The 115,343-nt window shown below is 70.8% G+C and carries 99 protein-coding genes, 3 tRNA genes, 1 other RNA gene and 1 pseudogene (2 of these 104 running past the window's edge); 37 read left to right on the top strand and 67 right to left on the bottom strand.

Annotation, left to right across the window (positions count from 1 at the left end):
* Nucleotides 1-1,036, top strand: partial view of an SGNH/GDSL hydrolase family protein gene (locus OG272_RS18880; RefSeq protein WP_327729498.1) — the 3' portion only. The gene continues 290 nt to the left of window position 1, outside the view; only the last 1,036 of its 1,326 coding nucleotides appear in the window; its start codon lies beyond the left edge, outside the window; its stop codon occupies nt 1,034-1,036.
* 186 nt (nt 1,037-1,222) lie between these two features.
* On the opposite strand, the gene OG272_RS18885 is transcribed toward OG272_RS18880, so the two are convergent.
* The 4 genes from OG272_RS18885 to OG272_RS18900 are packed head-to-tail and all read right to left on the bottom strand — an operon-like array spanning nt 1,223 to nt 4,793.
* Complete coding sequence (locus OG272_RS18885) at nt 1,223-2,017, bottom strand: DUF1707 domain-containing protein (RefSeq protein ID WP_327729497.1); 795 nt, start codon at nt 2,015-2,017, stop codon at nt 1,223-1,225.
* 33 nt (nt 2,018-2,050) lie between these two features.
* A complete protein-coding gene (locus OG272_RS18890) occupies nt 2,051-3,070 on the bottom strand; it encodes an ATP-binding cassette domain-containing protein (protein WP_326582482.1) in 1,020 nt (339 codons plus the stop codon).
* 15 nt (nt 3,071-3,085) lie between these two features.
* The gene (locus OG272_RS18895; RefSeq protein ID WP_405894152.1) at nt 3,086-4,000 is read right to left on the bottom strand and encodes an ABC transporter permease; all 915 of its coding nucleotides are present in this window, start codon (nt 3,998-4,000) and stop codon (nt 3,086-3,088) included.
* Nucleotides 3,993-4,793 (bottom strand): ABC-2 family transporter protein, encoded by an 801-nt coding sequence (locus OG272_RS18900; RefSeq protein ID WP_326582481.1) that lies wholly within the window; start codon nt 4,791-4,793, stop codon nt 3,993-3,995. The genes OG272_RS18895 and OG272_RS18900 overlap by 8 nt, the downstream gene beginning before the upstream one ends.
* Nucleotides 4,794-6,217: 1,424 nt before the next feature.
* Here OG272_RS18900 and OG272_RS18905 point away from each other — a divergent pair.
* On the top strand, nt 6,218-8,581 hold the full coding sequence (locus OG272_RS18905; protein WP_405896036.1) for a transglycosylase domain-containing protein: 2,364 nt from the start codon (nt 6,218-6,220) through the stop codon (nt 8,579-8,581).
* Between the two features lie 136 nt (nt 8,582-8,717).
* Here OG272_RS18905 and OG272_RS18910 read toward each other — a convergent pair whose 3' ends face one another.
* On the bottom strand, nt 8,718-9,059 hold the full coding sequence (locus OG272_RS18910) for a co-chaperone GroES (RefSeq protein WP_033525031.1): 342 nt from the start codon (nt 9,057-9,059) through the stop codon (nt 8,718-8,720).
* A 22-nt stretch (nt 9,060-9,081) separates the two neighbouring features.
* Complete coding sequence (locus tag OG272_RS18915) at nt 9,082-9,420, bottom strand: DUF3618 domain-containing protein (RefSeq protein ID WP_327729496.1); 339 nt, start codon at nt 9,418-9,420, stop codon at nt 9,082-9,084.
* Nucleotides 9,421-9,524: 104 nt separating this feature from the next.
* Between OG272_RS18915 and bcp the strand changes: the two genes are divergently transcribed.
* The 4 genes from bcp (at nt 9,525) to OG272_RS18935 (ending at nt 11,698) form a co-directional block, all read left to right on the top strand.
* On the top strand, nt 9,525-9,992 hold the full coding sequence (gene bcp / locus OG272_RS18920; RefSeq protein WP_326582479.1) for a thioredoxin-dependent thiol peroxidase: 468 nt from the start codon (nt 9,525-9,527) through the stop codon (nt 9,990-9,992).
* 137 nt (nt 9,993-10,129) lie between these two features.
* Nucleotides 10,130-10,756, top strand: coding sequence for an HNH endonuclease (locus OG272_RS18925; protein WP_328223194.1), 627 nt, complete (start codon nt 10,130-10,132; stop codon nt 10,754-10,756).
* The gene (locus OG272_RS18930) at nt 10,753-11,613 is read left to right on the top strand and encodes an HNH endonuclease (RefSeq protein ID WP_327729494.1); all 861 of its coding nucleotides are present in this window, start codon (nt 10,753-10,755) and stop codon (nt 11,611-11,613) included. Before OG272_RS18925 ends, OG272_RS18930 begins: the two co-directional genes overlap by 4 nt.
* 10 nt (nt 11,614-11,623) lie before the next feature.
* A tRNA-Leu gene (locus OG272_RS18935) sits at nt 11,624-11,698 on the top strand.
* A 55-nt stretch (nt 11,699-11,753) separates the two neighbouring features.
* Here the strand turns inward: OG272_RS18935 and rdgB are convergent.
* The 4 genes from rdgB to OG272_RS18955 form a co-directional block, all read right to left on the bottom strand.
* Nucleotides 11,754-12,356, bottom strand: coding sequence for an RdgB/HAM1 family non-canonical purine NTP pyrophosphatase (gene rdgB, locus OG272_RS18940; protein WP_327729493.1), 603 nt, complete (start codon nt 12,354-12,356; stop codon nt 11,754-11,756).
* Nucleotides 12,357-12,415: 59 nt separating this feature from the next.
* Nucleotides 12,416-12,814, bottom strand: coding sequence for a hypothetical protein (locus tag OG272_RS18945; RefSeq protein ID WP_326582475.1), 399 nt, complete (start codon nt 12,812-12,814; stop codon nt 12,416-12,418).
* Nucleotides 12,815-12,986: 172 nt separating this feature from the next.
* Nucleotides 12,987-13,724, bottom strand: a complete 738-nt coding sequence (gene rph / locus OG272_RS18950; RefSeq protein WP_326582474.1) for a ribonuclease PH — start codon at nt 13,722-13,724, stop codon at nt 12,987-12,989.
* A 68-nt stretch (nt 13,725-13,792) separates the two neighbouring features.
* Nucleotides 13,793-14,026 (bottom strand): glucose PTS transporter subunit EIIB, encoded by a 234-nt coding sequence (locus tag OG272_RS18955; RefSeq protein ID WP_045560653.1) that lies wholly within the window; start codon nt 14,024-14,026, stop codon nt 13,793-13,795.
* 279 nt (nt 14,027-14,305) lie between these two features.
* Between OG272_RS18955 and OG272_RS18960 the strand changes: the two genes are divergently transcribed.
* A complete protein-coding gene (locus OG272_RS18960; RefSeq protein WP_326582473.1) occupies nt 14,306-15,583 on the top strand; it encodes a PTS transporter subunit EIIC in 1,278 nt (425 codons plus the stop codon).
* Between the two features lie 128 nt (nt 15,584-15,711).
* Here the strand turns inward: OG272_RS18960 and OG272_RS18965 are convergent, their stop codons facing one another.
* Entirely contained in the window at nt 15,712-16,464 is a 753-nt protein-coding gene (locus OG272_RS18965; RefSeq protein ID WP_326582472.1) for an MBL fold metallo-hydrolase, read from the bottom strand.
* Nucleotides 16,465-16,790: 326 nt separating this feature from the next.
* Here OG272_RS18965 and OG272_RS18970 point away from each other — a divergent pair, with 326 nt between their 5' ends.
* Nucleotides 16,791-17,267: a type II toxin-antitoxin system PemK/MazF family toxin gene (locus OG272_RS18970; protein WP_326582471.1), complete on the top strand. Its 477-nt coding sequence runs from the start codon at nt 16,791-16,793 to the stop codon at nt 17,265-17,267.
* A gap of 191 nt (nt 17,268-17,458) precedes the next feature.
* On the opposite strand, the gene OG272_RS18975 is transcribed toward OG272_RS18970, so the two are convergent.
* The 8 genes and pseudogenes from OG272_RS18975 to clpS all read right to left on the bottom strand — a co-directional run bounded on the left by OG272_RS18975 (nt 17,459) and on the right by clpS (nt 22,598).
* Nucleotides 17,459-18,409, bottom strand: coding sequence for a cysteine synthase (locus OG272_RS18975; protein ID WP_326582470.1), 951 nt, complete (start codon nt 18,407-18,409; stop codon nt 17,459-17,461).
* Between the two features lie 6 nt (nt 18,410-18,415).
* A complete protein-coding gene (locus OG272_RS18980; RefSeq protein ID WP_028797012.1) occupies nt 18,416-18,694 on the bottom strand; it encodes a MoaD/ThiS family protein in 279 nt (92 codons plus the stop codon).
* A gap of 114 nt (nt 18,695-18,808) precedes the next feature.
* Nucleotides 18,809-18,904, bottom strand: a complete 96-nt coding sequence (locus tag OG272_RS18985; RefSeq protein WP_309474684.1) for a putative leader peptide — start codon at nt 18,902-18,904, stop codon at nt 18,809-18,811.
* 4 nt (nt 18,905-18,908) lie between these two features.
* Nucleotides 18,909-19,253: pseudogene (locus tag OG272_RS18990) on the bottom strand (hypothetical protein); the annotation flags it as partial.
* Nucleotides 19,254-19,317: 64 nt separating this feature from the next.
* On the bottom strand, nt 19,318-19,740 hold the full coding sequence (locus tag OG272_RS18995; protein WP_326582469.1) for a M67 family metallopeptidase: 423 nt from the start codon (nt 19,738-19,740) through the stop codon (nt 19,318-19,320).
* Nucleotides 19,741-19,816: 76 nt separating this feature from the next.
* Complete coding sequence (locus OG272_RS19000) at nt 19,817-21,262, bottom strand: amino acid permease (RefSeq protein ID WP_327729491.1); 1,446 nt, start codon at nt 21,260-21,262, stop codon at nt 19,817-19,819.
* 404 nt (nt 21,263-21,666) lie between these two features.
* Nucleotides 21,667-22,269, bottom strand: a complete 603-nt coding sequence (locus OG272_RS19005; RefSeq protein ID WP_326582467.1) for a DUF2017 domain-containing protein — start codon at nt 22,267-22,269, stop codon at nt 21,667-21,669.
* Between the two features lie 11 nt (nt 22,270-22,280).
* Complete coding sequence (clpS, locus tag OG272_RS19010) at nt 22,281-22,598, bottom strand: ATP-dependent Clp protease adapter ClpS (protein ID WP_326582466.1); 318 nt, start codon at nt 22,596-22,598, stop codon at nt 22,281-22,283.
* A 123-nt stretch (nt 22,599-22,721) separates the two neighbouring features.
* Between clpS and OG272_RS19015 the strand changes: the two genes are divergently transcribed.
* Both OG272_RS19015 and OG272_RS19020 read left to right on the top strand, forming a co-directional pair.
* Nucleotides 22,722-24,050, top strand: coding sequence for a nicotinate phosphoribosyltransferase (locus OG272_RS19015; RefSeq protein WP_327729490.1), 1,329 nt, complete (start codon nt 22,722-22,724; stop codon nt 24,048-24,050).
* A 318-nt stretch (nt 24,051-24,368) separates the two neighbouring features.
* On the top strand, nt 24,369-24,956 hold the full coding sequence (locus OG272_RS19020; protein ID WP_326582464.1) for an isochorismatase family protein: 588 nt from the start codon (nt 24,369-24,371) through the stop codon (nt 24,954-24,956).
* 101 nt (nt 24,957-25,057) lie between these two features.
* Here the strand turns inward: OG272_RS19020 and OG272_RS19025 are convergent, their stop codons facing one another.
* Nucleotides 25,058-25,342, bottom strand: coding sequence for a hypothetical protein (locus OG272_RS19025; RefSeq protein ID WP_326585804.1), 285 nt, complete (start codon nt 25,340-25,342; stop codon nt 25,058-25,060).
* A gap of 396 nt (nt 25,343-25,738) precedes the next feature.
* A complete protein-coding gene (locus tag OG272_RS19030) occupies nt 25,739-28,087 on the bottom strand; it encodes an immune inhibitor A domain-containing protein (protein ID WP_327729489.1) in 2,349 nt (782 codons plus the stop codon).
* Between the two features lie 466 nt (nt 28,088-28,553).
* On the opposite strand from OG272_RS19030, the gene OG272_RS19035 reads away from it, so the two are divergent.
* Nucleotides 28,554-28,856: a hypothetical protein gene (locus OG272_RS19035; RefSeq protein ID WP_326582462.1), complete on the top strand. Its 303-nt coding sequence runs from the start codon at nt 28,554-28,556 to the stop codon at nt 28,854-28,856.
* Between the two features lie 88 nt (nt 28,857-28,944).
* Here OG272_RS19035 and OG272_RS19040 read toward each other — a convergent pair whose 3' ends face one another.
* Nucleotides 28,945-29,634, bottom strand: a complete 690-nt coding sequence (locus OG272_RS19040; RefSeq protein WP_327729488.1) for an RDD family protein — start codon at nt 29,632-29,634, stop codon at nt 28,945-28,947.
* A gap of 130 nt (nt 29,635-29,764) precedes the next feature.
* Nucleotides 29,765-31,426: an RDD family protein gene (locus OG272_RS19045; RefSeq protein ID WP_405894157.1), complete on the bottom strand. Its 1,662-nt coding sequence runs from the start codon at nt 31,424-31,426 to the stop codon at nt 29,765-29,767.
* A 265-nt stretch (nt 31,427-31,691) separates the two neighbouring features.
* On the opposite strand from OG272_RS19045, the gene OG272_RS19050 reads away from it, so the two are divergent.
* Nucleotides 31,692-32,105, top strand: a complete 414-nt coding sequence (locus OG272_RS19050) for an SsgA family sporulation/cell division regulator (protein ID WP_326582459.1) — start codon at nt 31,692-31,694, stop codon at nt 32,103-32,105.
* Nucleotides 32,106-32,145: 40 nt separating this feature from the next.
* Here OG272_RS19050 and OG272_RS19055 read toward each other — a convergent pair whose 3' ends face one another.
* Nucleotides 32,146-33,552 carry an FAD-binding oxidoreductase gene (locus OG272_RS19055; protein WP_405894159.1) on the bottom strand — a complete coding sequence of 469 codons (1,407 nt, stop codon included), beginning with the start codon at nt 33,550-33,552 and terminating at the stop codon, nt 32,146-32,148.
* 90 nt (nt 33,553-33,642) lie between these two features.
* Here OG272_RS19055 and OG272_RS19060 point away from each other — a divergent pair, with 90 nt between their 5' ends.
* On the top strand, nt 33,643-35,037 hold the full coding sequence (locus OG272_RS19060; RefSeq protein WP_405894160.1) for a tetratricopeptide repeat protein: 1,395 nt from the start codon (nt 33,643-33,645) through the stop codon (nt 35,035-35,037).
* A gap of 100 nt (nt 35,038-35,137) precedes the next feature.
* On the opposite strand, the gene OG272_RS19065 is transcribed toward OG272_RS19060, so the two are convergent.
* A complete protein-coding gene (locus OG272_RS19065; RefSeq protein WP_405894161.1) occupies nt 35,138-35,338 on the bottom strand; it encodes a hypothetical protein in 201 nt (66 codons plus the stop codon).
* Nucleotides 35,339-35,461: 123 nt separating this feature from the next.
* The gene (hppD, locus tag OG272_RS19070; RefSeq protein ID WP_326582455.1) at nt 35,462-36,616 is read right to left on the bottom strand and encodes a 4-hydroxyphenylpyruvate dioxygenase; all 1,155 of its coding nucleotides are present in this window, start codon (nt 36,614-36,616) and stop codon (nt 35,462-35,464) included.
* Nucleotides 36,617-36,739: 123 nt separating this feature from the next.
* On the opposite strand from hppD, the gene OG272_RS19075 reads away from it, so the two are divergent.
* The 5 genes from OG272_RS19075 (at nt 36,740) to OG272_RS19095 (ending at nt 41,317) form a co-directional block, all read left to right on the top strand.
* Nucleotides 36,740-37,210: an Lrp/AsnC family transcriptional regulator gene (locus OG272_RS19075; RefSeq protein WP_326582454.1), complete on the top strand. Its 471-nt coding sequence runs from the start codon at nt 36,740-36,742 to the stop codon at nt 37,208-37,210.
* A gap of 52 nt (nt 37,211-37,262) precedes the next feature.
* Nucleotides 37,263-37,910 carry an ABC transporter permease gene (locus OG272_RS19080; protein ID WP_326582453.1) on the top strand — a complete coding sequence of 216 codons (648 nt, stop codon included), beginning with the start codon at nt 37,263-37,265 and terminating at the stop codon, nt 37,908-37,910.
* Nucleotides 37,903-39,141, top strand: a complete 1,239-nt coding sequence (locus tag OG272_RS19085) for an ABC transporter ATP-binding protein (RefSeq protein WP_405894164.1) — start codon at nt 37,903-37,905, stop codon at nt 39,139-39,141. The genes OG272_RS19080 and OG272_RS19085 overlap by 8 nt, the downstream gene beginning before the upstream one ends.
* 350 nt (nt 39,142-39,491) lie before the next feature.
* Nucleotides 39,492-40,361 carry an ABC transporter permease gene (locus tag OG272_RS19090; RefSeq protein ID WP_405896037.1) on the top strand — a complete coding sequence of 290 codons (870 nt, stop codon included), beginning with the start codon at nt 39,492-39,494 and terminating at the stop codon, nt 40,359-40,361.
* Nucleotides 40,358-41,317 (top strand): glycine betaine ABC transporter substrate-binding protein, encoded by a 960-nt coding sequence (locus OG272_RS19095; RefSeq protein ID WP_327729480.1) that lies wholly within the window; start codon nt 40,358-40,360, stop codon nt 41,315-41,317. The genes OG272_RS19090 and OG272_RS19095 overlap by 4 nt, the downstream gene beginning before the upstream one ends.
* A gap of 100 nt (nt 41,318-41,417) precedes the next feature.
* On the opposite strand, the gene OG272_RS19100 is transcribed toward OG272_RS19095, so the two are convergent.
* On the bottom strand, nt 41,418-42,185 hold the full coding sequence (locus tag OG272_RS19100; protein ID WP_405894166.1) for a S16 family serine protease: 768 nt from the start codon (nt 42,183-42,185) through the stop codon (nt 41,418-41,420).
* Nucleotides 42,186-42,302: 117 nt separating this feature from the next.
* Complete coding sequence (locus tag OG272_RS19105; RefSeq protein ID WP_327729479.1) at nt 42,303-42,779, bottom strand: MarR family winged helix-turn-helix transcriptional regulator; 477 nt, start codon at nt 42,777-42,779, stop codon at nt 42,303-42,305.
* Nucleotides 42,780-42,894: 115 nt separating this feature from the next.
* Between OG272_RS19105 and OG272_RS19110 the strand changes: the two genes are divergently transcribed.
* The gene (locus OG272_RS19110) at nt 42,895-43,731 is read left to right on the top strand and encodes an alpha/beta hydrolase (protein WP_327729478.1); all 837 of its coding nucleotides are present in this window, start codon (nt 42,895-42,897) and stop codon (nt 43,729-43,731) included.
* Nucleotides 43,732-43,758: 27 nt separating this feature from the next.
* On the opposite strand, the gene OG272_RS19115 is transcribed toward OG272_RS19110, so the two are convergent.
* The 5 genes from OG272_RS19115 to OG272_RS19135 all read right to left on the bottom strand — a co-directional run bounded on the left by OG272_RS19115 (nt 43,759) and on the right by OG272_RS19135 (nt 48,967).
* Nucleotides 43,759-44,400 carry a helix-turn-helix domain-containing protein gene (locus tag OG272_RS19115; protein ID WP_326582446.1) on the bottom strand — a complete coding sequence of 214 codons (642 nt, stop codon included), beginning with the start codon at nt 44,398-44,400 and terminating at the stop codon, nt 43,759-43,761.
* A 409-nt stretch (nt 44,401-44,809) separates the two neighbouring features.
* Nucleotides 44,810-46,603 (bottom strand): DEAD/DEAH box helicase, encoded by a 1,794-nt coding sequence (locus tag OG272_RS19120; RefSeq protein ID WP_326582445.1) that lies wholly within the window; start codon nt 46,601-46,603, stop codon nt 44,810-44,812.
* 160 nt (nt 46,604-46,763) lie between these two features.
* Complete coding sequence (locus tag OG272_RS19125) at nt 46,764-47,153, bottom strand: type II toxin-antitoxin system death-on-curing family toxin (protein WP_327729477.1); 390 nt, start codon at nt 47,151-47,153, stop codon at nt 46,764-46,766.
* The gene (locus OG272_RS19130) at nt 47,150-47,350 is read right to left on the bottom strand and encodes a CopG family transcriptional regulator (protein WP_327729476.1); all 201 of its coding nucleotides are present in this window, start codon (nt 47,348-47,350) and stop codon (nt 47,150-47,152) included. Before OG272_RS19130 ends, OG272_RS19125 begins: the two co-directional genes overlap by 4 nt.
* Nucleotides 47,351-47,392: 42 nt before the next feature.
* A complete protein-coding gene (locus OG272_RS19135; protein ID WP_328223204.1) occupies nt 47,393-48,967 on the bottom strand; it encodes an MFS transporter in 1,575 nt (524 codons plus the stop codon).
* Between the two features lie 212 nt (nt 48,968-49,179).
* Between OG272_RS19135 and OG272_RS19140 the strand changes: the two genes are divergently transcribed.
* Nucleotides 49,180-49,277, top strand: a tRNA-OTHER gene (locus OG272_RS19140).
* A 25-nt stretch (nt 49,278-49,302) separates the two neighbouring features.
* Nucleotides 49,303-49,377: transfer RNA gene (locus tag OG272_RS19145), tRNA-Cys, on the top strand.
* 59 nt (nt 49,378-49,436) lie between these two features.
* Here OG272_RS19145 and OG272_RS19150 read toward each other — a convergent pair.
* The 10 genes from OG272_RS19150 to OG272_RS19195 form a co-directional block, all read right to left on the bottom strand.
* Nucleotides 49,437-50,033 carry an SUKH-4 family immunity protein gene (locus OG272_RS19150; RefSeq protein WP_328223205.1) on the bottom strand — a complete coding sequence of 199 codons (597 nt, stop codon included), beginning with the start codon at nt 50,031-50,033 and terminating at the stop codon, nt 49,437-49,439.
* A 203-nt stretch (nt 50,034-50,236) separates the two neighbouring features.
* Nucleotides 50,237-52,552, bottom strand: coding sequence for a molybdopterin cofactor-binding domain-containing protein (locus tag OG272_RS19155; RefSeq protein ID WP_327729474.1), 2,316 nt, complete (start codon nt 52,550-52,552; stop codon nt 50,237-50,239).
* Entirely contained in the window at nt 52,549-54,462 is a 1,914-nt protein-coding gene (locus tag OG272_RS19160; protein ID WP_405894170.1) for a 2Fe-2S iron-sulfur cluster-binding protein, read from the bottom strand. The genes OG272_RS19155 and OG272_RS19160 overlap by 4 nt, the downstream gene beginning before the upstream one ends.
* Nucleotides 54,459-55,352, bottom strand: a complete 894-nt coding sequence (locus OG272_RS19165) for an FAD binding domain-containing protein (protein WP_326582437.1) — start codon at nt 55,350-55,352, stop codon at nt 54,459-54,461. Before OG272_RS19165 ends, OG272_RS19160 begins: the two co-directional genes overlap by 4 nt.
* 285 nt (nt 55,353-55,637) lie before the next feature.
* Nucleotides 55,638-57,263: a beta-N-acetylhexosaminidase gene (locus tag OG272_RS19170; protein ID WP_327729472.1), complete on the bottom strand. Its 1,626-nt coding sequence runs from the start codon at nt 57,261-57,263 to the stop codon at nt 55,638-55,640.
* 1 nt (nt 57,264) lies between these two features.
* The gene (locus OG272_RS19175; RefSeq protein WP_405894172.1) at nt 57,265-58,107 is read right to left on the bottom strand and encodes a carbohydrate ABC transporter permease; all 843 of its coding nucleotides are present in this window, start codon (nt 58,105-58,107) and stop codon (nt 57,265-57,267) included.
* Entirely contained in the window at nt 58,104-59,090 is a 987-nt protein-coding gene (locus OG272_RS19180; protein ID WP_327729470.1) for a sugar ABC transporter permease, read from the bottom strand. The genes OG272_RS19175 and OG272_RS19180 overlap by 4 nt, the downstream gene beginning before the upstream one ends.
* Nucleotides 59,068-60,369, bottom strand: coding sequence for an extracellular solute-binding protein (locus OG272_RS19185; protein ID WP_326582433.1), 1,302 nt, complete (start codon nt 60,367-60,369; stop codon nt 59,068-59,070). Before OG272_RS19185 ends, OG272_RS19180 begins: the two co-directional genes overlap by 23 nt.
* 336 nt (nt 60,370-60,705) lie before the next feature.
* Nucleotides 60,706-60,996, bottom strand: coding sequence for a DUF3039 domain-containing protein (locus tag OG272_RS19190; protein WP_326582432.1), 291 nt, complete (start codon nt 60,994-60,996; stop codon nt 60,706-60,708).
* A 153-nt stretch (nt 60,997-61,149) separates the two neighbouring features.
* Nucleotides 61,150-61,722 (bottom strand): YqgE/AlgH family protein, encoded by a 573-nt coding sequence (locus tag OG272_RS19195; protein WP_326582431.1) that lies wholly within the window; start codon nt 61,720-61,722, stop codon nt 61,150-61,152.
* 362 nt (nt 61,723-62,084) lie between these two features.
* Here OG272_RS19195 and murA point away from each other — a divergent pair, with 362 nt between their 5' ends.
* Nucleotides 62,085-63,431 (top strand): UDP-N-acetylglucosamine 1-carboxyvinyltransferase, encoded by a 1,347-nt coding sequence (murA, locus tag OG272_RS19200; protein WP_013003192.1) that lies wholly within the window; start codon nt 62,085-62,087, stop codon nt 63,429-63,431.
* Between the two features lie 203 nt (nt 63,432-63,634).
* Here murA and OG272_RS19205 read toward each other — a convergent pair whose 3' ends face one another.
* The 9 genes from OG272_RS19205 to OG272_RS19245 all read right to left on the bottom strand — a co-directional run bounded on the left by OG272_RS19205 (nt 63,635) and on the right by OG272_RS19245 (nt 75,354).
* A complete protein-coding gene (locus OG272_RS19205) occupies nt 63,635-63,916 on the bottom strand; it encodes an HU family DNA-binding protein (RefSeq protein ID WP_005486790.1) in 282 nt (93 codons plus the stop codon).
* A gap of 269 nt (nt 63,917-64,185) precedes the next feature.
* Nucleotides 64,186-65,598 carry an NAD-dependent malic enzyme gene (locus OG272_RS19210; protein WP_326582430.1) on the bottom strand — a complete coding sequence of 471 codons (1,413 nt, stop codon included), beginning with the start codon at nt 65,596-65,598 and terminating at the stop codon, nt 64,186-64,188.
* Between the two features lie 362 nt (nt 65,599-65,960).
* Nucleotides 65,961-68,258 carry a UvrD-helicase domain-containing protein gene (locus OG272_RS19215; RefSeq protein WP_327729469.1) on the bottom strand — a complete coding sequence of 766 codons (2,298 nt, stop codon included), beginning with the start codon at nt 68,256-68,258 and terminating at the stop codon, nt 65,961-65,963.
* A gap of 104 nt (nt 68,259-68,362) precedes the next feature.
* A complete protein-coding gene (locus tag OG272_RS19220; protein WP_327729468.1) occupies nt 68,363-69,154 on the bottom strand; it encodes a zf-HC2 domain-containing protein in 792 nt (263 codons plus the stop codon).
* A gap of 29 nt (nt 69,155-69,183) precedes the next feature.
* Complete coding sequence (locus OG272_RS19225) at nt 69,184-69,759, bottom strand: sigma-70 family RNA polymerase sigma factor (protein ID WP_013003188.1); 576 nt, start codon at nt 69,757-69,759, stop codon at nt 69,184-69,186.
* 290 nt (nt 69,760-70,049) lie between these two features.
* Complete coding sequence (locus tag OG272_RS19230) at nt 70,050-70,628, bottom strand: CGNR zinc finger domain-containing protein (RefSeq protein WP_405894177.1); 579 nt, start codon at nt 70,626-70,628, stop codon at nt 70,050-70,052.
* A 366-nt stretch (nt 70,629-70,994) separates the two neighbouring features.
* On the bottom strand, nt 70,995-72,140 hold the full coding sequence (locus tag OG272_RS19235; protein ID WP_326582426.1) for a uroporphyrinogen-III synthase: 1,146 nt from the start codon (nt 72,138-72,140) through the stop codon (nt 70,995-70,997).
* 201 nt (nt 72,141-72,341) lie between these two features.
* Nucleotides 72,342-73,724: a nitrate/nitrite transporter gene (locus OG272_RS19240; RefSeq protein ID WP_405894179.1), complete on the bottom strand. Its 1,383-nt coding sequence runs from the start codon at nt 73,722-73,724 to the stop codon at nt 72,342-72,344.
* Between the two features lie 235 nt (nt 73,725-73,959).
* A complete protein-coding gene (locus tag OG272_RS19245; protein WP_326582424.1) occupies nt 73,960-75,354 on the bottom strand; it encodes a serine hydrolase domain-containing protein in 1,395 nt (464 codons plus the stop codon).
* A 449-nt stretch (nt 75,355-75,803) separates the two neighbouring features.
* Between OG272_RS19245 and OG272_RS19250 the strand changes: the two genes are divergently transcribed.
* The gene (locus OG272_RS19250) at nt 75,804-76,361 is read left to right on the top strand and encodes a hypothetical protein (protein WP_327729464.1); all 558 of its coding nucleotides are present in this window, start codon (nt 75,804-75,806) and stop codon (nt 76,359-76,361) included.
* Nucleotides 76,362-76,721: 360 nt separating this feature from the next.
* Here OG272_RS19250 and OG272_RS19255 read toward each other — a convergent pair whose 3' ends face one another.
* Complete coding sequence (locus OG272_RS19255) at nt 76,722-77,213, bottom strand: ATP-binding protein (protein ID WP_327729463.1); 492 nt, start codon at nt 77,211-77,213, stop codon at nt 76,722-76,724.
* Between the two features lie 215 nt (nt 77,214-77,428).
* Between OG272_RS19255 and OG272_RS19260 the strand changes: the two genes are divergently transcribed.
* On the top strand, nt 77,429-78,280 hold the full coding sequence (locus OG272_RS19260; protein ID WP_326582420.1) for a helix-turn-helix transcriptional regulator: 852 nt from the start codon (nt 77,429-77,431) through the stop codon (nt 78,278-78,280).
* A gap of 11 nt (nt 78,281-78,291) precedes the next feature.
* The gene (locus tag OG272_RS19265) at nt 78,292-78,480 is read left to right on the top strand and encodes a DUF397 domain-containing protein (protein ID WP_405894182.1); all 189 of its coding nucleotides are present in this window, start codon (nt 78,292-78,294) and stop codon (nt 78,478-78,480) included.
* Nucleotides 78,481-78,487: 7 nt separating this feature from the next.
* Here OG272_RS19265 and OG272_RS19270 read toward each other — a convergent pair whose 3' ends face one another.
* From OG272_RS19270 to OG272_RS19290, 5 genes are all read right to left on the bottom strand, one after another.
* On the bottom strand, nt 78,488-79,336 hold the full coding sequence (locus OG272_RS19270) for a hypothetical protein (RefSeq protein ID WP_405894184.1): 849 nt from the start codon (nt 79,334-79,336) through the stop codon (nt 78,488-78,490).
* Nucleotides 79,337-79,498: 162 nt separating this feature from the next.
* Nucleotides 79,499-80,680, bottom strand: coding sequence for an acyltransferase (locus tag OG272_RS19275; protein WP_405894186.1), 1,182 nt, complete (start codon nt 80,678-80,680; stop codon nt 79,499-79,501).
* Nucleotides 80,677-83,040, bottom strand: a complete 2,364-nt coding sequence (locus tag OG272_RS19280) for a glycosyltransferase (protein WP_405894188.1) — start codon at nt 83,038-83,040, stop codon at nt 80,677-80,679. The genes OG272_RS19275 and OG272_RS19280 overlap by 4 nt, the downstream gene beginning before the upstream one ends.
* Nucleotides 83,040-83,807: a hypothetical protein gene (locus OG272_RS19285; RefSeq protein WP_405894190.1), complete on the bottom strand. Its 768-nt coding sequence runs from the start codon at nt 83,805-83,807 to the stop codon at nt 83,040-83,042. Before OG272_RS19285 ends, OG272_RS19280 begins: the two co-directional genes overlap by 1 nt.
* Nucleotides 83,808-84,357: 550 nt before the next feature.
* Nucleotides 84,358-85,332, bottom strand: a complete 975-nt coding sequence (locus tag OG272_RS19290; protein WP_327729457.1) for a LysR family transcriptional regulator — start codon at nt 85,330-85,332, stop codon at nt 84,358-84,360.
* Between the two features lie 84 nt (nt 85,333-85,416).
* Between OG272_RS19290 and OG272_RS19295 the strand changes: the two genes are divergently transcribed.
* The 6 genes from OG272_RS19295 to OG272_RS19320 all read left to right on the top strand — a co-directional run bounded on the left by OG272_RS19295 (nt 85,417) and on the right by OG272_RS19320 (nt 93,456).
* Nucleotides 85,417-86,868, top strand: coding sequence for an MFS transporter (locus OG272_RS19295; RefSeq protein ID WP_405894192.1), 1,452 nt, complete (start codon nt 85,417-85,419; stop codon nt 86,866-86,868).
* A gap of 140 nt (nt 86,869-87,008) precedes the next feature.
* Complete coding sequence (locus OG272_RS19300) at nt 87,009-88,313, top strand: extracellular solute-binding protein (RefSeq protein WP_327729456.1); 1,305 nt, start codon at nt 87,009-87,011, stop codon at nt 88,311-88,313.
* On the top strand, nt 88,310-89,281 hold the full coding sequence (locus tag OG272_RS19305) for a carbohydrate ABC transporter permease (RefSeq protein ID WP_405894194.1): 972 nt from the start codon (nt 88,310-88,312) through the stop codon (nt 89,279-89,281). The genes OG272_RS19300 and OG272_RS19305 overlap by 4 nt, the downstream gene beginning before the upstream one ends.
* Nucleotides 89,278-90,099 carry a carbohydrate ABC transporter permease gene (locus OG272_RS19310; protein ID WP_326582410.1) on the top strand — a complete coding sequence of 274 codons (822 nt, stop codon included), beginning with the start codon at nt 89,278-89,280 and terminating at the stop codon, nt 90,097-90,099. The genes OG272_RS19305 and OG272_RS19310 overlap by 4 nt, the downstream gene beginning before the upstream one ends.
* 61 nt (nt 90,100-90,160) lie before the next feature.
* Nucleotides 90,161-92,446, top strand: coding sequence for an alpha-xylosidase (gene yicI, locus OG272_RS19315; protein WP_405894197.1), 2,286 nt, complete (start codon nt 90,161-90,163; stop codon nt 92,444-92,446).
* On the top strand, nt 92,443-93,456 hold the full coding sequence (locus tag OG272_RS19320) for a LacI family DNA-binding transcriptional regulator (RefSeq protein WP_405894199.1): 1,014 nt from the start codon (nt 92,443-92,445) through the stop codon (nt 93,454-93,456). Before yicI ends, OG272_RS19320 begins: the two co-directional genes overlap by 4 nt.
* 100 nt (nt 93,457-93,556) lie before the next feature.
* Here OG272_RS19320 and ssrA read toward each other — a convergent pair.
* The 5 genes from ssrA to ftsE form a co-directional block, all read right to left on the bottom strand.
* Nucleotides 93,557-93,959, bottom strand: a transfer-messenger RNA (tmRNA) gene (gene ssrA / locus OG272_RS19325).
* A 126-nt stretch (nt 93,960-94,085) separates the two neighbouring features.
* Nucleotides 94,086-94,628, bottom strand: a complete 543-nt coding sequence (gene smpB / locus OG272_RS19330; RefSeq protein WP_326585803.1) for an SsrA-binding protein SmpB — start codon at nt 94,626-94,628, stop codon at nt 94,086-94,088.
* Nucleotides 94,629-94,745: 117 nt separating this feature from the next.
* Nucleotides 94,746-95,933 (bottom strand): S41 family peptidase, encoded by a 1,188-nt coding sequence (locus OG272_RS19335; RefSeq protein WP_326582404.1) that lies wholly within the window; start codon nt 95,931-95,933, stop codon nt 94,746-94,748.
* A gap of 67 nt (nt 95,934-96,000) precedes the next feature.
* Nucleotides 96,001-96,918 carry a permease-like cell division protein FtsX gene (gene ftsX / locus OG272_RS19340; RefSeq protein WP_326582403.1) on the bottom strand — a complete coding sequence of 306 codons (918 nt, stop codon included), beginning with the start codon at nt 96,916-96,918 and terminating at the stop codon, nt 96,001-96,003.
* Nucleotides 96,919-96,952: 34 nt separating this feature from the next.
* Nucleotides 96,953-97,642: a cell division ATP-binding protein FtsE gene (ftsE, locus tag OG272_RS19345; RefSeq protein ID WP_009320785.1), complete on the bottom strand. Its 690-nt coding sequence runs from the start codon at nt 97,640-97,642 to the stop codon at nt 96,953-96,955.
* Nucleotides 97,643-97,885: 243 nt separating this feature from the next.
* Here ftsE and OG272_RS19350 point away from each other — a divergent pair, with 243 nt between their 5' ends.
* The gene (locus OG272_RS19350) at nt 97,886-98,077 is read left to right on the top strand and encodes a hypothetical protein (RefSeq protein ID WP_326582402.1); all 192 of its coding nucleotides are present in this window, start codon (nt 97,886-97,888) and stop codon (nt 98,075-98,077) included.
* Nucleotides 98,078-98,193: 116 nt separating this feature from the next.
* On the opposite strand, the gene OG272_RS19355 is transcribed toward OG272_RS19350, so the two are convergent.
* The 4 genes from OG272_RS19355 to OG272_RS19370 form a co-directional block, all read right to left on the bottom strand.
* Entirely contained in the window at nt 98,194-99,093 is a 900-nt protein-coding gene (locus tag OG272_RS19355) for a hypothetical protein (RefSeq protein WP_405894202.1), read from the bottom strand.
* A gap of 311 nt (nt 99,094-99,404) precedes the next feature.
* Nucleotides 99,405-100,511: a peptide chain release factor 2 gene (gene prfB / locus OG272_RS19360; RefSeq protein WP_326582400.1), complete on the bottom strand. Its 1,107-nt coding sequence runs from the start codon at nt 100,509-100,511 to the stop codon at nt 99,405-99,407.
* A 435-nt stretch (nt 100,512-100,946) separates the two neighbouring features.
* The gene (locus tag OG272_RS19365; RefSeq protein WP_326582399.1) at nt 100,947-102,185 is read right to left on the bottom strand and encodes a serine/threonine-protein kinase; all 1,239 of its coding nucleotides are present in this window, start codon (nt 102,183-102,185) and stop codon (nt 100,947-100,949) included.
* 316 nt (nt 102,186-102,501) lie between these two features.
* Nucleotides 102,502-104,223 carry a protein kinase domain-containing protein gene (locus OG272_RS19370; protein WP_326582398.1) on the bottom strand — a complete coding sequence of 574 codons (1,722 nt, stop codon included), beginning with the start codon at nt 104,221-104,223 and terminating at the stop codon, nt 102,502-102,504.
* Between the two features lie 562 nt (nt 104,224-104,785).
* On the opposite strand from OG272_RS19370, the gene OG272_RS19375 reads away from it, so the two are divergent.
* From OG272_RS19375 to OG272_RS19395, 5 genes are all read left to right on the top strand, one after another.
* Entirely contained in the window at nt 104,786-109,078 is a 4,293-nt protein-coding gene (locus OG272_RS19375; RefSeq protein WP_405896038.1) for an FHA domain-containing protein, read from the top strand.
* A gap of 314 nt (nt 109,079-109,392) precedes the next feature.
* The gene (locus OG272_RS19380; RefSeq protein WP_405894205.1) at nt 109,393-110,814 is read left to right on the top strand and encodes an ABC transporter substrate-binding protein; all 1,422 of its coding nucleotides are present in this window, start codon (nt 109,393-109,395) and stop codon (nt 110,812-110,814) included.
* 9 nt (nt 110,815-110,823) lie between these two features.
* Entirely contained in the window at nt 110,824-112,179 is a 1,356-nt protein-coding gene (locus tag OG272_RS19385) for a carbohydrate ABC transporter permease (protein WP_405894207.1), read from the top strand.
* Nucleotides 112,176-113,099 carry a carbohydrate ABC transporter permease gene (locus OG272_RS19390; protein WP_405894209.1) on the top strand — a complete coding sequence of 308 codons (924 nt, stop codon included), beginning with the start codon at nt 112,176-112,178 and terminating at the stop codon, nt 113,097-113,099. Before OG272_RS19385 ends, OG272_RS19390 begins: the two co-directional genes overlap by 4 nt.
* A 426-nt stretch (nt 113,100-113,525) precedes the next feature.
* A protein-coding gene (locus OG272_RS19395) for a CDP-glycerol glycerophosphotransferase family protein (protein ID WP_405894210.1) crosses the window boundary here: on the top strand, nt 113,526-115,343 show its 5' portion. It continues 462 nt past the right edge of the window; the window shows 1,818 of its 2,280 coding nt (coding positions 1-1,818); it begins with the start codon at nt 113,526-113,528; its stop codon lies off the right edge, out of view.

The raw sequence follows: 115,343 nt of genomic DNA on the forward strand, positions 1-115,343 counted from the left end.
CCTGTCCAATCTCTACGGCCAGCAGCCGCTGACCATCACCCACGCCTCGCTCGCGGTCGCCGCCGCGCAGGACACCCCGGCCGCGGCGGCCGACACCATGCGCCGCCTCACGTTCGCCGGCAACCCGACGGTCGTCATCGCGGCGGGTCAGCAGGTGGTGAGCGACGCCGTGCGGGTGGCGATCCCGCACGACAGCGACGTGCTGATCACCACCTACTCCCCGATTCCCTCCGGCCCCGCGACCTACCACACGCACGCCCGGCAGATCTCGTACACCGCCGAGGGCGACCGGACGGCGGACGTCACCGGGGAGCCGTACACCACGCAGTCCCTGCACTGGCGGTACGTCACCGCCCTGGACGTGCTGAGCAACGAGTCCAACGGCACGGTCGTGGTCCTCGGCGACTCGCTCACCGACGGCATCACCTCCACCGTCGGCGAGAACCGGCGCTGGACGGACGTCCTCTCCGACCGCCTCCGCGCCGCCGCCGGCTCCTCCGACACGCCCCGCTACAGCGTCGTCAACGAGGGCATCAGCGGCAACCGCGTCCTGACCAACGGCAACGGCCGCCCCGCCGAGAACCCCAGCGGCCTCTCCCGCTTCCAGCGCGACGTCCTCGGCCGAACGGGTGTCAGGGCCGTCGTCGTCGACCTCGGCGTCAACGACATCATCAAGAACCCGGGCCGGACCGACCCCGCCGCCGTCACCGCCGGCCTGCGCCGGCTCGTCGAGCGGGCGCACGCCCGAGGACTGCGCGTCGTCGGCGCCACCCTCATGCCCTTCCACGGCCACCGTGGCTACTCCGACCAGCGCGAGTCCGTCCGCCAGGCCATCAACGCCGAGATCCGCTCCGGCAACGTCTTCGACACCTACGTCGACTTCGACAAGGCCCTACGCGACCCCTACGCCCCCCGCCGCCTCCGCCCCGACTACGACTCGGGCGACCACCTCCACCCCAGCGACAAGGGCTACGCCCGCATGGCCGAGGTCTTCGACCTGGAGAAACTGAAGGGCGCCGCTCCGGCGGAGCTGTAGATCTTCCAGGGGCGCGGGGAACTGCGCATCTTTAGGGGCGCGGGGAGCTGCGCATCTTCAGGGGCGCGGGGAACTGCGCATCTTTTAGGGGCGCGGGGAACTGCGCGTCTTTTAGGGGCGCGGGGAACTGCGCGAGCAACCACGACGCACCCGCGGTCGGCAACGCACCCGCAGTCGCCATACGGCCTACCGCTCCCCGCCCCTACGCCGCTCCCGCTCCCGCCGCATCTCGTGCACATGGTCAAGATGGGAGGCGTGCAGCTCGCGCCGCGCCTCCCGCCGCTCCAACCGCTCCTGCCGCCGAGCCTCCTTCAGCCGCTGCCGCTCGGCCTTCGGCACCTTCCGCTCGACCCCGACCCCGCCCCAGAACGCGAACCCGGTGATGACCACGCGCGGCGCGCCGGGGTCGCCCGGTACGCCCTCCTCGCTGTGGTCGAAGCCGCCCATGATCCCGATGCCCCGGACGACGACCTCGACGCCGGGCGGCACGATCACGTTGATCCCGCCCATGACCGCCACGCAGTTGATCGTGACCTCGCGCTCCGCGAAGTACGCCTCCCGCAGATCCAGTTCCCCGCCGCCCCAGAACGCGAAGCAGTCGAACCGCCGGGGCACGGTCCAGCGCCCCTTGCGCTCGAACCCGGACATGACCGCCACGCCCCACGTGGACGTGCCGTCGCCGCCGACGATCCGCTCCGGCCAACTCGCGTCCTCCGCAGGCCCCTTGACCAGCGACACGGACGGCGGCGGCACGACGGCCGGCGGCGCCACGGTCCCCGCACCCGGCAGATCCCGGGTGATCGGCGCCAGCTCGCCGTACGTCCGCGCCTTGTACGTCGCGTCCAGCCGCTCCTCGAACTCCTCCATGTCGAGCCGCCCCTCGGCCAGGGCGTCCCGCAGTTGCTCGGAGACGCGTTCACGATCGGCGTCGGAGGCACGAAGGTCCGCGGCGGCCGGAAGATCCGGCTGGTCGTCCGTCATACGAATCAGCCTACGAGGAACCCCCGCGCGGGGCTACGAGACGGCCGGCCCCGGCTCCCCCACCCGCTCCGCCTGCTGCGCGTACATCCGGGCGATCACGGCCTCGATGTCCGGCTCCCGCACCGACAGGTCCACCAGCGGATACTCCGAGGCGATCCGCGCCACCAGCGGGGCCGCCGACTCCGACGCGGGGAACGCGAGCCACTGCCGGGGCCCCTCCACCCGTACGACCCGGGCGGGCGCGGCCTCGATCGGCGGCAGCTCGCGCTCCAGGTCGACGACGAGCGTGCGCTCGCTCTCGCCCACCTCGTGCAGCCCGGTCAGCGGACCGTCGTACATCAGGCGCCCGTGATCGATGACCATCACCCGGCGGCACAGCTGCTCGATGTCCTGGAGGTCGTGCGTGGTGAGGAGCACGGTGGTGCCCTGCTCGGTGTTGAGCTCCCTGAGGAACTCGCGGACCTTGGCCTTGCTGATGACGTCGAGCCCGATCGTCGGCTCGTCCAGGTACAGCACCTCGGGGTCGTGCAGCAGAGCCGCCGCGATGTCCCCGCGCATGCGCTGACCGAGCGACAGCTGCCGTACGGGCACGTCCAGCAGGTCACCCAGTTCGAGGAGTTCGACGCAACGGTCGAGGTTCTCGCGGTAACGGGCGTCGGGGATGCGGTACATACGGTGCATCAGCCGGTAGGAGTCGATGAGGGGGAGGTCCCACCACAAGGTCGTACGCTGCCCGAACACCACCCCGATACGCCGGGCGAGCCGCGTCCGCTCACGCGACGGGTCGATGCCGGCCACCCGCAGACGGCCCCCGCTCGGGGTCAGAATGCCCGTCAGCATCTTGATGGTGGTCGACTTCCCGGCGCCGTTCGGGCCGATGTAGCCGACCATCTCGCCGCGCGCCACGGTGAAGGAGATCGAGTCGACCGCCCGGACCTCGCGCCGCTCCCGGCGCAGGAACCCCGTCTTCTTGCGGACGTCGAAGACCTTCTCCAGCCGGTCGAGTTCGATGAACCGGTCCCCGACCGCGTCCGCTCCCAGTGCCTCGCTCATATGTCCCTCGGCTCCCTAACTCCCCGTACTCCGATACGAACGCAGCCCCGCCCGCCACGCGACCCCCGCCAGCGCACAGCAGGCCACGCCGACCAGCGGTGGGGCGAAGGCCAGCCAGGTCGGCAGGTCGAGCGGGTAGGGGCGGCCCAGGACGTACATTCCGGGCACCCAGTTGACGAAGGCGAGCGGCAGGACGAAGGTCACCCCGCGCACCAGGTCCTTGGCGAAGAGCGCCGGCGGGTACTGCAGAAGGGTGGCGCCGCCATAGGTGAAGGCGTTCTGCACCTCGGAGGCGTCCTGCGCGACGAACTGGAAGGCCGCGCCCCCGACGAACACCGCCGCGAAGATCATTCCGCCGCTGCCCACCATCAGCGGGATCATCAGCACCTTGGCCGGTGTCCAGGCGATGTCGAGCGTGGTCAGGGCATACCCGAGGACGAACAGCCCCTGGGTGATCCGGCCGAGGCGGCGCAGCGCGAACTTGTCGGCGGCGACCTGGGCGAGCACCGGCACCGGGCGGACGAGAAGGGTGTCCAGGGTGCCGTCGCGGACCCGGCGGCCGAGCCGGTCCATGGAGCCGATCATCAGATCGGCGAGGCCGAACGCGATCCCGGAAGTGCCGTACAGGAGAGCGATCTCGGGCAGGGTGAAGCCGCCCAACTCGTCGACCTGGGAGAACATCAGCAGGATCGCGACGAAGTCGAAGGAGGTCGCCGCGAAGTTCCCGAAGGTCGTCATGGCGAAGGAGGCGCGGTAGGCCATCGTGGAGCGGATCCACATGGCGGCGATCATGCGATAAGCGCGCAGACCGTCCCGTACGCGGCCGGCCACGCCGTACTCGCCGAACGGATTTTCCCCGGCCGTCTCCCTGACCCGCGCGCCCCCGCGCCCGTCCGCGTGCTCCGCCGCGAGTTCATCGAGGTCAGCCACCCTGGACCACCACCTTCCGCGTCGCCGCCGACTGGATCAGCCGCCCGACCGCCAGCAGCACCGCCGCCCAGGCGAGCTGGAAGGCGTACGTCCCCCAGGGGTCGGCCTCGCCCAACAGGACGTCCGCCGGGGCCTGGAGCAGCGCGGACCAGGGCAGGAGGCGGGCGAGGTCGCCGAGCGCGCCGGGGAAGACGTTCAGCGGCAGGAGCATCCCGGAGAAGAAGACTCCGGTGAGCCAGGTGATCTGCATCGCTCCGGCGCCGTCGAGGAGCCAGAACGCCCACAGGGCGACGATGTACCGGATCGCGAAGCTGACGAGGGCCCCGAGAGCGACCGCGACGAGACAGGCGAGCCAGGGCAGTGGGCCGGAGGGCAGCGCCAGGTCGAAGAAGAACGCCCCGCACACCATGGGGACGACACCTCGTCCGAGCAGCTGGAACAGGGCGCGGCCCATGTCCGCGGCGAGCCACCACAGCTGGAGGTCGACGGGCCGGTACAGGTCGACCGCGATGTCCCCGGTCCGGATCCGCTCGATCAACTCCTCCTCGAACCCCGCGCTTCCCAGCACCATCACCGCGAACATCGCCTGCCCGACCCATACATAGGTGAGGGCCTGCGCCTGGTCGTAGCCGCCGAGGTGGGGCTTCTCGTGCCAGAGGGCCAGGTAGGTGTATGCAAGGATGAAGCCGAAGACGGTGTTGGTGAACACCCCCGCGGCGGTGGCCACCCGATATGTCGCGTACCGCCTGAAACCACCGGCGGCGACGGCGGCGTACAACCGCCCTGTGCCCACGAGGAAACCCCCATCCGCTGCGAAGAGTTAGGCGAAAGGCCGAGGCCTGGACCGATTCGGGCCGAAGCGAAGAAGCCTAGTCCGCGGCCGGAGTGGCCTGCCACGCGTTTTCGGGGGCGGACGGTGGTGCTCATGGGGTGTGCGGGGCACGTGCCGCGATCCGGGAACGGATCGAGCGGTACGAGAGTCTTTACTCGGGGGTGCAGAACCGGCCCGGAGCGGGCGCAAAGCGTACGAGTCCGTACGGAAATGAACGTACGACGCGAAAACAGGAGCACGGCAGCACGATGAGCGACGAGCCGCAGCCGAAGCGGAACGGCCCGGGCTGGGCACCGAGAGACCCGGGGCCACGCACTCCGGGCACGCCTCCGGGGTCCGGCGACCACGCCGCCATGGGGAACACCGACGGTACGCCCGGCACGACACCGGGCGGGAAGCCGGGCGGGACGCCCGAAGCGGCACGTGGCGGGACGCCCGACGCCGCACGTGGACGAAGGCCTGACGCGGCGTCCGCCGGGGGGCCCGACGCGGCCGCCGGGGGGCCTGACTCGGCGTCCCCCCGGAGGCCTGACGGGGCGTCCGCGGGGAAGCCCGGCACGACGCCCGACGGGAGGCCGCACGGCAAGCCCGGCACGGCTCCCGGCAGGCAGACCGGTGCCGTGCAGGGCAGGCAGACCGGCGGGCAGACCGACGCGGCTCCCGGCGGGAAGTCCGGTGGGCAGACCGGTGCCGTGCCCGGCAGGCAGACCGGCGGGCAGACCGACGCGGTGCCCGGCAGGCAGACCGGCTCGACTCCTCCCGGCTCGGCGCCCGGCGGAAAGCCCGGTGCGGGATCCACCCGGACGCCGGAGGCCAAGCCGACACCGGCCTCCGACCGCAAGCCCAGCGGGGCCCGTGACGGTCAGCCCGCCGAGGCCCGTGACGGTCAGCCCACCGGGGCTCGTGACGGCCGGCCCGCCCAGGCCCGCGACGGCCATCCCACCGGGCCCCGTGACGCCAAGCCCGCCGACGCGCGCGGCGGCAACCCCGCCGGAGCCCGTGACGCCAGGCCCGTCGACGGACGTGACGCCAAGCCCGCCGGAGCCCCCGACGCCAAGGCCGCCCGTGCCGCCCGGGCCGCGAGGGCCGCCGGCGCGCGTGGCGGCAACCCCGCCGGCCCCGGTAGCCCCGGCCCCCTCGGCGCGCGCGACCGCGCGCCCGGCGGCGCCCCTGACGCCAGGCCCTCCGGCGCCCCTGACGGCAAGGCCCCCCGGACGCCCGGCGCGGCAGCCGGCGCGGCCGGTGACGACACACCCACCACCACGCTGGGCGTCATCCCGGCCGGTAAGGCAGCCGCGGCGCCCGCCCGGTCGGCGCAGGACACGCCTACCCAGGCACTGGGCGTCATCCCCGCCGGGGCGGCCACCGCCCCCGCGCCCGCCGCCGTGCCCGACATCACGCCCGACCCCGGAGCCGGGGGCGGCAAGGGGAAGAAGCCCAAGCGGCCCAAGCGCAAGGGGTGGAGGCGGCTGTTCCCCACCTGGCGCATGGTGCTCGGCGCCTTCGTCATCGGGCTCATGCTGATCGTCGGCGCCTTCGTGCTGGGCTACAACATGGTCCACATCCCCAAGGCGAACGCGTTCGCGACCAAGCAGAGCAACGTCTACCTGTACGCGGACGGCAGCCAGATCGCCCGCGACGGCGAGGTCAACCGCGAGAACGTCCCGCTGTCGAAGGTCTCCAAGGAGGCCCAGCGCGCCGTACTGGCCGCCGAGGACCGCGACTTCTACTCCGAGCCGGCCATCGACCTCAAGGCGATGGCCCGCGCGGCCTGGAACACCGCGACCGGCAAGGGCAAGCAGTCCGGCTCGACGATCACCCAGCAGTACGTGAAGAACTACTACCTGGCCCAGGACCAGACCGTCACCCGCAAGGCCAAGGAGTTCTTCATCTCGATCAAGCTGGACCGCGAGGTGACCAAGGACGAGATCCTGGAGGGCTACCTCAACACCAGCTTCTTCGGCCGCAACGCCTACGGCATCCAGGCCGCGGCCCAGGCCTACTACGGCGTCGACGCCGACCGTCTCACCGCCGAGCAGGGCGCCTACCTCGCCGCCCTGGTCAACGCGCCGAGCATGTACGACGTCGTCGCCCACCCCGAGAACAAGGGCGCGGCCGTCGCCCGCTGGAACTACGTCCTCGACGGCATGGTCAAGGAGGGCTGGCTCAAGCAGTCCGAGCGGACCGGCGCGAAGTTCCCGATGCCGAAGCAGGCCACCACGTCCAGCGCCTTCTCCGGACAGCGCGGCTATCTCGTCGAGGCCATCAAGTCGTACCTCTACGACCACAAGATCATCGACGAGGAGGCGCTGGAGAACGGCGGTGGCTACCGCATCACCACCACCATCCAGCCCAAGATGCAGGACGCCTTCATCAAGGCCGTCGACGACCAGCTGATGGACAAGCTCGACAAGAAGAACCGCAAGGTCGACAACTACGTCCGCGCCGGCGGTGTCTCCATCGACCCGAAGACCGGCAAGGTCATCGCGATGTACGGCGGCATCGACTACACCAAGCAGTACGTGAACAACGCGACCCGCCGCGACTTCCAGGTCGGCTCGACCTTCAAGCCGTTCGTGTTCACCTCCGCCGTGGAGAACGCCTCCAACAACCAGAGCGGCCAGGCGATCACCCCGAACACCGTCTACGACGGCACCAACAAGCGCCCGGTGGTGGGCTGGCCCGGCGAGACGTACGCCCCCGAGAACGAGGACTACGTCAACTACGGCAACATCACCGTCCGCCAGGCCACCCAGAGCTCCGTGAACTCGGTGTACGCGCAGATGGCCGTGGACGTCGGCCCCGAGAAGGTCGAGAAGACCGCGATCGACCTCGGTCTGCCCAAGAGCACCCCGGACATGAACCCGTATCCGTCCATCGCCCTGGGCACCGCCACCGCGAGCGTCCTCGACATGACGGAGGCGTACGCCACGCTCGCCAACCACGGCAAGCACGGCACGTACACGATGATCGAGAAGATCAGCAAGGACGGCGCGGCGGTCGAACTCCCCTCCACGGAGTCCACGCAGGCCGTCAGCCGCAAGGCCGCCGACACCACCACGGCCGTCCTGCGGAGCGTCGTCGAGAGCGGCACCGCCACCGCCGCCCAGGCCTCCGGCCACCCGGTCGCCGGCAAGACCGGCACCGCCGAGGAGGACAAGGCGGCCTGGTTCGCCGGCTACACCCCCGACCTCGCCACCGTCGTCTCCGTCATGGGCCAGGACCCCAAGACGGGCGCCCACAAGCCGCTGTACGGCACCATGGGCCTGAACCGCGTCAACGGCGGCGGGGCGCCCACGGAGATCTGGGCGCAGTTCACCAAGGCCGCCCTGAAGGGCAAGAAGGTCAAGGACTTCGACCTCGACCTCCAGATCGGCGCCGACGTCGTCTACACCCCGCCCAGCACCCCCGCCGACGAGCCGGGTGCCACCGGCGACGAGGAGACCGGCGGCGCCACGGGTGACGAGGAGACCGACGGCCCGACGGACGGCGGCACCGACGACAGCACGACCACCGGCGGCACGCCCACGACCGACGGCGGGACGACCTCCACCGGCGGCACGTCGACGGACGGAGGTACTACGTCCACCGGCGGCACCACGACCGACGGCGGCACCACCTCCACCGGCGGTACGACGACCGACGGCGGCACCGGCTCCACCGGCGGCACCACGACCGACGGCGGCACGACGGACGGCGGAGGAGCGGCGACAGGGGCCGGCGGGACGGCGGAGGGTCCGTTCGGGTAGCCGCGGCCGCTCCGTGGCCGGAGGTGGCCTTCAACCCCACCACGGCCACGAGCGGCAACACGGCAGACACCCGTAGAACGCGGCAGGGGCTGGTGACCATGGTCACCAGCCCCTGCCGCGTTCTCACACCTACGCATCACAGATACAGGCCCGTGGAGTCCTCCGACCCCTCGAACCGGTCCGCGGCCACGGCGTGCAGGTCCCGCTCGCGCATCAGGACGTACGCGACACCGCGGACCTCGACCTCGGCACGGTCCTCCGGGTCGTAGAGGACGCGGTCGCCGGGCTCGACGGTCCGGACGTTCTGGCCGACCGCGACGACCTCGGCCCAGGCGAGGCGCCGGCCGACCGCCGCCGTCGCGGGGATCAGGATGCCGCCGCCGGAACGCCGCTCGCCCTCGGCGGTGTCCTGCCGCACGAGCACACGGTCGTGCAGCATCCGGATGGGCAACTTGTCGTGTTGGGTCTTCTCGCTCACGCCCCGAACCTACCTGTCTCCGTCAGGTCCTACGACGTCGAGTGCCGAGAGTGAGGAGCCCGACGACACCGACGACACCGACGACCACGAGGGCGACGGGCACGATGCGCTCGACCCGCGGCGCCCCGTCCTCGTCGACGAACTGGCCCCTGACGTCACTGACCACACGATTGACCGAGACGTACGCCTTGCCCAGGGTGTGGTCGATGTTGGAGACCACCTTGGCCTTGGCGTCGCCCACGATCGTCTTGGGGTGCACGCGGACGCCGATCTCGTCGAGCGTCTCGGCGAGGTTGTCGCGGCGGCGCTTGATGTCCGCCTCGATCTCGGCCGGGGTTCTGATGTCCGAGCTCTCCGCCACCGCGCGGCCTCCCGTTGTCGGTTGTCGGTGAAATCTCTTGGTTGCGACAGTCTGTCAGCTCCACCCGGCACCGCACCGCCAGGGCCCGCCATTACGCTGGCCCGATGAGCGAGCGACTCCAGCCCGGGGACGTGGCCCCCGCCTTCACCCTCCCGGACGCCGACGGCAACGAGGTGTCCCTGTCCGACCACAAGGGCCGCAAGGTCATCGTCTACTTCTACCCGGCCGCCCTGACCCCCGGCTGCACCAAGCAGGCCTGCGACTTCACCGACAACCTGGAGCTCCTCGCGGACGCCGGGTACGACGTCCTCGGCATCTCCCCCGACAAGCCCGAGAAACTCGCCAAGTTCCGCGAGAAGGAGTCGCTGAAGGTCACCCTTCTCGGCGACCCCGACAAAACCGCCCTCGACGCCTACGGCGCCTTCGGCGAGAAGAAGAACTACGGCAAGACCTACATGGGCGTCATCCGCTCCACGATCATCGTCGACGAGGAGGGCAAGGTCGAACACGCCCTGTACAACGTCCGCGCGACGGGCCACGTAGCCAAGATCATCAAGGACCTGGGCATCTGAGGCCCGCCTCCGCCCCACAGAACGGCCCGCACCGGATCACCCCGGTACGGGCCGTTCCGCATTCCGGGCGTAACCGTCTGATTTACGGCTCGTTACTCCGTACGAGCCACGAACAGGTGGCCGGGAACGGAGAGGTCATGACCGTCAGGTACACCCGCGAACTGCTGGAGGAAGCAGCGCGCGAGACGAGGCACATCGACGAGGCCGTTCGATGGTGCGGCGGCAGACCGACTCCAGGAAGCAGGCGCTACCTACGCCAGAAGATGGCTGAGGCCGACGTGGACATCTCGCATTTCGCTACAAGCCGGGTCCGGCACACGGAAGAGCGCCTACGTGCCGCCGTGGCGGTGTCGACCAGCATCAAGGACGTGGTGCGCCACCTCGGAATCAACCAGGTCGGGGGCAACCAAACTCACATCAGTCGCCGGATCGCCACGCTCGGAATCGACACTTCCCACTTCAACTCCGCGCGCAAAGGGCGCCCGAAGGGATCGCTCGGCAACCCGCTCACCTTGCGCACCCCCGAGGACGGAAGGGTCCCCGGTGACCGGCTGCTCCGAGAACTCCTGCGTACGGGAGTCCGTGAAGTCTGCGCGGCGTGCGGCACAGGGCCGGAGTGGAACAGCAAGCCGCTCCGCCTCGAAGTCGACCACATCAGCGGCGACTGGTGGGACAACCGCTCGGAGAATCTACGGCTGCTGTGCCCCAACTGTCACGCCACGACCGACACTTACCGGGGACGTCGGAAGTGGAAGAGCGCATGAACACTCCCAAGTACACCAGGGACGTGCTGATGAGGACCGCGGCCATCTCGACGAGCCTGGTGGACATGATGCGGCGGCTGGGCACGACCTTGGGCTGCGGTCCTCAGCGCTACCTGCGCCGCAGGCTGGAGCATTATGGGATCGACACCTCACACTTCACCGAAGAGCCGCTTCCGCCCCGAGAGAAGCGGTCCTATGCGCGCGAACTACTGGAAGAGGCGGCGGCCCAGTCGCACAGCATCCGCGAGATGTTCGAGTATCTGGGCTATCCGCCGGAGGACAGTCCTTACTGGCTCGTCAGAAAGCGACTGGATCAATACGGCATCGACACGTCGCACTTCACACGCAGGTACGGACGCAGCCTCGAAGGTCTTCCCCCGGACGTTCTCGCATCAGCGGCTGCCCGAGCCACCAGCGTTGCTGGCCTACTCAAGATCCTCGGCTATCACGACACCAATGGTGCCGCCCGCACACGAGTGAAGCGCACTCTGCTGGCACACGGCATCGCCACTGATCACTTCACCGGGCAGGGCCACTTTCGCGGCACCGTGTCGCGGCACCGAAAGTCCCCCGACCAGATCCTGCGCCGATTGGAACCGGGCTCGAACCGCACCAGGACCGCCCTGCTACGTCGTGCCCTCGACGACCTCGGTGTGCCGCACGTCTGCACCTCGTGCGGCATCGGCGACATCTGGCAAGGCAGGACACTGATCCTGGAGATCGATCACATCAATGGTGACCGGTTGGACAACCGCCGCGAAAACCTCCGGTATCTGTGCCCTTCCTGCCACAGCCAGACAGCCACCTACTCAAATCGATCTCGCCACGTACCGCGTCCCCGAGGCCCGGTAGAGTGAGCGAGGCTGCGGGCCCGTACCCCAGCTGGCCAGAGGGCGCCGGTTTAGGTCCGGTGTGTCGTGGGTTCGAGTCCCACCGGGCCCACAGGAAACTAAAGCCCCGCACCTTCGATTCAAAGGTGCGGGGCTCTTCCATGAAGTCAGCCCAACAGCTCCCGCAGCACCGGCACCAACCCCCGGAACGCCTTGCCTCGATGACTGATCGCGTTCTTCTCCTCCGCCGACAGCTCGGCGCACGTCCGGGTCTCGCCCTCCGGCTGGAGGATCGGGTCGTAGCCGAAGCCGTTCGTGCCGGTGGGGGCGTGACGCAGTACGCCCCTCAGCTGACCCTCGACCACCCTTTCCGTGCCGTCGGGTAGGGCCAGCGCCGCCGCGCAGTTGAAGTGGGCGCCCCGGTGTTCGTCGGCGATGTCGCCGAGTTGGGCCAGCAGCAGTTCCAGGTTGGCCCTGTCGTCGCCGTGGGTGCCTGCCCAGCGGGCGGAGAAGATGCCGGGGGCGCCGTTCAGGACGTCGACGCAGAGGCCGGAGTCGTCGGCGATGGCGGGGAAGCCGGTGGCGCGGGCGAGGGCGTGGGCCTTCAGCAGGGCGTTCTCCGCAAAGGTGACGCCGGTCTCCTTGACGTCGGGGACGTCCGGGTAGGCGTCCGCGCCGACGAGGTCGTGGCTCAGGCCGGCGTCGGCGAGGATGGCCTTCAGCTCGGTGAGCTTGCCGGCGTTGCGGGTGGCGAGGATCAGGCGGGTCATGCCCACCAGTATCGCGATCCCCGCCTCCCGGTTCGCATGGGTTACGGCAGTTACGGCAGTTACGACGTGCAGACCTTCGTCAGCTCGCCCGCCGCGTCCGTGATGCCGCTGATGTCGGGGGTGGTGTCCCCGTTCTCCACGGCCGTACGCGTGTCGGTGACGGCCTTCTGGAGCGAGTCGACGGCCTTGTTGACGTCGGTGTTGTCGGTCTTGTCGCCGATCTCGTCGAGGTTCTTGTCGATGGAGGCGAGGGACTCCTCCAGCTGCGCGGGGTCGTCCGCGGCGGTCTGGACGGCCTGCTGGAGGTCGTTCACGCTCTGGGCGATGGCGTCGGCGGTCTGGACGCAGTCCAGGGCCTTGTTCACGGCGTCGCAGCCGGTGGTGAGTCCGGCCGTCAGGGCGACGGCCGCTACGGCTCCGGCGATGGCGGTCATACGACGTCGGCGGCTCGCGGCCATGGAACGGTCCTCCTGAGGAACTGGGTGCAGGCCTGACGGCCCCCTGCGTGGTGCATGAACGGCTACTGCTGTGTGGCCGGGTGCACGGTGGTGTGCCGTGCACCCGTACGTGCAAGGACGCGGGCGGGGCCGCCGTGGTTGCCACCGGCAGGCCTCGCTCTTGGCGTGCCCTTTACCTTTCGAGGACCGTATCAAGCGCCTTGCGCTGCAGGAGCGCCAGCTCCGTGCAACCGGAAACGGCGAGGTCCAGTAGGGAGTTGAGCTCCTCGCGGGCGAACGGCTCGGCCTCGGCGGTGCCCTGGACCTCGACGAAGCGGCCGTCGCCGGTGCAGACGACGTTCATGTCGGTGTCGGCCTTCACGTCCTCCTCGTAGCGGAGGTCGAGGAGGGGGACGCCGCCGACGATGCCGACGGAGACCGCCGAGACGGTTCCGGTGAGGGGCTGCCGGTTGGCCTTGATCAGCTTCTTGCCCTGGGCCCAGGAGACGGCGTCGGCCAGCGCGACGTACGCGCCGGTGATGGCTGCCGTACGGGTGCCGCCGTCGGCCTGGAGGACGTCGCAGTCGAGGACGATGGTGTTCTCGCCGAGCGCCTTGTAGTCGATGACGGCGCGCAGGGAACGGCCGATGAGGCGGGAGATCTCGTGGGTGCGGCCGCCGATCTTGCCGCGTACGGACTCCCGGTCGCCGCGGGTGTTGGTGGCGCGGGGGAGCATGGAGTACTCGGCGGTCACCCAGCCCTCGCCGCTGCCCTTGCGCCAGCGCGGGACGCCTTCGGTGACGGAGGCGGTGCAGAAGACCTTCGTGTCGCCGAAGGAGATGAGGACGGAGCCCTCGGCGTGCTTGCTCCACCCGCGTTCGATGGTGACCGGGCGGAGCTGTTCGGGCGTGCGGCCGTCGATTCGAGACATGCCGCTGAGCTTAGGGGGTGTCGCGCGACACCCCCTCACCGCATTCGGGGCCTCGGGGACTCGGGGCCCTACATCATGTCCTCGATCTCCGCGGCGATGGGGTCGGCGTCGGTGCCGATGACGACCTGGATCGCGGTGCCCATCTTGACGACGCCGTGGGCGCCGGCGGCCTTGAGGGCGGCCTCGTCGACGAGGGAGGCGTCATGGACCTCGGTGCGCAGCCGGGTGATGCAGCCCTCGACCTCGTCGATGTTGTCGAGGCCGCCGAGCCCGGCGACGATCTTCTCAGCCTTGGTGGCCATGGCGCTTCTCCCTGATGACCGTGTGGAGCGTTCCGAATCGTTCGCGACTGGTCTACACCACGCGGGGGTCGCCCGCCAAGCGGGGGCTCTCGCCGGGTGGGGAACGGGAGGCGAAGGCCCGGTGACATCACGAAGGCATAAAACGGGAATCGCGGGTTCCTTGGCCGACCCCTCGCGTGCTACAACAGGTCTACACCACTGAATGGTGTAGACCTCTCCCGTGCTGCCCTCCCCCACACTCCCGTCCCCGGGCGGCGCCCTGCTCTCATGGAGGAAGTTGTGACCACGGCCAGCGCCGCTCCCGCGGCCGCAGACAACAAGGGCCCCGGCTGGGGCTCCCGCACGATGGCTGTGCTGCAGCGCATCGGCCGCAGCCTGATGCTGCCGGTCGCCGTGCTGCCGGCCGCCGCCCTGCTCGTGCGGCTCGGCACCACGGACATGCTGGGCAGCGAGTCGCTCCCCGGCTTCGTCACCAAGTTCGCGGGCTTCATGGCCGCCGGCGGCGGCGCCATCCTCGACAACATGCCGCTGCTGTTCGCCGTCGGCATCGCGATCGGCTTCGCGAAGAAGTCGGACGGCTCGACCGCCCTCGCCGCGGTCGTCGGCTACCTCGTCTTCCAGAAGGTCCTCGGCACCTTCACCGACCCGAACCTCCCGCAGGTGGCCACCGCCGTCGACGGCAAGGTCGTGATGGTGGACAAGGCGGTCAACGCCGGTGTCCTCGGCGGTGTGGTGATGGGCCTGGTCGTCGCCCTGCTCTACCAGCGCTTCCACCGCACCAAGCTGCCCGACTGGGCCGGCTTCTTCGGCGGCCGCCGCCTGGTGCCCATCCTGGCCGCCTTCGCGGGCCTGTTCATCGGCATCGTCTTCGGTTACATCTGGCCGGTCCTCGGCGCGGGTCTGCACAACTTCGGCGAGTGGCTGGTCGGTTCCGGTGCGGTCGGCGCGGGCATCTTCGGCATCGCCAACCGCGCGCTGATCCCGGTCGGCATGCACCACCTGCTGAACTCCTTCCCGTGGTTCCAGGCCGGTTCGTACGAGGGCAAGAGCGGTGACATCGCGCGCTTCCTCGCCGGTGACCCGACCGCCGGACAGTTCATGACCGGCTTCTTCCCGATCATGATGTTCGGCCTGCCGGCCGTCTGTCTCGCGATCTACCACGCGGCCCGCCCCGAGCGGCGCGCGGTGGTCGGCGGCATGATGTTCTCCATGGCGCTGACCTCGTTCGTCACCGGTGTCACCGAGCCGATCGAGTTCACGTTCATGTTCATCGCCCCGGTCCTGTACGCCATTCACGCCGTGCTCACCGGCATCTCCATGGCCCTGACCTGGGCACTCGGCATGAAGGACGGCTTCGGCTTCTCGGCCGGCGTGATCGACTTCGGCCTCAACCTGGGCATCGCCACCAAGCCCTGGGCACTGCTCCTGGTCGGCCTGTGCTTCGGCGTCCTCTACTACGTGATCTTCCGGTACGCCATCGTCCGATTCAACCTGCCGACCCCCGGCCGGGAGTCGGACGAGGAGCTGGCGGAGCTGCAGAAGGCGGAGGCCAAGTAGCCGCCACGGCTCCCCCGAGCACGCGGAAGGCCCCCGGAGTCCGCTCCGGGGGCCTTCCGCGTACGTCGTGCTCCGATCGCGTACGCCGCCTCGGGTCGCGTACGCCTTCTCGGATCGCGTACGGCGTCTCAGATCTCGTACGACACCCTGGGCACCGCCAGTTCCACCGGACCGTCGTACACCGCGCGGGCGTCGACGAGGTTGACCTGCGGGTCGGTCCACGGCGGGACGTGGGTGAGGACGAGCCGGCGGGCGCCCGCCCGGGCGGCCGTCTCACCGGCCTCCCGGCCGTTGAGGTGGAGGTCCGGGATGTTCTCCTTGCCGTGGGTGAAGGCGGCCTCGCACAGGAACAGGTCGGCGTCGCGGGCGAGTTCGTCCAGGGCGGCGGTGACGCCGGTGTCCCCGGAGTACGTCAGGACCCGGCCACCGTGTTCGATACGGATGCCGTACGCCTCGACGGGGTGGGCGACCCGTTCCGTGTGGATGGTGAAGGGGCCGATCTCGAACGTGCTCGGCTTGACCGTGTGGAAGTCGAAGACCTCGCTCATGGAGGAGGCGGACGGGGTGTCGGCGTAGGCCGTGGTCAGGCGCTGCTCGGTGCCCTCGGGACCGTAGACCGGGATGGGGGCGCAGCGGCCGCCGTCGTGGCGGTAGTAGCGTGCGACGAAGTACGCGCACATGTCGATGCAGTGGTCGGCGTGCAGATGGCTGAGGAAGATCGCGTCGAGGTCGTAGAGACCGCAGTGGCGCTGCAGCTCGCCTAGGGCACCGTTGCCCATGTCGAGGAGCAGCCGGAAGCCGTCGGCCTCTACGAGGTAGCTCGAGCAGGCCGATTCCGCGGACGGGAACGACCCCGAGCAGCCGACGACGGTGAGCTTCATGAGAGCTGGAACCTCCGCGCTGGCGTGAAGTCGTGACAGTCGTGTCAGTCGTGACGTGCAGACGGGTTGCGGATTGCAGTTGGCGGGGTTGCGAAGGACGGGCGTGGGTGCAACAAGAGTTGTGCGGTCCGTTGAGCGTAAGGCGCAAAAGGGTGGGTCGCTCCTCCGCCAGGGGCCGTTGTGGGCGAACTCACCTGTGGTGTCACCGGTTCGGCTGGTGGTGGGGCCGTTGAGGCGCGCGTGAGCCGGGGTGAGGTGGCGTCAAAGGGCGCGTGAGCGTGCGAGAGGGCGGGCGTGGCGTTGCGTGCGCCGGTACCGTCGTGGCTATGGACACGTCCTGGTGGTTGGCGCTCGCGGCGGTGGTGTTGCTGGCGCTCGTCGCGACGCTCGTCGACGGGTGGGGGCGGTCGCGGCGGCCGCCGCGACGGACGCGGCGGGCGAGTGGGCGGACCCGGCCGCCGGGGCGCCCCGAGCGGGTGCGGGGGTCTGTGCCGCGGCCCCGGCCCGCCGAGATCTGGTGGGCCGTCGTGCCCTTCGAGGACGGGCCCGGGGGCAAGGACCGGCCCTGTCTCGTGCTGGCCGTCCGGGGGGATCGGGCACGCGTGGCCAAGATCACCAGCAGGTACCGCGACGCGCGTGCCGGGGTGATCCCCCTGCCGCCGGGCACCGTCGGTGACACGCGAGGCCGACCCAGCTTCCTGGAGACGGGCGAGTTGCGGGAGGTGCCGGTCCGGGACTTCCGTCGTAAGGCGGGGGTGGCCGACCCGACCCTGTGGGACCAGGTCCGCCACCTGTCGAACTGACGGGGGCTTTTTCGCCCCCGCCGCCCCTACCCGTCCCTCGCCCAGGGGCTGCGCCCCTTCGACCCCCGGGTGCGGGTGGGTGGGGCTTCTCGCGCAGTTCCCCGCGCCCCTGAAAAGCAGGGGCCGTGTCCTTCAGGGGCGCGGGGAACTGCGCGAGCAACCACGACGCGCCCGCGCCCGGCGACGCACCCCTACGCCCAGAGCTGGCCCTGCAGTGTCTCGATGGCCTCTTCCGTCGTCGCTGCCGTGTAGACGCCCGTGGAGAGGTACTTCCAGCCGCCGTCGGCGACGACGAAGACGATGTCGGCCGGCTCGCCGGACTTCACGGCCTTGTTGCCGACGCCGATCGCGGCGTGCAGCGCGGCCCCGGTGGAGACGCCCGCGAAGATGCCCTCCTGCTGGAGCAGCTCGCGGGTGCGGGTGACCGCGTCGGCGGAGCCGACGGAGAAGCGGGTGGTGAGGACGGACGCGTCGTAGAGCTCGGGGACGAAGCCCTCGTCGAGGTTGCGGAGACCGTAGACGAGGTCGTCGTAGCGCGGCTCGGCGGCGACGATCTTGACGTCCGGCTTCTGTTCGCGCAGGTAGCGGCCCACACCCATCAGGGTGCCCGTGGTGCCGAGACCGGCGACGAAGTGGGTGATGGAGGGGAGGTCCGCGAGGATCTCGGGGCCCGTCGTCGCGTAGTGGGCGCCCGCGTTGTCGGGGTTGCCGTACTGGTAGAGCATCACCCAGTCGGGGTGCTCGGCGGAGAGCTCCTTGGCGACGCGTACGGCCGTGTTGGAGCCGCCGGCCGCCGGGGACGGGATGATCTCGGCGCCCCACATGCCGAGCAGGTCGCGGCGCTCCTGGGAGGTGTTCTCGGGCATGACGCACACGATGCGGTAGCCCTTGAGTTTGGCCGCCATGGCGAGGGAGATGCCCGTGTTGCCGGAGGTGGGTTCGAGGATCGTGCAGCCGGGGGTCAGACGGCCGTCCTTCTCCGCCTGTTCGATCATGTGCAGGGCGGGACGGTCCTTGACCGAACCCGTCGGGTTGCGGTCCTCCAGCTTGGCCCAGATGCGGACGTCGGCGGACGGCGACAGCCGCGGCAGGCGCACCAGAGGGGTGTTGCCCACCGCGGCCAGCGGGGAGTCGTAGCGCATGGGTGATCAGGCCATGCCGCCGGCGACCGCCGGCAGGATCGTCACGTTGTCGCCGTCGGACAGCTTGGTGTTGATGCCCTCCAGGAAGCGGACGTCCTCGTCGTTCAGGTACACGTTGACGAAGCGGCGCAGCTCGCCGCCGTCCACGATGCGGGCGTGGATGCCCGTGTGACGGCTTTCGAGGTCGGTGAACAGGTCGGCGAGGGTGGCACCGGCTCCCTCCACCGCCTTCTGACCGTCGGTGTACTGGCGGAGGATGGTGGGGATGCGGACCTCGATGGCCATGATGTGCGGCTCCTGTCGGGAGTGGTCGGGTCGGAGAGCGCGCGGCAGCGCGAAGTGCGTGGTCACACGGGGTTGGCGCCGCGGCTCACGGCCGTACGGCGGCAGGGGTCGGCGTCAACAGATGGCGCTGGCAAGCCTGCACAGGTCGACGTGCAGCCGCGCCACGAGCAGTGCGCCCGGCGTCTTCTCGCTCACGTCGTCAAGAACCATGCGCTCATCGTATCGATTCCCGACCGGGGTCCCGGAGTGTGATCCCACATGCCGGACGAATTCGGGCCGGGGAGTGAGACGGCGCACCTCGGTGAGCCGTTCTGGGCGCGAGGTCGTCGAGGCCGACGACGGTCCAGTCGTCCGACACCCGGCATCCGACACCCGGCGCCCGGCACCCGTGCTCGCGCCGCACCTGGAGCGCGCCGGAGGCCATGCGGTCGGAGGCGACGAACACGGCGTCCGGGTCGGGGCAGCGGCCGAGGAGCGCGGCCACGGAGTCGAGAGCGTCTCCGTCGCGGGCTGCTGCTGTGTGCGCGAGGCGGTGTACGGACACCGTATCCGCGCGTTCCGCTCGCCGGCGGGGCTTCTCTGCGCACGAGTGCCGGCGTCGGCACCCGTCAGTACGGCACCCGTCAGTACGCCTCGACGATCTTCACCTCCTCCTCGGTCACCTCGCCCTCGACGATCCTGAAGGAGCGGAACTGGAACTCGCCGAGTCCGTCGGTGTCGGCGGTCGAGACGAGGACGTAGTGGGCGCCGGGTTCGTTGGCGTAGGAGATGTCGGTGCGGGAGGGGCGGGCCTCGGTGGCCGTGTGGGAGTGGTAGACGACCACGGGCTCCTCGTCGCGGTCGTCCATCTCGCGGTAGAGCTTGAGCAGGTCGCCCGAGTCGAACTCGTAGAACGTGGGCGACATGGCCGCGTTCAGCATCGGGATGAAGCGCTCGGGCCGGTCCGACCCCGCCGGTCCCGCGACGACGCCGCACGCCTCGTCGGGGTGGTCCTTGCGCGCGTGGGCGACGATCTGGTCGACGAGGGCCTGGGTGATGGTCAGCATGCTGGCAGGATAAGCAAAGGGGCTGTTCCGTACCGGGGGGTGGTACGGAACAGCCCACATGCTGGGACTCGTGGGGTCAGCCGACCTTCTCGAACTCCGCATCACGGCGGTCGGTGACCTCCGGGTTGCGGGACTTCAGCACGGCCCAGCCGATGCCGAGGGCCACCGCCCAGCCGGCCATGACGTACAGGCAGACACGGGAGTCGGCGTCGTAGGCGATGAGGCCGGTGACGAAGAGCAGGAAGACGATGGCGACCCAGCTGCACTTCGCGCCGCCCGGGGCCGGGAAGGACGAGGCGGGCAGGCGGCCGGCGTCGACGCCGCGGCGGTAGAGGACGTGGCTGATCAGGATCATCAGCCAGGTCCAGATGCCGGCCGCGGTGGCGACGGAGACGACGTAGCCGAAGGCCTTCTCCGGGACGATGTAGTTCAGGATCACGCCGATGCCCATGAAGAGCACGGAGACGGTGATGCCGAACGCCGGGGTCTTCGTCGTCGACAGCCTGCTGAAGACCCGGGGGGCCTCGCCGTTGTCCGCGAGGGTGCGCAGCATGCGGCCGGTGGAGTACATGCCCGAGTTGCAGGAGGACAGGGCCGCCGTCAGCACCACGAAGTTGACGATGGCGGCGCCCGCCGGGATGCCGATCTTGGCGAAGGCGGCGACGAAGGGGCTCACGCCGGGCGCGAACTCGGTCCACTTCACCACGCAGAGGATGACGGTGAGGGCGCCGACGTAGAAGAGCGCGATCCGCCAGGGCAGGGTGTTGATGGCCTTGGGGAGGGTCTTCTCCGGGTTCTCGGACTCACCGGCGGTGACGCCGACCAGCTCGACGGCGAGGTAGGCGAACATCACGCCCTGGAGGGTCATCAGGGAGGAGCCGACGCCCTTGGGGAAGAAGCCGTCGAAGGCCCAGAGGTTGGAGACGGCGGCGGTGTCGCCGGCGGCGCTGAAGCCGAAGGTGAGGACGCCGAGGCCGATCACGATCATGCCGAGCAGGGCGGTGACCTTGACCATCGAGAACCAGAACTCGATCTCGCCGAAGAGCTTCACCGAGATCAGGTTGGCGCCGAAGAGGACCACCAGGAAGACCAGGGCGGTCACCCAACGCGGGATCTCCGGCCACCAGTAGTTGACGTAGATCGCGGCGGCCGTGAGTTCGGCCATGCCGGTGACGACCCACATCAGCCAGTACGTCCAGCCGGTGAAGTAGCCGAAGAACGGGCCGAGGAACTCGCGGGAGTACTCCGCGAAGGAGCCGGAGACCGGGCGGTACAGGAGCAGCTCGCCGAGCGCCCGCATGATGAAGAAGATGATGACGCCGGCGAGGGCGTACATGAAGATCAGGCTGGGGCCGGCCTTGGCGATGTTCGCCCCGGCTCCCAGGAAGAGGCCGACGCCGATGGCGCCGCCGATCGCGATCATCTGGACCTGGCGGCTGCCGAGCCCGCGCTCGTACCCCTCTTCGGGGGTGTCGCCACGGACGGCCTCGTCGCCGTTCTTGTTGACCTGAGCGGAGGTCATGTGTTGTGCGCCTTTCTCCACGCTGGGCCGATCCGAGCCGTTCGTCGACCCGGGATCGGGTTCCGATCCCCCCGGATGTGATGGAGCAGTGCCTGGCCGGCGATGGCCGGCTCGGTGGCGCACCCGACGGGACAAGGGTGGTGTCCGTCGGGCGGTCGTGAAGATTTATCACGGCCGCAATAGTGATCCACTGGGCGTTCTGTGGCGCACGGCACAGGGAGAAGCGGACAAAGAACACCCGTGAGGGCATCCCTCACGGGTGCGGTGACACGATCGTTATCCGGATTTGAGTGTCCTCTGAGCGAACGCGGAGCGTCCGTGGAGAAGCCATGGAGCGAACGTGCCGCGGACGTGCCGCGGACGTGCGGCGGCCGTGGAGGGGCGGGAACCGCGGGGATCCGGCGTCAGGACATCAGCGTCGTGACGAGCGAGTCCTGCAGACCGCCCAGCCACAGATAGGCCATCACCATCGGCTTGCGCGGGTCCTCGTCCGGGAGGCGGTAGAGGAGGTCGGTGTCCTCCTCGTCGACGACGTCGAGCCGGGAGCCGATGGCCAGGCGCAGGTCGTTGAGGCAGCCGAGCCACTGCCGGGAGTCGTCCGCCGACAGCTTCAGTACGGCTCCGCCCTCACCGGTCGCCGCCAGCGCGTCCAGGGAGTGGATCACCACGAGGGCCTTCTCGCGCTTGCCGGCCCGCAGGTCGTTCTCGGTGAAGCGGCGGAACTCCGAGGAGTACGCCCGCTGCTCCTCCGCCTGCCGGGCCGTCGGGGTGCCCTCGGGGTCGCTGTAGGCGTCCGGGAACAGCCGGAGCAGGACGGGGTCCTTGGGCGGCTCGCTGGGGCCCTCGGCGAAGAGTTCGGCGAGCGGGTCGTCGCCGGAGTCCTCGGCCGGGCCCGGGCCGATCAGCTCCAGGAGCTGCACCGCCAGCGAGCGGATGATGGAGATCTCGACCTCGTCGAGTGCGACGGCCGCGCCGCCGCCGGGGAGCGATTCGAATTGTCCTGGCATCAGGTGCGTCGCTACTTCCGGTCCTGCTGGAGGGTGGCCCACAGACCGTAGCCGTGCATGGCCTGCACGTCGCGTTCCATCTCCTCGCGTGTTCCGCTGGAGACGACCGCGCGGCCCTTGTGGTGGACGTCGAGCATGAGCTTGGTGGCTTTGTCCTTCGAGTACCCGAAGTACGTCTGGAAGACATACGTCACATAGCTCATGAGGTTCACCGGATCGTTGTGGACGATCGTCACCCACGGAACGTCGGGTTCGGGTACGGCGAAGACCTCCTCCGCCGACTCGGTCTTCTCGATCTCCATGGGTGCGGCTGCCGTCACACGGCCCATGCTGCCACCACAGGGGGGTGTACGCACAAATGCGGCCCCGCGACCGGGCCCCGCGAGGTACGGATCGTCGAATGACCGCCCGGAAATCGTCAGACTGACGAGATGGGAGTACGATCCCTTGCCATGAACACAGCGGACCTTGGTTTGCCGGTTGACGTCCCCTCGACCGCGCTCTTCACGGACCACTACGAACTCACGATGCTGCAGGCCGCGTTGAAAGCGGGTACGGCCGAGCGGCGTTCGGTGTTCGAGGTCTTCACACGGCGGTTGCCGGAGGGACGGCGGTACGGCGTGGTCGCCGGCACCGGGCGGGTACTGGACGCGGTCGAGAACTTCCGTTTCGACCCGGGCGTTCTCGGCTTCCTGCGCGAGCGCTCCGTCATCGACGCGGAGACCCTCGACTGGCTCGCCGGCTACCGCTTCGGCGGGGACGTGTGGGGCTACCAGGAGGGCGAGGTGTACTTCCCGGGCTCGCCGATCATGCGGGTCGAGGGCACCTTCGCGGAGTGCGTCCTCCTGGAGACCGTGATCCTGTCCATCCTCAACCACGACTCGGCCATCGCGGCCGCCGCCTCCCGGATGTCGAGCGCCGCCGGAGGGCGCCCGCTGATCGAGATGGGCGCCCGGCGCACGCACGAGCTGGCCGCCGTGGCCGCCTCGCGCGCCGCGTACCTCGGCGGCTTCACCTCCACCTCGGACCTGGCCGCCGGCTTCCGCTACGGCATACCGACGGTCGGCACCAGCGCCCACGCCTTCACGCTGCTCCACGACCGCGAGCGGGACGCCTTCCAGGCCCAGGTGGACTCGCTGGGCCGGAACACCACCCTGCTCGTCGACACGTACGACGTCACCGAGGCCGTACGGACCGCCGTGGAGGTCGCCGGGCCCGAGCTCGGCGCCGTGCGCATCGACTCCGGTGATCTGCTCCTCGTCGCCCACCGGGTGCGGCAGCAGCTGGACGAGCTGGGCGCGACCGAGACGCGGATCATCGTGACCTCGGACCTCGACGAGTACGCCATCGCCTCGCTGGCGGCGGCGCCGGTGGACGCGTACGGCGTCGGCACGCAGCTGGTGACCGGGTCCGGGCACCCCACCTGCTCGATGGTCTACAAGCTCGTCGCCCGCGCGGAGTCCGCGGACCCCACGGAGCCGCTGGTGCCCGTGGCGAAGAAGTCCACCGGCGGGAAGACGTCCGTCGGGGGCCGCAAGTGGGCGGCCCGGCGGCTGGACGAGCACGGCGTCGCGGAGGCCGAGGTCGTCGGCACCGGGCCCGTCCCCGAAGAGCTCAAGGACCGGCAGCTCCTGGTCCGCCTGATCGAGGACGGCCGGGTGCTCTCCCGGGAGTCGCTGGACGTCGTACGCGAGCGGCACGCGGCCGCGCGGGCGAACCTGCCGCTGTCGGCGACGCAGCTGTCGCGCGGGGAAGCGGTCATTCCGACGGAGTACGTCTGAGCCGCCCGGGTACGTGCGGATACGTGCGGGGCAGCGGGCGGGAGCACGCCGGGGGCGGGCCGGAGTGAACGTGCCCGGCGTGCTCTGCCGCGAGCCCCCGAGCGCCCGCGTGTTCGGCCTGTGCTCCGGTCCGCGCATCGGGCGAGCGCCGGATGCCCCCTCCCGAACAGCTCTCGAAGTCTCTAGGCTCGGAAGTTCGTAGTTTCGAAGTCCAGCGTTTCGTGGCTCAGCGTCCCGCAGTGCAGCAGCTCGGCCGATCCCACCACACCCACACACCCCACACACCCGAGAACCGAAGAGTCGAAGGACACCGACACCATGCGCCGCGCCTTGATCGTCGTCGACGTGCAGAACGACTTCTGCGAGGGGGGCAGCCTCGCCGTGGCCGGCGGTGCCGATGTGGCCGCCGCCGTCACCGAGCTGATCGGCCAGGCGGCCGGCCCCGGCTACCAGCACGTGGTGGCCACCCGTGACCACCACATCGCACCCGGCGGCCACTTCTCCGACAACCCCGACTACGTCCACTCCTGGCCCGCCCACTGTGTCGCCGGCACGGAGGGGGTCGGGTTCCACCCCAACTTCGCCCCGGTGATCGCCTCCGGCGCGGTCGACGCCGTCTTCGACAAGGGGGCGTACTCCGCCGCCTACAGCGGTTTCGAGGGCGCCGACGAGAACGGCGTCACCCTCGCCGACTGGCTCCGCGCCCGCGACATCACCGAGATCGACGTCGTCGGCATCGCCACGGACCACTGCGTACGGGCCACCGCCCTGGACTCCGCGAGAGAGGGCTTCCGCACCCAGGTGCTGCTGGACCTGACCGCCGGGGTGTCCGAGGAGACGACCGAGCGGGCCTTGGAGGAGCTACGGGAGGCGGGCGTGGAACTCTCGGGCAAGCCGGTGGTGTAGCCGCTGAAGCGGCAGGACGGGGCGCGGCACGGGCCGGCCCGGTGGCACCCGGTGAGCGCCGGTGAGCGAAGCCACGCCCTGGGCCGAGCCCCGGTGCCGGTTCACACCCGTACCGTCGGCCGTCGGAGCAGCGCCCTGATCGGGTGCCACAGCTCGGGGGTCGTGGAGGCCGGGCAGGCGGGTGAGGTGCGCCAGATGAGGCCGTCCGGGTGGTGGAGGACCGCGGTGATCTCGTCCGGGGTCGGGGGCGCCGCGTTGCCGCGGAGGTAGATCGCGCGCATGCCCAGGTTGCGGAGCCGGGTGAGAGCGCGGGCCCGGTTCGCGGCCAGGACGAGGACACGTACGGATCCGTCGCCCGGCACGGCCCCGGCCGGAACGCCGACCATGGGCCCGGCGGGCGCGCCGAACACGGCCTTGGGTGCCCCGGACACGGCGGGAGCGCCGATCGCGGTCCCGGCCCAGCTGACGGGCAGGGCCCCGACGGCCGCGGGCAGCGCCCCGGAGCCGCCCCCCGCCGCAGGCCCGGGCAGCGCCCCGGTGGCACCCCCGGACCCGGCGCCGGGCAGCGCGCTCCCCGTGCCCGTCGCCGTCGCCCCCGGCAGGTTCAGGGCGACGACGACATTGCCGTCCGGCAGTTTGCAGAAACCTCCTGCGGCCATGCAGGTCACACCCCCGTGAGCGTCAGTGTCAATAAGAAAACCACACCACGCACCTAAACACGTCCGGCCGCGACCCGCCAAGGGGGTCGCGGCCGAACATGCTCTGACCTGCGGAAATACCGCTTACTTCACTGCGGGACCCACCTGGACCGAGATCGTGGAGCCGTCCTTGGCCTCCTTGACGATCTTGATCTTGGTGTTGGTGTCAGTGATCTTGACACCGGCGAGCGGGCTCGCCTCGTCGTAGTAGGTGCTGGTCCGGTCGTTGAACGTCGACACGCCCTTCGACGACGGGATCTTGGTCAGGACATCCGCCTTGTGCAGCTTCAGACCGTCCGTGCGGTAGAGGCTGAACGGCGAGTCGTAGGACTGGATCCGGCTGCGCATCACCGTGCCGTCGGCCCACTTCAGCGCCGCCGGGTGCGAGTCGACCGGCAGGACCAGACCCGTGCCCGGGTGGACACTGGTGTTGTTGTCCGCCTGCGAGGTGTCCCACTTCCAGATCAACAGACCGTTCTGGTACGGGAAGTGCTCCACCCAGGACGGACGCGTCGTCGAGAAGCCGAAGTTGTACGGGCCGACCTTCAGGGTCTTGTCGTACGACACGTACTGACGGTTCTCGGCGATGTAGTACTGCGCGTAGTCGTCCGTGATCGACGCGCCGATGCGCGAGAAGCCCTTCGTGGTCCAGGCCGCGTCCGCGCTCTCCGCGTTGTCCGAGAAGAGGACGGAACCGTCGGCGGTCACCGCGATCGAGTCGGCCGCGAAGCCCTTGGGGGCCACACCGCCGTCCGTCTGGTAGCGGAAGCGGAGGTCGAACTTCTGGCCCGCGTAGGCGTCCAGGGAGTACGACAGCTTCTTGTACGCGGCGGAGGAACCGGTCAGCGCGGGCTTGTCGCTGGCGTCGCGCGGGATCGCCGCGCCGTCCACCGTGCCGTCGATCGGCGTCCAGTTGGCGCCGCCGTCGGTCGACACCTCGGTGTAGAGGTAGTCGTACTCGGCCTCGATGTCGTACCAGCCGTCGAGGGTGAGCGCGGCCGAGGCCTTGCCCGTGAGGTCCACCGAACGGGTCAGGGTGTTGGAGAGGTTGTCACCGCTGCCGCTCCACCACTGGCCGGCCCCCTGCGCCGGCTCGACGATCTCGGTGGTGACCTCCTTCTTCGGGAGTTCCACCACCAGGGCCTGCTTGTCCTTGGTGTTGTACTCCGCGACACCCAGCTTGTGCTTCGACTTCGTCGCGGCCTTCGCCGTGTCGTAGTCGAGCCAGCCGAGCTGCAGCTTGTCCCAGGCGGTCATGTCGCCGGGCAGGTCGCCGATGGCTTCCTTGCCGGTGCCGAGCCAGGAACCGGAGGACATCAGGGTCCAGAAACCGGTGGAGTTGTCACCGCCCTGTGTGTCGTAGTGGTCCGGCAGACCGAGGTCGTGGCCGTACTCGTGGGCGAAGACACCGAGTCCGCCGTTCTCGGGCTGGATGGTGTAGTCGCCGACCCAGATGCCGGTGTCACCGATCTTGGCGCCGCCGAGCTTGTTGCCGTCGGGGCCCGTGGCGCCCGCGTCGGAGCCGAACGCGTACCAGCGGTGGGCCCAGATGGCGTCCTCGCCCTGCGCGCCGCCACCCGCGGACTCGTCCTCACCGGCGTGCACGATCTGGAAGTGGTCGATGTAGCCGTCGGACTCGTTGAAGTCGCCGTCGCCGTCGAAGTCGTAGCGGTCCCACTGGTCGAACTCGGCCACGTCCGCCTTGATCTCGGCGTCGGTGCGCCCCGCTGCCTTCTGCTGGGCGACCCAGGACGTCAGACCGTCGCTGACCACGTTCCACACGCTGGAGCAGGTGGACTGGCCGCAGGCGTTGTTGCCGTAGCGGGCCTCGTTGTAGGGGACCTTGACCCAGTCCGAGACCTCGCCCTCGATCGAGTAGCGGCCCGAGGACTGCTTCTCGTAGTACTTCTTCATCGACTCGGTCTTCTTGCCGGTGCCGAAGTACAGGTCCTGGAAGTGCGCCTGGTTGTAGTCCGCCTGCCAGGCCGTGGAGTTGTCCTGGGCGCGGTCCGGCTCGGCTATCTGGTTGTGCGCCGGGCCCGCGGTGCCGCCGTAGCGGCTGTCGACCTGGTCGCCGAACTCGACGAGGATCGTGAAGATCTTGTCGGTCTTCTCGCGGCCGAGCTCGACGTACTTGCTCTTGCCCTTCTTGCTCTTCAGCTGCACGACCTGCGAGCCGTCACGGTCCTTGACCGTGGCGTCGCCGGATATGACCTGCTGCAGGGCCTCCTCGCGCTGGGCCTCCTGAGTCTTGCTCAGGGGGCCTTCGAGGTCGTGGTCGGCGTGCTCCCGGTCCGCCGGGTCGTGCCGGTCCACGGACGCCGCCGGTGCGGTGTCCGCGGCCTGCGCCACCGTGAGGGCCGACATGGTCGCCGCCGTGGCGACCGCGACGCCGATCGCCGCCGCTCTGAACATCCAGGGTCTACTGGTCACTTGAGGTCCTCCCCCGCGCCCGTTCGCGCGGAAGGGGATGGCCCTGTGTGGAGGAGTCCGCGCGCGGTATACGCGTGTAGTCAAGTGACGCCATTCGACCGGAGTTTCGAGAGAAAAAATAGATCTTGACTTGGACAGGTCAAGTGCATTATCGGCGTCTACGGGAAGCGCTTGTTCGTTATGCGGACGTTACGTGCATCGCCCACACACCTCTCGAACCGGCGCGCATACGCGTCCACTTGCCGGACCCCATGAATCCGTGCGCCCCCTGTGCACCCGGCACCGTGTGTCAGGTCACGCTTACCTGTCGTTCCACTCGGGCACCCTGGCGAATAGAGTCGATTGGCGGAGCGCCGGAGGTCGGCAGAAGCCAAGCCGACTGCACGGCTTCACCTTTGATTCGTATCCGCAACCTCCCCTTCATCGAGAGAGGCACGGGGAGACCCCACCCGAGGACACGATTGCCATGCCTCGTCCGACGACCGCACAGCTCGCCTACGGCTCCTGCACCGTGATCTTGTCCACCCTCGCCATGCTGCTGCTGTCACAGACGAGTTCCGGCGCGGGCATCGCGGTGATCGCCCTCTCCGCCCTGGCCCTCGGCCTGCTCGTCGCACTGACCGTGCCGCTGCCCAAGCCCGCGCCCGGCGCCGCCACGCGCCGCCCCGGGGTGTCCGTCGCCGCGCCGGCCCCGGCCCGTGCCCCGGCCCCGGCGGCCGTGCGGTCCGAGGCGGTACGAGAGCCGGTGCACGAGCCGACGGGGTCCTGAACCGGCACGCGGTGACAGCTCGCTGAAACGCGTCGGCGGGCCCGTGGATCATCGATCCCGGACCCGCCGTTGTCGTGCGACCGCGCGCTCAAGCCGTACTGACCACCACCGTCTTCGCGGCCTTGTCGTGCAGACCCTGCTTGTAGGGCTTGTCGAAGAAGCTCCAGCCGCCCGCGATCGCCGTCCAGACGCAGGCGCAGCAGAAGGCGAAGGGGATCCACAGCACGGCCGCGCGGATCAGCGCGGTCTGCATGGAGGGCGTGGACCCGTCGTTGAGGTTCGCCACCCGCAGCTTCATCAGCTTCTTGCCGAGGGTCTGGCCGTTCTTGACGCCGAAGTACGTGTCGTACGCGATGTAGAGGATCGCGGCCAGCGCCTCCTGGGCGAGGGACCTGCCGAACTCCCAGTCGTCCGAGTCCACCGTGTACTGGCCGATCCTGAACGCCCACGCCAGCAGCCCCACCACGATCCCCACCAGGATCATGTCCATGATCCGCGCCAGCACCCGCTTCCCGCTGTCGGCGAGCGGCGGCATGCCCGAGAGCGGATCGTTCGGGTACGGCCCACCGCCATAGGGGTCGCCGCCGTAGGGACCGCCGCCGTAGGGGGGCGGCTGGCCGCCGTACGGCGGTTCCTGCCCGCCCCCGTACGGCGGCGGTTGCCCGGGCGGCGGGTCGTACGGGGAGCCGCCGCCCCGGCCCGGCGGGGGCTGCTGCTTCTTGAACGGGTCGTCGTCCGGGGACTGACCGGAGCCGAAGGGCGGCGGTTCGGTACTCATGGCCCGAGTCGACCGCGAACCCCCAGGCTCCGCATCCGGCACGGGGCCGTCCGGGGTACGCGGTTCCCCCGCGCCCCCGTCCGGCCCACGCGGCCCCTGCCGCTACTCGCCCGCCGCCACTTGCCCGCCGCTACTTGCCCGCCACGAACGTGTGCGCCGTCTTGTCGTGCCAGCACTGGCGCCACGGCCTGTCCCACACGCACCACAGGACGCCGATCACACCGATGCCGAGCAGCCCGGAGACGGTGTGGACGAGCCAGCGGCGCAGCGAGCGCCCGAACGACGGGGGCTCGTGGCCCTCGATGTCCCGGACCTCGATGCCGAACAGCTTCTTGCCGAGGGTGCGGCCCCACCTGGCGGTGGGCAGCACCTCGTAGAGGGCGCTGACGAGGAACAGGACGCCCAGGATGATGCCCAGGTAGACGGAGGTCGTGCCGTCGACCAGCCAGACGGTGACCTTCTCGCCGGAGAGCTTGGCCGCGTCGATCTTCTCGTCGATGTGGTCCATCGCCTTGGTGCCGAACGGCACGGCCGCCCCGGCCGTGACGGCGCCGACGACCAGGCTGTCCACGAGCCGGGCGCCCAGCCGTCTGCCGAGCCCCGCGGGCCGGGACTCCGCCTGCCGTCGCGCGGCCGCCTGGAAGGGGTCCTCCACCACCGGCTTCCACGGCGCGACCGGCTGCTCCCCCTCGCCCCCGGCGAGGCGGTGCACCTGCTGCGCCCAGGAGGGCTGCCCGCCGCCGGTGCCGACGGCCATCGGGGCCTCGGCCGACTGCCGGGCGGCGGCCTGCTGGGGCACGTCCGGCGCGGGCTGGGCGGCCTGCGGGGTGGGCGCCGCCGGTGAGGTCGGCGGGGCCTGCTGGGGGAACGCGCCGCCGAACTGGGGCTGCTGCGGCTCCGGTTGCCGTGGGGCCGGGGCGGTCGGCGCGACGGCCGCCGGAGCCGGAGCCGGAGCCGCCGGGGCGGTCCCGCCCACAGGCAGGCCCGCCTGCGGGCCCTGCTGCGGAGCCATCGGACCCTGCGGAGGCTGCGGACCCTGCTGGGGGCCGGACGGTGCCGTCGCGGGCGAGGAGGACTGCGGGGCGAGGCCCAGGGCCTGCTGCGCGGCGATCTGGGCGGGAGTCAGGGGACCGCCGAAGACGCCGGGCGCCGCGGGCGCGGCCCCGTCCGGCTGCCCCGCGCGCGCGGAGGGGCGGAACGTCATCGTCCCGTCCGTCCGCAGGGGTTCCGCGCCCTCGCCGGCCGGGGGCCGCCCGGACGTGTCGGGACGGCGGAACACCACCGTGCCCGGTGAGGCCCCGGCGTCCCCGTCGGCCTCCGCCGGAGGGATCGTCGCCGTACCGTCCGTGCTCGCCGTGGGCCCGGAGTCACCGGGGTCGCCGTCCGCTTCGGCCGCGAGGGAGAGGCGGGGGTCGGCGCCGGGGGCGGAACCCCACGACACCCGGCGGTCCTTGTCGCCGCCGAAACCGGTCTGGCGGGAGCGGTCGGCGCCCCACGCGGAGGCCGGCTCGGGGCGGGAGCCGTGCAGGGCGCTGTCGGAGGACGAGCGGCCCGACTCGCCGTCGGGCGCGGGGTCCTCGTCGAAGAAGTGCGGGCCCGTCTCCTCCACCGTGCCGGCCGAGCCGGAGCCGGGCGGCGGGGCGAGCGGCGTGCCGTCGGAGGGCGCCGGACGGCTCGTACCCGGCACCCAGGCCGCGCCGTTCCAGTACCGGACATATCCAGGAATGGACGGGTCCGGGTAATACCCTTCACGGGGCCTGTCGTCACCGGGGGCCGGGGTTGGGGCACTCATGTCCGTCGTCCCGTATCTGCTCGTGGGTTTGGTGGAGGGCATACACATCTACCAGACGCCGGCAAGTCCCATGACCGCTGCCGCCGGACCCGCCCCATTCGCGCACGGATCTGCTACGGGCCCAGAGGGCCCGCGGCGGCGGAAGCCGGTCGGTGAACCCGCCGGAAAAAAGTTTCGCGAACCCGCGTAATGCTTCGGGGCCCACGCCCCTCTCACTCGTACGGGCCCGCCCACGGGGCCCCTCCACGAGAGAGGAACGATCACCATGCGGCACACCGTAGTGGAGCGCGAGCTGGAGCTCGGACTCGTCCTGTCGCCCGAGCGCAGCATCCCCGTGCCGGCCAAGCTCGGCTACCGCACCGACGACCCCTACGCCGTCCACATCACCTTCCACGTCAACTCCGACCGCCCGGTCCACTGGACGTTCGCGCGGGAGCTGCTCGTCGAGGGGGTGTTCCGGCCGTGCGGGCGCGGGGACGTGCGGGTGTGGCCGACGAAGGTGTCGGGCCGCAGCGTCGTGCTGATGGCGCTCAGCTCGCCGGACGGGGACGCGCTGCTCGAAGCGCCGGCCGCCGCCGTGTCGGCCTGGCTGGAGCGGACCCTGCGGGTGGTGCCGCCGGGCTCGGAGTTCGACATGCTGCGCATCGACGACGGCCTGGCCGAACTCCTCGCCCAGTGAGGCGGGTGCGTCAGAACCGAGGGAATCGGCACCGAGGGGGTCAGAACAGCTTGCCCGGGTTGAGGATGCCCAGCGGGTCGAAGGCGGACTTCACCGCCCGCTGCATCTCCATGCCCACCGGGCCGAGCTCCCGCGCCAGCCACTCCTTCTTGAGGATGCCCACGCCGTGCTCGCCGGTGATCGTGCCGCCGAGTTCCAGGCCGAGGGCCATGATCTCGTCGAAGGACTCGCGGGCGCGCCGGGCATCTTCGGGGTCCGCCGCGTCGAAGCAGACGGTGGGGTGCGTGTTGCCGTCGCCGGCGTGTGCGCAGACCCCGATGGTCAGGTCGTACTTCTGGGCGACGCGCTCCACGCCCTCGATCAGCTCGCCGAGCTTCGAGCGCGGCACGCACACGTCGTCGATCATCGTCGTGCCCTTCACCGCCTCCAGCGCGGTGAGCGACAACCGCCGTGCCTGGAGCAGCAGTTCGGACTCCGCCGCGTCGTCCGCGGGGACGACCTGGGTGGCGCCCGCGGCCTCGCACAGTTCGCCCACCGCGGCGAGGTCGGCGGCCGGGTCCGGGGTGTCGAAGGCGGCCAGCAGCAGTGCCTCCGTGGTCTCCGGGAGTCCCATGTGGGCCAGGTCGTTGACGGCCTTCACGGTCGTACGGTCCATGAGTTCGAGCAGTGACGGGACGTGCCCGCCGGCCATGATCCGGCACACCGCGTCGCAGGCGGCGGCCGCCGACGCGAACTCGGCCGCCAGCACGAGCTGCTGGGGCGGCTGCGGCTTGAGGGCGAGGGTCGCGCGGACGACGATGCCGAGCGAGCCCTCCGAGCCGACGAAGAGCCGCGTGAGGTCGTAGCCGGCGACGCCCTTCGCGGTGCGCCTGCCGGTGGACATCAGCCGGCCGTCGGCGAGCACGACGTCCAGGCCGAGGACGTACTCGGCGGTCACCCCGTACTTCACACAGCACAGGCCGCCGGAGGCCGTGCCGATGTTGCCGCCGATCGTGCACATCTCCCAGCTGGAGGGGTCCGGCGGGTAGCAGAGGCCGTGCTCGTTGACCGCGCGGGAGAGGGTCGCGTTGATGACGCCGGGCTCGACGACGGCGATGCGGTCGACGGGGTTGATCTCGAGGATCCGGTCCATTTTCGTCAGGGACAGCACGACGCAGCCCTCGGAGGCGTTGGCGCCGCCGGACAGGCCCGTGCGGGCGCCCTGCGGGACCACGGGGACGCGCAGTTCCGTGGCGACGCGCATGACGTGCTGCACCTGTTCGACGGTCCGGGGCAGCACGACGACCGCCGGGACACCCGCCTCGCAGAAGCTCGCCATGTCGTTCGCGTACGAGGCGGTGACGTCCGGATCGACGTGGACCGCCTCCGGTGGCAGGCCGCTCAGCAGACGGTCGACGAGGTTGCCGGTCGTCTCGTCACTCGGGGCTTGGATACGGCTCATGATCACAGGTTCGCACTCACGGCCATCGGTGTGAACCCGTCGGCGCGAGCGTTCGGGTGCGGGATGTGGTCGTCGTATTGACGCACAGTGAGCGGCATGTCTGTGGAGAACGAGGAGCGGGCGGCCCGGCGGTGGGGGCAGGGGCGGGGGGTGGCCTGGGCGGTCGTCGGGTGTCTTGTGCTCGGGGGTGTGCTGATGGTGGTGCCGCCGGACGGGGGCGACGGGGACGGTGGCGGCGGAGACGGCGGCGGGCGGGCGGCCCGGGTGGTGGGTGCGGCCGGGCCCGAGGGGCGGGCCCGGGCCGTGATGACGGCCGGGGCGCCCGCCGCGTTGCCCACGGTGGCCTCGGTCGTCCGGGAACGTGAGGCCCGGGTGCGGGACCGTCCGCGTGATCACACCTCGTGGGCCGTGCTCGGCGTGGCGTACACCGAGCGGGCCCGCCGTACCGGCGCCTTCGCCGACTACCCGAAGGCCGAAAACGCCCTGCGCACCTCGCTGCGCCTGCGGCCGACCGGCAACGTGGACGCCCTCGAAGGCCTCGCCGCGCTCGCGAACGCCCGCCGCGACTTCCGGGCGGCGAAACACTGGGGCGAGGAGGCCGTACGGGTGGCGCCGGAGCGCTGGACCTCGTACGCCCTGCTCATCGACGCGTACGACGGGCTCGGCCGGTACAAAGCGGCCCGCGCGGCCCTGGGCAGGCTGCTCACCCTGAACTCCGGGCCGGCGGCGCGGGCGCGGGCCGCGCAGGTCTACTGGGACCAGGGGGCACGCGAGGACGCGGCCACCACGATCGCCGATGCGGCGGCTTCGGAGACGACGCCCGTGGGGCCGTCGGCCGCGGCCGCCGCGTGGTGGGTGCGGGCCGGGGAGCTGGCCTGGGAGCGGGGGGAGGCGGCGCAGTCGTTGCGGTACTGCGAAGCCGCCGGGAGCGAGCCGGAGGCCGATGCGTGCCGGGGGCGGGCGCTGGCCGCGCTGGGGCGGACGGCGCAGGGGGTGCGGGCGTACCGGGTGGCCCTGTCACGGCGGCCGTCGGCCCAGGTAGCGCTGCGGCTGGGCGAGTTGTACGCGTCGCTGGGGCGGGCCGGGGAGGCGCGGAAGCAGTACGGCGTGGTGCGCACGCTGGTGGCGCGGGCCGCCGGGGCCGGGGTGAACGAGTCGCTCGTCCTCGGGGCGCTGGAGGCGGACCACGGGGATCCGGAGGTGGCCGTGCGGGTGCTCCGGGCCGAGTGGGAACGGCAGCCGGGTCTGCGGGTGGCGGACGCGCTGGCGTGGGCGCTGCACCGGGCCGGGAAGGACGAGGAGGCGCTGGGGTTCGCGCGGCGGGCGACGGACCGGGCGCGGGGTGGGGAGGTGCGGAGTGCGGCGTACGCCTGTCACCGGGGGGTGATCGAGCGGGCGTTGGGCCTGGCGGCCCCGGCCCGGCGGCATCTTGCCGAGGCGCGGCGTCTCAATCCGTACTTCTCGGTGGGTGGGGGGCGGCGGTTCGCGTGAGGGGGTGGGGGTGCCTGTGCGTTGGCGGGTGCGGGTCCGGTGGGGGCTGGTCGCGCAGTTCCCCGCGCCCCTGAAAAGCAGGGGCTGCGCCCCGTGCTTTTCACCCCGGCGCCCCGTCGCCTTCCAGGCCCACCGGCCGGTCGCCTTCCAGACCCACCGGCCCGTCGCCTTCCAGACCCACCGCCCGGTCGCCTTCCAGACCCACCGGCCCGTCGCCTTCCAGACCCACCGCCCGGTCGCCTTCCAGACCCACCGGCCCGTCGCCTTCCAGACCCACCGCCCTGTCGTCTTCCAGGCCCACCGGTCCGTCGTCTTCCAGGCCCGCAGGGGCCTGGTCTTTCAGGGGCGCGGGGAACTGCGCGAGCGACCACGAACCATCCGCGGTCGCCCGAGCGCAGTCACCCCCGGGCTGTGAGGCGCCCGGTCACAGATTGCCGCGCTTCTCCTGCTCCCTCTCGATCGCCTCGAACAGCGCCTTGAAGTTGCCCTTGCCGAAGCCCATGGACCCGTGCCGTTCGATGATCTCGAAGAAGACCGTCGGCCGGTCCTGGACCGGCTTGGTGAAGATCTGGAGCAGGTACCCGTCCTCGTCCCGGTCGGCGAGGATCTTGAGTTCGCGGAGGGTGTCGACGGGGACACGGGTGTCGCCGACCCACTCCCCCAGCGTGTCGTAGTACGAGTCGGGGGTGTTGAGGAACTGCACCCCGGCCGCGCGCATCGTCCGTACCGTGCGCACGATGTCGTTCGTGTTGAGCGCGATGTGCTGGACGCCCGCGCCGCCGTAGAACTCCAGGTACTCGTCGATCTGGGACTTCTTCTTGGCGATGGCGGGCTCGTTGATGGGGAACTTGACCTTCAGGGTGCCGTCCGCCACGACCTTCGACATCAGCGCGCTGTACTCGGTGGCGATGTCGTCGCCCACGAACTCCTTCATGTTCGTGAAGCCCATGACCCGGTTGTAGAACTCCACCCACTCGTTCATGCGCCCGAGCTCGACGTTGCCGACGCAGTGGTCGATGGCCTGGAAGGTGCGGTGGGCGGGCGGCTCGACGAGGGGGTCGGCGGCGACGTAGCCGGGGAGGTACGGGCCGTCGTAGCCGGTGCGCTCGACGAGGGTGTGCCGGGTCGTGCCGTAGGTGGCGATCGAGGCGAGGACGACCGTGCCGTGCTCGTCCTTCACCTCGTACGGCTCGGCGACGGAACGGGCGCCGTGCTCGATGGCGTAGGCGTACGCGCGGCGGGCGTCCGGGACCTCGATGGCGAGGTCGACGACGCCGTCGCCGTGCTCGGCCACGTGCTCGGCGAGGAAGTGCCCCCAGGTGGTGGCGGGTTTGACGACGGAGGTGAGGACGAAACGGGCCGAGCCGTTCTCCAGGACGTAGCTCGCCGTCTCGCGGCTGCCGGTCTCGGGGCCGGCGTAGGCGACGAGGCGCATGCCGAACGCGGTGGAGTAGTAGTGGGCGGCCTGCTTGGCGTTGCCCACGGCGAAGACGACGGCGTCCATTCCCTTCACCGGGAAGGGGTCCGCCTGCCGTGCGGTGTCGGGGATGTCGCGTGTGTGCGCGGAAGTGGCTGCCATGGCCGCAGACTCCACCCGCCTCCACAAGGTGCGCAACAGTTCGTGATTCTGCTGGACAATCTGCCCAGTGGAGAATCCATCCTCCAACTGGTTCTGTACAGGGTGACCATCCCGGGAGGTCTCATGGCGATCGATCATCTGGACGGGCGGCTGATCGTCCTGCTCGCGCGGGAGCCGCGGATCGGGGTGCTGGAGATGTCACGACGGCTGGGGGTCGCGCGGGGCACGGTGCAGGCCCGGCTCGACCGGCTTCAGTCGAATGGAGTCATCCGCGGGTTCGGTCCCCAGGTGGACCCGGCCGCGCTCGGGTACCCGGTCACGGCGTTCGCGACGCTGCAGATCAGGCAGGGGCAAGGGGCCGACGTGCGGGCGCACTTGGCGACCGTGCCGGAGGTGCTGGAGCTGCACACGACGACCGGCAGCGGGGACATGCTGTGCCGGCTGGTGGCCCGTTCGAACGCCGATCTCCAGCGGGTGATCGACCGGGTCGTCGGTTTTGATGGCATCGTCCGGGCCGCCACGGCGATCGTCATGGAGAACCCCGTTCCGTTGCGGATCATCCCGCTGGTGGAGCAGGCGTCGCTCCACGAGTGAACCGACGGGGCCCGGGAGACGACGACCTAGCCGAGCCTGGGGGTGCGTGCCGGTGAGCTTCTGGGAGTACGTCGGCAGCTATCGCGAGAAGCTGCTGTTCGACGCGTATCAAACGGCCGGCGCGGTGTTCCAGTGCATGGTCGTGGCCACGGCCGTCGGCGTGCTGATCGGGGTCGTCACCTACCGGCGGGAGTGGGCCGCCGGGCTCGCCACGACCACCACCGCCACCCTCCTGACCATCCCCTCCCTCGCCATGATCGGTCTGCTGGTCCCGGTGGTGGGGCTGGGCGTGGCCCCGACGGTGATCGCGCTGACGCTGTACGGGCTGCTGCCGGTCGTACGGAACACGATCGTGGGCCTGCGCGGGGTCGATCCGGCGCTGGTGGACGCGGCGAAGGGCATCGGGATGTCCCGGTCCCTGCGGCTGCTGCGGGTCGAACTGCCGCTCGCCTGGCCGCCGATTCTCACCGGGATCCGGGTCTCCACACAGATGCTGATGGGCATCGCCGCGATCGCCGCGTACGCCTCCGGGCCGGGCCTGGGCAACGAGATCTTCCGCGGTGTCGCCTCGCTGGGCAGCGCGAACGCGCTCAACCAGGTGCTCGCCGGCACGCTCGGCATCGTCGTCCTCGCACTATTGTTCGACGCCGCGTATGTGCTGATCGGGCGGCTGACGATTCCGAGGGGGATCCGTGGCTGACAGCGGCACGACGGGGGCCACCATCGAGTTGGTCGACCTCGGCAAGCGGTATCCGGGCAGTCGTCAGCCCTCCGTCGACGGCGTCACCCTGCGGATCGACGCGGGCGAGACCGTCGTGCTCGTCGGGCCGTCGGGGTGCGGCAAGTCGACGACGCTCAAGATGATCAACAGGTTGATCGAGCCGTCCAGCGGTTCCATCCGGATCAATGGTGAGGACGTCACCGGTATCGATCCGGTCAGGCTGCGGCGCAGGGTGGGCTACGCGATCCAGTCGTCCGGTCTCTTCCCGCACATGACCGTCGCCCAGAACATCGCGCTCGTGCCGAGGATGGTCGGCTGGTCGGCGTCCCGGGTCAGGGCGCGGGTGGCGGAGATGCTGGACCTGGTGGGGCTCGACCCGGGCGAGTTCCGCGACCGGTATCCGCGTCAGCTCTCCGGCGGTCAGCAGCAACGGGTGGGCGTGGCACGGGCGTTGGCCGCCGATCCGCCCGTCCTGCTGATGGACGAGCCGTTCGGGGCGGTGGACCCGATCACCCGCGACCACCTCCAGGACGAGCTGCTCCGGCTCCAGCGCGAGCTGCACAAGACGATCGTGTTCGTCACCCATGACGTCGACGAGGCGATCAAGCTCGGCGACCGGATCGCGATCCTGCGGGAGCGGTCGCACATCGCGCAGTTCGACACCCCGCAGGCGATCCTCGCCGGCCCGGCGGACGACTTCGTCTCCGGTTTCGTGGGCGAGGGCGCCGCCCTGAGGCGGCTCGGCCTGACGCGCGTACGGGACGTCGAGGTGACCGACTGTCCGACGGCCGACGTGGGCGATCCGCCGCAACGGATCGTCGAGCGGCTGCGGGCGAGCGGCACCGGCGAGGTGCTGCTCCTCGACGAGCGCGGACGGCCGTGCCGTTGGCTGCGGCGCGGGGACCTGACGCGCGCCGCGGGGTCGCCGGCGCGGGCCGGGACCCCGGTCCACAGGACCGTCACCGGCGACGCCACCCTGCGGGACGCCCTGGAGGCCGTGCTCACCGACAGCGCGGGGCGCGTCGCCGTCACCGGCCCGCACGGACAGTACACCGGCGTCCTGGACACGGAGACCCTGCTCCACTCCGTCCGCGGGCTGCTGGCGGCGGACCGGCTGGACGCACCGGAACACCGGCACGGGCTGGAGGACACCCTGGCCCGACAGGCGCCCGCCGAGCAGGAGGTCGACAGAGAAAAGGGGGCGCTATGACGGCTGCCGAGACGGGCTCCACGGCTGGCGCGGGTCCCACGGCTGGGGCGCGCTCCACGACTGGGGCGGGCCCCACGACCGGGACGCCCTCCACAACAGAGATGGGTTCCGCGACCGGAGCGGGCTCCCCGAGCGGGGCAGGCTCCACCACCGAGATGGGCACCGCAACCGGAACGGGCTCCCCGACCGGAGCAGGCTCCCCTACCGGGGCAGATCTCACGACCAGGGCGACCACCGGCGCCGATACGGGAGCCGCCGCCGATACCGGAGCCGCCGCCGAAGTGAGATCCGCGATCAAGGCCACCGCCACCGACACGACCACCGCCACCCCCGCCGAGGCAGGCTCGGCGATCACCGCGGATGGCGTCTCCGGGCCGGGCGACACGCCCGCGTCGGCCGACACGCCCGCGTCGGCCGGGCCGTCCGCGCCGGGTTCGGCGCCTCCCGTCGACGAGACCCCGCCGCCGGACAGGCCGCCCGCCCCCAGGGTGACCTGGCAGAAGCTGACGTTCCTGCCCTCCGTCCTCGTGGTCGTCCTCCTCGCCACCTGGATCTGGTTCCAGCAGGCCGAGCTGGACGCGATCTCCGTGAACGCGCTGTCGAACGGGCAGGTGGGGCAGGCCCTGTGGCAGCACATCCAGCTGACCGCGATCTCCACTTTCTTCGTGCTGATCATCGCGATCCCACTGGGCGTCCTGCTGACCAGGCAAGCGTGCCGGAGGGCCACCCCGGTGGCCCTGACCGTCGCCAACATGGGCCAGGCCACCCCGGCCATCGGCCTGCTCGCCCTGCTGGTGATCTGGCTCGGCATCGGCCGGAGGGCGGCCCTGATCGGCATGATCGTCTACGCCGTCCTGCCCGTCCTCGCCAACACGATCGCCGGTCTGAAGGCGAACGACCCGACCCTCCTCGAAGCCGCCCGGGGCATCGGCATGTCCCCGGCGGAGGTGCTCACCCGTGTCGAACTCCCCCTGGCCGTACCGCTGATCCTCGCGGGCGTTCGCACGGCTCTCGTCCTGAACGTGGGCACGGCGACCCTCGCCACCTTCGGCGGAGGCGGCGGCCTCGGCGTACTGATCACGACCGGCATCACCACCCAGCGCATGCCCGTCCTCGTGCTCGGCTCGATCCTCACGGTCACCCTGGCCCTGCTGGTCGACTGGCTCGCCTCGCTGGCCGAACTGGCGCTCCGGCCACGGGGGCTGGAGGCGGCTTCATGAGCCGGCGTGCGCCCCTGCTGCTGGGGAGTCTGCTGGTGGCCGGCTGCGGGCTGACCAGCGGTTCCCCGATGACCGACGACGTCCAGCCGGGCTCGGTCGGCCGGGGCCGACCGCTGGAGGGCGCCGACCTGACCGTCACCTCCAAGGACTTCACCGAGAACCTGATCCTCGGCGCCGTCATGGGCATCGCCTTCCAGGCGGCCGGCGCGGAGGTGCTCGACCGCACCGGCATCCAGGGGTCGTTCGGCGCCCGGGAGGCGGTGCGGAGCGGGGACGCGGACGCCATGTACGAGTACACGGGCACCGCCTGGATCACCTACCAGGGCAACAGCACCCCCCTCACCGACCCGCGCCGACAGTGGGAGGAGGTGCGTGACGCCGACCTGAAGAACGGCCTGACCTGGCTGCCGCCCTCCGCGCTCGACAACACGTACGCCCTCGCCCTGAACCGCGCCAACTCCAAGGCGTACGGCACGAAGACCCTCTCCGACGTGGCCGTGCTGGCGGCGAAGGAGCCCGAGGCCGTCACCCTGTGCGTGGAGAGCGAGTTCGCCCACCGCGCGGACGGGCTGCCCGGCATGCAGAAGGCGTACGGGATGAGCCTGCCCACCGGGAACATCACGCAGATGGACAGCGGGATCATCTACACCCAGGCGGCCAAGGGGAGCTGCCTGTTCGGGGAGGTCTACACGACCGACGGGCGCATCGCGTCGATGAAGCTCGCGGTGATGGCCGACGACCGGAGGTTCTTCCCCCACTACAACGCGGCCCCCGAGATCAACTCCGCGACGCTGAAGGAGTGGCCGGAGATCGCCGACGTCCTCGCGCCCATCACGAAGAAGCTGAACAACGACGTGGCGCGCGAGCTGAACGCCAGGGTGGACGTGGACGGGGAGGATCCGCACCGGGTGGCGTTGGAGTGGATGGTGGCGGAGGGGTTCGTACAGGAGGGGTGACCCCCGGGCTACTCCGTACGGCTCCATCGGTCAGCAGTCCGCGGTCTGCGGTCTGCGGTCTGCGATCAGCGATCAGCGATCAGCGGTCCTCAGTCCCCGGTCAGCAGCCGGGTACGGATCCCTTGCCCGTCTCCAGCGCCACGAGCGAGCCGACCGCGCCCTTCAGGGTCGTCACCGGGATGAGCCGCAGCCCCTTGGGCAGTTCGGCCTTCGCGTCCGCGCACTCGGCCTTGGGGACGAGGAAGACGGTCGCGCCGTCACGGTGGGCGGCCTGGGTCTTGAGGGTGACCCCGCCGACCGCGCCGACCCGGCCCTCCGGGTCGATGGTCCCCGTACCGGCGATGACGCGGCCGCCCGTGAGGTCACCGCCGCTGCCGTCGCCGTCGAGCTTGTCGACGATGCCGAGGGAGAAGAGCAGGCCCGCGCTGGGGCCGCCGACATCGGCGAGGCGCAGGGTGACCTCGATGTCGTCGGAGTGCTCGCCGAGGTAGGCGAGGGCCGCCTCGGTGGCCGTGTCCTGGGACTCCTTCATCTCCGCCTCGTTGTACTCCTGGATCTCCTCGGCGGTGTCACCGCTGGGATAGACCGCGTCGCGCGGCATCACGGCCTGGTCCGTGCGGAACCAGCTGTCGATCACCTCGCCGAGCCCGACGCGGGCGTCAGGACCGGTCGCCTCGATCGTCGTCATCCGCAGCTGACCGCTGGTCTTCCGGGCCTCCGCGCCGCTGATCGTGATCACCGGCTCCCCCTTGTTCTCGCCGAGCACGTTCGCCGTCATCCCCGGCTGCGCCACGGAGAACGGCAACGGCGCGAACACCGCCGTGGCGAGCAGCCCCACGACGGGCAGGGCGTATGCGGCTACGGCCACGGGACGCGAAAGGCTGGAGAGACGAGAGAGCACGGGATCAATCTAACGTGAGGGGTCCTTCCGGCCAGGGGGCGGTGGTGCCCGGGGGCGGGGCCGAGGCAGCGCGTCGGCCGGGCCTCAGTTGACGTCCACGTCCTCGAAGAGCGCGAGGAGATGCGTCAGCACCCGTAGGCAGGCGTCGACGTCGGCCCCCGTCAGATCACCGCCGGCCCGCTCCAGCAGGAGCCTCTCCCGGGCGACCAGAGCGTCGATGGTCGCCCGGCCGGTGTCGGTGATCCGGATCAGGGAGGACCGCTGGTGCGCGGGGTTCGGGATGGCCTCGACGAGGTCCTGCCCCGCCGCCTCGTTGACCATCCGCTGCACGAACTGCCTGCTCAGCGCCAGTGTCCGTCCCATCTGGGGCACGGTCATGGGTCTCCCGCCCATGCGCAACAGCTCCAGGACGGCGCGTACGCCGACGGGGAACCCCTCCTTCCGCTCCTTCAGCTCCAGCGCGCGGGTCGTCCGCCGGTAGAGGGGACCGAGGACGGCGAACACCTCGGACAGCCGCCCGGCGAGCGCGTCGGGCGGCAGCGGTTCATCGTTCTCTGTCACCGCATCGTTCTCTGTCACCGCATCATTCTCTTCCACGCTCCCCTGCGGGACTCCGCCGCGGGCAGAATGACAACCTGGTTGTCATCCACCCCTCCAACATGACACCCTAGTTGTCATGACAGATGCCTCGCAGGCCCTCACGCGCACATTCCTGTCCGACGACGGTCCGCTCGCCTATCAGGACGTCGGTTCGGGCACCCCGCTCGCGCTGCTGCACGGCAGCTTCACCGACCACCGCATGTGGCGCGATCTGGTGCCCGCCCTGGCGGCCGGCCACCGCGTCATCACGCCGGACGCCCGAGGGCACGGGGCCTCCGCCAACGCCAGCAGGCCGTTCCGCCTCACCGACGACCTCGCCGCGCTGCTGCGTCACCTGGACACCGGCCCGGCGGTCCTGATCGGCATGTCGATGGGCGGGGGCACGGCCGTCGACACGGCACTGGAGCACCCCGAACTCGTACGCGCCCTCGTCGTCAGCGGCGTCGGGACCAGCGAGCCCGAGCACACGGACCCCTGGACCAAGGACAGCGTCGCCCGGTACTACGGCACGCTGATGTCCGGCGACATCGAGGGCTGGCTCGACGTGGTCGGCGAGGCCGTCGCGGGCCCGCACCGCGCGGTCGACGACGTGGACCCCGACGTCGTGCGGCGCGTACGGGAGATGAGCCGCGCCACCGCCGCCAAGCACACCGTCGGCGAGACGGACTGGCACGTCCCGGTGACCGACACCTGGGCCCGCGCCGCCACCATCACCGCCCCCACCCTCGCCATCAACGGCGCCCTGGACGCCCCGGACCTCATCGCCATGGCCGAACGCCTGGTCGGCACGGTCGCCGGCGAGGGCCGGGCCATCTCCGTCGAGGGCACCGCCCACTACGTCAACATGGAGCAGCCGGACATCTTCAACAAACACCTGCTGGACTGGCTGGACACCCTGGACGCCCTGGCATGACCCGCGGGCCGCCGACGGCCGACCCGCTCACCGCAACGCGTCGGCCACCTCTCGGGCCGCGTCCATGACACGCGGCCCGACCCGCTCCGGCACCACGTCGGCGAGCATGACGACCCCCACGCTGCCCTCGACCCCCGTCACCCCGAGCAGCGGCGCGGCGGCCCCGCTGGCCCCCGCCTCCAGTTCCCCGTGCGTGAGCGCGTACCCCGGCCAGTCCCCCGGCTGCTGCCGGCCCGACAGAATCGCCCGCCCCGCTGCACCCCGGTCCAGCGAGTGCCGGAACCCGGCCCGGTACGCCACGTGGTAGTCCGTCCACGTCGGCTCGACGACCGCGACGGCCAACGCCTCGGTCCCGTCGACGAGCGTGAGATGGGCGGTCGCCCCTATGTCCTCGGCCAACGACCGCAACGCGGGCAGCGCGGCTTCCCGCACCAACGGATGCACCTGCCGCCCGAGCCGCAGCACCCCCAGCCCCACCCGGGCACGTCCGCCCAGGTCACGTCGTACGAGGGAGTGCTGCTCCAGGGTGGCGAGCAGGCGGTACACAACGGTCCGGTTGACCCCGAGCTTGTTGGACAGCTCGGTGACGGTCAGCCCGTGATCGGTGTCGGCGAGCAGCTTGAGGACACGCAGTCCCCGATCAAGCGTCTGAGAGGTCTCCGCGGTCACGACGCCCACTCCTTCTTGGGTGAGGGCGGCGACCCCTGTCACGGCTGATGCGTCACCGGTCCCGTCGGCGACGCGCTACAGAGGCCGCCGATCGGCTGAACCCGGATGATCCGGGCGGAGTCGCTTCACGGCTGCGCTCCGCGGCGGCGCTGCCACGGGGCGTGTGCGTAGCGGGACAGTAGACGAGCGGGTTCGCTGAGCGGAAGACTCCGTCCAGAATCCGGGCAGTGACCGGTACGGACTACTTCGATTTGTGACGCTATGTACGGGCGCACCGCGCAGAGCGCACTCCCCGGAGCGTGCTCTGCCCTGACCCGCCCGCTCGCATGCCCGCCCGCCCGCTCGCATGCCCCCCGCCCGCTCGCATGCCCGCCCGCCCGCTTGCTTGCTCGCTCCCCGGGACGTCACGTCACTTCATCCGGGTGGCCCACTCCTGCACCTTGGCGATCCGCTGCCGCAGCTGCCCCGCCGTGGCCTCGGCACTCGGCGGTCCGCCGCACACCCGCCGCACCTCGGTGTGGATGACACCGTGCGGCTTGCCGGTCTGATGGGAGTACGCGCCGACCATGCCGTTGAGCTGTTTCCGCAGCTCAAGCAGCTCCTTGTGGGTGACGACGGGCCGTCGTTCGGCCGGCAGCTCCACCAGGTCGGCTTCGGCGTCCGGCTTCTTGCGGCTGTGCGCGATCTGGCGGGCCTGCCGCTTCTGGAGCAGCAACTGCACCTGGTCGGGCTCCAGGAGCCCCGGAATCCCGAGGTAGTCCTGCTCCTCCTCGCTCCCGGGGTGGGCCTGCATGCCGAACTCGGCGCCGTTGTACATGACCCGGTCGAACACGGCGTCGGACTCCAGCGCCTCGAACGGCAGCATGTCCTGGTCGCCGGTGTCCTCGTCCTGCTCCCGCTCCGCCTCCGCCAGGAGCTTGTCCTCCTCGGCGTACGGGTCCTCCTCGCCCTCCTTCTTCGGCTTGTCGAGGGCGTGGTCCCGCTCCACCTCCATCTCGTTGGCGAAGGTGAGCAGGTCGGGGATGGTCGGCAGGAACACGGACGCGGTCTCGCCGCGCCGCCGGGACCGTACGAAACGTCCGACGGCCTGGGCGAAGAAGAGCGGGGTGGAGATGGTGGTGGCGTAGACCCCCACGGCCAGCCGGGGCACGTCGACGCCCTCGGACACCATCCGCACGGCGACCATCCACCGGTCGGTGCCGGCGCTGAACTCGTCGATACGGTTCGAGGCGCCCGAGTCGTCGGAGAGGACGACCGTCGCGCTCGTCCCCGTGATCTCGCGGATCAGCTTGGCGTAGGCGCGGGCGGAGTCCTGGTCGGTGGCGATGACCAGGGCGCCGGCGTCCGGGATGCCCTTCCTGACCTCGGTGAGCCGCTGGTCGGCGGCGCGCAGCACGCTCGGCATCCACTCGCCGCGCGGATCGAGGGCGGTACGCCAGGCCTGGCTGACCGCGTCCTTGGTCATGGGCTCGCCGAGGCGCGCGGCGATCTCGTCCCCCGCCTTGGTCCGCCAGCGCATGTTGCCGCTGTAGGAGAGGAAGATGACGGGCCGCACGACGTGGTCGGCGAGCGCGTTGCCGTATCCGTAGGTGTAGTCGGCGGACGACCGCCGGATCCCGTCCATCCCCTCCTCGTACGTCACGAAGGGGATGGGGTTGGTGTCGGAACGGAACGGCGTACCGGTGAGCGCGAGCCGCCGGGTGGCGGGCTCGAAGGCCTCCAGGCAGGCCTCGCCCCAGGATTTGCTGTCTCCCGCGTGGTGGATCTCATCGAGGATCACGAGGGTCTTGCGCTGCTCGCTGCGGTTGCGGTGCAGCATGGGGCGCACGCCCACACCCGCGTACGTGACCGCGACCCCGTCGTACTCCTTGCTGAGCGGCCCCGCGCTGTACTCCGGGTCCAGCTTGATCCCTATCCGCGCCGCGGCCTCGGCCCACTGCTTCTTCAGATGCTCGGTGGGCGCCACGACCGTCACCTGCTGCACGACATGGTGGTGCAGCAGCCAGGACGCGAGCGTCAGCGCGAAGGTGGTCTTCCCGGCGCCCGGCGTCGCGACCGCGAGGAAGTCACGTGGCTGCTCCTGGATGTACCTCTCCATCGCCCCCTGCTGCCAGGCACGCAGCTTGCTGGCGGTACCCCAGGGGGCACGGCCGGGAAAGGCGGGCGAGAGGTGGTGGTTCGAGGAGGCGGCGGTAGTAGTCACGGTCTCCGGTCTGGGGGTCGAGCGGCTCGGCGGGCAGCCCAGGGCGACTCGCGCAGCGACTCGGACACCTCGGCCACGTATGACAACCGGGCCACCCTACCGGCGACCCGGTTCCGTCAACGCGCGAAGGGGGCCGGGTCGCCCGCAGGTGGGACTCAGCTCACATCGGCTGCTCGGCAAGCTCCCGCAGAGCCTCGGAGATGACCTTGACCTCATCCACGTCACCGGTGGCCACGGCGATCACAAGGCGTTCGGCAGCGTCGATGTCCGGCCGGAGCTGCACGTCGTTCATGGCGAGAAAGACGACACAGGATGTCCAGGCCGTGCGCTTGTTGCCGTCGACCAGGGGATGGTTGATCACGAGCGACTGCAGGAGGGCCGCCGCCTTCCCGAACAGGTCGGTGTACGCCTCCTGCCCGAACATCGAGGCAGAGGGGCGATGCACGGCCGATTCCAACAGGCCCGCGTCCCGAACGACAACGTCCTGGTCATCGACGGCAAGCTCGGCGATGGCCAGGACGTCCTCGGCCGACAGATAGACGCATGTCACTTGAGCCGCTCCAACAGCTCGGCCCACTTGACGGTCTGCTCCTTGGCGGCCTTTCGCACAAGGGCCTCATGAGCCGTCCTGGCCAGGTAGTCATCCACCGCCTTGAGCAGTATGGCGTGCATGCTTGTGCCCTCCTCGTCGGCACGCAGCTTCAGAGCTTCGGTCTGATCGTCACGAAGACGCAGGTTCATAGCCATACCAAAACGGTACCATCGACAGGGGTCAAAGTGGTACCACTCTTAGATGGAGATGGCTCGCAACCGCGTGGTCACCCAAGCCCCCACCAGCGCCACCCCCGCCATCGGCAGGAACACCGCGACGAAGGCGACCGGGTGCGAACCGGCACCGGAGGCCGTGGTGCCGGTCGTGTGGGCGACCGTACCGCCGCCCAGCGCGGCGAAGGCGGCGCCCCCCGCGGCGAGGAGAAGGGCGTTGGAGAGGCCGTCCGAGATCTGGAGGGCGGCGGAGTTGGTACCGGCCTGTTCGGGGGCGGAGAGATGGAGCAGAAGCACGCTGGTGGAGGAGATGACGAGCCCCATCCCGAAGCACCCGAAGGCCCACGCGACGGCCACGATCCACACCGGGACGGAGTCGATCAGCACCCCCGGCAGCGTGGTGATCGCCGCCGCGACCAGCACCATCCCCAGCGTCATCAACCGCTCCCGGTACGGCTCCACCCGCGCCCGCGCCTGCACCCACGACCCCAGCGCCCAGGTCCCCCCACCCGCCGCGAGCGAGAACCCGGCGAGCGTCGGCGACAGCCCCCGCTGCGTCACCAGCATCAACGGCACGAACGACTCGGCCGCGATGAACGACCCCGCCGCCACCCCGCGCAACAACACCACCGACGGCAGCCCCCGCACCGCCCGATACGTCCCCCGTGGCAACAGCCCCAGCACGGCCGGCACCAGCAGCCCGGCGCCCGCGACCGCCGGCACCACCGACCACCACCGCAGATCCTGCGCCGCGTACTGCAACAGCGCGGCCCCGAGCGAGATACCGAAGGCGAGCCGGATGCGGCGACGGTCGAAGGAGGAGGAAGAAGAGGCGGAGGAAGAAGAGGCGGCGTCAGAGGAGGAGGAGTCGCCCCGCGCCGCCGTCCCCTCCGCCCCCGCCGTCCTCTCCGCTCCCTCCGCTCCCGCCGCTCCCTCCGCTCCCGCCGTCTTCACCGGCCCGGAGGCCCTTCGCCGTATCTGCGGCAGCGCCAGCCCCAACGGCAGCACCACCAGCACCGGAATGCCCACGAACACCCAGCGCCAGCCCAGCTGTTCCGTCACCGCGCCCGAGACGAGCGGGCCGACCACGGACGGGACGACCCAACTCGCCGCGAAGGCCGCCATGATCGACGGCCGCAGCCGCTCCGGATACGCGCGCCCGACCACCACGTACAGCGCGACGATCACCAGCCCGCCGCCGAGCCCCTGCACGGCCCGGCCGAGGACGAACAGCCACATCACCCCGGCGGTCCCCGACAGCACCAGACCGGCCGCGAAGCCACCGATCCCCGCCGTCAGCGCCCCCAACGGCCCCCGCCGGTCCGACCACTGCCCCGCCAGCACCATCCCGAACAGGCTCGTCGTGAAGTACGCCGAGAACGCGAACCCGTACGCCGAGATCCCGTCCAACTCCCGCGCCGCGACCGGCATGGCCGTGCCGACCGCCATGGCCTCGAACGCGATCAGCAGCACGACCGAGACGATCCCGATACTCAGCCCCCGGTAGGAGCGGCTCAGCACGCTCTCCTCACCGTCGGGAGCCACGGGCGGGTCAGGGGTCCGCGTGACGCCCGTGCCACGCGCTTCGGAGTCGGCCATGCCCGCCAGCGTAAGAGGCACCACCGACATTCGCCCCTGTCCGGAGTCCCCCACCACCTGGGACTTTCGTCGTACGCCCCGCCGTTCATGAACGGCGTATGGCAGTCCCGTTGCAGCACCCCCGCACCCCTTGAGCCCCCACCCGAGCCCCGCCTACGGTCTACACATCGAGTTCGGAGCGACGGGCACCACAACCCCGCCACTCCCGACCCGGCCGTGTGCCCGAGTGGTTCAGGGACTCGCCTGCACTGCATCCATCAGCGAGCTCCGCTCGCGGGGAGTTACGTGGGTTCGATTCCCGCCACGGCTGTGGAAGGACAAACGAACACGAGAACGGCCGTGTGCCCGAGTGGTTCAGGGGCTCGCCTGCAAAGCGAGTTACGTGGGTTCGATTCCCGCCACGGCCTCCAGCACGGTGTGATGGCCGACCGCTTCTCAGTGGTCGGCCATCCTTGTGTGCCCGGCGGTCTCAGAGGTCCGCGCAGGCCCTGTTGCGCAGTGTCTCCACCCAGCAGCCCGCGGCGGTTCCCTCGTGCTTCTCGCGGTGGAGGAGCCAGAGGGTGAAGGCGAGGGTGGAGATGTCGGCGTCGAGGGGACAGAGGGTCGACTCGCGCTCGCTCCAGTTGAGGATCGCGCCGGTGGTGCCGTCGACGACGAGGCTGTTGCCCTCGACGAAGTGGCCGAGGCGGATCAGGTGGGCCGCTCCGGCCGGGAGTCGCTCGAGGGCGAACTCGCCGGGACGTTCGTCCGCGTAGTACTCGGCGAGGGTCGGCAGCGGGATGTCCGTGTCCAGCTGGAAGAAGCCGTGGTCCTCGGGCAGCCCCATGTCCCGCAGGAAGCGCCGGGTCGGCTCGTGGGTGAGCGTGGCCGGGAAGTCGAAGTCCTCGAAGCGCCACACCGCGCTCTGGCCGAACTCCTCGTCCAGCAGCCTGGCGGGCAGGTCCAGCGCCAGTCCGGAGCGCGTGACCGGTCCCCCGGTCAGCACCGCCAGGTCGTTCAAGTGGGTCAGATCGTTCAGGTCGTTCAGGTCCGTCAGGCCCATTGTCCCCATCGTCATTGTGCTCATGGCTCCCCCCGGCACATGGTGCGCAGCGTGCTTCCCCCAGCGAGGAGCCCCGCACCGCCGAGCGGTCGTCGTCCCCACTGCCAAGAACCTTACGCCGCCCCACTGACAACGCCCGACGTACGCGCGAACACGCACCTCAGGGGCTGTCCCCGGGGCTACCGAGGGGCTGCCGAAGGGCTACGTCAGCAGCTGTGCCAGGGGCTCTACGCCCCCGTCACCACCGCCGCCTGCGGCCGGATCGGCAGGCGGTTGACGGGGCGTCCCGTGGCCGCCCGTACGGCCGCCGCGATGGCCGCCGGTGACGTGACCACCGGTACCGCGCTGGCCGCCTTCGCGCCGAAGGGGGCCACGACGTCCCGTTCCTCCACCAGTTTGACGATCTGGATGTCGGGGGCGTCGAGGGCGGTGGGCAGGGCGTAGCCGGTGAGGTCGGGGTGGCGGATCAGGCCTCGGGGGGTGCGCAGGTTCTCCGTGAGGGCCACGCCCACGCCCTGGGTGACGCCCGCCTCGATACGCGCCACGAGTTGCGTCGGGTTGAGGATCCGGCCGACGTCCTGGGCGACGGCCAGCTCCACGACCCGTACGGAGCCGAGTTCGATGTCGACGTCCACGACCGCGCGGATCGCGCAGAACGCCAGGCCCACGAACGCGTCGCCCTGGCCGGCGCCGTCCAGCGGCTCGGTGGGGTGCGGGCGGCACTGGGCGGTGGCCCAGAGTTCCTTGCCGTCCAACGCCTCCGCGACCGTGGTCGACAGGACACCGTCGTACGACGTGATCTTGCCGTCGGTGATCTGCAGCAGTTCCGTGGACATGCCGAACTTGTGGGCCAGGGGCTGGAGCAGCTGCGTGCGGACCATCTTCGCCGCTCGCTCGACCGCGCCGCCGGAGACCCACGTGTGGCGGCCTCGGCAGCTCGGGCCCGCCGGGGGCTGGTCGGTGTCGACCTGGGCGATGTGGACCTCGTCGATGCCCAGGGTCTCCTGGACGATCTGCCGGGCGAGGGTGGAGAAGCCCTGGCCGGTGTCGACGGCGGCGCACAGGACGGTGGCGATGCCGTCGTGGACCTTCACGGTGGCCGTGGAGACCTCGTCCGCGCCCTCGGCACCGAGCATGTGGACCATCCCGAGGCCATAGCCGACGCCTCGGCGGACGGCACCCGGCTCGCCCGCGCCCTCGGGGCCGCCGGGCAGCAGCCACTCCTCCTCGGGGGTGTCCTTGGGCAGGCCGGGGAGCGGGAACTCCTGGACGGCCTGGAGGAGTTCGGCGACGGGGGCCGGGCAGGTCACCGACTGGCCCGTCGGCAGCACGTCACCCGTGGACATCACGTTGCGCATGCGCAGTTCCGCCGGGTCGATGCCCAGCTTCTTCGCGAGCTTGTCCATCTGGGCCTCGTACGCGGCGCAGACCTGCATGGCGCCCTCGCCGCGCACATGGCCGGAGGGCGGGTTGTTGGTGCGTACCGCCCAGCCCTCGATGAAGGCGTTCGGGACGACGTACGGGCCGCAGGCGAACGAGACGGCGGCGGCCAGCGCCTCCGACGAGGTGTCGGCGTACGCGCCCGCGTCGAGCAGGATCTGCGCCTCGACCTTGATCAGTCTGCCCTCGGCGTCCGCGTGGTGGCGGTAGCGCAACAGGGTGGGGTGCCGGTGGGCGTGGCCCAGGAAGGATTCCTCGCGGGTGGCCGTCAGCTTGACCGGGCAGCCGGTCTTCAGCGCGAGGAGGCCGAGCGGGAGCTGGAAGCCCTGGTCCTCGCGGTCGGCGGTGGCGCCGGGGACACCGGTGACGACGATCTTGACGCGGTCGGGGGCCAGGCCGTAGCAGGCGGCGGCCGCGTCGCGGTCGGTGTGCGGGTCGGTGGAGGCCACGTACAGCTCGACGCCGCCGTCGGGGCGGGGCACGGCGAGGCCGGCCTCGGCGCCGACGGGGGCCGGGTCGGCGCGGCCGATGCGGTACTGGCCCTCGACGACGATCTCACCGGCCGCGTTCGGGTCGCCGTGGCGCAGCGGGATGTGGCGGATCAGGTTGCCGTCGGGGTGCAGCGGCTCGGCCTCGAAGGCCTGTTCGGGGTCGATCACCGGGTCGAGCACCTCGTACTCGACGATGACGGCGGCGGCGGCCATCCGCGCGGTGTCGGGGTGGTCGGCGGCGACGGCCGCGATGGGCTCGCCGTGGTGGCGTACGACCTCGGAGGCGAACAGGGGGCGGTCGGCCTTGCCGCGGCCGTGCAGGGAGACGCCCGGCACGTCCTCGTGGGTGACGACGGCCCGTACGCCGGGCATCTCGCGCGCGTGGGACGTGTCGATGGACACGATGCGCGCGTGCGGGTGCGGCGAGCGGAGCACGGCGGCCCACAGCAGGCCCTCGGCCCACAGGTCGGCCGCGTACGGGAAGGTGCCCTCCGACTTGGCCCGGGAGTCGGCGGACGGCAGGGACGCGCCCAGGCCGTGCGGCAACTGCTCGGGGGCGGGCGCGCTGTCGCCGGGGCCCGCAGGGGTCGCGATGACGGTTTCGTTGCTCACGCCTGGCCTCCGTCCTGGCCGAACGACCGGCCCTGACCGCCGTACGAGTCGTCCTGCCCGCCGTACGAGTCGTCCGGACCGGCGAACGACTGGCCCTGGCCGCCGTAGGTATCACCCTGACCGGTGAAGGACTGGCCTTGACCGCCGTAGGAGTCGTCCGGGCCGGCGAAGGACTGGCCTTGACCGCCGTAGGTGTCTCCCGGGCCGGCGAAGGACTGGCCCTGGCCGCCGTAGGAGTCGTCCGGGCCGGCGAACGACTGACCCTGGCCGCCGTAGGTGTCTCCCGGGCCGGCGAAGGACTGGCCCTGGCCGCCGTAGGTGTCTCCCGGGCCGGCGAAGGACTGGCCCTGGCCGCCGTAGGAGTCGTCCGGGCCGGCGAACGACAGCCCCTGGCCGCCGTAGGACCGGTCGGGGTCGTGCGGTGCCGGCGGGGGTGCTCCCTGGGAGTCGTACGCCGCCGGGTTGACGCCGCCGGCGCCGGGGCCCGCCTGGTGCGGGATGCGTGCCTCGTCGGTGTCCGCGGCGGCCTCGTTGCCCGCGGCCGAGTGCGCCTCGCGTTCGGCGACGACGTCGCGGACGGCCGCCAGGACACCCCGGTAGCCGGAGCAGCGGCACAGGTTGCCGCAGAGCGCCTGGCGGGTCTCCAGGTCGGTGGGGGCGGGGTTGCCCTCCAGGAGGTCGTGCACGGTCATCGCCATGCCGGGCACGCAGAAACCGCACTGCACGGCGCCGCACCTGGCGAGGGCCCGCTGCACGTCCGAGGGCCGGCCGTCGGCGGCGAGGCCTTCGACGGTGCGCACCTCGCTGCCCGCGGCGGTGACGCCGGGGACCAGGCAGGACGCCACGAGCCGGCCGTCGACCTGCACGTTGCAGGCGCCGCACTCGCCCTGCGAGCAGCCGTCCTTGGCGCCCGCGAGGCCGAGCCGCTCGCGCAGCACGTAGAGCAGCGACTCGCCGATCCAGGCGTCGCTGACGGGCCGGTCGGTGCCGTTGACGCGCAGGACGTACGAGGCGAGCGGGTGGTCGTCGTGCGGGGGCGGGGTGGGGGCGGGCTCGTCGGCCGGTGCCGGGTCGCCCCCGGCGGCCTCGGGTGCCTCAGGGGCCGCCTCCTGCTCCTCGGGCCTCTCGGGGCCCTCGGGCTCCGCGTCGCCCTCGCCGACCGGCTCAGCGGGCTCCTGGGCGGCTTCCGGGGCCTCCCCGGGGCTCTCGGGGGCGGCACCGGCGTACGCCTCCCCAGGGGCCGTGGAGGGCTCCCCAGGGGCGTCCGGGGCAGCGCCGGTCGCGCTCTCCCCCGCCGTACGGTCCTCGGGTCCGCGCTCCTCGGCCGGGGGCGGCGGCGCGGTCCACGCCGTGCCGATCTCCTCCGTCGCCCAGGGCGCTGCGGCTCCGCCGGGGAGCGTGGCGGGCGGGGTGCCGCCCCACTGCTCGACCAGGGCCGACGTGCTGAACTCACCGGATTCGTCCGGAAGATCACCCCCGGCGACCGGAATCGACCACTCGCCGGTCACGTCGTGACCGGGAGCGGTGCCTTCCTGCGCGGCCGGCTCCTCGAACGTCCACTGCCCGGTCGAGCCGGGGTTGTACGTGAACCCGTCCTGCGTCGGGGGCTGCGGCTGCCCGGCGTTCGGGTCGTGCCACTGGGCACCCCCGGCCGGCATCGCCCACGTGCCCGGGACGGACGGGTCGGTTCCGGCGGTGTGGGCCGTGGCGTTCGCCGCTATCTGCGGCGGCACATAGCCGTGGCCGGGCGCCGCGAGCGGGCTGTCGGCGGCGAGGAGCGCGTCGATGCCCCCCTCGGGGAGCTGTACGAAGGTGGTGGCGCCGTCGTCGTAGTCGCCCTGCGGCAGCCGCTCCCAGCCGCCCTGGCCCCCCTGCTGCGGGGTGCCCTCTCCGTGCTGGTCGTCGGTCACGACAGTGCCCTCCCCAGTGCTCGTCGGGCCAGCGCGGCGACGGTGCGCCGCAGGTGCAGTACGGCGGGCGGTAGCGGTGGTACGGAGCCGTCGACCTCGGGGGCCGGGTCCGGGATGCAGGCGGCCGCGACGTACTCGCCGAAGGCCTGCAGCGCCTCGGGCACGAGGGTGCGCTCGCCGTCCCAGTCGATCAGCCGGCCGACCCAGGCCTCGGCGTCCAGGGGCCGCAGCGGCATCGGCGCTATGGCTCCGACGGCGCACCGCACCCCGCGCCGGGCGGGATCGAGGACGAGGGCGACGGAGGCCACCGCGCGGCCGGGGCCGGTGCGCCCGGTGGCCTTCAGGAAGACCTGGGGCGCGTGCAGCAGCGGCACCCGCACGAAGCCGATGAGTTCGCCGGGGCGCAGCATCTCCATCCCGGCCAGCAGATGGGAGACGGGCATCTCACGGCGGGCCCCGCCCGGGCCCGCGATGATCAGCGTGGCCTCCAGGGCGGCGAGCACGGGCAGCGCGTCCCCGGTGGGGGCGGCCGTCGCGATGTTGCCGCCGAGGGTGCCGGCGTTGCGGATCTGTGGTGGTCCGGCGGCGCGCGCGGAGGCGGCGAGCGCCGGAATGAGCGCCGCGAAGTCCGGGCGCCCCATCCGCGCGTGCGTCAGTCCGGCGCCCAGCAGGGCGTGTCCGTCCTGGTACTGCCAGCCGCGGATCTCGCTGATCTTGCCGAGCCCGACCAGCGCGGCAGGCCTGAGCTGTCCGGAGTTGACCGCGGCCATGAGGTCCGTGCCGCCCGCCACCGGAACCGCCCAGGGCATGGCGGCGAGAGCCGCCACGGCCTCGTCCAGCGAGCCGGGCAGGGTCACGGCCTGCGCCGCCTGCGGTGCGTGCGTGGTCAAACCGGCTGCCCCTTCCCGCTGCCCCACCTGGTCCGCCTGTGTTGCCGTACCGTACGTGCTGACAGGGCGGACGTGGCAACTCTGGCACATTCTCGCGAGGCCCGAACGCGGGGGTCCGCTAGGAGGCATTCGCCCCCTCACTCGAGATATGGTCCGTTTTGGCACGGCATCACCCATAGAGGCACATTGACACTTTCGGTGCCTTTTACGCCTCTTGTGCTCTCGTTCCCCGTGCGGCCACCGTCGCAGGGCACGCGCTTTCGGACCTACGGCTTCGCGGTCGCCTCACACGTTCGGGGGCGTCCCCTCGATCGGACGTCCGAGCACACCGGGCCGCCGCTGCCACGGACGCGGCCCCGAACGCGGCCGATAACCGACCCCCAGGGCGTCGAGTCGCGCGTAGTGGGCCGCCATCCGGCGCTCGAAGTCGGCGAAGTCACGCTCGGCGGGGGCCGGAAGCCGGCTCCAGGCCACCTCGGCGAAGGCCGCCAGGCGCGGGAACGTCTGGTAGTCCACGCGTGCGGGATCCTCCATCACCTCGGTCCACACATTGGCCTGGGTGCCCAGCACATGCCGTGCCTCGTCGGGCGTCAACTCCGGTGGAACCGGCTCGAACCGGAAGACATCCTCCAGGGTGCGTACGAAGCCGATCGGCACCGGCTCGTCGGGGCCGCCGTCCTGACGGTGGTCCAGATACACCTGCTGCTCGGGGCACATGACCACGTCGTGGCCCGCCCGGGCCGCCGTGATGCCACCTCCGTAGCCCCGCCAGGACGACACGGCCGCCCCCGGAGCCAGGCCGCCCTCCAGGATCTCGTCCCATCCGATCAGGCGACGCCCGCGCGTGGTCAGCCAGTTGTCGAAGTGCCGGACGAACCACGCCTGCAGCTCGTCCTCGTCGGCGAGCCTCAGCTCCCGGATGCGGGCCTGCGCGGTGGCCGACTCCCTCCACTGGTCCTTGGCGCACTCGTCGCCGCCGATGTGTACGAAGGCCGACGGGAACAGCTCCAGGACTTCCTCGAACACCCCCTCGTAGAAGCGCAGGGTGGTGTCGGTGGGGGCGAGTACGTTCTTGTTGACGCCCCAGGTGTCCCAGACGGTGAGGGAGGTCGTGTCGACGACATCGGTGTTGCCGAGTTCCGGATACGCGGCGATGGCGGCCTGCGAGTGCCCCGGTACGTCGATCTCGGGGACGACGGTGATATGCCGCTCGGCGGCGTAGGCGACGATCTCCCGGATGTCGTCCCGGGTGTAGTGGCCGCCGTGCGGCTTCTCCTCCCAGAGGGGTGACGCCCTGTGGCCGATTTTCGTGCGCGCCCGCCAGGAGCCGACCTCCGTCAGCCGGGGGTACCGCTCGATCTCGATCCGCCAGCCCTGGTCGTCCGTCAGGTGGAAGTGGAGGACGTTGAGTTTGTGCGCGGCCATCAGGTCGAGGTAGCGCAGCACCTGGTCCTTGGGCATGAAGTGCCGGGCGACGTCCAGCATGAGGCCGCGCCAGCCGAACCGGGGGGCGTCCTCGATCGTGACGTGCGGCACGGCCCAGGCGCGGTCGCGCCGGAGCGGGGCCCTGCGGTACGCGTCGGGGCCGAGGAGCTGGCGCAGTGTCTGGGCGCCCCAGAAGACACCGGCCGGGCCGCCGCCCTCGACGAGGACGCCGGACGAGTCGCTGACGAGGCGGTACTCCTCGGGGCCGAGCCCGGGGTCGAGTCGGAGCCCGATGCCGTCCTCGTCGGTGTCGTCGAGCTCCCCCGCCTCGCGCAGCGGCAGCCCGGTGGCCTCCCGCAGGACGGTGCGCAGCCAGTGGCCGACGCCCTCGGTCCCGGTGCGGGCGTGGAGCCGGGAGTGCGCCGTCAGCCGTACCTCGCCGGGACCGGCGTCGACGCGGCCGGGCGCGGGAATCAGTTCACTCACGTCAGTCCTTGACCGCGCCGCCCAGTCCGGAGACCAGCCGCCGCTGTACGAGTACGAAGAAGATCAGCACCGGAATGGTCATCACCGTGGACGCCGCCATCACGCCGCCCCAGTCCGGCTCCTCGGGCTTGTAGAACACCAGGAGGGCCATCGGCAGGGTCGACTGGGAGGTGTCGCTGATGATGAACGACTTGGCGAACAGGAAGTCGTTCCAGGTGGAGATGAAGGAGAAGACGCTGGTGGCCACCAGCCCCGGGAAGACGAGCGGGAAGAGGATCTGCCAGAGGAATCGGGAACGGCTCGCCCCGTCGAGGTGCGCCGCCTCCTCCAGCGCCTCCGGTACGGCCTTCACGAAGCCACGCAGCATCCAGATCGCGAACGGCAGGGAGAAGGCGATGTGGGGCAGGATCAGCGCGCCCAGCGTGTTGAGTTGGCCGAGGTCCCGCATCTGGAAGAAGAGGGGGATGGTCAGCGCCTCCACGGGCACCGTCTGTGCCACCAGGAACATGATCAGCAGGGTGGTCCGGAATCGGAAGCGGAATCGGGTGACCGCCGTCGCCGCGAGAAACGCGATGAGCGCGGAGACGACCACCACCGTGCAGGCGACGACAAGGCTGTTGACGAAGTAGCGGCCGAATTCCTGCTGCCCGAAGACCCGTCGGAAGGAATCCAGGGTCGGTGCGAGGGTCCAGGGCCGTGGCTCGGTCGACTCGATCTCACCCGCCGGCTTGAAGGCGCTCAACATCATCCAGTAGAGCGGGAACGCCACCACGACCGCGATGACCAGGGCCGACGCCTCCGCCGCGAGCCGCCAGGGCCGCCGTACGAAACCCGACGAATTCACAGCTCCTCCCCTTGCCTGCGCAGCAGTCGCAAATACACCAGGGTGACCGCCAGCAGAATCACCAGCATCACCACGCCGATCGCCGAACCGAGGCTGTACTGGGAGGACGCGAAGGCCTTCTGGTAGGCGTACACGTTCAGTACGAGGTTCTGGCCCGCGATACCGCCGCCGCCCGTCATCACATAGATCTGGGTGAAGACCTTGAAGTCCCAGATGATCGACTGAATGGTGACGACGACGAGGATCGGGCGGAGCATCGGCGCGAGGACCGAACGCCAGATCCGCCACTGCGAGGCACCGTCCAGGGCCGCGGCCTCCAGGACCTCGGAGGGTACGGAGCGGATGCCCGCGTAGACGGTCACCATCACGAACGGGAAGGAGCACCACACCACTTCGAGCAGGACGAGGAAGAAGGCGCTGTAACGCCCGTACGTCCAGGAGTGGTCGCCGAGCCCGAGGATCCGGTTGACCGGGCCGAAGTCGGGGTCGAACAGCAGCAGCCACACCGTGGAGCCGGTGATCGCGGGGGTCGCCCACGCGCCGAGCGCGGCCAGCATCAGCGCGAGACGGGGCACGGCCCGTACTCGTGTCAGCAGCACGGCGAGCGCGCACCCGACGGCGAGCGTGGAGACCACACAGGCCGACGCGAAGACGACCGTGGTCAGCAGGACCTGCCAGAACTCGGGATCGCCGAACAGTTCGGCGTAGTTCCCGAGGCCCTGGAAGGAGGTCGGTTCGCCGCCGCTGACCTGGGCCTGGGTGTATTCGAGGAGCGAGATCAGGCCGAGCTGGTAGACGGGATAGACGAGCAGCCCACCGAGGACGACGAGCGCGGGGGCGAGATAGAGCCAAGGGGTCCAGCCACCGCCCCGCAAGGGGCGCGGGGAACTGCGCGACCAGCCCCCACTCACCCGCAGCCGCCCACGCTCCCCACCCCCCACCCCACTGGGCGCCCCCCGCTCAACCAGCGGAGCTGAACGCATCGTTCATCTGCTTCGCCGCGTCCTTCGACGCCTCAGCCACGTCCTTCTTGCCGCTGACGACCTCCTGGAACATCGTCGGCAGCACCAGCGACGCGTCGATCTGCGCCCACGCCGGCGAGGCGGGCACGAACTTCGTCCCGGACGACAGCGTCGTCACGAACGGCTCGATGAACGGCTCCTCCTTGGCCGCCTCGGCGCGGACGTCGGTGTACGTCGGCAGGAAGCCCATCGCGTCGAAGAGTTCGCCCTGCGTCTTCTTGGACGCCAGCCGCTTCATCAGGTCGACGGCGAGGGTGCGGTGCGTGGTGCTCTTCAGGACGCCGACGTTGTTGCCGCCCGCGAACGCCGGGGCCACGGAACCGGACTTCACACCTGGCAGCGGGACGACCGCGTACTTGCCCTTGACCTTGCCGGCCTCCACGGCCGCGTGGCTGAAGTCGCCGCCGATCGCCATGCCCGCCTTGCCCGCGGCGAACGCGGTGACGGTGTCGTTGCCGCCCATGCTCGCGCACTTGGCGGCGGGGCAGTTGTCGTCGCCGAACAGCGAGGTGTACGCCTCGATGCCCTTCCGGGCGGCCGGGCTGTCGATGGTGGAGGCGTACGAGCCGCCCTTGCCCTCGGCTATCTCACCGCCGTTGGCCCAGACGAAGGGCATCGCGCCGTAGGTGTAGGCGCCGCCGACGACGAGCCCGTACAGGTCGGGCTCGGCGGCGCGGATCTTCTTCGCGGTGGCGGTCAGCTCGTCCAGGGACTTCGGGGCCTGGAGACCGAGTTCCTCGAAGACGTCGGTGCGGTAGTACAGCGCGCGCACGCCCACGAAGAAGGGCGCCCCGTAGATCCTGCCGTCGACCGTCACGGACGTCCTGGCGGTCGGGTCGGAGTCCTTGGACTCGGACCACTCGTTGAACTCCGTGGTGACGTCGGCCAGTCCGCCGTCCTTCACATAGCCGGCCGTGTCCGTGTTGCCGAACTCCATGAGGTCCGGGGCGCTCTTCGGGTCGTTGAAAGCGGCCTTGATGCGCTGGGCGCGGGTCTCGACGGGGATGTACTCGACCTTCACCTTCGCGCCGTCGTGCGCCTTCTCGAAGGCGGAGACCACCTCGTCGACGACCTTCTGCTTCGGCTCGTTGCTCACCTCCTGGAAGAGCCAGACACGGAGCGTGCCGGTCGTCTTGTCCTCCCCGGAGGAGGAGTTGTCGGAGGTCTGGGGGGCACAGGCGGTCAGCCCGGCGAGGGCCAGGGCCGCTACGGGCGCGACGAGTCGGGCGGCGAGTTTCATGGAGCATCCTCCGAGGGGGGAGCGGAGCGTTGCAGCATGTGCAACGAGCGTTTTGCTCTCTACAACACCTCGGAGGCTAGGGAGTACATGACAACGCCCACAAGAGGTCTCAACCACCTTGTGACCAGCAGACGCACTCCGTGCAACGCAACGATGGCCGCGCGGGGCGGGGAATGGGGGAGTTCGGTGATCAACGGCCGAAAACGAACGGCGGCCGGCACTCCCCGCGCCGACCGCCCCCAGGCATGACAGAACCGCGGCACCCGCACCGCAGGCACCGCGGCCGCCCCCGAACGACCCGGCGCACCGCACCCGGCGGTACGCCCGGACCTCCGGCTACTGCTTGCCGTCGCCCTTGCCGCCCTGGTCGCCGCCACCGGCACCGAGGGACTCGAAGATCTCCTTGCACATGGGGCACACGGGGTACTTCTTCGGGTCACGGCCCGGGACCCACACCTTGCCGCACAACGCCACGACGGGCGTGCCGTCGAGGGCGCTCGCCATGATCTTGTCCTTCTGGACGTAGTGGGCGAAGCGCTCGTGGTCACCGTCGCCGTGCGACGTCTGCGGCGTCGGCTCGACGAGGGTCCCCGTACCAGTACCGCGCTCGGGCTCAAGAGTGCTCATGACGCCAAGGGTAATCAAACGCCGGGGACTGTGGGTCCCTGGCTTGCACAACGGACACCACCGGCGGTGACGCCGTGTTCGCGCCGGCCCCGGCCAGTCGGCGCGGGCGGTCGCGGCGCGAGCGCGGGGCATGGCCGTCGCGCCTGTTCCGCCTCAGTTGAGCGAAGGGTCGTCCGGGTACGTGGCCACCATCGCGAGTTCGTTGCGCTGACGGCGCAGGACCTCGCGCCAGAGTCTCTCCGGGCAGGGCGAGGAGACGTCGCCGGGTTCGGACTCGACGACGTACCAGGCCCCCTCCGCCAGTTCGTCCTCCAACTGGCCGGGCCCCCACCCCGCGTACCCGGCGAAGATGCGCAGCGAGCCGAGCGCGGAGGCCAGCAGTTCCGGCGGGGCCTCCAGGTCGACGAGGCCGATCGCGCCGTGCACGCGCCGCCAGCCGAGCGGGGCCCGGTCCACGGAGCCGCCGCCGGGTATCACCGCGATGCCGAGCGCGGAGTCCAGCGACACCGGGCCGCCCTGGAAGACGACCCCGGGTTCGCCGGCGAGTTCCGCCCAGCCCTCCAGGATGTCGCCGACGCCCACCGGGGTGGGCCGGTTGAGGACCACGCCGAGGGAGCCCTTCTCGTCGTGGTCGAGGAGCAGCACGACAGCGCGGTCGAAGTTCGGGTCCGCCAGGGCGGGCGTGGCCACGAGCAGCCGCCCTGTGAGCGAGGACACCTCGGTCATGCCAGACATGATCCCGCATCCCGCCCTCATCCGGGGAGGCAATGCCGGTAGCGGTGTGAATGCGGACATGAATCCAGGCCAGTGGCCCGTAGGGCCCTCGTCGGGGCGGTGGTGGGAGACGGGCGGGCGCACCGGCGCGAACCCCGCGCACAGCCGGGGTGGTGACCCCGTGTGGCCGGTGGTGAACGGTTCGTGTTGTGGCAAACCCATGACGTGGCTGAGAACTCCTGGGGCTTACGGAAGGGGGGTGGGCGGCGATTACGCTAGCTCTCCGGCTCGCGCCTCGCCGGCCCCCGCACCACGGGTCCGTCGGCCGGCCCACGCCGGAAAGCCTCTGCCCAACTCCACGGAACGCGAGATCCATGACCGTCAACGGCTCTGACGACGTACTGCTTGTACACGGCGGCACCCCGCTCAGTGGCGAGATCCGTGTCCGCGGTGCGAAGAACCTCGTACCCAAGGCCATGGTCGCCGCGCTGCTCGGCAGCGGTCCGAGCCGGCTGCGCAACGTGCCCGACATCCGCGATGTGCGGGTCGTGCGCGGGCTGCTGCAGCTGCACGGCGTAACGGTCCGCCCGGGTGACGAGCCGGGCGAGCTGGTGATGGACCCGACGAACGTGGAGAGCGCGAACGTCGCCGACATCGACGCCCACGCGGGCTCGTCGCGCATCCCGATCCTGTTCTGCGGCCCGCTGCTGCACCGGCTCGGCCATGCCTTCATCCCCGGTCTCGGCGGCTGCGACATCGGCGGCCGGCCGATCGACTTCCACTTCGAGGTGCTGCGGCAGTTCGGCGCGAAGATCGAGAAGCGGGAGGACGGACAGTATCTGGAGGCGCCGCGGCGGCTGCGCGGTACGAAGATCCAGCTGCCGTACCCGTCCGTCGGCGCGACGGAGCAGGTGCTGCTGACCGCGGTCCTCGCGGAGGGCGTGACCGAGCTCGCGAACGCGGCGATCGAGCCGGAGATCGAGGACCTCATCTGCGTTCTGCAGAAGATGGGCGCGATCATCGCGATGGACACCGACCGCACGATCCGCATCACCGGTGTGGACTCGCTCGGCGGCTACAACCACAAGGCGCTCCCGGACCGCCTGGAGGCCGCCTCCTGGGCGTCCGCCGCGCTGGCGACCGAAGGCGACATCTACATCCGGGGCGCCCAGCAGCGCTCGATGATGACGTTCCTGAACACCTACCGGAAGGTGGGCGGTGCCTTCGAGATCGACGACGAGGGCATCCGCTTCTGGCACCCCGGCGGCCAGCTGAAGTCGATCGCGCTGGAGACGGACGTCCACCCCGGCTTCCAGACCGACTGGCAGCAGCCCCTGGTCGTCGCCCTGACGCAGGCCACCGGCCTCTCGATCGTCCATGAGACGGTCTACGAGTCCCGGCTGGGCTTCACCTCGGCGCTGAACCAGATGGGCGCGCACATCCAGCTCTACCGCGAGTGCCTCGGCGGCTCGAACTGCCGCTTCGGCCAGCGCAACTTCCTGCACTCCGCCGTCGTCTCCGGCCCCACCCGCCTCCAGGGCGCCGACCTGGTCATCCCCGACCTCCGCGGCGGCTTCTCCTACCTGATCGCCGCGCTCGCCGCCCAGGGCACCTCCCGGGTCCACGGCATCGAGCTCATCAACCGCGGCTACGAGAACTTCATGGAGAAGCTCATGGAGCTGGGAGCCAAGGTCGAGCTGCCGGGGAAGGCCCTCGGCTAGGGCCAGGGCCGACTCCTGAGAAGCACGGGGCGCAGCCCCTGCTTCTCAGGAGCGCGGGGAACTGCGCGACCAGCCACGGACGGCCCGCAGCTTCGTCACCGCGCTCGTCCCCACGTCGATGGGGGCGGCACCTGAAACCAGGTGCCGCCCCCATCAGGCGTTCTACGCGCGCCACACCGTCCCATGAAGGACAGATGGCAAGGCTACTTGCCCTTCGCGGCTTCCTTGAGCTTGCTGCCCGCGGAGACCTTCACGCTGTAGCCGGCCGGGATCTGGATCGGGTCGCCGGTCTGCGGGTTACGAGCGGTGCGAGCGGCACGGTGGGTGCGCTCGAAGGTCAGGAAGCCGGGGATGGTGACCTTCTCGTCGCCCTTGGCGACGATGTCGCCGACGACCTCGGCGAACGCGGCCAGCACGGCGTCGGCGTCCTTGCGGGTCACCTCGGCACGGTCGGCCAGCGCGGCCACCAGCTCACTGCGGTTCATGTTGTTACTCCCGTGTTCTTCTTGCCGTTGAGGCGGACCCGGGTCCGTCGTCAGACCCTCGCGCCCAGAAACGCATCCTGCACTCACCTGCGGCGGGAAAGCCAATCCAGCACCCCTGGGAGTCACACGAACACCCCTGGGAGTCACATGAACACCCTTGGGAGTCGTGGCAGGCCTGAGCTTGGCCGCCACACTAAAGGGCGGCACAAGCCCTCCGGCCCCGCGACGCGCCGATGGCACGGGGCCGTGGCCACCGTCACAGCGAGGGCTCAGGCCGACGCCGCCGCTTTGGCGGCCTCGCGCACCGCGCCGGCGACCGCGCCCGCGACCTTGTCGTTGAAGACGCTCGGGATGATGTAGTTCGCGTTCAGCTCGTCCTCGGTGACGACGTCGGCGAGGGCGGTCGCCGCGGCGAGCATCATCTCCGTGTTGACGGTCCGGGACTGGGCGTCGAGGAGACCGCGGAAGACACCCGGGAAGACCAGCACGTTGTTGATCTGGTTCGGGAAGTCGGAGCGGCCGGTGGCCACGACGGCCGCCGTCTGCCGGGCGACCGCGGGGTCGACCTCGGGGTCGGGGTTCGCGAGCGCGAACACAATCGCGTCGTCGGCCATGGCGGCCACGTCGTCGCCGTCGAGGACGTTGGGGGCGGAGACGCCGATGAAGACGTCGGCGCCGCGCACGGCCTCCTTGAGCGTGCCCGTGAGGCCCTCGGGGTTGGTGTTGTCGGCGATCCAGCGCAGCGGCGAGTCCGCGGCGGCGTCGACCAGGTCGGCGCGGTCGCAGTGCACGACACCGTGGATGTCGGCCACGACGGCGTTCTTCACCCCGGCGGCGATGAGTAGCTTAAGGATGGCCGTACCGGCCGCGCCGGCGCCCGACATGACGACACGGATGTCCCCGATCGCCTTGCCCGCGACGCGAAGTGCGTTCGTCAGGGCGGCGAGGACGACGATCGCCGTGCCGTGCTGGTCGTCGTGGAAGACGGGGATGTCGAGGGCCTCGCGCAGGCGGGCCTCGATCTCGAAGCAGCGGGGCGCGGAGATGTCCTCCAGGTTGATGCCCGCGAAGCCGGGGGCGATGGCCTTGACGATCTCGACGATCGCGTCGGTGTCCTGGGTGTCCAGGCAGATCGGCCAGGCGTCGATGCCGGCGAATCGCTTGAAGAGGGCCGCCTTGCCCTCCATGACGGGCAGCGCGGCCATGGGGCCGATGTTGCCCAGGCCCAGCACGGCGGAGCCGTCCGTCACGACCGCAACGGAGTTGCGCTTGATGGTGAGGCGGCGGGCGTCCTCGGGGTTCTCGGCGATCGCCATGCAGACGCGGGCCACACCCGGCGTGTAGATCATCGAGAGGTCGTCACGGTTGCGGATGGGGTGCTTCGACGCCATCTCGATCTTGCCGCCGAGGTGCATCAGGAACGTACGGTCGGAGACCTTGCCGAGCGTCACACCCTCGATGTGGCGCAGCTGCTCGACGATCTCGTCGGCGTGCGCGGTGGAGGTGGCGGCGATGGTGACGTCGATGCGGAGCTTCTCGTGGCCGGATGCGGTCACGTCGAGGCCGGTCACCGAGCCTCCGTGGGACTCGACGGCTCCGGTGAGCTGGGAGACCGCGGTTCCGCTCGCGGGCACCTCCAGCCGGACCGTCATCGAGTAGGAGACGCTGGGCGCCGTTGCCATGGCCGACTTCCTCTGCTTTCGCTGCTACTGCGTTTGCCTCGTTTTGCGGTCCGATCGTCGCACCTACCGCCGGGTAGGCGTTAGCCGTCCGGGGTTGCGAACGTTTTGTTCTCAACAAGAAGAGGTCCACGTCACATTCGACGTGGACCTCTTCTTACGTTCAGTGGCACCGACCCGCCATGCTCGCCTCGCGGCAAGTGGTCGCTCTAAGCGACGAAGGTTGGGCCCGGGGGCTTGGATCGAGCCGGTGCCGTACCCAGGCTAACAAACAGATCCCGTAAGGCCATTCCCGTACGGGAGTTGTTTTTGGGGCGCCAGTTCCCCGCGCCCCCGAAAGGCGGGGGCGCGGGGAACTGGCGCCTTCAGTCGCGCAGCAGGTCGGGGACGCCCCGGGCGTCCGGCTCGTCCCGCTCCCCCGACACCAGGGTCAGCTGTTGGGTCGCCCGGGTGAGTGCGACGTACAGCACACGCAGCCCCGCGGGGCTCTCGTCGGCGATCTCCGCCGGTGAGACCACCACCGTCGCGTCGTACTCCAGGCCCTTCGCCTCCAGGCTGCCGAGGGCGACGACGCGGTCGCCGAGGCCGGCCAGCCAGCGGGCGGCCTCGTCGCGGCGGTTCATGGCGACGACGACACCGACCGTGCCGTCGACGAGGTCCAGCAGGCGGGCGGCCTCCGCGCGGACCGTGCGGGACAGGGATTCCCGTGCGGCCGTGACGAAGCGGGGCTCGACGCCCGTGGAGCGGACCGCCGAGGGGGATTGCGAGCCGGGCATCGCCAGCGCCAGCACCTTCGCCGCCAGTTCGGCGATCTCGGCCGGGTTGCGGTAGTTGACCGTCAGGGTGAAGCGGCGGCGGGGGCGGGTGCCCAGGGCCTCGTCGCGGGCCTCGGCCGCCTCGTCCGGGTCGGACCACGACGACTGGGCGGGGTCTCCCACGACCGTCCAGGTGGCATGGCGGCCGCGGCGGCCCACCATCCGCCACTGCATCGGCGTCAGGTCCTGCGCCTCGTCGACGATGACGTGCGCGTACTCGGTCCGCTCCTGCGCCAGCCGCTCGGCCCGCTCCCGCTGGGTCTCCTCGCGTACGGGCATCAGCTCGTCCAGGCCCGTGAGCTGGTCCAGGGGGTCGAGCTCGCGTTTCTTCCTCGGGCGGGCCGGGAGACCGAGGATCGCCTGGAGTTCGTCGAGCACGGCGATGTCGTGGACCGAGAGGCCGTCCCGCTTCAGGGAGCGGGCGACCCGGCGGACCTCGCTCGGATTGAGGATGCGCCGGGCCCAGCGGCCGAGGCGGCGCTCGTCGGCCATGGCGGCCAGCACCCCGCGCGGGGTCAGCTCGGGCCACCAGGCGTCGAGGAAGGCGATGAAGTCGTCCTCGCTCGCGATGTCCTCGTCGAAGGAGGAGCGCAGCTCGGCGGCCAGTTCGGGGTCGGTGTGGCGGCCGGCCGCACCCGACCGGGCCCACAGGGCGTCCAGGAGCAGCTTGCGGGCGCGGGGGCGCAGGAGATTGACGGGAGCCGTGCCGCCGAGCGCGTTGTGGCGGACGCGGTCCAGTTCGGGGGCCTCCAGTTCCAGACGGCGGCCGAAGGCGACGACGCGGAGGCGGGTGGGCGCGTCGCTCGACTCCAGCGCGCCCCGGGCGGCCTTCCGCAGCACCTTGAGCATGCGGTACGAGCCCTTGGCGCGGGCCACGGCCGGGGAGTCGTACAGCGTGGCCTCGGCGCCGTCGACCAGCGAACCGATCGCGCGGATGGCGACCTGGCCCTCCTCGCCGAGGGAGGGCAGGACGCCCTCGGTGTACGCGACCAGCAGCGGGGTCGGGGAGACGATCAGGATGCCGCCCGCGTACCGGCGCCGGTCCTGGTAGAGGAGGTACGCGGCGCGGTGCAGGGCGACGGCCGTCTTGCCCGTGCCCGGGCCCCCCTCGACGTACGTCACGGAGGCGGCGGGGGCCCGGATCACCAGGTCCTGTTCGGCCTGGATGGAGGCCACGATGTCGCGCATGGTGTGGCTGCGGGCCTGGCCGAGGGCGGCCATGAGGGCGCCGTCGCCGATGACGGCCAGCTCACCGCCGTCGAGGGAGGCCTTCAACTCGGGGCGCATGAGGTCGTCCTCGACTCCGAGCACCTTGCGGCCCTTGGAGCGGATGACCCGGCGGCGTACGACGCGGCCGGGGTCGACCGGGGTCGAGCGGTAGAAGGGGGCGGCCGCCGGGGCCCGCCAGTCGATGACCAGCGGCGCGTACTCCGAGTCCAGGACACCGATGCGGCCGATGTGGAGGGTCTCGGCGATGTCGGCGGTGTTGTCGGGGCGGACCGCGCCCTCGGCCGGTTCGACGGCGGTGTACGCGCCGTCCGGGCCCTTCTTGCCGTCCCTGCCGAGCAGCAGGTCGATACGGCCGAAGAGGAAGTCCTCGAACTCGTTGTTCAGGCGGTTCAGATGGACGCCGGCGCGGAAGACCTGGGCGTCCCTCTCGGCGAGCGCACCCGGGGTGCCGACCTGACCGCGCTTGGCCGCGTCGTTCATCAGGAACTCGGCCTCGTGAATCTTCTCCTCGAGACGCCGGTACACCCGGTCCAGATGTTCCTGTTCGACGCCGATCTCCTTCTCACGCACCGAGTCGTGAGCGGAGTCGAGCGTTTCCTGCTGAACCTGAGCGGCCACCCGGGCCCCCTTCTGACGTGCTGGGCAGCCGTCTACCGTACGCGAAAAGGACCCCGACAGGCTATGTGCCCGACCGGGGTCCGTTCGCCGCTTGTCTCAATCCGTCACGCCTTGACCGAGACGAGCTTCTTCCCGCTGAAGGTCAGGACCTCGAAGTGGTCGATCTCGTCAGGGGTGAAGGCGGCTCCGCCGTGGACGTAGAGCGGGTTCTTGGCCTGCTCGGTCTTGGCGTTCTTGATGCCGTAGCCCCATTCCGGGACGGACCAGGAGGTGACCGTCTCGCGCTCGCCGTTCTTGCCGACGGCGATCAGCGAGCACTTCTCCGGACCCTTGACGTTCTTCAGCTCCAGGACCGCGTGCGTGCCCCAGGCCTTGGACTCCATGCCGACCGTGGCGCTGACCTGGGTGGACGCGTCGGTCCCCGAGACCTTGTCCTTGGCCTTCATGTGCATGAAGGAATCCTTGGCCGGGCTGGAGAGCACATTGGCGTTCTGTGACGCCTCGTCCCCGCCGCCCGTCGTCGCGAACACCGCCGTCGGGCCGCCGACGATCAGGGCGACGCCGGCCGCCAGCATGAAGAAGTTCCGTCGGCTCTTCTTCGCGCGGTGCTGGACGACCTCGCCGACCAGTCGGTCCGCGAGTCCCGTGGTCGGTTTCGCGGACAGGGACTCGCCGATCGCCGGTGTGCCCTGGGCGGCGGGCAGGTCCGCGAGCGCGGCCAGCATCGGTTCCATACCGGCCAGCTCGTCCAGCTGCTGACCGCACCACTCGCACGTGGCGAGATGCATCTCGAACTGGGTGGCTTCGGCGTCGTCCAGTATCCCGAGGGCGTAAGCGCCGACGGTTTCATGGATGTTGTCGCCGGAACCTTGGGCTCCTTGCACAGACCCGGGCATTCCCGGTCCATACCCCCCGTAGATGTTGCTCATGCCGTCACCCCGCGCTCCTCTAGAGCCAGCTTCATCGACCGCAGGGCGTAGAACACCCGGGAGCGGACGGTGCCACTGGGGATGCCAAGCGTCTCGGCCGCCTCATTGACCGTACGCCCTTTGAAATAGGTCTCGACCAGGACCTCCCTGTGGGCAGGGGTCAGGTCGTCCAGCGCGTCCGACAGTGTCATCAGCCACAACGCCTTGTCGATCTCGTCCTCCGCGGGGATGACCTCCAGCGGCGACGGGTCGACCTCCTGCGGCCGGGCCTGCCGGCTGCGGTGGCCGTCGATGACGATGCGGCGTGCGACCGTCACCAGCCAGGGGCGTACCGATCCGGTCGCTCGATTGAGCTGACCGGCGTTCTTCCAGGCCCTGATGAGAGTTTCCTGCACAACGTCCTCGGCACGCTGGCGGTCGCCCGCGACCAGACGCAGCACGTACGCGAGCAAGGGTCCAGCGTGCTCGCGGTACAGCGCGCGCATCAGCTCCTCGTCTGGCTCTGAGGGCTGTGATGCGCGATGTCGGGCCCTGTGCGGGCGTTCATCGGCCACAGCGGAATCCTTGCGCACGGCTACCTCCGGTGTCCGGGGGTTCCCCCAGTCGGTCGCTCACATCGGGATACGTAGGTAATCAGTTGTGTGTTCAGAGTTGAGCCACAACTTTCTCGATTCAACGCGGGGAAGGTGGGGCCAGTGGGGGACAAGTGTGTCCATATCCGCGCTTAAACCGGCACGCATGGGCGGGAATTGTGAAGACACCCGCGTCGCGATGTGAAAAACAGCACTGCTGCTTCTTTACGGAGACCAGACGTTTGCCCAACTGCCGGGCCGGGTAGGGCGGATGGGCATTTCCGCCCCAACTACGCGCGGGCCAGGCCTGCTCGGCGGCGATGGCGGGCCACGCGTTCGCGGTTGCCGCAGATCTCGCTGGAGCACCAACGGCGGCGCCGGCCGCGGGAGGTGTCGACGTACACGATGGGGCAGTTGTCGCCCGCGCACTGGCGCAGGCTCGCGCAGGCGTCCGGGTCGGTGAGCAGCTCCACGGTGTCGCGGGCGATCAGGGCGAGCAGGGTCGCGCACTCCGGGGTGTGGTCCAGGGCGCGGGTGAGGGTGCCGTCGGCGGTGCGGACGGCGCGGGGGGCCGGAGTCGCCGCGCGGGCCAGTTCGTTGACCCTCGCCAGGGAGATGTCGAAGGGGCGGGAGTCGGGCTTGCGGTCCGGTTCGGCGCGGACCAACCGGCCGATGTGTCCGCGGAGTTCTCGGAAGCCGACGAGCCAGTGCGGGGCGATGTGGTCGAGGGGGGTGCCCTCGGGGACCAGGCCGGCGGCGGTGATCCAGGTGCGCAGGCTGTCCGGGGAGTCGAGTTGTTCCTCGGGGTGGGTGGTCGCGAGGAAGTCCAGGCAGAGGTGGCCGCAGTCGAAGCGGGGGGCGTGTGCCATGTGCCTGTCACCGCCTTGGGTTCGCCGGCCGGTGGGGGTGCGCCTCAGGGGTACGTACCCCCTACAGTGCCTGGGCGCACCCTGGGCTGGAACCCTTCGGTGTCCGGGCGGATTTGCTCGCCCCCGCCGCCCCTACCCGTCCCTCCCCAGGGGCTGCGCCCCTTCGACCCCCGGCTGCGGGCCCGGTGGGGCTTCTCCCGCAGTTCCCCGCGCCCCTCAGAAGAGGGGCTGCGCCCCTTCGACCCCCGGCCGCCGGCCCGGTGGGGGCTGGTCGCGCGGTTCCCCGCGCCCCTGAGAAAGCAGGGGCTGCGCCCCGTGCTTTTCCACCACGAATCGCCCGCGGCCGAACGACCCGCCGTACTCCCCCTACGCGTCGTACTTCGTGTCCGCCGCCGGGTCCAGGGCCAGGCGGTAGCCGCGTTTGACGACGGTCTGGATCAGTTTCGGGGTGCCGAGGGCCGTGCGGAGGCGGGCCATGGCGGTTTCCACGGCGTGTTCGTCGCGGCCGGCGCCGGGGAGGGCCTTGAGGAGGTCGGAGCGGGCGACGACCCAGCCCGGCCGGCGACAGAGCGCGCGCAGCAGGGACATGCCGGCCGGGGGGACGGGGCGGAGGGCGCCGTCGACGAGGACCGCGTGGCCGCGGATCTCCACGCGGTGGCCGGCGATGGGCAGCGTGCGGGCGCGGCCGGGCAGTTCCTGGCAGAGGAGCTGGACGAGGGGGCCGAGGCGGAAGCGCTCGGGCTGGACCGTGTCCACGCCGTGGGCCTGGAGCGGAAGGGCCGTCACCGGGCCGACGCAGGCGGGGAGGACGTCGTGGTTGAGGGCGTTGAGCAACTCCGGGAGCAGGCCCCGGTCCTCGGCACGGGAGAGCAGGGACGCCGCCGCCGGGGCGCTGGTGAAGGTGAGGGCGTCGAGACCGCGGCAGACCGCGGAGTCGAGGAGACGGTCCACGGGGGTGATGTCCTCGGGGGGCATCCAGCGGTAGACGGGCACGCCCACGACCTCCGCTCCCGCGGCGCGCAGTGATTCCACGAAGCCGGGGAGCGGTTCGCCGTGGAGCTGGATGGCGACCCGGCGGCCTTCCACACCGTGCTCCAGCAGACGGTCCAGTACTTCGGCCATCGATTCGGAGGAAGGGGACCACTCCTCCGTGAGACCCGCGGCCCGGATCGCGCCCTTCACCTTCGGTCCGCGTGCCAGGACTTCGACGCCCCGCAGCCGGTCCAGAAGGGCCTCGCCCAGGCCCCAGCCGTCCGCCGCCTCGACCCAGCCGCGGAAACCGATGGCGGTCGTCGCCACCACGATGTCGGGCGCCTGGTCGAGCAGGTCCTTGGTCGCGGCGAGCAGCTCGCTGTCGTCGGCGAGCGGCACGATGCGCAGCGCGGGGGCGTGGACGACCACGGCTCCGCGGCGCTGGAGGAGCGCCCCGAGCTCGTCGGCCCGGCGGGCGGCCGTGACCCCCACGGTGAACCCCGCGAGCGGCCCGTGTTCCGGCTGCGCTGTCCGATCCATCAGATGCGTCCTGTCTGGTCGATCGGCTCGATCTGATCGCTCGGGTCGCTGTTCGTCGTACATGGCTCTCGTCCCGCACTCGAGTCGTTGTACCTGGCTGGGGCACCTACATGCCGAACGAGCCTGTCAACGGTGCGTGACAGGCTCGGTTCGGGATGATGTCGCTGGTGTTACGTCACGCGTGTCACCGCATGGGCGATGTCACACCTCGGCGTAGCTGAGCTGCGGCTTCGACTCCGTCGTGGCCGTCGTCGCGGAGGTGTTCGAAGCCGTGCGGCGAAGGTATACGGCCCAGGTCACCGCGAAGCAGAGGCCGTAGAAGGCGAGGAAGGCGACGAAGGCGCCGGTGCCGGAGCCGACCGAGAGGAAGGACTGGCGGAAGGCCAGGTTGATACCGAGGCCGCCGAGCGCGCCCACCGCGCCGATGATGCCCATGGAGGCACCGGAGAGACGGCGTCCGTAGGCCGCGGCCTCCTCGCCCTCCAGGCCCTTGGCGAGGGCCTTGGCCTGGAAGATGCCCGGGATCATCTTGAAGGTGGAGCCGTTGCCGAGTCCGGTGAGGACGAAGAGCGCGATGAACGCGGTGGTGAAGAGCGGCAGCGACTTCTGCATGGAGGCGATGACGATGATCCCGGTGGCGGCGGCCATGCCGACGTAGTTCCACAGGGTGATCTTGGCGCCGCCGTACTTGTCGGCGAGCGCGCCGCCGAGGGGGCGGATCAGCGAGCCGAGCAGGGGGCCGATGAAGGTGACGTAGGCGGACTCCAGGGGCGTACGGCCGAACTGGGTCTGCAGGACGAGGCCGAAGGCGAAGCTGTAGCCGATGAAGGAGCCGAAGGTGCCGATGTAGAGGAAGGACATGATCCAGGTGTGGGCCTCCTTCACGGCGTCCTTCGCGGCACCGGTGTCGTTCTTCACAGACGAGATGTTGTCCATGTAGACCGCGGCGAGGACGGCGGCGATGACGATGAAGGGGATGTAGATCCCGAGCAGCACGCGCGGGCCGCCACTGGCTCCGATGACGGCGAGACCGATGAGCTGCACGACCGGGACACCGATGTTGCCGCCGCCCGCGTTGAGACCGAGCGCCCAGCCCTTCTTCCGCAGCGGGAAGAAGGCGTTGATGTTCGTCATGGAGGAGGCGAAGTTGCCGCCGCCGATGCCGGCGAGCATCGCGCAGATCAGGAACGTGTTGAACGAGGTCCCCGGCTCCATCACGACGAAGGCCGCGACGGTCGGGACGAGCAGCAGGCTCGCCGAGACGATCGTCCAGTTGCGTCCGCCGAAGATCGCCACCGCGAAGGTGTACGGGATGCGGACGATGGCGCCGACCAGCGTGGCCATCGACACGAGGAAGAACTTGTCGGCCGGGGTGAGCCCGTACTCGGGGCCCATGAACAGGACCATCACCGACCATACGGTCCAGATGGAGAAGCCGATGTGCTCGGAGAGGACCGAGAAGATGAGGTTGCGGCGGGCGACCTTCTCACCGGTCTCGTTCCAGAAGGCCTCGTTCTCCGGATCCCAGTGTTCGATCCAGCGGCCTCCCCTGCTTGCGGCGGGGGCTGTGCTAGGGGCTGTCATGACGCCTCCACGGTTCTCCGGCTCGGTCCTGCAAAGGGGGTGATGAGGGGTGATGAGTCCCGAAGGTAGGGACAGCGCGTTTCCTGCCTGTGGCACCGGGTGACCGGAAAGGAACTTTGCTCTCACGGATGCGTGGACCGGCCGGTGAGGAATCGGTGAGCCAATCGCCACAGAGCACCACATCGGGCCTGCGCCGAGGGACTCGCCGCAGGCCCGCAAGGGGGTCAGGGCCTTCTCACGCCACCTTCGGCGCGGCCCGCATGCCAATGTAGGCACACCGGGTGCCGTCGCTCAGCGTGGCGAAGACCACAGGCATCCAGTCCTCCGCGAACGAGGCGCCGCCGCCCGCGCCGGCGAAGACCGTGTCCGACAGGGGGACGAGCTCCATCTCCAGGTCCGGCGAGTAGCCGACCATGCCGTCGACGAAGGCGTAGGTGAGGTGCGGGGTGCCGTTCCTCTCGCCGATCGTGATGACGACTCCCTCCCTCTTGTACGTACCGGTCCAGGGCGTGATGTCGACGGCGGGCGGCTCGGCGGCCGGGGCGAACGGCGCGGGCATAGTGATTCCGGCCAGCTCCGCCATCAGCTCGCGCAGCAGATCGGCGTAGAGCAGGCGGGAGGAGCCGCCGTTGGTGAGCAGCGCGACGGCGACGCCCTCGGTCGGCACCACCCGGAGGAAGGCGTACTGGCCGGTCGCGGCCCCGTCGTGCCCGTAGCCCGGAACACCGTCCCAGTCGTACAGGGTCCAGCCGAGGCCCCAGCCGTCGGCGCTGACCGTCCACTTGTCGGGTACGTCGGTCTCGCGGGCCCGCATGGCGGTCACGGTCTCGGGGCGGAGGATCCCGCCACCGCCGTCGAGGTGGGCCTTCGCGTACCGGACGACGTCACCTGCGGTGGCGAGCACCCGGGCGCCCGGTCCGGCCGCGCGCGGCATCAGGTCCCAGGCCGGCGCCGGGACCTGCGTCCCGTCCTCCCCCGCCAGGTGACCCATGGCCACGCGGAACGGCAGCGCCTCCTCCGGCAGCGTCATGGTGTGCGCCAGCCCGAGCGGCGCGAACACCCGCTCCTTCAGCGCCTGGTCCCAGGTCAGCCCGGTCAGCACCTCGACGATCCGGCCGAGCACGACGTACCCGATCCCGCTGTACGACACCGCCGTACCCGGCGGGCAGTCCATCGCCACGCCCTTGGCGGCCTCGACGTACCTGGCGATCGCGTCGTCACCGCGCCCCGTGTCGATATGGAAGTCGCAGGTCAGGCCGCTGGTGTGGGACAAGAGCATGCGGGGCGTGATGACCTCGGTGGCCGCCGGGTCGACCGTCGCGAACTCCGGCAGCACCTTCACCACCGGGACGTCCAGGTCGAGTTCGCCGGACTCCACCAGCTGCATGACGAGGGCGGCCGTGTAGACCTTCGCGATCGAGCCGAGCTGGAAGACGGAGTCCGTGGTCGCCTCGACGCCGGTCGCCCGGCTCAGCACCCCGCTCGCCAGCTCGTGGACCTCGCCGTCGACGAGGAAGGCGAGGGTCGCGCCGGGGACGTCGTGGGTGGCGCGGAGGGTGTCGAGGCGGCGCTGCCAGTGGGCGAGGTCGGGGGTGCGGGTGGGGCTGGCGGTGCGGGCGGTGTGCGACATGGCTTGTCCCTTCGGGGGCGGGTCGTGGTTCGGCTTCGGTTCGGCCGTCGCCGCACACTGTGCGGCGATGAGGAACACTGTACGCACTGCGAACAGTGTTCGCAAGGAGGGACGCTGTTCGGGTGCCCGCAGGCCGCGGGTCGCCCTGCGCCATGGGGCGCGTCACGGACGCTGGATGTGTTCTTGACGTCCTGCCACCGGGCGAGCAGCGCCCGCCGTGTGAAGAGAGAAGGACAACTGCTCCGGATCGTGAGCGGCGTGCAGTTTCTCCGATTGCAGGACCTTTTGACCGGACCTAGGCTTGAATGAGCCCTCGACCAGAAACGAAGCGGCGTTCACGCGACTACAGGCAGAGTTTGACTCACATACCAAAGCAGCCTGCCGAGACGTGGGCCCCTGCATCTTCGGTAGAAAATCCGGAGCAGCCCTCCTAGGCTAGGTCGACAATCATGAGTGGCACGAAGCACACATACTCACCACAAGACTTTCTTTATGCGCTGCGGCGAGATGAATTCGCAGCGGATAAACCCCCGATCATCGGCATCGCTAAAGCGGCAGACCAAGACGAACGGATTCTATTCAGCGAGGACCGCGTCGAGTGGGTGCCCCTCGAACTCGACATGATCGAAAGCATCGAAGTACTCAAGGGCACAGAGGCTGACGGCGATGGAGTGCCTGTACGCCTATACATGAAAAAGCCTCAGTCTGCAGAGGCGGAAGCGTACTCACGACTTGTTGAAGCAAATCGACGTCGGCGCGCCATACCAGTCGCCATACCAGTTGGGTCGGTGATATCTCGCGAAGCAGGACGAGTGCCGACGAGGCATCACCCACCCCGGTACTACGTTCCTGGCTATTTCGCAGTGTGGTGCGCATATGAAAGCCAATTCGTTTCCGAGGCGTCCAAGGACCGAAATCTATTGCGGGAACAAGCCAAAGAACATGCCCGGGAGACGGGTCACTACGCCCCCGTAGAACGCTACTGGGAATGGTGGGAGGACATCTAGGATAGATCGCTTAACTCCATCCACTGCGTAACCCTCGGAAAATCAGCCCTACCCGGTACGTTCCTTCCTGCCTCCCGGGGAATACCGGTGCACGCTTATCACTCGGTGGCCGATCCTCGCTTCGACGGCGGGCAGCCGGGCGGCCGGTTCCGGGTTGAGCTGGGCGGAGCGGACGAGCGCCGACCGCGACGTGCCGCAGGGTGTTCGAGGCCCTCAGCCGGGCTTGACGTGCTGGGGCTCCTTCTGGCCGCGGGCCTTGTGGGTCTCAGCGAGGGCGCGGCGGCGACGGCACTCGGGGCACGGACACGTGACCGTACTGGCCGACAGCCCCTCCTACGGCGATTTCGGCGCGGCCCGTGGTCAGACAGCTACGCATCGGGGCTCCGCCCCCGCCCCGCCCAGCTCGAACCACATCAGCTTCCCTCCGCCTCTCCCGAGGCTCCCGCCCTCCACCGGCCAGCACCCCCACCGGTCGGCGCACTGCCGGATGAGGAAGAGGCCTCGGCCGTGGTCGATGTCCGTCGAGGGGGAGGGTGGGACCGGCGCGGCATCGGGGTCGTCGAACGGAGGGGGGACGTACGCGCTGTCGTCCCAGACGAAGACCCGCAGACGCCCGCCACCGAGGGCGACCAGGCGCACGGAGGAGGGTCCCTTGGTGTGCTGGTACGCGTTGGTGACCAGCTCCGAGGTCAGCAGTTCGGTGACGTCGACGATCTCGTGGAGGCCGTGGCTCGACAGGATCGCCCGTACGGTCACCCGGGCGATGCGGGCGGCCCGGGGGTCACAGGGCAGGCGCAGGGCGTACTTCCAGCATTCGGGCGAACGGGAGTCGAGCGGGGATACGGTGACCATGAACACCTCCGGGGAGGAAGGGGACTTGGGCTCGCTCAACGGCCATGGCTCAGCGGTGGCAGTGCCTGGGGTGGTGCGCTTCCGGCTTACAGGCGGGGCCAGTTGGGCGGTACGTGTCCACCGTAGGACAGATGGTTAGATGGATCTAACCAAACTAACTGAATGCATCACCGTTTCACTCTTGTGAGGGATGCACACCGCTGAGGGGAGATGTCGTGCCGCCCACGAACAGTCCTACGCTGCGCCAGCGGAGACTGGGCGCCGAGCTGCGTAAACTCCGCGAGCGCGCAGGGCTGACCGCGACCGGTGCCGCCACACTGCTTGGGGTCAACCAGGCGCGCGTCAGCATGATGGAGACCGGCCGCACCCCCATCAGCGCCGACCGAGTGCGCTCCATGGCCCGGGCTTACGACTGCTTCGACGAGGCGTACGTCGACGCGCTGGCAGCGATGACGGGACGGCGGACGCGCGGCTGGTGGGAGGAGTATCGCGAACACCTCCCGGCCAGCTTGATCGACCTCGTGGAGCTTGAACATCACGCGGCCTCACTACGGGTGGCCCTGTTCGTCCATATTCCCGCGCTGCTCCAGACCACCGAACACGCCCGGGCACTCTTCCGGACGGTGGTCCCCCCACTGCGGCAGCACGAGATCGAGCACCGTCTGACTCACAGGATCAAGCGACAGGGAATCCTCTACCGGAGCAGCCCCACCCCGTATCTGGTCACCATCCACGAGGCGGCTCTGAGGATGGGATTCGGCGGCCGAGCCGTGGCCGTCGAACAGCTCAGGCACCTTGTCGACATGAGCGAACTCCCCCATGTCACCATCCGGGTCATCCCCTTCGGCGATGCGAGCTTCCCAGGCGCGGGGCAAAGCATCACCTACGCAGCCGGACCCGTTCTCCAGGTTGACACCGTGCAATTGGACAGCCACCACGGTTGCGAGTTTCTGGACAGTGAGGCCCAGCTCGCCAAGTACCGATCAGTGATCGACGGCCTGGAGGCTTGCGCCCTCGCGCCGGAGAAGTCCCGAGATCTGATCCACAGCATCGCGAACGACCTGTGAAAGGCACCGGCATGTCCAGGCTTCACTGGCAGAAGTCCACCTATTGCGGCGACGCCTCCAACTGCGTCAACCTCGCCACCGCACCCACCGGACACCTTCTCCTCCGCGAAAGCGACACCCCCACCACCATCCTCACCACCACCCCAGCCCCCCTCCGCTCCCTCATACGGACCCTCAAGGGAGCGGAGGTGAAGAGGTGAAGAAGGGTCAGCTCGACGCCTCGCCCACATAGCTGAGCGTGTCCGTGCCGCCGGCCTCCCAGGTGATGACCACGTCGTCGCCGGAGCGGCGGACCGTGGCGAAGGTGACGTCGTCGTCGCTGACGTTCTTCGAGGCCATGGGGGTGAGGGCCATGCGGAAGTTGTTCTCGTCGCGGTACTTGCCGACGCCGGTCATGATGCCCTTGCCGCCGACCATGTCGATGTAGGACAGCGGGTGCTGACCTTCGGCCTCCCCGGTGGTCTGCTCGGCGCCGATCGTCAGGGTTCGGGCCTCGTCGTCCTGCCACTGGCCCTCGACACCCTTGGCGGGCGCGGTGCTCGAACCGCCGTCGTCCAGACCGCCGTCGGGCGTGGTGGCCTCGTCCGTCGCCTCCTCGGTGGCCTCCGACTCGGACGGGCTCTCGGACTCGCTCGCCTGCGCCGAGACACTCTGGCCGGGCTTGGCCGTGCTCTCGTCGTCCCCGTCGCTCGTGAGGAGGAAGACGCCCCCGCCGATCACCGCGAGCGCCGCCACGGCGGCCACGACGATCAGCGCGACTTTGCCTCCGCCACCACCGGAGGGCGGGGGCGGCGGCGGGTAACCCCCGTACTGGGGGCCGTAGTTGGGCGCCCCCGGCATACCCGGCGCCCCGTACGGCTGCTGCGGAGCCGTCCCGTACGGCTGCTGCGGAGCCGTCGCGTACGGGTTCGGCGGCTGACCGGGGACCTGCCCCGGGGCCGGCGCCTGGCCGGGCACCTGGCCGCCGGGCGGGGGCGTGTACGGCCCCGGGTACGGCTGCTGCGGCGGCTGGGCGCCGTAACCGTCGTACGGCGGCTGGCCGGGAGGCTGAGTCATCGGCGGGGGTCACTCCTTGAGTCGTCGACGAGGCAAGAAGTGCGCGGAACACCTGCCTCCAGCGAGCCCAACATCCACCACCCGCTCAGTCGTACGCAAGTGCGTATCCCGGTTGGTTACGCGGTCAATACATGACCGACCGTCCCCAAGCTCCCCGCCGCTTCACGACCTTCGCGGACTCCGCCCGCGCCCCGCACCGTTCGGCCACAACCTCGGCCTCCGCCGGGCCGCCAGATCCTCCGCCCAGCCGAAGGCGACGACGCAGCAGGCGATCAGCAGCCAGGTCACGACCAGCACGGGCCAGACGCTCTCCAGCAGCCACGGGACGTTTTGTTCGAGGAACACCACGCTCCACAGCCGGTCCCACTGGGTCGCGGCGATCAGGATGCAGGTGTTGTGCCAGAGATAGATCGTCACCGCACGGGAGTTGAGGAGGGTGATCAGCCCGTCCCAGCGGCGCAGCCGCCCCGGCCACTCCTGCCACGACGGGCTGATGTGCAGCAGGAGTGCCACCGTGGCCAGGGACCACAGGGACTGGGCGAACGGCATGCTGTCCAGGTCGTTGCCGTTGCCGAAGTCGTGGTTCAGGGCGTACCAGAGGCCGAGCAGGGCGATCGCCGGGGCGACGGACGGGACGATGTACCGGGGAAGGCGCTTGAGCAGGCCCTCCTGGTGGGCCATGCCGAGGATCCAGCAGGCGCCGAAGGTGCTGAAGTCCGTCAGTCCCGAGTCGAACCGCTCGCCCGGCAGATCCAGCCAGCCCAGCTCGAACACCCCGGCCAGCGCGATCGGCGCGAAGACCGTCACCAGCGGCACCGCCCGCAGCGCGCGGAGCAGGACCGGGGAGAGGACGACGTACCAGAGGTAGGCGCGGACGTACCAGAGGGGTCCGGCCAGCTCCACGGCCCAGTCCGCGCCGATGAGGCCGTGCACCCCGGGCAGGCCCTCGGCGTACGGCGGGTCGCTGATCGGGAGGATCCAGAACATGAGGTGGAACCACCACCAGAGCGGATGCCCGTCCGCGTCCGGCCCCCAGCCCTGGGCCACCATCCCCGTCACGCCCACGACGCCCAGCAGCCACACCGGCGGCAGCAGCCGGCGGAGCCGGCCGCGGATGACGGCCGGTGCCGGGCGCTTCAGCGAGCGCGCCATGAGGTTGCCGGCGAGCGCGAGCATCACGCCCATGGAGGGGAAGAGCAGGGGCAGCCAGGCCCAGCCGGTGAGGTGGTAGAGGACCACCCGGAAGAGGGCGAGGGCCCGCAGGAGGTCGAAGTAGCGGTCCCGGCCGGGGGCGGCCGGGGCGGGCGGGCTCTGGGGCGTCGAGTCCTGTGTGAGCGTGCTCATCCGACCGGCCTCCGCTCTCCCGACTGCGGCTGCGGTACGGCGGCCGCCTGTTCCTGCGGCTCGCCCGGCAGCCCCACGGCCCCCGTCCGGCGCAGCTTCTGCCAGCGCAGCCGGCCGCCGGTCAGCGCCGTGATCCACGACTGCAGCAGGACGACGTACATGAGCTGGCGGTAGAGGATCTGCTGGAGCGGGAGCGAGATCAGGTGCGTCATGCGCTCCTTGTCGAGGTGGAACGCCAGCGCCGCGCACACCACCTGGACGGCCAGGACGCCCAGCCAGGCGCCGATCGTCTTCTCCGTGGGCCCGAAGATCAGCCCGTAGAGCAGGAACACGTCGATGAGCGGGGCCAGCAGGGGGGCCACGACCATGAACAGCGACACCAGCGGCAGGCCCACCCGCCCGAAGCGGCCGGAGTCGCCGCGGTCGAAGAACGAGCCCCGGTGCTTCCAGATCGCCTGCATGGTGCCGTACGACCAGCGGTAGCGCTGCGACCACAGCTGCTGGACGGATTCGGGGGCCTCGGTCCAGGCCCGCGCGTTCTCGGCGTAGACGACGTGCCAGCCGTCGCGGTGCATGGCCATGGTGATGTCGGTGTCCTCGGCGAGCGTGTCCTCGCTCATGCCGCCGACGCGTTCGAGGGCCTCGCGGCGGAACGCGCCGACCGCGCCGGGGATCGTCGGCATGCAGCGCAGGACGTCGTACATCCGGCGGTCGAGGTTGAAGCCCATCACGTACTCGATGTGCTGCCAGGCGCCGATGAGGGTGTCCCGGTTGCCGACCTTGGCGTTGCCCGCCACCGCGCCGACCCGGGGGTCGGCGAAGGGCTGGACCAGCTCGCGGACGGTGGAGCGTTCGAAGACCGTGTCGCCGTCCATCATGACGATCAGGTCGTGCCGGGCGTTGGCGATGCCCCGGTTGAGGGCGGCCGGCTTGCCCGCGTTGAGCTGCCGTACGACGCGGACGCCCGGCAGGTCCTGGCTCAGCTCCTCGACGATCCGGGCCGTGCCGTCGCTGGAGCCGTCGTCGATGACCAGCACCTCGATGGGATGGTCGCTCGCCACCAGCGAACGGACCGTCTTCTCGATGCACTTGGCCTCGTTGTACGCGGGGACGAGCACCGACACCGCTTCCGTGACGGGCCCGTCCGGACCCCAGCGGAAGTTCCGGCGGCGGACCCGGCGGGCGTGCGCGATCGACAGGATCAGCATCAGGCCGAAGCGGGCGAGGACGAGGACGCCGACGACCGCGAGGGCGACGACGAGGACGCTCGTCGTCCTCTCCGAGACCTGCACCAGCGTCACCCAGACCTTGCCCTTCACCAGGCCGAGGCCGGTGACCGGGGTGTGCGCGGTGGGCGCCTTGAGGGCTTCGGTCAGGGTGTCGAACTTGTAGCCCTTGACCTGGAGTCGGGGAATGTACCGGTCCAGCGCGGCGACGGTCTGCGAGCGGTCGCCGCCGGAGTCGTGCATCAGCACGATCGCGCCCTCGCCGCGCTCCGGCATGGACCGGCGGATGATCACGTCGGTGCCCGGCCGCTGCCAGTCCTGGCTGTCGGTGTCGCTGACGACGGTGATGTAGCCGCGGCTGCCGATGTACCGCGTCACCGGCCAGGTCCGGTTGTCCATGCGCTCCGAGAACGACGAGTACGGCGGCCGGAACAGCGAGGTGCGGATGCCGGCGGCGCCCGCGAGCGCGAGCTGGTTCTGGGACAGCTCCCAGTCGATGCGGTCCTTGGTCTGGAGCGAGAGGTCCGGGTGGTTGAAGGTGTGCAGGCCGATCTCGTGGCCCTCATCGACCATGCGCCGGACCAGGTCCGGGTAGCGCGAGGCCATCGTGCCGGTGATGAAGAAGACGGCCTTGGCGTCGTGCTTCTCCAGCATGTCCAGGACCTTGGGGGTCCAGGTGGGGTCCGGCCCGTCGTCGAACGTCAGGACCAGCTCGTAGTCGGGCACGTCGAGGCTGCGCTGCTGTCCGGAGCGGGTGTCGATCACGGGCCCGCCCTTCAGTATTTTCTTCGGCACCTCGTCGTTCGACACGGGCGGCTGGACCCGGTGGTCCGCGAGGATCTCGCTGTGCACGTAGCCGCGCAGCATGAGCATGGCCATCAGGGCGAGGAGCAGCACACAGGGCAGCAGATAGCGCAGCGGCACACGCCGCCCGGAACGCTTCCGCGGGCTCTTCCGCGGGCTCTTCCGCGGGCTCTTCCGCGGGCTCTTCCGCGGGCTCTTCCGCGCACGCTTCGAGGAGTCGTTCACCGTGCTGTCGGAGGTGCCGCCCTCCCCGCTCTGCGACGAACGCGGTACGCGGGTACGGCTCTTGGCGGCACGCGAGGGCGTGCCGCCACGTGGGGAGCGGGTCATCAGGCGGGGCTCTCCGGGTTCTGCGGGCTCTGCGGGCTCGACGGCTCCTGCGGGCTCTGCGGGCTCTCCGACGTCGACGGCGCGGGCTCGACGGGCGCCGGCGACGCCGGGCCGTCGGCGACGGTGTCCGTGCCGGAGCCCGGAGCGGGGGCGGCGGAGTCCGAGGGCTGAGGCGACGGCGAGGCCGAGGGGCTGGGATCGACCTTCGGCGGCTCGGACGCGGAGGCGGACGGCTCGGGATCCTTCACGCTGGTGCTCGGCTTCGGCTGCGGCTGCGGCGCCACACTGGCGCTGGGGCCGGCCGAGGGCCTGGCGCTCACGGACGTCTCCGGCCGCTTGGCCCTGCCCGACGAACCGGTCGGCGACTTGCCGCCGGGCGAGGAGGTCGCTCCCGTACGGCCCGCGCCCGGACCCGAGTCCGGTACGAGGCCCTCCGCGGTGTCGGCCAGGTCGTCCGACTCGGCCGGCAGCGGAGGTGTGTCCACCTTGCCCGCCGGCTTGTCGGCCTTCTGCATCGGCACCGGCAGCCAGGGCGCGTCCGAGTTGCCCGACACCAGCGTGCCGACGATGACCACGGCGTACGCCGCGCAGGCGGTGCCGACGGCGATACCGAGCCGCCGGTAGAGGTTCCTGCGCCGTCCCGACTCGTCGACGAAGACCGGACCGTCGGAGTCCTGACCGGCACCCGCCGCGTCCCCGTCCTTGCCGGCGTGCCTGCCCGGCTTGTCGTCCACTTCACGCCCGACACCGTCGAGTTGGACGGTCACCTCGTGCGGATCGTGATTCCGGCCGGGCTGGTCGGGCTGTTCCCAGGGCGCCGGAACGACACCGGACCGCCCCGCCGCCCGCTCCGCCGACCCGGAGGCCCCGGCAACTCCGGAAGCCCCGGCCACTCCGGAAGCCCCGGCAAGTCCGGCAGCCCCCGAAGGCTTGGCAAGTCCGGCAGCCCCCGAACGCTTGGCGGCCCCGGATGCGCTCGGCTGTCCGTGGGCCCCCGCCCCGTGGTCCCTCTCCACCCGGGACACCGCTCCCGTTCTGCCGGCGGCCTCGGGCCAGACCACCTCGTCCGCCGAGCCGCTACCACCACGGCCTCGGTCAAGGCCCTCGCCATCGGTCCGCTGCGGCTGAATGCCCTTGGGCCAGTTCTCGACGTGCACGCACTTCCCCCCACGGGATCGTTCCGGGTGCGTGTCCGATGGCTGGCTGTCGCACTTTCCTGTACCGGACCGGGCCCCCACCCGATCCGGGGCGCCCCGCACATCACACGCACCTGGATCAACGAATGTAGGGGTGGGAGAGATGTGCACGTGTGTGATGTCAGGTGAAGGTCATCATGATGAGTGCATCTGTGACCGGAATCCACCCGTCCTCCGGATCTGACAGCCATACTTCCGCCCCCGCCAATTCGGCGGCGGCCCGCCGCAGCGCGTCGAGCCCCGGATGGGCGAGCCCCTTCCGCCACACCAGCGAGACGGGCGACAGCGGTACGGGGGCGACGAGCGGCCGCGACACCGTGCCCGGCATGGGCGGGAAGTCCACCACCGCCAGCACCGGCGTCCTCGTCTTGGCCATGATCCGCTGGAACTCCTCCTCCCCCACGGCCAGCGGGGCGGGCGCCGCGACCTCGATCCCCCGCCCCTCGAACAGTCGCTCGGCCAGATCCGTCCACTCCGGCGTACGGGGATTCCCGGCCCCCGCGTACACCCGCTCACCCGCGAGTTCCGCCAGCGGTACGGCGTCCAGCCCGGCCAGCCGGTGGTCCTCGGGCAGGATCACCGTCATCGGCTCGTAGCGCACCGGCTGCTGTTCGAGCCGTGCCCGCACCGCCGGTTCGAGCCCCGCGAACCTCCCGAACGACACGTCCAGCCGCCCCGCGAGGATCTCGGCCGCCGCATGGGTCAGCCCGCTCTCGTACCGCGCCATCAACTCCAGCTCCGGCACGAGCTCCCGGGCCCGGCGCAGCACCCGCACCCCCGTGGCCAGCCCCGGCGAGTTCAGATCCACCAACAGCGGCCGCACCTGCCGAAACGCGGCCACCAGCTCCTCCTGCGCCGCCAACACCCGCCGCGCATGGGGCACCAGCCGCTCCCCGTCCCCCGTCAGCGCCACCTGCCGAGTACTCCGCACGAACAGCTCCACCCCCAACTCCCGCTCCAGCCGCCGGACATCGCGACTGAGCGCCTGCTGGGCGACATAGAGCCGAGCGGCGGCCCGGGTGAAGTGCAACTCCTCGGCGACGGTGAGGAACGCGCGGAGAAGGCGGGGCTCGACGGCATAGGGGGCAGCGGACATCCGGCGAATTTACAACCGGGGTGCGTGAATGGCCACGGAGTAGGTGTTGGACGGTGGATCACGGGCCGGGCGACGGTGTACCCCATGCCGCAACCGCCTTCCAGGAAGCCCTCGGCTCCCCTGCTGACCGTCACCGCCGACACGCTGGTGGCAGCCGACTTCACGCCAAGACGCCGCCCAGGAGGAGCGCGCCCCAAGGGGCGCGGGGAACTGCGCGACCAGCCACGACAGACCCGCGGCCGCCGACGAACACCCACCCCCGGCCCCTCACACGCCACCACCCCCGGCCCCTCAGGCGCCACAACCCCCTACCGCGCCCTCTTCCGCATCCCCGGCGCCCGAGCCTTCACCGCCGGAGGCCTTCTCGCCCGCCTCCCCATGGGCATGTTCGGCGTGAGCGCGATCCTCATGATCGCCGGCTCCCGCGGCTCATACGCCCTCGCCGGCGCGGTCGTGGCAACGGGCCTCGCCGCGACCGCCCTCGTCGCCCCCTGGACCGCCCGCCTGGTGGACCGCCACGGCCAGGCGAGGGTGGCCGTCCCCTCCACCGCGCTCGCCCTGCTCGGCGGCCTCGCCCTGATCGCCTGCGTCCACTGGAACGCCCCCGACTGGACCCTCTTCGCCTCCTACGCGGCCACGGCCACGACCCCCAACACCGGCGGCATGTCCCGAGCCCGCTGGGCCCACCTCCTGAAGGACGACCCGGCAGCACTGCACACCGCCAACTCCTTCGAACAGGCGGCGGACGAACTCTGCTTCATGCTCGGCCCGGTGATCGCGGCCTTCCTCTGCACCGCCCTGTTCCCCGAGGCCGGCACCCTCGTCGGCGGCATCCTCTGCATGACCGGCGTACTGATCTTCGCCACCCAGCGCGCCACGGAACCGCCCCCCACCGGCCGTACGGCCACCAGGTCCCCCCTGCGCGCCCCGGGCATCCCGCCCCTCCTCGCCGTCTTCCTCGCCACCGGCGCGGTCTTCGGCTCCCTGGAGGTCGTCACCATCGCCTACGCGGACGCCCGGGGCCACGCCTCCGCGGCGGGCGTGATCCTCGGCCTCCAGGCGGCCGGTTCCTGCGCGGCGGGCCTGGCCTACGGCGCGCTCCGGGTGACGGTCCCCGCGGAACGCCGCTTCCCCCGCTGTCTGGCCGCGATGACCGCCCTGATGGCCCTCCCCTGGCTCGCCGCCACCGTCACCGGCTCCCTCCTGTTCCTCGCCCCGGCCCTCCTCCTCGCCGGCATGGCCACCGCCCCCACGATGGTCACCGCCATGTCCCTCGTCCAACACCGCACTCCCGAGGGCCAGTTGAATGAGGGCATGACGCTCGCCGTCACCGGCCTGCTCGGGGGCATAGCGGGCGGATCGGCGCTGGGCGGCTGGGTCGCGGACCACACGGCGGGCACCGGCACGGCAGGCTTCGCGGTGCCGGTGGCCGCGGCGGCCCTGGCACTCCTGATCGCCTCGGCACAGCGCACGGCCGAAGGAACCGCCACCGTTCGCCCAGTCGAACGCCCCACGAATTCCCGTCCGCACCATTGACGCGCCCTTAGCCCGCCCTTACCTTCCGTCGAAGCGCTTCGACGTCACGCATCGAAACGATTCGACCACGCCGTTCGACGATCGTCGTACGGCCGCCGCGTGACGTCCCGAGACCCATCCGACTCCCTTGGAGGCACAGGATGTCAACGGCACGAAGGCGTGTGACGGCGGTGGCCGCGGCGGCTCTCAGTGGGGCCCTGCTCCTGACCTCCTGCGGCGGTTCGGACAGCGGCGGTGGCGGTGACGGTGACGGCGGGACTCTCCGTCTCTGGCACTACGAGGGCCCCGACAGCGCGATGGGCATTGCCTGGAACGCGGCGATCGAGGAGTTCGAGAGGACCCATCCGGGCGTCGAGGTCGAGTTCGAGGAGAAGGGCTTCGAACAGATCCGCAAGACCGCCCCGATGGTCCTCAACTCCTCCGACGCGCCCGACCTCATGGAGTACAACAAGGGCAACGCGACCGCCGGGCTCCTCTCCAAGCAGGGCCTCCTCACCGACCTCACCGCTGAAGTGAGCGCACGCGGCTGGGACAAGAAGCTCAGCGCGGGCGTCCGCACCACCAGCCAGTACGACGCGGGCGGCGTCATGGGCTCCGGCAAGTGGTACGGGGTGCCGAACTACGCCGAGTACACGATGGTCTTCTACAACAAGGACCTCTTCGAGAAGCACGGCATCTCCGAACCCACCACCCTCGCCGAACTCACCGCCGCCATGGACGAGTTCGTCGACGCGGGCATCACCCCGCTGGCGAACGCCGGCGCCGAGTACATGGCGCAGCAGTACCTGTACCAGCTGGCGCTGAGCAAGGCGGACCGCGCCTGGGTGGACGCGTACGAGCTGTACCAGGGCAAGGCCGACTTCCACGACGCCGCGTGGACGTACGGGGCGGAGACCTTCGCCGACTGGGTGGACAAGGGGTACATCAGCGAGAAGTCGACGGGGACGAAGTCCGAGGACGCGGGCGTCTCCTTCATCCAGGGCAAGGCGCCCATCCTGTTCTCGGGGAGCTGGTGGTACGGCCGGTTCAAGGCGGAGAACACGTTCGACTGGGGCACGTTCCCGTGGCCCGACACGAACCTCACGCTCGGCTCCGGCGGCAACCTCTGGGTCGTCCCGAAGGGCGCGAAGAACAAGGAACTCGCCTACGACTTCATCGACATCACCATGTCGGAGAAGATCCAGAACCTGCTCGGCGACAAGGGCGGCGTCCCGGTCGCCGCGGACCCCGCCGCCATCACCGACCCGCGGGCCAAGGAACTCATCGCCGACTTCAACGCCCTCTCCGAGAAGGACGGCCTGGCCTTCTACCCGGACTGGCCCGTCCCCGGCTTCTACGACGTCCTCGTCTCCGAGACCCAGAAGCTGATGACCGGCAGCGCGGACCCGGACGCCTACCTGGACGCGATCGGGGAGGCCTACGAGAAGGACGTACCGGAGCGGTGACGGTGACCGTGGAGCGAGGGACGACGGTCGGCAAGGAGGGGCGCGCCGGCCGCACGCACCACCCCCGCCGCCCCCGTGACTCCTACGCCCTGTTCCTGCTGCCCGGCGTGCTCGCCTTCTTCGCCGTCGTCATCGTCCCGTTGCTGATGAACACGGGGGTGAGCTTCACCGACTGGCAGGGTGTCGGCAGTCCCCAGTGGTCCGGTCTCGCCAACTACCGGGAGCTGATGGGCGACGCGGACTTCTGGGCGTCGTTCCGGCACAGCCTGTTCATGGTGGTCGCCATGGCCGTCGTACCGACCGGGCTCGGGCTGGTCCTCGCCGCCGCCCTGTTCGACTACGTCGGCAAGCACTTCGGCAGCCGTGTCACCGCGGTCCTCCGTGCCTGCTTCTATCTCCCCCAGGTGCTGCCGATCGCGGTCGCGGGCATCGTCTGGAGCTGGATCCTCGCCCCCGAGAACGGCTCCCTGAACGAGTTGCTGAAGGCGATCGGACTGGGCGGTTGGCAGCAGGACTGGCTCGGCGACCCCGACCTCGCCCTCTACACCGTCATGGCCGTGATGGTGTGGGTGCAGCTCGGCTTCCCGCTGGTCGTCTTCATGGCGGGCCTGCAACGCGTCGACCCGGCGCTGTACGAGGCCGCCGAGCTGGACGGCGCGGGCTGGTGGCGCCGCTTCCGGCACATCACGCTGCCGCAGATCCGCCCCGAGATCCACGTCGTCCTGCTGTGGTGCACGATCGCCGCGCTCAAGGTGTTCGGCGCGGTGTACGTCCTGACGAAGGGCGGCCCCGGCGGCGCCACCGACGTCCCGTCCTACTTCTCCTTCACCACGTTCTTCGAGAAGACCCAGGTCGGCTACGGCGCCGCGATCTCCACCGTCCTGACCGTGATCGTCCTCGCCCTGGCCCTGATCGGCCTGAGGCTCCAGACGCGCGCCGAGGACGCCGAGGAAGGGACACGCGTATGACCGCCGTCCGCCGCTACCCGGTCCTCGTGGCCCTCTGCGTCGCCGCCCTCTTCATGATCGTCCCGTTTCTGATCGTGGCCGTGAACGCGGTGAAGTCCCCGGCGGAGTACTCCCAGGGCGGCCCGCTCAGCCTCCCCGACGGCCTCTACCTCGACGGGCTGAAGGACTTCTGGGAGCGGGTCGACTACAGCCAGAAGCTGTTCAACTCCGTGCTGATCAGCGGATCGGTGGCGGTGCTGGCCGTCGTCCTGTCCGTGCTCAACGCGTACGCGATCGGCATCGGCCGGCTGCGGGGCCGTACCTGGATCCTGGCCTTCTTCGTGCTGGCGAACATGCTGCCGCAGGAGGCGCTGGTCTACCCGGTCTACTTCCTCGCCAAGGAAGCGGGCCTCTACGACACCCGCCTCAGCGTGGTCATCGTCTTCACGGTCGTCCAGGCGGCCTTCGGCACCTACCTCCTCTCCTCCGTCCTCGGGCAGTTCCCCCGCGAGATCGTCGAGGCGGCCCGGATCGACGGCGCGACCAAGTGGCAGGTGCTGTGGCGGATAGTCGTCCCCGTCAGCCGCCCCACCCTCGGCGTGCTGCTGGTCTTCTTCTTCATCTGGACCTGGAACGAGTTCCTGCTCCCCCTGGTCATGCTGATCTCCAACGACAACCAGACCGTGTCGGTGGCCCTGGGCGTCCTCCAGGGCCAGCGCCTGATGGACGCCACGATGACCAACGCGGCGGCCCTGCTCGGCCTGCTCCCCGCTCTCGTGTTCTTCCTCCTCTTCCAGCGCACCCTCACCCGCGGCATCGCCGTGGGAGCCGTGAAGTAAGCCGTGACGTAAGCCGTGACGTAAGCCGTGAAGCAGGCCGTGACGTAAGGAGAACCCCCACATGAAGTTCACCGACGGCTACTGGCTGCTCCGCGAGGGCGTCACCGCCGCCCACCCGGTCGAGGTCCTCGACGTCACCGCCACGGACGGCGGCGCCCTGGAGGTGCACGCCCCGACCCAGCCCATCCGCCACCGCGGCGACCTGCTGAAGGGACCGGTCGTGACGATCAGCGCCCACGCGCCGATGCCCGACGTCATCGGCGTCACGTTCACCCACTTCGAGGGCGAACGGCCCCGCGGCCCGCAGTTCGAGCTGACGACCGAGGAGTTCACCCCGCACACCTCGTACGACGACGAGCACGCCACCCTCACCGCCGGAGAGCTGTCGGTCCGCGTGTCCCGGACCGGCCCCTGGCACGTCGACTTCCTCGCCCACGGCCGCACGCTCACCACCAGCGGCCCCAAGTCGATGGGCATCATGCGCGAGGCGTCCGGCGCCCACTACCTCCGCGAGCAACTGGGCCTCGGCGTCGGGACCTCGGTGTACGGCCTCGGCGAACGCTTCGGCCCGCTCGTCAAGAACGGCCAGGTCGTCGACGTCTGGAACGCGGACGGCGGCACCGCCACCGAACAGGCCTACAAGAACGTGCCGTTCTACCTCACCGACGCGGGCTACGGCGTCTTCGTCGACCACCCCGGCAAGGTGTCCTTCGAGGTCGCCTCGGAGGTCGTGTCGAGGGTCCAGTTCAGCGCGGAGACCCAGCAGTTGACGTACTACGTCATCTACGGCCCGTCCCCGAAGGAGATCCTCCGCAAGTACACGGCCCTCACCGGCCGCCCGGCCCTGCCGCCCGCCTGGTCGTTCGGCCTGTGGCTGTCGACCTCCTTCACCACCTCCTACGACGAGGAGACGGTGACCTCCTTCATCGAGGGCATGCGGGAGCGCCGCCTCCCCCTGTCCGTCTTCCACTTCGACTGTTTCTGGATGCGCGAGTTCCAGTGGTGCGACTTCGAGTGGGATCCCCGCGTCTTCCCCGACCCGGAGGGCATGCTGGACCGGCTCAAACGCCGTGGCCTGCGGATCTCCGTCTGGATCAACCCGTACATCGCGCAGCGTTCCCCGCTGTTCGCGGAGGGCAGGGACCTCGGCCATCTCCTGCGCCGACCGGACGGCGGCGTCTGGCAGTGGGACCTCTGGCAGCCCGGCATGGCCCTGGTCGACTTCACCAGCCCGGCGGCCCGCGCGTGGTACGCCTCGAAGCTGGAGGCGCTGCTCGCCCAGGGCGTCGACTGCTTCAAGACCGACTTCGGCGAGCGGGTCCCCCTGGACGTGGCCTGGTCCGACGGCACGGACCCCGAGCGGATGCACAACTACTACACCTACCTCTACAACCGCACGGTCTTCGACGTCCTGCGCAAACACCGGGGCGAGGGCGAGGCGGTGCTCTTCGCCCGCTCGGCGACGGTCGGCAGCCAGCGCTTCCCCGTCCACTGGGGCGGCGACTGCGAGTCCACGTACGAGTCGATGGCCGAGTCCCTGCGGGGCGGGCTGTCGCTGGGGCTGTCGGGCTTCGGGTACTGGAGCCACGACATCGGCGGTTTCGAGGGCACCCCCTCCCCCGCGCTCTTCAAACGCTGGATCGCCTTCGGCCTGCTCTCCTCCCACAGCCGCCTGCACGGCTCGTCCTCGTACCGGGTCCCCTGGCTCTTCGACGACGAATCGGTGGACGTCCTACGGACGTTCACACGCCTCAAGCTCAGCCTGATGCCCTACCTCTACGAGGCCGCGCGCACGGCCCACACCGAGGGCGTGCCGATGATGCGCGCGATGGTGCTGGAGTTCCCGGACGACCCGGGCTGCGCGCATCTGGAGCGCCAGTACATGCTCGGCCCCGACCTCCTCGTGGCGCCCGTCCTCAACGACGAGGGCGACGTCACGTACTACGTCCCCGAGGGCACCTGGACCCGCTTCCCGGCCGGCGACACGGTCACCGGCCCCCGCTGGGTCCGCGAACACCACGACTTCACCAGCGTGCCGCTCCTGGTCCGTCCGGGCGCCGTCGTCCCGGTCGGCGCGGTGACGGACCGCCCGGACTACGACCACGCCGACGGGGTCACCCTGCACGCGTACGGCCTCGCGCACGGCGCCCAGGTGACGGTGCCGGTGGGCGACGTGACCTTCACCGTCGTACGGGAGGGGAACGTGCTGCGGGCGTCGTGCGGCGACCCGAGGGCACCCTGGGGGCTCGCGGCCGGCGACCGTGAGGTCCGGGCGGAGGCGGGTACGGGTTTTCTGACGATGGACCTGGACGGGGAGTCGGACCCCGTGGGAACGAGGTCGGTGTGACGGTGAAGATCACGGATGTGGCCCGGCACGCGGGCGTCTCCCCCAGCACCGTCTCGTACGCCCTGAGCGGCAAGCGGCCGATCTCGGCGGAGACGCGGGAGCGGGTCGAGGCGTCCATCCGAGAGCTGGGTTACCGTCCGCACGCGGGCGCCCGGGCCCTGGCCAGCAGCAAGTCGAACGTGCTGGCGATGGTGGTGCCCTTACGGGCCGGGATCCATGTGCCGGTGGTCATGCAGTTCGCGGTCTCGGCCGTCACGACGGCCCGCGCACACGACCACGACGTCCTGCTGTTGACGCAGGAGGAGGGCGAGGAGGGCCTGCGGCGGGTCGCGGACTCGGCCCTGGTGGACGCGCTGATCGTGATGGACGTCCAACTCCACGACCCCAGGCTGCCGTTGCTGCGCACGCTGGACCGCCCGTCGGTACTGATCGGCTTCCCCGCCGACCCCTCCGGCCTGACCTGCATAGACCTGGACTTCAAGACGGCGGGCGAGCTCTGCGTGGAGCATCTGGCCGGCCTGGGCCACCGTGTGGTGGGCCTGATCGGCTCCCCGCCCGAGGTCTACGTCCGCCAGACGTCCTTCGCCCAGCGCGTCGTCCAGGGCTTCACCTCCGCCGCCACCCGCAACGGCATGGCCTCCACGGTCCACCCCTGCGAGGCCACCCCCGCCGCTGCCCGCGCGGTCGCGGAACGCCTCCTGCGCGAACAACCGGCCCTCACGGGCGTGGTCATCCACAACGAGGCGATCCTGGACCCCCTCGTGGATGCCTTCGAGCACCTGGGACTGCGCGTCCCGGCCGATCTCTCGATCACGGCCCTCTGCCCGGACGACCTCGCCACGAACCTCCGCGTCCCCCTCACCTCCATCGCCATCCCGGCGGCGGAGGTGGGCGAGCAGGCGGTCGCCCTCCTGATGAAGAAGCTGGACGGCGTGCCGGTACCGCAGGCGACCCTGCTCCCGCCCCGGCTGACCGTCCGGGCGAGCACGGCCCGCCGGGTGACCGAATGACCGGGTGACGGGTGACCGGGTGACGGGTGAGCGGGTGACGGGTGCGGACATGACGAAAGCCCCGCTGCGGTGTCGCAGCGGGGCCTCGCCCACATGGGAATTGTGGAGATGGCGGGAATCGAACCCGCGTCCAACGGTGAGGAATCAGGGCTTCTCCGTGTGCAGTTCGCTGTGATTTTCTCAGCCCCGGCGATCACGCGAACAAGTCGCCGACGGGCTCAGTCACTGTTAGATTTCCCTCTTCACCCCGTGACCGGGATCAAGGTTTAGTCCCCTAGCTGATGCCAGGATCCGGGTCGGGAACACTCCCGGGCTGACACTCCCTTGAGTAAGGAGCAGTCGCTTCGCTACCTGAGATCAGGCGGCGAGAGAGAACTGCTGCTTGGGAGAATCGCTGTTGGAATTGGCGATTATTTTTTTCGGCCTGTGGTTTACGAGATCGTGGCCGCTTCCTCGACACGCTTCCCCTGGTTCGACATCCGCTGTCGAAACCGATCATCCCCATGTTGTTTTTTCAATCCCTCCGAGGAGGGGGTGTGCACCCGCTGTGAGGTGCGGATGCCATCGTACGTGACCAACGCGAGCGCATGCCACCGTATTCCCCGTGCCGCGCCCGCACGCCCCGCACGCTAGGCGCGCTGCTTCCGCTTCGCCGCCGCGATCGCGCGGTCCGACTCCCGCCGGTCCTGCTGTTCCCGCAGGGTCTGCCGCTTGTCGTACTCCTTCTTGCCGCGTGCGAGAGCGATCTCGGCCTTCGCCCGGCCGTCCTTGAAGTACAGCGCGAGGGGCACGATCGTGTGACCCGTCTCCTGCGCCTTGGCCTCCAGCTTGTCGATCTCCTCGCGGTGCAGGAGCAGCTTGCGCTTGCGGCGCGCGGAGTGGTTGGTCCAGCTGCCCTGGTGGTACTCGGGGATGTGGGCGTTGTGCAGCCACGCCTCGCCCCGGTCGATCTGGACGAAGCCGTCGGACAGCGAGGTCCGTCCTTCGCGCAGCGACTTGACCTCCGTGCCCGTCAGCACGAGGCCCGCCTCGTAGGTGTCGATGATCGCGTAGTCGTGCCGGGCCTTCTTGTTCTGGGCGACGATCTTGCGCTTGCCGCCCTTCTCGCCGTCCCGGCCGCTCTTGGCGGCCGTCCCGCCCTGCTTGGGCTGGGATTCCTTCGGTACGTACATTCCCTTGCTCATAGTGCCGTCCATTTTCGCACTACGCAGGGGGTCCGCGGGAAGCCGATTAACGGGAGCGGCGCCCAGGGGGCACGTACCCGGGTCGACGGAGGCGGTTAGCGCCCTTCACTGCCCGAGGCCGCTCAGTACCGTCTCGGCCCGCTGGAGGGCGTCCTCGTCCGCCTCCAGGTCGGGGGTGATGCCACGGCCGTCGACACCGCGGCCGGAGGGGGTGCGGTAGTGGCCGACGGTCAGTTCGGCGACGGAGCCGTCGGGGAGGCGGCTCGGCATCTGCACCGAGCCCTTGCCGAAGGTGCGGGAGCCCACGACCACCGCGCGTCCCCGGTCCTGGAGGGCTCCGGTGAGCAGCTCGGCCGCGCTCATCGTGCCGCCGTCGACGAGCGCGACCAGGGGTCTGGTGGTGTCGCCGCCGGCTTCGGCGTGCAGGGCCTGCTGCTCGCCGTTGACGTCGTACGTGGCGACGAGGCCGCCGTCGAGGAAGGCGGAGGCGGCGGTGACGGCCTCGGAGACCAGGCCGCCGGAGTTGCCGCGAAGGTCGAGGACGAAGCCGGCGGCGTCGGCGGACTGCTCGACGGCGGCTCGTACGAGATCGCCGGAGCCCTTGGTGAACGCGTCGACCGTGATGACGTCGACCCCGCCCGCGGTGTGGCTCACGGTCACGTCCTCGGTGGAGAGGCGGGCCCGGCGCAGGGTCTCGTGCCAGGTCCGGGTGCCGCGCTGCAGCCCCAGCGACACCTCCGTACCGGCGGCCGCGCTCTCGGAGGGCTCGGTGCCCCCGTCGATCGCGTCGCCGCGGAGTAACGAGACGACCTCGGTGACCGGGCGGCCGTCGACCTTCTCGCCGTCGACGCTGACGAGCCGGTCGCCCGCACGGATCCCGGCGCCCGCCGCGGGCGAGCCGCCCTGCACGCGCGTCACCTCTATACGGCCGTCGCGCTCCCGCCGCGTCCAGAGGCCGACGCCGGTGTACTCGCCGTCGAGGGCCTCCTCGAACTGCTCGTACTCGCCCTCGGAGTAGACCGCGCCCCACCGGTCGCCGCTGCGGCTGACGGCACGCTCGGCGGCCTCCACGGGGGACTTGCCCTCGGCCATGGCCTCGGCGGCGGCGTCGGCGACGTCCTGCTCCTTGTCGGCCGGGGCGGAGCGGGAGGGGGTGGCGGCCGTCATCATGCCGTGCGGATCGCCGAAGGAGCCGGTCGCGGCGCCCGTGGCGAGCACGCTCGCGAAGACCAATGTCAGGGCGGCCCCGCGGCCGATGCGGCGGGGCTGGGAGAACAGGTCGCGGCCTGACATGTCGGCGAGTCTAGGACAACGCGAAGGGCCGCACCGGCCCTTGCCGGTACGGCCCCAGGGGCGTGCGTCACACCTTCAGGTACTTGCGCAGCGCGACGAAAGCGGCCAACGCCGGCATCAGGAAGCTCACCGTGAGGATGAGCGGCAGCTTGACGAGGACCGCGTCCCAGCCGACGAAATTGATCAGCGGCAGGTTCGTGGAGAGTGAGACCCCGTTGTCGATCACGAAGTACTGCCCGAGGAGCAGGAAGGCACAGGCGACCGTGCCGCCGATGATCCCGGCGACCGCGGCCTCCATGATGAACGGCGCCTGGATGTAGAAGCCCGAGGCGCCCACCAGCCGCATGATCCCGATCTCACGACGACGGCTGAACGCCGAGACACGCACCGTGTTGACGATCAGCAGCAGCGCCACGATCAGCATGACCGCCATCACACCGCGCGCCGCCAGGTTCAGGTACCCGAGCAGCCGGAACAGGTTGTCCAGGATGCCCTTCTGGTCCTGCACCGACTGCACGCCGTCACGGCCGTTGAAGGCGCTCGCGATGACCTGGTACTTCTCCGGGTCCTTCAGCTTGATGCGGTACGACTCCTGCATCTGGTCCGGGGTGAGGCTGCTGGCCAGCGGGGAGTCGCCGAACTGCTCCTTGTAGTGCTTGTACGCCTGGTCCTGCGACTCGTAGGCGACGCTGTCGACGACCGACATCTTCCCCAGATCGGACTTGATCTGGTTCTTCTGCTCGGTCGTGACCGCGCCCTTGGCGCAGTTGGGGTCGGACTCCGCGTCGCTCTTGTTGCAGAGGAACACCGACACGTTGACCTTGTCGTACCAGTAGCCCTTCATCTGGCTGACCTGGTCGCTCATGAGCAGCGATCCGCCGAACAGGGCGAGGGAGAGGGCGACGGAGACGATGACCGCGAAGGTCATCGTGAGGTTGCGGCGGAGACCGACACCGATCTCCGAGAGGACGAACTGGGCGCGCATGGCGTCTCGCTGAGCCTTTCCGTGGACTGTGCGGTCAGTGCTGGTAGCCGTAGACGCCGCGCGCCTGGTCGCGGACGAGGCGGCCCTTCTCCAGCTCGATGACGCGCTTGCGCATCTGGTCCACGATGTTCTGGTCGTGGGTCGCCATCACCACGGTGGTGCCCGTCCGGTTGATCCGGTCGAGCAGCTTCATGATGCCGACGGAGGTCTGCGGGTCGAGGTTGCCGGTGGGCTCGTCCGCGATCAGCAGCTTGGGCCGGTTCACGAAGGCCCGCGCGATGGCCACGCGCTGTTGCTCACCGCCGGACAGCTCGCCCGGCATCCGCTCCTCCTTGCCGCCCAGGCCGACCAGCTCCAGCACCTGCGGCACGGACTTGCGGATCTCGCCGCGCGACTTGCCGATGACCTCCTGGGCGAAGGCGACGTTCTCGCCGACCGTCTTGTTCGGCAGCAGCCGGAAGTCCTGGAACACCGTCCCGAGCTGGCGGCGCATCTGCGGCACCTTCCAGTTGGACAGGCGCGCGAGATCCTTGCCCAGGACGTGCACCTGGCCCTGGCTGCACCGCTCCTCCCGGAGGATCAGCCGCAGGAAAGTGGACTTTCCTGAGCCGGAGGACCCCACGAGGAACACGAACTCGCCCTTCTCGACCTCCAGGGACACATCCCTGAGTGCGGGGCGGGTCTGCTTGGGGTAGACCTTGGACACGTTGTCGAATCGGATCACGGATGCACCACAAGCCGTCGGGAATGGATGGACGAGACTGTACCGCCCCCGGCCCGGTACGGGGCGCGGGGAACCGTGCGACAGGCCCCCACCGGCCCGCGGCCGCACGACGAGGGGCGACCACCGCAATTTCGAGGCGCCCGCGCAACCTCCGCGGGAACCTGGCACAGTGGGGTAGAGGAACGGTTCGGTTCCGCTAGGCGTTGGGGTTTGTGTGAGGCCATTGCAAGGAGGGCGAGGCGCATGACGTACGACCGGTTGGTGTGCGCGAACTGCGCGTCCCCCGTCGCCGAGGGCCGCTGCCATGTGTGCCGGGCGAGCCGCGAGCGACTCCAGCAGGAGAACCCCTTCGCGAACCTGAGCCCCATGACCCTGATCGCCCTCCTGGCGATCCTCATAACCGCGGTGGCACTGCTGGCGCACCAGACGGCATAGGACGCCCGCCGGCACAGGACACACGGCAGGACATACGGCAGGACATACGACGAGGCCCGGGGCTGGCTGCCCCGGGCCTCGCGTACTCATGTGTGGCTGTGCCTGACCGCGAGCGGTCAGGCGGCGGCGCCGCGGCCGACCATGAGGCGCGGCAGCAGACGGAAGCCGATCCCGCCGGCGATCATCGTGGCGGCGCCGACCAGCAGGAACGTGGTCTCGGCGGCACCCGTCTCGGCCAGCTCGCCGCTGCCGGCGCCCTGAGCCTCGGTCTCCGAGCCGGTGTCCGTGAGGGCCGAGGAGCCCTCCTGCTGGACGACCTCGTCGTTGCCGCCGTCGGGGTCGGTGCCACCGGAGGTGGAGCCGCCGTCGGTGGAGCCGCCGGTGGAGTCGTCACCGCCGGTGGAGTCGTCGCCACCGGTCGAGCTGTTGCCGCCGGTGGAGCTGTTGCCACCGGTGGAGCTGTTGCCACCGGTCGAGCTGTTGCCGCCGGTGGTGCCCGTGGTACCAGTCGTACCGGTCGTGCCCGTGGTGCCGGTGGTACCAGTCGTGCCGGTCGTGCCCGTGGTACCAGTCGTGCCGGTGGTACCCGTGGTGCCAGTCGTACCCGTGGTGCCAGTCGTGCCCGTGGTGCCAGTCGTGCCCGTCGTACCGGTGGTACCAGTCGTGCCGGTGGTACCCGTGGTGCCAGTCGTACCCGTGTCGCCGGACGTACCCGTGGTACCAGTCGTACCCGTGGTACCAGTCGTGCCGGTGGTACCCGTGTCGCCGGACGTACCCGTGGTACCAGTCGTACCCGTGGTGCCGGTCGTCGCACCGATGATGGTGTTGCCCTCGGTGTCGTTGCCGGTCTGGACCGAGACACCGGCTTCGACCGAACCACCGTCGTCGGTGCTGACACCCACGCCGACACCGAGGTCCAGCGCCGAAGCGGCACCCGCGGCGGTCAGTGAGGCGCCTGCGGCGATCACGGCCCCCGCGGCTATTCGCGCCACGCGGATCCGCGTCTTCTTCGTCATATGGCTGCTACCCCCAGTAGCTCATCAGTAAATGGAGCAGAGCGCCCGGGACCGCGATCGACGGGAGCAGTCGGTTGATTCGAAGTCCCCCGGTTCACATGCACCCCGGTAATGCGCATGCCACACGCCAGCCTTCCCAGTTTTCGCAGCAACGTCAAGGTCGTTGCGTACGCGATGTCCCGTTCACCGCATTTGACCTCGGCAACGACATGTGAGTGTGACGTAAGACCCAGACATCCCCACACAGACAAGGCAACTGTCTTCCACTGGAAGGCAGTTGCCTTGTCGACAAAGCGCTGAATTCGGCCGCCCTACTTCTCCTGCTGCTTGCGCCAGCGAATTCCGGCCTCCAGGAAGCCATCGATCTCGCCATTGAACACGGCCTCGGGGTTGCCGACTTCGTGGTCGGTGCGGAGGTCCTTGACCATCTGGTACGGGTGCAGGACGTACGAACGCATCTGGTTGCCCCAGGAGTTGCCGCCGTCGCCCTTGAGCGCATCCATCTTGGCCTGCTCCTCCTGCCGGCGCCGGTCGAGGAGCTTCGCCTGGAGGACGTTCATCGCGGACGCCTTGTTCTGGATCTGCGACCGCTCGTTCTGACAGGAGACGACGATGCCCGTGGGGAGGTGGGTGAGCCGGACCGCGGAGTCGGTGGTGTTGACGCCCTGGCCGCCGGGCCCGGACGACCGGTAGACGTCCACCCGCAGCTCGGACTCGTCGATCTCGATGTGGTCCGTCGTCTCGACCACGGGCAGGATCTCGACACCGGCGAAGGAGGTCTGGCGCCGCCCCTGGTTGTCGAAGGGCGAGATACGGACGAGCCGGTGCGTGCCCTGCTCGACGGAGAGCGTGCCGTAGGCGTACGGCACCTGGACGGCGAAGGTGGTGGACTTGATGCCCGCCTCCTCCGCGTACGAGGTCTCGTAGACCTCGGTCTTGTAGCCCTTCTGCTCCGCCCAGCGCAGGTACATCCGCTGCAGCTTCTCGGCGAAGTCGGCGGCGTCGACGCCGCCGGCCTCGGCGCGGATGTTGACGAGGGCCTCGCGGGAGTCGTACTCGCCGGACAGGAGCGTGCGAACCTCCATCTCGTCCAGCGCCTTCCGGACGGAGGCCAGCTCCGACTCGGCCTCCGCGCGGGTGTCCGGGTCGTCCTCCTCCTCGGCCATCTCGAAGAGCACACCGAGGTCGTCGATGCGACCGCGCAGCGCCTCCGCCTTCCGGATCTCGGCCTGGAGGTGGGAGAGCTTGCTGGTGATCTTCTGCGCCTCGTCCGGGTTGTCCCACAGGGACGGCGCGGCTGCCTGCTCCTCGAGCACGGCGACGTCTGCCCTCAGCTTGTCGAGGTCCAAAACGGCCTCGATCGACTCCATGGTCGAGGAGAGGGACTTCAGCTCTTCGGATACATCGACGACTGCCACGCCCCCAGCCTAACGGCTCCGCCGGGCGAGCCATGCGGGGTGCGCCCCCGCCGGGCCCTTGCCCCGGGGCTCCCGCCGGGTGGGTTCGTCGACTGCGGGTGAGTGGGGGCTGATCGCGCAGTTCCCCGCGCCCCTGAAAAGCAGGGGCTGCGCCCCATTGCTTCCGGCTTGCTTTCGGCTTGCTTCCGGCTTACTTCCGGCCCGAAGGCCCGTCGCCTTCCAGGGCCGCAGGGCCTGGTCTTTCAGGCCCGCAGGGTCGTGGACTTTCCAGGGCGGCCGCAGGGCCGTGGACTTTCCAGGGCCGCAGGGCCGCGGACTTTCCAGGCCCGCAGGGGCCTGGGCTTTTAGGGGCGCGGGGAACTGCGCGACCAGCCCCCACCGAACCCGCACCCGCCAACGAACCGCACCGCCCGAGCTATGAGGCGCCCGAAGCACTCAAGGGTTCCCAGGGGCCGAATTCTTCGTGTCGGACGGCGCCCCGCCGTCCTCGTCCCCGGACGTCGCCGCCCACGCCCCCATCCCCACCGCAGCGATCAACGCCACCGCCGCCGCGCCCAACGTGATCCGCCGCCGCCGAACCGCACTCCCCCGGTTCCGCGCGGACCCCGGCCGAGGCGCTCCCGCCGCCCGGGGCACCCGCGCCGTCCCCCGCGCGCCCCCCGCCAGCTCGTCCGGCCCCGGCACCCGCATCGACGTGTGCGTGTCCCGGTTGGAGTCCGGCTTGGCCCCCGGCACCAGCGGCACCGCCCCCCGCCGCACCCGCTCCCGCGGCGCCTCCGCCTCGGCGGGCGCCTCCTCGTACTCGTCCCCGGACTCCGTCCCGGGCTCGTCGACGTCCAGCGGCGGCATCCCCGCCAGCAACGGCAGCTGTTCCCGCAACCGCGCCGCCAGCTCGGACGCCCGCAACCGCGAGGCCGGCGCCTTGGCGAGGCACTGCACGAGCAGCTGCCACAGCTCCTCGGGGATGCCGGGCAGCGGGACGACGGTCTCGGTGACGTGGCGGCGCAGCACGGCGCCGGGGTGCCCGCCGCCGAACGGCGTGAACCCGGCCAGCAGCTCGTACAGCACGGTCGCGAGGGCGTAGATGTCCACGGCCGCACGGGGCGGCAGGCCCTCGACGATCTCGGGGGCGAGATAGTCCGGCGTACCGATGATCTTCGTGGCGCGGGTGCGGCGAGGGGAATCGATCAGCTTGGCGACACCGAAGTCGGTCAGGAGTGCCGGGTGCGCGCCGCCCGGGCCCAGCGGGCCCTGCATGTCCAGCAGCACGTTCTCCGGCTTCACGTCCCGGTGGACGACCCCGGCCGCGTGCGCCGCCGCCAGGCCGTCGGCGATGTCGGCCACTATGGCGACCGCGGCCTCGGGGGCCATGCGCCGCTCCCGGTCCAGACGGGTGCGCAGGTCCGTGCCCCGGACGAGGTCCATGACGAGGGCGAGGTCGTTGCCGTCGACGACGAGGTCGCGTACGGAGACCACGTTCGGGTGGTCGAGGCCCAGCAGCGCGGTGCGCTCCTGGACGAAACGGCTGACGAGTTCCTGGTCGGACGAGAGGTCCTCGCGCAGCAGCTTGATGGCGACGGGGCCCTCCGGGCCCTCACCCAGCCACACCGTGCCGGCGCTGCCCCGCCCCAGAATCTGGTTCGCGGTGTACCGGCTTCCGATCTTCCGTCCCAAGACTGCTCCTACAGGCCGCGTGTTGGCGACAAAGCTACGCGCCCCGGGCCCCAACCTTCACCGCCGAGGCGGAAATCACCCCTCAGATATCGACAAATCCCCAACCCCGGCGACGAGACACCACCAACCGCACCACGCGGGCATGCCAAGGCCGTGGGTGACTGTGCCCCTTCACGGGCGCGGGGAAGAGCGCCCACAGCCGCTCACAACCGTCGCCGAAGCCGAAGCCGAGGTCCAGGCGGGGTCGGGGTCGGGGTCGGGGTCGACGTCGGATCAGGCGCGGGTCATTGCCCGGGGCTCGACCCCCGGGCCCGCGTCACCGGCCCGTGCCGTTGTCCAGTTCGCGGACCCACTTGCCCACGTCGCCGACCCAGTCCGTGAGCTGGCCCCACCAGCTCTGGCCAGTGCCGATCCACCCCTGGAGGGGTGTGAACTCCCAGATCAGCCAGCCTCCGACAAGGAAGAGGACGATCATGAAGAGGCAGCCCTTGAGGCAGCCGAGGCCCGGGATCCGCATCGGGTTGGCGCTGCGCTGACGCGGCTCGCGCGGCGGCCGGGGCTCACGCTGGGGCCGGGGCGCGGGCTGCTGGGGCTGCGGCGCCGGCGCGTGCCGCTGCGGCTGCCGACGCTGAGGCTGCTGCGGCGGCGGGGGCGCCGGGGCGTACGGCTGTTGCTGCTGCGGGTGGCCGTACCCCTGGCCGGGGCCGCCCTGCGGCGGGCGCTGCTGCCTGCGCGGCGGCTGCTGCGGAGGCTGCTGGGGCTGCTGCGGGCGGCCCGCCTGCCGCTGGGGGCGGCGGCGCAGCGGGTCCTCGCTGGGGTCGAGGTACTGGACCTGGGTCTGCTCGTTGCGGTCGCGGGCCGCGCGGAGCTGGTTCTGCCAGGGGTGGGGCTGCTCGGGCTGCTGCCCGCCCGGGTCGTGCGGCGGCACCGGCGGCATGACGGAGGTCGGGTCGGCGCCGGACGTGTGCGGGAGCACGGTCGTGGGGTCGCCCGAGCCCGCGGGGCCCGAGGTGTGCGGGAGCACGCTGGTCGCGCCGTTCGGGTCGTACGAACCGGCGCCGTGCGGCAGCACCTGCGTCGGGTCGGCGGAGCCGAACGGCTCGGGGGCGCCCGGCACCTGCGCGGGCGCCGGGTCGGGGGCGAGGATGTGGCCCACGCCCTCGGCGGCGGCGATCTGCATGGAGTTCGCGTGCACACCGACGCCCTCGGCGACGATGCGGAGCGCGCGGGCGAGGTTGACGGCGCTGGGCCGCTCGCGCGGGTTCTTGCGCAGGCAGCGCTCGATGACCGTCCACAGCGGGTCGGGGACGGTGGACGGGCGGCGCGGCTCGGCGCTGAGGTGCTGGTGCAGGACTTCGAGCGCGGACTGGCCGTTGAACGGCGGGCGCCCGGTGACCAGTTCGTACATCAGGATGCCGGCGCCGTAGATGTCGACGGCGGAGGTCTGCGGCTGGCCCTCGGCGGACTCGGGGGCGACGTACGCGGGCGTGCCGACGAACTCGCTGGTCCGGGTCAGCCCCGGGGAGTCGGCGAGGCGGGCGATGCCGAAGTCGGTCAGCATCGGGTGCATCTGGCCGCCGTCCTGCTTGAGCAGCACGTTGGCGGGCTTCAGGTCGCGGTGGACGACGCCGTCGGCGTGGCTGGCGGCGAGCGCGTCGGCGATCTGCGCGGTGAGCAGGGACGCGCCGACGGGCGTGAAGGGACCGTTCTCGCGGAGGTAGCGGTGCAGGTCGGGGCCCTCGACCAGGTCCATGACCAGCGCCAGCAGATCACCCTCGACCACGAGGTCCCGCACCCGCACGACGTTCGGATGGGTGAGCCGGAGCAGCACGGAGCGCTCCCGCAGGAACCGCATCACGATGTCCGCGTCGCTCGCGAGCTCCTCCTTGAGGACCTTGATCGCCACGGTCTCGCCGGGGTGCCCGGGCACCGCCGCCTCGGCCCCCGCGGTCTCCCGCTGGCGGGCGCGCCAGACGGTGCCTGTGGCGCCGCGTCCAATCGGCTCCTCAAGGAGGTACTTGCTCCCTACCGGCCGCACGTCATGCGCTCCCTGTTGCTTGCTTGCCTGGTCACGCCCTGGAGTTCCGCGGACGTTCCGACCCACTGTAGTGCGGCCGTCCTCGGTACCGGGCTGTCCTCTTCCTGACTCTTCCCGCCCGCTTTGCTGTGACTTGGTCCGACTTGCTGTGTGCTGCCTGTCGGTGTCCGTGTCCGCGAGTACGTACGGGTACCCGTGTGCGTTCGATGGAAAGACGCTCACCCGTGGGCGGTTGGTTGCCGGACACGGACGTACGGGGTTCCGGATACGGGCGTGCCCCGTCCCTGATGCGGACGCGACCGATCCCGAATGCGGACGCGAGGCGGACGTGACCGATCTCAAGTGATCAACTGGCGGGCACTGGTCAGGCACTTTTGGGGGCAGAGCCGACCAATCAAGATCACTTGACGGTGGGCGACGGGCGTGTTGTCAGTGGCAGGTGCGAGGATGCCTCCAGTACTGGCCGACGTGCCCGTGAGCGGTGGGGGAAGTCTGCGGTGGGGACCGCGCAGTCTCGTCCTCGTCGTCGCGGGTGCCCGCGCGGAAGGGACCGCTGACGGCGATGCAGATCCGGCTGACCGTCGTAGACCCGCTGGGACCGCCCTCTGAGCCGCGAGGACGAGCCACGGCCTGCGACGTGCTGGTCACGGCGCCCGCCGGGACGGCGCTGGCCGCCGTGGCCTCGGGCCTCGCCTCCGCCGTCGGCGAGGGCGGTGCGGAGCGGCTGGAGCGCAGTCGGGAGGTCGGCGGCGGGCAGGTCGTGCTGTACGCCGGCGCCGAGCGCCTCGACGCCCAGCGCTGCACCCTCGGCGAGCCGCCCCTCATCGACGGCGCGGTGCTCTCCCTGGGCGCCCCCTCCGAGCCGGGCCCCGAGGTCGACGAGGCCGCCGCGCAGCTCCATGTCGTGGCCGGTCCCGACGCCGGCGGCGTCCACCTGCTGCACGGCGGCAAGATCCACATCGGCCGCTCCGCCGACGCCGACGTCCCCCTCGACGACCCGGACGTCTCCCGTCTCCACTGCGCCGTCACCCTCTCCGCCGACGGCCGCGTCTCCGTCGTCGACCTCGGCTCCACCAACGGCACCACCCTCGACGGCACCCGCGTGGGCGACCGCCCGGTCCGCCTCGCCCCGGGTGCCCTCCTCCGCATCGGCGAGTCCGCCCTCCGTCTGGCCTCGTCGTCCGGGGCGCGGGGCATAGGGACGACGCCCGACGGGGAGGGCCACGTCCGGGTGACGGTGGGGGCGGGGGCCCCCGGGGGTGGTACCGGCTTCGGCTCGACGGCCGACGGTTCGGGTTCCGCGGGCAGGGGCCCGGGCTCCGGTGGCGGGGCTTCGGGCTCCGCGGGCGGCGGTTCCGACGCCGGCACAGGTGTGGGGGCCGATGGGGGTTCCCGTTCGGGGGCGGAGGCTCAGCGGGGCTCCGGCTCCGGCTCCGGCTCCGGCTCCGGCTCCGGGAGAGGGTCTCGCGGGGGTGCGGCGGGGCACGGGGCCGAGGATCCGGGGCACGGTCGTGCCGAGCGGCGGACGGTGCCGGGGCAGGGCGGGGTGCCCGGGATCGAGCGGACGGCGGGACGAGCGGGGTCCCCCACGGCCGGTACGGGGCGGGGGGCCGTGTCCGGTGCCGACCGGAGGCCGCACGAGGGACCTCACATGGGGGCGACGGGCGGGCGCGGGGCGGAAGCCCATGGCCGCGTCGGCGACCCGAGCGCGGCCGGTGATCCGTACGGGCCCGGTGATTCCCGCGACGCCCTTGATACGCGCACGTCCGGCGGGCACGGCGGCTCCGGTGGACCGGACCGCGCCGGTGAGCCCGGTGGAGCCAGCGGCTCCCGGGGTGCCGGCGGCCCGGAAGGCTTCCGTGGGGCCCCTGGGCCGGAGGATTCCGGGGACGTCGGCGGTCCGGCCGAGTCCGGCACCCGTAAGGGCACTCCCCTCCGGGGGACGGAGGTGCCGCGTGGGGTGCGCAAACGGGGTGGGTTCGGGGCCTGGGCGCGGAGGCTGGCCGGGGGGCGGGGGCAGGCGGAGGCGGAGTACGACCCGTACGAGTACGACGCGGAGTACGACGAGGACGAGCGCGGGGCGATGGCCTCGGTGCTCCCGGGCGGGAAGCGCCTGCCGGAGACGTGGCCGGACCCCGCCGCGCTGCTGCTCACCGCGCTCGGACCGGGCGCCCGGCTGTGGGAGCGGGGGCCGGGGCACCCGGAGGCGCTGACGGTGCGGCTGGGTACGGCCGACCGGGCGGCGCCGGACGGATCGGGGCTGTTGCCGGCGGTGCCGGTGACCACCGGGCTGCGGGAGGTCGGCGCGCTGGGGCTGGCCGGGCCGCGCCCCCGGCTGATGGGGCTGACCCGCGCGGTCGTCGCCCAGCTCGCCGCGCTGCACTCCCCCGACACCCTGGAACTGGTCCTGATCAGCGCAGACCGCTCCCGCTCCGCCGAGCAGCGCACCGCCGACTGGTCCTGGCTCGGCTGGCTCCCCCATCTCCGCCCGGCCCACGGCCAGGACTGCCGCCTTCTCCTCGCCTACGACCGTGAGCAGACGACGGCACGTCTGGACGAGCTGCTCCGCCGTCTGGAGGACCACGCGGCGGACACGGCGGGGCACGCGCCCGGGAGCACGGCGGGCGAGGGCGGCGGCCGTGCGGCGGCGGCCGGGGCACCGAAGCCGTCCGGTAACCGCCACGACGCCGCGACGGGCGATCGGCCCGGCGAGCCGACGAACCACCGGCCCGGGGGGCCGACGGACCACACGACCGGGCGTACGACCGGAGCGGGCGCCGGGGCCGGAGACCTCGCGGGTCGCGGCACCGATCGCGGTGGGACGGGCGACGGAGCGGACGGTGGCTCCGGGCGGCGGGCCGTGCGGCGGCCGTCGTGGGCCCGGGAGGACGAACCGGCGGACGGTGGCTTCGCGGGGCCGTACACGGTGGTGATCGTGGACGGGGACCCCGGCGGCGCCGATGTGCGCGAGGCCGTGGTGCGGCTGGCGCAGGAAGGCCCCCGCGCCGGGATCCATGTCGTGTGCCTCGCCGAGACGGAGTCCGCGTCGCCCGCCTCCCCGGTGACGGAGACGTACACGGCGGCCTGCGAGGCCTCGCCCGCGTTCCGCGCGTGCGGGGCGGTCGCCCTGCTCAGCGGTGACGTCGCCACGGCGCTACGGCTGCTGCGGGTCGCCTCCGCCGGGTTCGGCGCGGGGAGCGGTTCCGGGGCGGCGGGTCCGGCCGGGCCCGGCCGGACGGGGACCACGCGCTCCGCGCCCCCCGCGTCCGCCGACCACGCGCGCGGTACGGCCCCCGACACCCCGTCGGGCCGCCCCCGCCCCGATCACTCCGACCGTTCCGGCCGCGTCCACCGGTCCGCTCCGGCGGACCACGCCTCGGTGAGCCGTACGCACACCCACATCGACCTCGGGGGGCGCGCGCTCTCCGCTGCCGACGAGCGGACGCGTCCCGGCACCCGGGACCTCGCCCCGCTCGACCCGAACGACGCCCCCGGACTGCTGAACCACGGCACGGTGGCCACGCTGGACGCGGTGTCGGCGGCGTGGGCGGAGCGGTTCGCGCGGGCGCTGGCGCCGCTGCGGACGGACGGGACGGCCGGGGACCGGCAGGCGCGGGTGTCGGCGCCGCTGCCGCAGTCGGCGCGGCTGCTGGACGAGTTGGGGCTGGCGCGGGCCACCCCGGCGTCCTTGATGGCGCGGTGGGCGGACGCGACCGACGACGCGACGGCGCTCGGCGGGCGGGCCTGGGCCGTGCTCGGCGCGGGGCCGCGCGGGCCGGTCTCCGTGGACCTCGTCGCCGAGGGCCCCCATCTGCTGATCGAGGGGCCTGCCGGCAGCGGTCGTACGGAGTTGCTGCGGGCCGTCGCCGCGTCGCTGGCCGCCGCCGAGCGGCCCGACCGGCTGGGCATCGCCCTCGTGGACGGTCGGGACGGCGGTGCCGGCTCCGGTGCCGGCGGCGGGCGGGCCGGGGAGGGGCTGGGGGCCTGTACCGACCTGCCCCATGTCGGTACGCATCTCACGGCCAACGACCCCGTCCGTATGCGGGAGTTCGCCCAGTCCTTGATCGCCGAGCTGAAGCGCCGGTTCGAGTTGCTCGGCGGGCTCGGTTTCGTGGAGTGGCACACGCGGCGTGAGGTCTCGGGCCGTATCGTCCCGCAGCGCTCGGCGACGTCGGGGGCGGCGAGGTCCGGGACGGCCACGCCCGGCGCGTCGGCAGGGGGCTCGGCCGGGGCCGCCGATCTCGACTCGTCGTCCAGTTCCACGCTTCGGCTGCGGCCGGCGGCGAGCCGCAGGAACACCGACCAGGGCGGCAGGGGCGCGGCGGGGCGGAACCCCGCCACGGAACTCCCCCGGCTCGTCGTCATCGTCGACGACCTCGACGCGCTGCTGTCACCCCCGTTGGGGTCCACGGGGCGGCCGGCGGCGGGGTCGGTCGTCCGGGCCCTGGAGGCGGTGGCCCGGGAGGGTGAGCGCCTCGGCGTGCATCTCGTCGCCACGACCGGCGTGGGCGGACGGGCGGGCGAGAGTGAGCTGGGGCGGGCGGCCGGCGGCCGTGTCGTCCTGAGCGCACCGGTGCCGGGGCCGGACGAACCCGCGCCGGGCCGGGGCGAGTTGCTGGGCGAGGGGGGCCGCACGACCGCCTTCCAGGCGGGCCGTGTCACGGGCCGCATCCCGCGCACCGCGACCCTCCGCCCGACCGTCGTACCGATCGACTGGGCGCGGATGGGCGATCCGCCGGCCCGGCGCCCCGTCCGGGAACTGGGGAACGGCCCCACGGACCTGGCCCTGCTGGCCAGTGCGCTGGACCGCGCGGCACGGGAGGTCTCGGCGACGGGCGTACCGTCCCTGCTGTGAGGGCCCCCGGCGCCGGGGGCGGCCGGGGGTCGAAGGCGCTGACCGGGGCAGGAAGTGTCAGCGCCGCCGGGCAACAGCCGCGCCCTTGAGGGGCGCGGGGAACCGCGCGAGCGACCACGGTGGGCCGACAGCCCGTCAACGACGCATCACCTCACGGCGATTGAGCGCCCGTCACCCACCCCCATGGTCACGACGCGGTCACGATCAAGGAGTTGACACCGCAGGCGCTCTTGCCGCCCCCGGGCACCCGGCGTAGACCAGAGCCCACGGGACAGCGCTCTACGTTCGACGACGCACGGAGAACGGGGTCAGTGATGCGCAACATCCACCGCATTCGTCGCATTCTTCGTACCCGCAAGAACCATCCCCACCGCGGGCACACCCATCCACCCACGTCAAAAGCCCTCGCGGCCCTCGCCGCAGGCGTCCTCGCCCTCTCCCTCACCGCGTGCGGCGGTGACGACGACGGCGGCGACGGTGACACCGGCAACGACGGCGGCAGCGAGGCCACCGTCCAACTCCCCAAGCTGGACGGCCAGAAACTGGAGGTCGCGGCGGTCTTCACCGGCCCGGAGCTGGACAACTTCCAGAAGGTGCTGGACGAGTTCGAGAAACGCACCGGCGCCTCGGTGACCTTCGTGCCGACCGGCAACAACACCTCCACGTTCCTCGGTACGAAGATCGAGGGCGGCAAGCCGCCGGACGTGGCGTTCCTGCCGCAGGTCGGCGTGTTGCACCAGTTCGCCGAGAAGGGCTGGGTGAAACCGCTCGGCAGCGAGGCCCAGGCACAGCTGGACAAGAACTTCTCGGACGGCTGGAAGGACCTGGGCGCGTACGAGGGCAAGCAGTACGGCGTGTACGCGAAGGCCGCCAACAAGTCCCTCGTCTGGTACAACACCGCGGCCTTCGAGGCGGCCGGTATCACCGAAGAACCCAAGACGTGGGCCGAGTTCATCCAGACCGCCCAGACGCTCTCCGACGCCGGCTCCCCCGCCGTGTCGATCGGCGGCGCGGACGGCTGGACGCTCACCGACTGGTTCGAGAACGTCTATCTCTCTCAGGCGGGCCCGGAGAAGTACGACCAGCTCGCCAAGCACGAGATCAAGTGGACGGATCCGTCGGTCGAGGAGGCCCTCACCACGCTCGCCGAGCTGTGGGGCAAGAACGACCTGATCGCGGGCGGCGCCTCCGGCGCGCTCCAGACCGAGTATCCGAAGTCGATCACGCAGACCTTCGGTGGCGAGACCCCGGCGGGGATGGTGTTCGAGGGCGACTTCGTGGCCGTCACCATCAACGGTGACACGGACGCGAAGATCGGCACGGACGCCAAGGTGTTCCCGTTCCCGGCGGTCGGCGACGACTCCCCCGTGGTCACCGGCGGCGACGCGGCCGTGGCGCTGAAGGACGGCAAGGGCGCACAGGCGCTGCTCACCTTCCTCGCCTCGACCGACGCGGCGGAGATCTGGGCGGCACAGGGCGGCTTCCTCTCCCCCAACAAGGAGATGGACGACGGCAGTTACAAGGACGACGTCACCCGGGAGATCGCCAAGGCACTGCTCGCGGCGGGCGACGACTTCCGCTTCGACATGTCCGACCAGGCCCCGGCGGCGTTCGGCGGCACGCAGGGCGTGGGTGAGTGGAAGGACCTGCAGGACTTCCTGAAGAGCCCCGACGACGTGGCCGGTGCCCAGAAGCAGCTGGAGACCGACGCGGCGAAGGCCTACGGGAACGGCTGACGGCGACCCATGTCGTCTGCCGTGACGAAGACGGCGGGGGGCGCCGGTGCGACTCCGGCACCCCCCGCCGCACCGCGCAAGAGCGTGACGGGTACGCGGCTGTGGGTGGCGGTGCTGTTTCTGCTGCCCGCGCTGGTGCTGCTCGGCGCGCTCGTGGTCTACCCGATCGGGTACTCGGTCTGGCGGAGCCTGTTCGACGCGGACGGCTCGGGCTTCGTCGGCCTGGACAACTACGCGGAGATCTTCTCCGACGACTCCACCCTCGTCGCCGTACGCAACACCGCGATCTGGGTCGCGGTGGCCCCGGCGCTCGTCACCGCGCTCGGTCTGATCTTCGCGGTGCTGACCGAACGGGTGCGCTGGGGAACGGCGTTCAAGCTGATCGTCTTCATGCCGATGGCGATCTCGATGCTGGCCGCGGGCATCATCTTCCGGCTGGTGTACGAGCAGGATCCGGACCAGGGCGTCGCCAACGCGGTCGTCACGTCCGTGCACGACGTCTTCGTCGACGAGTCCGTGTACCCGAAGGCCCGGCCCAACGCCCAGGTGAGCGACCTGAAGGCGTCCGGCGGCGGGTCGTTCACCACGGAGGGGACCGTACGGGCGGGCACCCCGGCGCTCCTTCCCCTCGTCGGCATCGCTCCCAACCGGCTGCCCGGCGACGCGCGGGACGCGAAGGCCGCCACCGGCGACGACGTCACCGGCACCGTCTGGCTGGACTTCCGGCTCGGTGGCGGTGGCGAGAAGGGGGCCGTCGACCCGGGCGAGAAGGCGCTGGAGGGGGTCAAGGTCGAGGCGGTGAAGGACGGGAAGGTCGTCGCCACCGCGACCAGCGGCTCCGACGGCACGTTCAGCCTGCCCAAGTCGGCCGACGGGGCCCAACTCAAGCTGCCCGGCTCGAACTTCGCGGCGCCCTACAACGGCATCGACTGGCTCGGCCCGACCCTCGTCACCCCGGCCGTCATCGGCTCGTACGTCTGGATGTGGGCGGGCTTCGCGATGGTGCTGATCGCGGCGGGGCTGGCCGGGGTGGACCGCAACCTGCTCGAAGCGGCCCGGGTGGACGGGGCGAACGAGTGGCAGGTGTTCCGCAAGGTCACCGTGCCGCTCCTCGCGCCGGTCCTGGTCGTCGTCCTCGTCACGCTGATGATCAACGTGATGAAGGTGTTCGACCTCGTCTACATCATCGCGCCCCAGCCCACCCAGGACGAAGCCAACGTCCTCGCCCTGCAGCTCTACTTGGTGTCGTACGGCGGCGGGGGCGACTTCGGTCTCGGCAGCGCGATCGGTGTGGTCCTGCTGCTGCTCGTGCTGCCGGTGATGTGGGTCAACATCCGGCGCCTCAGGAAGGAGCGCCAGCGGTGACCGCTCTCGAAACCCCCGCGCCGGCCCCCGCGCCGGGGACTCCGGCGCGCGAGGAGCCCGTACGCGCCAAGCGCTCCGTCGCCGCCCGGCTCGCGAGCGGCGCGGCGGGCGGCGCACTGCGTGTGTTCCTGCTGCTTGTGGCGCTGTTCTGGCTGGTGCCCACCTTCGGGCTGTTGGTCTCGTCGTTCCGCGACCCGACCGACATCTCCGCCTCCGGGTGGTGGAAGGTGTTCTCGGCTCCGGCCCAACTCACCACCAAGAGCTACCGGTCGCTGCTGGAGAACGACGACGTCACCCACGCCCTCGTCAACACCATCTGGATCACGGTGCCGGCGACCCTGCTGGTCGTCCTGATCGGCGCGATGGCCGGATACGCCTTCGCCTGGCTGGACTTCAAGGGCCGCGACTGGTGGTTCATGGTCGTGGTGGGGCTGTTGGTCGTGCCGGTGCAGGTGGCGCTGATCCCGCTGTCCGGGCTCTTCCGGGACCTCGGGATCTTCGGCGACATCATCGGCGTCGTCCTCTTCCACGTCGGCTTCGGACTGCCGTTCGCGATCTTCCTGTTGCGCAACTTCTTCGCGGAGATCCCGCGTGAACTGCTGGAGGCGGCGCGGCTGGACGGGGCGGGCGAGATACGGCTGTTCACGACGGTCGTACTGCCGCTGGCCGCACCAGCGTTGGCGTCACTGGGGATCTTCCAGTTCCTGTGGGTGTGGAACGACATGCTGGTCGCGCTGGTCTTCTCCAGCTCCGACTCCCAGCCGCTGACGGTCGCGCTCCAGCAGCAGGTAAGGCAGTTCGGCAGCAACATCGAGATCCTGGCGCCGGGCGCGTTCATCTCGATGGTGATCCCGCTCGCCGTGTTCTTCGCGTTCCAGAGGCAGTTCGTGTCGGGGGTGATGGCGGGGGCGGTGAAGTAGGAGCAAGGGCGCCTCATAGCTCGGGAGTTGGGGGTGTAGTGGCGGGTGCGGGTGCGTGGGGGCTGGTCGCGCAGTTCCCCGCGCCCCTGAAAAGCCGGGGCTACGCCCCGTGCTTTTCGGCCCGCAGACCCGTCGCTCTTCAGGCCCACGAGGCCGTGGTCTTCAGGCCCGCAGGGGCCTGGTCTTTAGGGGCGCGGGGAACTGCGCGACCAGCCCCCACGCACCTGCACCCGCCCGACACCCCGGCCCCCCGAGCTACTGGGCGCCCCCACCCCGGCGGAGCCCAACCGCGTGAACAAACCCCGCACGCCCACGAGTTCACCCGTGCGCCCCCAGGCCCCGTGGATATCCCCCGTATGGAACACACCGCGTAACCAAATCATCCCATCGGCCGTTTCCGGGCAGTATGCCCGCGCCGACCCATGGATGTCCTCCTTGCCCAGGTTCAGTGTCATCGTTCCCGCGTACAAGGTTCAGGCGTACTTGCACGAATGCCTGGATTCCGTGCTGTCCCAGTCCTTCACCGACCTCGAACTGATCGTCGTCGACGACGCCTCCCCCGACGGCTGCGGGTCGATCGCCGACGAGATCGCGGCCCGTGATCCCCGTGTACGGCGAACCGTGCGCCTGCGGGAGAACGCGGGGCCGGGTGCCGCCCGCAACAAGGGAATGGAGTACGCGAGGGGGGACTACCTCCTCTTCCTCGACGGCGACGACACGTTCACGCCGGGCGCGCTCCAGGCGATCGCCGACCGCGTCAAGGAGACCGGCGAACCGGACGTCCTCGTCCACGACTTCGCGCGAACCTCCTGGTCGGGCGAGCCGGTCCGCGACGAGCGCGCGCTCCAGCTCACCGAGCAGGGCCCGGCCCCCTTCCGCCTCGACGACCGCCCGGGCCTGCTCGGCGTCCGCCCGGTGGTGTGGAACAAGGCGTACAAACGGGAGTTCGTCGAGGACCACGACTTCCGCTTCCCGCCCGGCATCTACGAGGACACGGCCTGGACGTACCCGGTCCTGATGGCCGCCGCGTCCGTCGCCACCCTCGACCGGGTCTGCGTCCACCACCGGCGCCGCCGGCACGGCAGCCTGCTCGGGGCGACCACACGCGGTCACTTCGACGTGTTCGAGCAGTACGACCGGGTGTTCGCGTACGTCGACGAGCGGCCGGAGCTGGCGCAGTGGCGTCCGGTGCTGTTCCGGCACATGGTCGGCCACCTCACCTCCGTGTTCTCCCGGCGCCACCGGCTGCCGCGCGAGGCGCGCGCCGAGTTCCTGCGCACGGTCCGCGCGTACTGCGCCCGCTACCGCACCCCGGGCACCCCCGTCCGCGCCCGCGCCCGGCTCCGGCACGCGCTCCTGCGGATCGGCAGCCCGCGCGTCCACCGCGTGCTGTGGGCCGGGGCGCGGCTGGGCCGGGGCGCCGGACGCCTGGTGCGGGACCTGGCCGGCCTCTTCCGCGCCGCCGGGCTGCGCCTCCACTACCGCGTCCAGCGCCTCCTCCCGCTGCGTGCCGACCGGGCGGTGTTCGCGGCGTACGGGGGCCGCGGCTATGTGTGCAGCCCGGCCGCGCTGGAGAACGCGTTCCGTACGTATGTCCCCGGGATGCGCACCTCGTGGGTCGCGCGCCCGGAGCACCACCACACTCTCCCGGTGGCGACCCGGCGGGTGCTCCCCGGCTCGCTGGCGTACTGGACGGCGCTCGCCCGCTCCAAGTACCTGGTGAACAACGTGGACTTCGACCGGCGCCTGGTCAAACGGACCGGTCAGGTTCTGCTCCAGACCCAGCACGGCACACCGCTCAAGCACATGGGCCTCGACCTCCAGGACCGGCCGGCGGCGGCCCGCGGCACCGACTTCGCGGCCGTGCTGCGCGGCAGCGACCAGTGGGACTACGTCCTGTCCGGAAACCGTCACTCCACCCTCGTCTGGGAACGCGTCTACCCGTCCCCGTACACGACCCTCGAACACGGCTCACCGCGCAACGACGTCTTTCTGAGGGCGAATTCGGCGGACGTGGCCCGGGTGCGCGAACACCTCGGCATCCCCGAGGGCTCGGTCGCCGTCCTGTACGCCCCCACGCACCGCGACTACCGCCACTCGCAGCGCGCACACCTCGACCTGGAGCGGGTGCTGCGCAAGCTCGGGCCGCGCTTCGTCATCCTGGCCCGCGCCCACCACGCGTACGACTCCCCGCTGACCGACCTGGCGCACGGCCGCCTGCTGGACGTCACCGGCCATCCGAGC

Origin of the sequence: Streptomyces sp. NBC_00104 (assembly GCF_045160825.1) — a bacterium.
Classification (GTDB): domain Bacteria; phylum Actinomycetota; class Actinomycetes; order Streptomycetales; family Streptomycetaceae; genus Streptomyces.

Bases quoted from the DNA above. Each gene is read 5' to 3' on its own strand.
- OG272_RS19355 (WP_405894202.1), bottom strand. From the start codon at position 99,093: ATGACGAAGAAGACGCGGATCCGCGTGGCGCGAATAGCCGCGGGGGCC.
- bcp (WP_326582479.1), top strand. From the start codon at position 9,525: ATGAGCGAGCGACTCCAGCCCGGGGACGTGGCCCCCGCCTTCACCCTC.
- OG272_RS18970 (WP_326582471.1), top strand. From the start codon at position 16,791: ATGGACACGTCCTGGTGGTTGGCGCTCGCGGCGGTGGTGTTGCTGGCG.
- OG272_RS19335 (WP_326582404.1), bottom strand. From the start codon at position 95,933: ATGTCAGGCCGCGACCTGTTCTCCCAGCCCCGCCGCATCGGCCGCGGG.
- OG272_RS18995 (WP_326582469.1), bottom strand. From the start codon at position 19,740: ATGCTGACCATCACCCAGGCCCTCGTCGACCAGATCGTCGCCCACGCG.
- OG272_RS19300 (WP_327729456.1), top strand. From the start codon at position 87,009: ATGTCAACGGCACGAAGGCGTGTGACGGCGGTGGCCGCGGCGGCTCTC.
- OG272_RS19290 (WP_327729457.1), bottom strand. From the start codon at position 85,332: ATGTCCGCTGCCCCCTATGCCGTCGAGCCCCGCCTTCTCCGCGCGTTC.
- ftsX (WP_326582403.1), bottom strand. From the start codon at position 96,918: ATGCGCGCCCAGTTCGTCCTCTCGGAGATCGGTGTCGGTCTCCGCCGC.
- OG272_RS19020 (WP_326582464.1), top strand. From the start codon at position 24,369: ATGCGCCGCGCCTTGATCGTCGTCGACGTGCAGAACGACTTCTGCGAG.
- OG272_RS18945 (WP_326582475.1), bottom strand. From the start codon at position 12,814: ATGGCCGCGAGCCGCCGACGTCGTATGACCGCCATCGCCGGAGCCGTA.
- OG272_RS19025 (WP_326585804.1), bottom strand. From the start codon at position 25,342: ATGGTCGGCGTTCCGGCCGGGGCCGTGCCGGGCGACGGATCCGTACGT.
- OG272_RS19150 (WP_328223205.1), bottom strand. From the start codon at position 50,033: ATGAGCACAATGACGATGGGGACAATGGGCCTGACGGACCTGAACGAC.
- OG272_RS19210 (WP_326582430.1), bottom strand. From the start codon at position 65,598: ATGGCAACGGCGCCCAGCGTCTCCTACTCGATGACGGTCCGGCTGGAG.
- OG272_RS18975 (WP_326582470.1), bottom strand. From the start codon at position 18,409: ATGCGCTACGACTCCCCGCTGGCCGCGGTGGGCAACACCCCTCTGGTG.
- OG272_RS19280 (WP_405894188.1), bottom strand. From the start codon at position 83,040: ATGACCCGCTCCCCACGTGGCGGCACGCCCTCGCGTGCCGCCAAGAGC.
- OG272_RS19095 (WP_327729480.1), top strand. From the start codon at position 40,358: ATGAGCCGGCGTGCGCCCCTGCTGCTGGGGAGTCTGCTGGTGGCCGGC.
- OG272_RS19000 (WP_327729491.1), bottom strand. From the start codon at position 21,262: ATGACCTCCGCTCAGGTCAACAAGAACGGCGACGAGGCCGTCCGTGGC.
- murA (WP_013003192.1), top strand. From the start codon at position 62,085: ATGACCGTCAACGGCTCTGACGACGTACTGCTTGTACACGGCGGCACC.
- OG272_RS18885 (WP_327729497.1), bottom strand. From the start codon at position 2,017: ATGACGGACGACCAGCCGGATCTTCCGGCCGCCGCGGACCTTCGTGCC.
- OG272_RS18965 (WP_326582472.1), bottom strand. From the start codon at position 16,464: ATGAAGCTCACCGTCGTCGGCTGCTCGGGGTCGTTCCCGTCCGCGGAA.
- OG272_RS19130 (WP_327729476.1), bottom strand. From the start codon at position 47,350: ATGGCTATGAACCTGCGTCTTCGTGACGATCAGACCGAAGCTCTGAAG.
- OG272_RS19295 (WP_405894192.1), top strand. From the start codon at position 85,417: ATGCCGCAACCGCCTTCCAGGAAGCCCTCGGCTCCCCTGCTGACCGTC.
- OG272_RS19220 (WP_327729468.1), bottom strand. From the start codon at position 69,154: ATGCCCGGGTCTGTGCAAGGAGCCCAAGGTTCCGGCGACAACATCCAT.
- OG272_RS19230 (WP_405894177.1), bottom strand. From the start codon at position 70,628: ATGGCACACGCCCCCCGCTTCGACTGCGGCCACCTCTGCCTGGACTTC.
- rph (WP_326582474.1), bottom strand. From the start codon at position 13,724: ATGTCTCGAATCGACGGCCGCACGCCCGAACAGCTCCGCCCGGTCACC.
- OG272_RS18925 (WP_328223194.1), top strand. From the start codon at position 10,130: ATGACCGTCAGGTACACCCGCGAACTGCTGGAGGAAGCAGCGCGCGAG.
- OG272_RS19015 (WP_327729490.1), top strand. From the start codon at position 22,722: ATGAACACAGCGGACCTTGGTTTGCCGGTTGACGTCCCCTCGACCGCG.
- OG272_RS19045 (WP_405894157.1), bottom strand. From the start codon at position 31,426: ATGAGTGCCCCAACCCCGGCCCCCGGTGACGACAGGCCCCGTGAAGGG.
- OG272_RS19265 (WP_405894182.1), top strand. From the start codon at position 78,292: ATGTCCAGGCTTCACTGGCAGAAGTCCACCTATTGCGGCGACGCCTCC.
- OG272_RS19250 (WP_327729464.1), top strand. From the start codon at position 75,804: ATGAGTGGCACGAAGCACACATACTCACCACAAGACTTTCTTTATGCG.
- OG272_RS19190 (WP_326582432.1), bottom strand. From the start codon at position 60,996: ATGAGCACTCTTGAGCCCGAGCGCGGTACTGGTACGGGGACCCTCGTC.
- smpB (WP_326585803.1), bottom strand. From the start codon at position 94,628: ATGTACGTACCGAAGGAATCCCAGCCCAAGCAGGGCGGGACGGCCGCC.
- OG272_RS19255 (WP_327729463.1), bottom strand. From the start codon at position 77,213: ATGGTCACCGTATCCCCGCTCGACTCCCGTTCGCCCGAATGCTGGAAG.
- OG272_RS18955 (WP_045560653.1), bottom strand. From the start codon at position 14,026: ATGGCCACCAAGGCTGAGAAGATCGTCGCCGGGCTCGGCGGCCTCGAC.
- OG272_RS19240 (WP_405894179.1), bottom strand. From the start codon at position 73,724: ATGACAGCCCCTAGCACAGCCCCCGCCGCAAGCAGGGGAGGCCGCTGG.
- OG272_RS18985 (WP_309474684.1), bottom strand. From the start codon at position 18,904: ATGGTTCTTGACGACGTGAGCGAGAAGACGCCGGGCGCACTGCTCGTG.
- OG272_RS19040 (WP_327729488.1), bottom strand. From the start codon at position 29,634: ATGAGTACCGAACCGCCGCCCTTCGGCTCCGGTCAGTCCCCGGACGAC.
- OG272_RS19245 (WP_326582424.1), bottom strand. From the start codon at position 75,354: ATGTCGCACACCGCCCGCACCGCCAGCCCCACCCGCACCCCCGACCTC.
- OG272_RS19110 (WP_327729478.1), top strand. From the start codon at position 42,895: ATGACAGATGCCTCGCAGGCCCTCACGCGCACATTCCTGTCCGACGAC.
- rdgB (WP_327729493.1), bottom strand. From the start codon at position 12,356: ATGACCCGCCTGATCCTCGCCACCCGCAACGCCGGCAAGCTCACCGAG.
- yicI (WP_405894197.1), top strand. From the start codon at position 90,161: ATGAAGTTCACCGACGGCTACTGGCTGCTCCGCGAGGGCGTCACCGCC.
- OG272_RS19385 (WP_405894207.1), top strand. From the start codon at position 110,824: ATGTCGTCTGCCGTGACGAAGACGGCGGGGGGCGCCGGTGCGACTCCG.
- OG272_RS19005 (WP_326582467.1), bottom strand. From the start codon at position 22,269: ATGCCAGGACAATTCGAATCGCTCCCCGGCGGCGGCGCGGCCGTCGCA.
- OG272_RS19135 (WP_328223204.1), bottom strand. From the start codon at position 48,967: ATGGCCGACTCCGAAGCGCGTGGCACGGGCGTCACGCGGACCCCTGAC.
- OG272_RS18930 (WP_327729494.1), top strand. From the start codon at position 10,753: ATGAACACTCCCAAGTACACCAGGGACGTGCTGATGAGGACCGCGGCC.
- OG272_RS19195 (WP_326582431.1), bottom strand. From the start codon at position 61,722: ATGACCGAGGTGTCCTCGCTCACAGGGCGGCTGCTCGTGGCCACGCCC.
- OG272_RS19050 (WP_326582459.1), top strand. From the start codon at position 31,692: ATGCGGCACACCGTAGTGGAGCGCGAGCTGGAGCTCGGACTCGTCCTG.
- clpS (WP_326582466.1), bottom strand. From the start codon at position 22,598: ATGGGCCGTGTGACGGCAGCCGCACCCATGGAGATCGAGAAGACCGAG.
- OG272_RS19275 (WP_405894186.1), bottom strand. From the start codon at position 80,680: ATGAGCACGCTCACACAGGACTCGACGCCCCAGAGCCCGCCCGCCCCG.
- OG272_RS19185 (WP_326582433.1), bottom strand. From the start codon at position 60,369: ATGAAACTCGCCGCCCGACTCGTCGCGCCCGTAGCGGCCCTGGCCCTC.
- OG272_RS19350 (WP_326582402.1), top strand. From the start codon at position 97,886: ATGACGTACGACCGGTTGGTGTGCGCGAACTGCGCGTCCCCCGTCGCC.
- OG272_RS19180 (WP_327729470.1), bottom strand. From the start codon at position 59,090: ATGCGTTCAGCTCCGCTGGTTGAGCGGGGGGCGCCCAGTGGGGTGGGG.
- OG272_RS18890 (WP_326582482.1), bottom strand. From the start codon at position 3,070: ATGAGCGAGGCACTGGGAGCGGACGCGGTCGGGGACCGGTTCATCGAA.
- OG272_RS19060 (WP_405894160.1), top strand. From the start codon at position 33,643: ATGTCTGTGGAGAACGAGGAGCGGGCGGCCCGGCGGTGGGGGCAGGGG.
- hppD (WP_326582455.1), bottom strand. From the start codon at position 36,616: ATGGCAGCCACTTCCGCGCACACACGCGACATCCCCGACACCGCACGG.
- OG272_RS19075 (WP_326582454.1), top strand. From the start codon at position 36,740: ATGGCGATCGATCATCTGGACGGGCGGCTGATCGTCCTGCTCGCGCGG.
- OG272_RS19375 (WP_405896038.1), top strand. From the start codon at position 104,786: ATGCAGATCCGGCTGACCGTCGTAGACCCGCTGGGACCGCCCTCTGAG.
- OG272_RS18980 (WP_028797012.1), bottom strand. From the start codon at position 18,694: ATGGCCATCGAGGTCCGCATCCCCACCATCCTCCGCCAGTACACCGAC.
- OG272_RS19235 (WP_326582426.1), bottom strand. From the start codon at position 72,140: ATGGATCGGACAGCGCAGCCGGAACACGGGCCGCTCGCGGGGTTCACC.
- OG272_RS19035 (WP_326582462.1), top strand. From the start codon at position 28,554: ATGCCTCGTCCGACGACCGCACAGCTCGCCTACGGCTCCTGCACCGTG.
- OG272_RS19310 (WP_326582410.1), top strand. From the start codon at position 89,278: ATGACCGCCGTCCGCCGCTACCCGGTCCTCGTGGCCCTCTGCGTCGCC.
- OG272_RS19205 (WP_005486790.1), bottom strand. From the start codon at position 63,916: ATGAACCGCAGTGAGCTGGTGGCCGCGCTGGCCGACCGTGCCGAGGTG.
- OG272_RS19380 (WP_405894205.1), top strand. From the start codon at position 109,393: ATGCGCAACATCCACCGCATTCGTCGCATTCTTCGTACCCGCAAGAAC.
- OG272_RS19270 (WP_405894184.1), bottom strand. From the start codon at position 79,336: ATGACTCAGCCTCCCGGCCAGCCGCCGTACGACGGTTACGGCGCCCAG.